Below are 114,366 nucleotides of genomic sequence, written 5' to 3'. Positions count from 1 at the left end.
TGCGGGTCTCGCCGCCGCCGGTGGTCGGTAGATGTATGTTCTGGATGCCGGTTTCCTGCTCGAGCAGCACCAGCGGCAGGTGCACCAGGCTGAGCGGATCCGCGTGGCCGAATACCAGGGTATTGGGCTCGGCCTCGGCCAGCTCGATCCAATCCTCGATGGACTGGATATCGTGGTCGGCCTTGGCGTAGACGGTGGGTTTCCAATCGGTGAGGTGCACGATGGGCACCCAGTCCTCGACCTCCCAGGGGGTGTCCTCGGTGAGTGTCTGGGTGATGGTGGCGGAGTAGTCCGCCATGAGAATGGTATGGCCGTTGGGGTTGGCATCGGCCACGAACTGCAGCCCTTCCATGCCTCCCGCCCCGGGCATGCTGACCACATCGATCCGACTGCCGCAGTGCTCGGCGGCGTTGGCCGCAATGATGCGAGCCGTGATGTCGGTGCTGCCGCCGGCGCCATAGGGCATCACGATACGGATGGGATCGTCGCCCAGACTGGGCTCCGCGGCCAGGGAATTTCCTGCTGAAAACGTGAGAATGGCCGCACTGACGGCGACCGCCATTTTTGTCATCTTGAAGGACATGTCGAAGCTCCATCGTTATTGTTGCTTATGGAAATACCACCGCTCATGAGTCAGAGCGACAGTCCTCCCTTTAACCCTATGCAACAAGCGACGATCGGACTTGTCCGTTTCAAGGATTGTATTGTCGATTCCGCGGAAAAACCCGCAAATAACCTTAACGCTCTAAAGATGTTTTTCCTAAAAGTCGCAAAAAACCGAAGAAGGATTCGGAAAAATTCGCATTGCGCGATCAGGCTGACATGTGCAGACAACGGTGCCACCACCATGCTGGCAGTGGCACCCGTATGAGCGAATCACACCACCAGCGGCGTGACGAAGAAAGCGATCAGGAAGGCGGTACCCAGGCGCATGACGATGCCCAGCACCGCAGCGCCCATGGCCTCACGCTCGGAAAGGTCGGAACTCTCCGCCCATACCACCGGCACCTGGCCGAACACGGCGGAGAGCGGCAGGCCAGAGGAAGCCAGCACGAACGACCCTACCACCAGCGAGGGATCGAGATCGGCAGCGATGCTCTGCAACTGGCCCATGGCCAGCGTCGGGCTCACCAGCACCGACAGCACGCCGGTTTCCGGATGGATGTTGAACAGCAGCATGACCTTGCCCAGGCCCGTCTCGATCGGCGCCCAGACGCCGATGTAGTCGAGCACACCGATCACCGCGAAGACCAGCGCCACGGCGGGAATCAGGATCAGCAGCAGCAGCTCCACGCCTTCCCGCGCGGCGCTGAACAGCGTGGGCATGAAGTCGCGCTCGGGCGTGAAGGTCGGCAGATGACCGATCTCGACCCGCTTGACGTCACGATAGAGCGTTTTCGACAGGATCAGCGGCACGATCACCAGCGGCAGGAACACCGCCAGCAGCACCACGGCAAAGACGTTGACCCCGGCAAAGGTCAGCGCCATCAGCCCCAGCATGAAGGTGGAGAACGACTGCTGCGACTGCACCATGGTGGCCACGGCCAGCTTCTGCTCGTCCTTGGTGGCCCCCGCCCTCTTGAGGATCGGGCCGGAGATCTTACCCGCCGCGTTGATGTCGCCGAAGATGTTGTAGACGCTCGGGATGATCACCGCCGGGTTGACGCCCAGCAGCTTCATGGCGGGCACGAAGATGCGCACCAGAGCATCGGTGAAGCCCAGTCGCTCCAGCAGTCGGCCGATGATCACACTGACGATGATGGCCGTGCCGACCACGCCGGTGAGGAAGACGTCTACCACCACCGGTCGCACGGAGTTGAGAATGGCGTTGAACAGCCCCGAGAGGCTGGTGGGCGAGAGCAGCAGCATCAACAGGCAGATGCACAGCAGCACGATGCCGACCACTTCGATGCGTTTCCACGCCCGCTTGTTGGCCGGTAGCCCGAGTTCCTTCTTGTCCGGGCTGGAGTCTTCAGGGGTAGTCACGGTGGTTTTCATGACAGTGCCTCTATTGTTATTGAATGACTGTTATTGAATGGGCGCTTGGGGAGAGCATAACGGCAAGTGGCGCCGTCATGTCTCGCTCAATGCATGCTTGCCCAGCAGGTGACTCGCCGACATCTCCCGGGCGTAGGCCTGCATCGCCTCGTTGCCCACCCGGCGCACCGGCGTCGAAGTGACCCGGTCGCGGAACAGCACCACTTCCACGCCTTCGAGCAGCTCGTCGAGGGCGTAGGCCAGGGGCAGGCCGTTCTCGAGGATCTCCATCACGTGGCAGTTGCCGACCAGGAAGTTGAGGCCCAGCTCCCGGGCCGTCTCGATCAGCGCGTGGCCGGCATAGACGCGGCTGATCGAGGCCAGCACGGTATCCACGCCGGGGTTCTCGGCCACCGCCTGACGCAGGTTCTCCGGCGAGAAGCCGGTGTGCGGAAAGATGTGCAGGATGTGCTCGACCGGACTGTCACGCTCGCCCAGATGGATGAAGCCGCGGGTCTCCACGCTGGTTTCGCGGATCTCGTCGATACCGCGCACCAGCCGCTCCTCCGCCAGCAGCGCGCGATCCTGATCCAGCGCCATGTAGCCGTCCAGGCGGTCGAGGATGTCGCCCAGGGTGGCTACGCCCGGCAGCGCACGCCCCACGAACATGATGTTGCCGTGAACGCCACCGTAGGAGATGCTGCCCTTCTCCACCTTGTGCCCGTGCAGGAAGGGGATGCCCGGGTGCAGGCCGTGAAACGCCTCGTGACACTCCAGCCCCGCCACGTCGTAGAGATCGAGATAGTTCTTCAGCGTCACCCCGCCGCAGCTGGCGGCATCGGCAATGGGGTGATGCGCCACCACGGCATCCACCCCGGTGGCCCCGGCCAGCTCGATCACCAGCTCCGTCATGGTCATGCACACGGCGACCTTCTTCACTTCCTTGTTGGGGTCGCCGTAGATCAGCCCCGGGATCTCCAGCACCTCCTTGCCGTAGATTCCCGACGATTTCATGATCACGAAGGGGTGCTTGCCGCTCTTCACCTCCTCCATGGACGACACCGTCCTGCCGCCCGTGATCACGCTCATCGCATTGACGATATCCGCTACCTTGGCCATCGTTGTTCTCCTCGCATCAGCCATAAAAAAAGACCGCCAGCACAGCGAGAGGCGTAATGCCTCAAACTGCGCTGACGGTCTCGAGCACTCGCCTTCTCAGGGCGAGTTCACATCACCAGTCAGTCTTGCCTGCGGAGTTGCGGACCATGCCCGACGCTGAGCGTCAGAGGTAGTCGCGCACATCCTTCTTCAGTACCACCACCGTGGCGGAAAGCTCGGCTTCGGCGTCGTAGTCCTTGAAGATGGACAGGACCTCGAAGCCATACTTCGCCACCAGAAGCTGCTTGAACTCGTGCTTGAATCCCTTGATGAGATAGTGGTCGGCCAGCTCGCTCACGTTGCTGTTGAGCACATTGAGGTAACCAAGCGCCGGTACCCGTTTGTGCAAGGCGATGACGAGAATCCTGTCGCCCGCGATGTCCACCTTCTGACGCACCACGCCGATGCCGAAGATGCGATGGTTGACCTCGTTGTAGTCCTTGATCAGTTCCTGCTTGAGCTGGCCCAGCGAACCGATACCCGAGGTATCGGCATGTGTGGAACCTATGCTCGAGAAGTCGCTGCTCAAGGCGCTCATGGGGTCGACCTCATCTCGATCCGGCTGGCTTCCAGAGGACATCTGGTATACCACTCTCATGCAAGGTCCAGCCTAGCCAAGCGGTAAAAATCTGTCAACAGGGAATAATCGATTATTCTACATCATCCTATTCCCTTGCGTTACGCCATGATCGATGTATTGGCGACAGCGCAATGCGGCCGGCCACAAGCATCAATGGCCCCGGCCAACGCGACCCTTCGGTATACCAACCTTACGATCACGATGCATCTGCCGCTCCCGCCGAGGCCCCTTTAGCACGACGAATATGGTTGATGACCCCGCCACAGGCCAGCAGCTCACGCTGACGCGGAGTCAGGCCATGGTGCAGACGAAACGCGCCCTTGCCCACCACCTCGGCGGTGAGTTCGGCCCCGGCGGCAAGCTGGGCATGCAGATCGTGAATCACCAGGCTGTCGCCCTGCTCGAGGCGGTCGTAATCCTGTGCATCGATGAAGCTCAGCGGCAGCGCGCCGAAGCAGATCAGGTTCTGCCAGTGAATACGCGCGAAGCTCTTGGCCAGTACCGCCTGCAGGCCGAGGTACCGGGGTACCAGGGCAGCGTTCTCGCGGCTCGAGCCCTGGCCGTAGTTGTGCCCCCCAACGATGGCGTGGCCGCCCAGCGTGCGCGTGTTCTCGGCGCGGCGCGCGTAGTCGGCATCCACCGCCTCGAAGGTGAACGGCGCCGAGGCGTAGACGCTGCTCCAGTAGGGCATGACCCGCTGCCCGGCCGGCATGATGTCGTCGGTGGAAATGTTGTCGCCGGTTACCAGCAGCACCGGCACCTCGAGGGTGTCGGGCAGCGCGGCGAGCTCCGGCAGGGCCGGGGTGTTGTCGGTCTTCTGCAGCGGCTTGAGGCGCGCCTCGGCCAACGGCAGCGGCGCCACGAACACATCGCGGTTGACCACCATCTGCGCGGGCTCGGCGATGCGCGGATAGGGCATGTCGAGGCTGCGCGGGTCGGCGATGGTGCCGGCCAGCGCCGAGGCGGTGGCGGTCTCCGGGCTGCACAAAAACACGCTGTCCTCACGGGTGCCGGAGCGCCCCGGAAAGTTGCGCGGCACGGTGCGCAGGCTGTTGCGCCCCACCGCCGGGGCCTGGCCCATGCCGATACAGCCGTTGCAGCCGGTCTGGTGCAATCGCGCCCCGCTGGCTACCAGATCGGCGAGATAGTCGTCGCGGATCAGCGTTGCCAGCACCTGGCGCGAGGATGGATTGATATCCAGCGAGACGCCATCGGCCACGGTGCGCCCGCGGACCATCTCGGCCACCACCGCAAAGTCGCGATAGCCGGGATTGCCCGAGGAGCCGATATAGGCCTGGTGCAGCGGCTCACCGACCACCTCGCGCACCGGCACCACCTTGTCGGGGCTGGAGGGTAGCGCGATCAACGGCTCGAGAGACGACAGGTCGAGCACCTCTTCACGGTCGTAGCTGCAACCGGACTCGGCCGCCAGCGGCTTCCAGTCCGCCTCGCGGCCGCGGGACGCGAGGAAGCGCCGGGTCTCCTCGTCGCAGGGAAAAACCGTGGCGGTGGCTCCCATCTCGGTGCCCATGTTGGCCAGTACGTGGCGATCCATGGCGGAGAGGTTCGCCAGGCCCGGACCGTAGTATTCGATGATGGTGTTCTTGCCGCCAGCTACGCCGTGACGCCGCAGCAGTTCGAGAACCGCATCCTTGGCCGAGACCCAGTCGGGCAGGCTGCCCTCCAAGCGAATGCCCCAGATCTCGGGCATGGTCAGGTAGAGCGGCTCCCCGGCCATGGCCATGGCGACTTCGATGCCACCGGCGCCGATGGCCAGCATGCCCAGCGAGCCGGCCGCGGTGGTGTGGCTGTCGCAGCCGACGATGGACTGGCCGGGAATGCCGAAGTGCTCCATGTGCACCGGATGGCTGATGCCGTTGCCCGGCCCGGAGTACCACACGCCGAAGCGCTCGCAGGCACTCTTGAGAAATAGGTAGGTTTCGGCGTTGAGGTTGTCGGCCTGGACCAGGCCATGGTCGATGTACTGCACGCTGGGCTGGGTCTTCACCCGGTCGAGCCCCATGGCTTCGAGCTCGAGCATCACCAGGGTGCCGAGCACGTCTTGCAGCAGAGCCTGATCGATGCGCAGAGCGATCTCGCTGCCCGGCGTCATCTCGCCGTCGACGAGATGGTCGCGGATCAGCTGCTGGGCCAGGTTGAGGGGCGTGGATGGTGCCGTCATTGTTGTTGGTCTCCTGTCACGGTGAGTCTGGGGCGTCAGCCTCGGCGGACCGGCATGGCGCCGGTATCAGCGGGCCGGCATTGCGCCGGTGTCAGCGGGCCGGCATCGAATAGCGCCGATCCGACTTGCCGGCCTTCACCACCTGCCCGGGGGTATCGTGACCCACCAGCCCCGGCAGCATGGCGGAGGCCGCCAGCAGCGCGTCCAGATCGACGCCGGTCGAGACGCCCATCTGCTCGAACATGTGCACCAGATCTTCGGTACAAACATTGCCGGTGGCACCGGGGGCGTAGGGGCAGCCCCCCAGCCCGCCCAGCGAGGCATCGAAGCGCACGATGCCCGCCTGCCAGGCGGCCAGGGCATTGGCCAGCCCCATGCCGCGGGTATTGTGGAAGTGCAGGGTGAAGGGAACGTCGGGGAAGCGCGCCTGCGCCGCCTCGCAGAGTCGCGCCACCTGGGCCGGGTTGGCCATGCCGGTGGTGTCGCACAGCGTCACCCCCTGCACGCCCAGCGCCAGCTGGCGCTCCACCAGTTCGAGCACACGCGCCTCGGCCACCTCGCCCTCGAACGGGCAGCCGAAGCTGGTCGAGAGCGAGGCGTTGACGAAGACATTGCTGCCGCGGGAATCGCCACGCAGCCCCTTGACGATGGCGGCGAACTGCTCGAGGGACTGCTCCGGCGTCATGCGCAGGTTGGCCTGGCCATGGGAATCGCTCGCCGACATCACCAGGTTGACCTCATCCACCCGGCACTCCAGCGCCCGCTCCAGCCCTTTGACGTTGGGCACCAGTACGGTGATGCCCACGTCGTCACGGCGCTGGATGCCGCTCACGACCTCGGCCGCATCGCGCAGGTTGGGGATCGCCTTGGGCGAGACGAAGGAGGTGGCCTCGATGCGCGCCAGCCCGGTGGCGGAGAGCGCGTCGATCAGACGAATCTTGTCCGCGGTGGGCACGAAGGTGGCCTCGATCTGGAAGCCGTCTCTTGGCGCCACCTCATTGATCTGCAGTTGGGTCATGATGGGTCCGGTTTCGGTCGGGGGTCAGATGATGCCCGCAGCGCGCAGTTTGGCGCGGGTCTCGCTGTCGATGCCCAGCTCGTCGAGCACCTCCTCGGTGTGCTGCCCCAGCGCCGGGCCGCCATTGCCCAGACGCCCGGGGGTGGCGCTGAGCCGCGGCAGCACGCCGGGCACCTTGAGCGGCTTGCCGTTGGGCCGGGTGATGGTCTGAAGCATCTCCCGCGCCAGATAGTGCGGGTCGCTGGCGATATCGGCGGCGGTATAGGGATAGCCACAAGGCACCCGGGCGTCGTCCAGGGCGGCCAGGATGGCGTCGCGGTCGCGCTGGCAGGTCCAGGCCTCGATGGCGGCATCGATCTCCTCGGCGCGCCGCGCCCGACCGTCGTTGTGGGCCAGCCCGGGGTCCTCGGCCAGGTCGCGGCGGCCGATCACGCCCATCAGGCGCTTGAAGATGCTGTCGCCGTTGCCGGCAATCAAGACGAAGTCGCCGTGGCGGGTACGGTAGGCGTTGGAGGGCGTGATGCCCGGCAAGGCGCTGCCGCTGGGCTCGCGTATCTCGCCGATAGCGTCGTATTCGGGCAGCAGGCTCTCCATCATGGCGAACACGGACTCGTACAGCGCTACGTCGATCTCCTGGCCGAGGCCGCTGCGGGCGCGCTCCTGCAGCGCCAGCAGGGTGCCGATCACCGCATAGAGCGCCGACAGCGAATCGCCGATGCTCACGCCGACCCGAACCGAGGGCTCACCGGGCTGGCCGGTGAGATAGCGCAGCCCGCCCATGGCCTCGCCGATCACCCCGAAGCCGGGCTTGTCGCGGTAGGGGCCGCTCTGGCCGAAGCCGGAGACGCGCACCATGATCAGCCCGGGGTTGTGCTCGGCCAGCGCCTCGTAGCCGAGCCCCCAGCCCTCGAGCGTGCCGGGGCGGAAATTTTCCACCACCACGTCGGCTTCGGTGGCCAACCGGCGCACCATGTCCTGGCCCTCCTGGCTGCGCAGGTCCAGCGTCATGGAGCGCTTGGTGCGGCTCTGAACATGCCACCACAGCGAGGTACCGTCCTCGATGATTCGCCACTTGCGAAGGGGGTCACCCGTGCCCGGCGGCTCGATCTTGATCACGTCGGCGCCGAACTCGCCCAGCAGTTTGGTGGCGAAGGGGCCGGCGATCAGCTGACCGAGTTCGAGAACCTTGAGACCGGCCAGTGGGAGCTGGCGAGACGCGGGGCTGGGCATGAAGTGCCTCCTGGCAGAACCCTGTGAATTCCAGTGAGGATGTGCCAGTGCAACCGCTCCTACAATTAGAGAATGGGTAACTCTGGTTTCGCTTAACACGAAACCGGGGGTAGGATGATCGATACTGCACCGGGAGCCTGACTCATGCGCCGCTTCGATTTCGTCACCCTTCGTCTGTTCGTCGCCATCGCCGATGAGGGGCAGTTGACGGCAGCCGCGCAGCGCGAGCACATGGCGCTCGCCGCCGTGAGCAAGCGGGTCAGCGATCTCGAAGCCATGGTCGGCAGCGAGCTGCTCTATCGCCGTTCCCGCGGCGTCGAGCTCACCCCCGCCGGCCAGGCCTTCCTGCACCACGCGCGCCGCATCCTCGAAGACGTCGCCCGCCTCGAGGCGGAGCTCAGCGAATACGGTGAAGGGGTGCGGGGCCATGTGCGCATCCATTCCAATACCTCGGCGATAATCGCCTTCCTACCCCAGGACCTGAGCGCCTTCTCGCGGGAATACCCGCAGATCAAGCTCGACCTGCAGGAGCGCAACAGCGCCGAAGCGATCAGCGCCGTGCAGGACGGCATCGCCGATGTGGGTATCTTTGCCGGACACGTGGCAGCCGACGGCCTCGAGGTTTGTCCCTACCGGCACGACCAACTGGTGCTGGTGACGCCCCAGGATCATCCGCTCTCTCAGCGTGAGCGACTGTTCCTGCACGAGGCCACCGAGTACGACTTCGTCGGGCTGCAGCAGGACACCTCGCTGCAGTCGCTGCTGCACGAACAGGCCAACCAGGCCGGTCGCACCCTGCGCATGCGTATCCAGGTACGCAGCTTCGATGCCATCTGCCGCATGATCCACCACGGCATGGGCATCGGCGTGCTGCCCCAGCGCACGCTCTATCAGGACCTGCGCGACCTGCGCCTGCGCCTGATTCCGCTGGCCGATGACTGGGCGCGCCGAGAAATCGTGATCGGGATGCGCCACTACGAGACGCTGCCGGTGGTGGCCCGACATCTCGTCGACCACCTGCTGCAGCCTCGCCAGGCACACGGCGCCTCTTTCTTCGACAAAAGTTGAGCAAAACTTAAACCAGTCTGATCAGACCCACGGCCAGTCCAGCTTGCCTGCCATGAATGGCACCAGCCTCCCTCTTCCTGGCTCCTACTTGAGTCTGAAAAAACAAGCGGATAACTCGAAATTACAAGGGCTGATCACCGAGCCGGGGGATTGCTCAAGCAGGTCGTCACGATGCAGATCAAACGTTTGGTTTCGCCTGCTACGAAGGCAGGTTAATGATTCGTCAATATACACACCGTCGCCCAAGCATTATGAATTCAATGTCGCCAGGACATATTCTGGCCCGCGACATGACGTCTGCGTCACGACCGCAGAACAACACGACTACAGAAGAGCACTCCTAACAAGAACAACAAGCCAAACACCGAGAGGACATAACAATGACTTCGTTTACCCGCAAGGCACGCCTGCTGATCCCTGCCTCACTCCTGGCCATCGGAAGCCTCGGCGCCACCAGCGCCCAGGCCAATACTTCCCTTAACATCGGTGCCGTCCCCACCGGTACCGGCTGGTTCTTCGGCATTTCCGAGGGTGCTCGCGTGATCAGCGCCAACAGCGATTACGAAATCACCGTGCGCGAGACCGGCGGCACCCGCGAGAACGCCATCCGCCTGACCCGCGGCGAGCTCGACCTGGCCTTCACCGAGGCCCTGGTGGGCTACGAGATGTACAACGGCACCGGCCGCTTCGAAGACACCCCCAATCCTGATGCCCGCCTGATCTACTGGATCGCCCCTTCCACCATGCACTGGGCGGTACGCGAGGACTCCGGCATCGAGGACTTCGAAGGGCTCAACGGCCAGCGCTTCAATCCCAGCAGCATCGGCGGCGGCGGTGAATACATCACCGAGCTGGTGTTCGACATCCTCGGGGTAGCCCCCGACTTCCAGCGCATGCGCATCGACGACGCCGCCGAAGGCGTGATCGACGGACGCCTGGTGGGCTTCAGCTACAACGGCGTGCCGCCGATTCCAGCCTTCACCGAAGTCCACTCGTCGCGCACGCTGCGACTGCTGTCACTGACCGACGAGCAGGTCGAACAGGTAACGGAAGAGCTGCCCTTCCTGGCCGGCACCGTGATTCCCGAAGGCACCTATCGCGACATGCAGGAAGCGACCTCGCTGGGCATCTATATGGGCGTGGCGGCCAATGCCGATCTCAGTGACGACACCGTCTACGAGATCACCAAGGCCTACTGGGAGAACCACGAGCAGGTGGCCAACTCCTTCAAGCCGGCCGAAGGCGTGACGCCGCAGACCGTGATCGACAACGCCACCTTCCCGCTGCATGCCGGCGCCCTGCGCTACTACCAGGAACTGGGCCTCGACATTCCCGAGGAGGTCATTCCCCCCGAAGCGCAGTGATCCACGCGCCTCCGCGGGCCTGGTGCCCGCGGGGGTTCTCGTCGTCCTTTTCCTGACGCACCGCCCTGGCTCGATGCCGCGGTGCGGGAGTCATCCGAATGATGGACACCCCAGCCAATTCCAAAGTCGTTGAGAAATACTCGGAGGACTCGGGCAAGCGTCAGCTCGCCGGCTTCTGGTTCATGGTGACGCGCCTCGCTGCCGCCTCCATGGCGCTGTTTCACCTCTACACGGCCGTTACCGGTCCGGTGAACACGCAGAACGCCGTGCACCTGCTATTCGCTCTGCCGTTGATCTTCCTGGCCTACAGCTGCCGGGGGCGCGATGCCAAGCGCGTGCCTTGGTACGACATCGTGCCGATCGCCCTGGGCGTGGCGGTCAGCGCCTACTACGTGATGCACTTCGACCGCATCATCTATCAGTTGGGCTATCTGATGCCCACCACCCTGGACCTCTTCTTCGGCGTGGCGGCCATCCTGCTGCTACTGGAGGCGTGCCGCCGCGCCATCGGCCTGGCCTTTCCCATTCTGGTGCTGATCGCCCTCGCCTACGCCGCCTTCGGCAACCATCTGCCCGGGGTGTGGGGGCACGGCGGCTATCGCTGGGATGACCTGGTGGCCACCTTCTACATGAGCCCGACCGGGGTCTACGGTAGTTTGATGCGCACCTCCTCCACGGTGATCGTCATCTTCATCATGTTCGGCGCCCTGCTGGTCACCACCGGCGGCGGCGACAGCTTCATGCGCCTCTCCAACGCCGCCACCGGGCGCATGTCGGGGGGGCCGGCCAAGGCCGCCACCCTGTGCAGCGCCATGTTCGGCAGCATCAGCGGCAGCACCGCCGCCAACGTCGCCACCACCGGGGTGTTCACCATCCCGCTGATGAAGAAGAACGGCTACAGCCCGCGCTTCGCCGCCGCCACCGAGGCCTCGGCCTCCACCGGCGGGCAGATCCTGCCGCCGATCATGGGCGCCGCCGCCTTCGTCATGGCCGACGTCATCTCGACCAGCTATCTCAACATCATCAGCGCCGCGCTGATCCCGGCATTGCTGTTCTATCTCGCCATATGGATGAGCGTGCACTTCGAGGCCAAGCGTCTGGGCCTCAACCCGATCCCCAAGTCCGAGCGGCCCACCCTGCGCCAGGGCCTCTACAACATCGAGACCCTGGTGATCCCGCTGATCGTGCTGATCACCCTGCTGGTGATGCGCTACACCCCGACCACCGCCGCCGTGGCGGCCTACTTCACCGCCATGGCGCTCTACCTGTTCTCCTGGCGCAGCCCGGGCACCTTCGTCGAGCGCATGAAATCGCTGCCCGCCGCCCTGGAGGCCGGCGCCATGACCGCTGCCATGATCGCGGTGATCATCGGCAGCGTGGCGATCATCGCCTCGGTCATCAGCCTCACCGGCCTTGGCCTCAAGGTCTCCTCGGTGATCCTCATCGTCAGCGGCGGCGACGTGCTGATCACCCTGCTGCTGGCCATGGTGGTGGCGATCATCCTCGGCATGGGCCTGCCCACCGTGGCCGCCTACATGCTGGCCGCCTCGGTGGTGGCAGCGGCCTTCGTCGAGGCCGGACTGCCGAGCCTCTCGGCGCACCTGTTCATTCTCTACTTCGCCATTCTCTCCGGGGTCACCCCGCCGGTGGCGCTGGCCGCCTACATCGGCGGCGCCATCGCCGGCTCGCACTGGTTCCGCACCGCCCTCACCGCGACCAAGATCTCGCTGGGCGGCTTCCTGATCCCCTTCATGTTCATCTACCACCCGCCGCTGCTGGGCGACGGCACCGGGCTGCAGATCGCCCTGGCCGTGGGCAGCGGCGTGCTCGGCATCACGGCGCTGGCGGCCTCCACCATCGGCTACTTCCTGCGCCCCTGCTCGTGGCTGGAGCGCGGCCTGCTGCTGGCGGCGGCACTGATGCTGATCAGCGGCCAACTGGTTACCGATGCGCTGGGCATCGCTCTGATCGGCGGCGTGTGGGCCTGGCAATATCGCCTCAACCGCAGCACATTAGGAACCTCTTCTACTCCCCTGGCCAGCAAGGAGCCTGCCCCATGAAGATCGTGATTCCCGACGACTACCAGGACTGCGTGCGCCACCTGGATGCATTCGCCAAGCTCGAGGGGCATGAGGTCACCATCTACGACGACAGCGTGACCGACCAGGACGCCCTGGTGGAACGCTTCCGGGACGCCGACGCCCTGGTGCTGATCCGCGAGCGCACACCGATCACCGAGTCGCTGCTGGCCCGGCTGCCCCGGCTCAAGGCCATCAGTCAGACCGGCGGCGGCGCGGCCCACGTCGACATGGCCGCCTGCAAGCGCCACGGCGTCACGGTGATGGCCGGCACCGGCTCGCCCTACGCTGCCGCCGAGCTCACCTGGGGCCTGGTGCTGGCCGCCATGCGCCACATTCCCGAGGAGTTCGAGAACCTCAAGGCCGGCCGCTGGCAGCGCACCCTGGGCACCGGGCTCAAGGGCCGTACCCTGGGCATCTTCGGCTACGGCAAGATCGGCAAGCTGATCGCCCGCTATGGCCAGGCCTTCGAAATGAACGTGCTGGTGTGGGGCCGCGAGGGCACCCGTGCCCGCGCCGCCGAAGCCGGTCTCGACGTGGCAGCGAGCCAGGCCGAGCTGTTCGAGCGCAGCGACGTGCTCAGCCTGCACCTGCGCCTGAACGACGACACCCGCGGCATCGTCAGCGCCGAGGATCTGGCCCGCATGAAGCCCACGGCGCTGCTCGTCAACACCAGCCGCGCGCCGCTGATCGAGGCAGGTGCACTGGAAGCCGCGCTGCGCGAAGGCCGCCCGGGCCGTGCCGCGGTGGACGTGTTCGACGAGGAGCCGGTGACCAGCCATCCGCTGCTCGCGCTGCCCAACTTCCTCGCCACGCCCCACCTGGGCTACGTGGAGAAGGACAGCTACGAGCTCTACTTCGGCGACGCCTTCGACAACCTGCTGGCATTCGACGCGGGCCGGCCGGTGAAGAACCTGGTCGAGTGAACGGGCAACGCAAGGAGAGACACCCCATGACCTCACGCCAAGACAAGCCCTCACGTCAGGCCAATACCTCACGTCAAGAGAGTCTCGATCAGGCAGGGCTCGCCACTCGCCGCGAAGTGCTGGGCAATGACTACGTGGATGCCGCCCTCTCCCAGGTGGATGACTTCAGCTGGCCGATGCAGGAGCTGGTCACGCGCAACTGCTGGAACGACATCTGGAACCGCCCGGGGCTCGCCCGCCCCACCCGCAGCCTGATCAACATCGGCATGCTGGTGGCGCTCAACCGGCCTCATGAGCTCAAGGTGCACCTGCGCGGGGCGCTCAACAACGGCTGCAGCGAGGAGGAGATCCGCGAGGTGCTGCTGCAGTGCGTGCCCTACTGCGGCTTTCCCGCCGCCATCGACGGTCTGCGCGTGGCCCGCGAGGTGATCGCCGCCTATCGCGAAGAGCAGGGCCGATAACTACCCCGAAAAGCGATGACCACCACGACAAGCGATAACCACAATCACAACACAACACAATGACAAGCAAGGAGGTACACGCCATGAAAATGTTCCGCTCACTCCAGCCTGCCCTCAAGCCGCTTGCCGCGGCGGCGCTCGCCGTCGGCCTGGCTGCGCCGGCAACGGCCCAGGAGGCCGTCAGCATCGGCGTGGCCCCGGCGGCTTCCGGTTGGTACTTCGGTTTCTCGGAGCTCTCGCGGCTGGTCAGCGCCGATTCGCCCCTCGAGATTTCGGTGCGCGAGACCGGCGGTTCGCGGGAGAACGCCATTCGCCTCGGTCGCGGCGAGATCGACCTGGGTCTGATCGATGCACCGGGTGCCTATGAGGCCTACACCGGCACTGGGCGCTACGAGAACGATGCCATCGACCAGATGCGCATGGTGCTGTGGGTGGCACCTTCGACCATGCACTGGGCGGTGCGCCAGGACAGCGGCATCGAAACCTTCGAGGATCTGGACGGGGCGCGCTTCAACCCCAGCAGCATCGGCGGCGGCGGCGAGTACATCACCGAGCTGGTGTTCGATGCCCTGGGCATCGCGCCGGACTTCCAGCGCATGAGCATGTCGGACGCCGCCGACGCCGTGGTCGACGGGCGCATCGTCGGCTTCAGCTACAACGGCATTCCGCCGATTCCGGCCTTCACCGAGGTGCACTCCTCGCGTCCGCTGCGAGTGCTCTCGCTGACCGACGAGCAGGTCGCCACCGCCACCGAGGCGCTGCCGTTCCTCTCCGCCACCGAGATTCCCGAGGGCACCTACCGCGACATGCCGGCGGCCACCACCCTGGGCACCTACATCGGCATCGCCGCCACCAGCGACCTCTCCGAGGATGCCGCCTACGAGTTCACCCGCGCCTATTGGGAAAACATCGAGCGACTGGGCCAGACCTTCGCCCCGGCCCAGGGCATGACGCCGGAAATCTCGGCGGAGAACACCGCCACGCCGCTGCATGCGGGCGCGCTGCGCTACTACCGCGAGATCGGCATCGAAGTGCCGGAGGAGCTGGTGCCGCCGGAAGCGGAGTAAGCGAATGCACCCACGTGCAAGCGCCGCCGGGGGACAGCCACCGGCGGCATTCGCTCGGTCCGCCCACTCGCCGGGGCATGCTGGTCTAGTCTTCGTGAACCCCTTGAGCAACCCATGAGGCAACACCCCATGCCCAAGCACATCACCTACTACCTGAGCCTGGTATCACCTTGGACTTACCTCGGTCATGCCCGGCTCGGCGAGATGGCCGCCCGCCACGGCGCCACCATCGACTACGTGCCGATCACGCTAAGCCAGGTATTCCCCAATACCGGTGGTCTACCGCTGGCCAAGCGCGCCCCTGAACGTCAGGCCTACCGTCTGGTGGAACTGAGGCGCTGGAAGCAAGTGCTTGGCGTACCGCTCAATGTGGAACCCAAGCACTTCCCCACCGACGACCGACCGGCAGCGCGTCTGGCACTGACCGCCAAGGCTCGGGGGCACGATATCGCCGAACTCTCGCTTGCCATACTGCGAGCCTGCTGGACCGAGGAGCGCGATATTGCCGACCTCGCCACCCTGCGTGAGATCGCCGATGCCTGCGGCCTGGATGGCCAGGCGCTATTGGATGAGTCGGAGAGTCAAGGGCAGCAGCGCCTCGACGCGGCCTGCGAGCAAGCCATCGCCGCCGGCTGCTTCGGCGTTCCATGGTATGACGTGGAAGGCGAGCCTTTCTGGGGGCAGGACCGCCTGGAGCTGGTGGAGAAGAAGCTCAGCGGCGGGCTTTGATCGCGGCGGCTAAGCCTGGCACTCAGGCATGACAACGTTCATCGCTTGGCACAGCAGAAACGTGCCAAACGCAGCCAGTCCGGGCAAGCCTGGGCGGTCACATGGCGCCATGCTCTAGGCGACGAGTTCAGCTCGTCGGTTCGATCATCCGCTTCGAACATGACAGGAGGTCGTCATGAGACTGTCCATTATTGCACTTTGCCTTGCCTTGGCGGCGGTGCCGGGCGCCGCGCTGGCGGAGCGTCCCTCTCCGGAGGACAACCTCTTCCAGACCGCACAAGCCGGCACCAGCGCGCGCCCTAACGTGGTGAGCAGTTTCGATGAAATCGATACTGACCATAACGGATATATCACGGTTGCCGAGGCCTCCCGAGCCGCCATGGCAGCCAGCTTCGGCTCCCTGGACCGCAACTTCGATGGATTGCTGTCCCGTGAGGAGTATGAAGATCACTATAAGGATCACTGAGCCAACCCTATCGACTCGAATGCTTCGGCATTCGTGTCGATAGGAGATCTTTCACTTTCCTCACGCGAGGAGATTGATGTCGGGTGGTCGCTGGCACAGGCCTATACTGTTAATCGGACTCTAACCCAGGCCAAGCCGCCGAGCGGCATCCACATCAGTCGCCGCCGGGACTTCCGAATCGCTCGGGAGCAAAACGATGATTCCGCTTACGAGCAGGCCCGATCCACCTACCGCCTTGGTAGATCTGCGGGATCAGTTGATAAGGCTTCTGGATGATGCCGAAGCCGCCCTGCCAAGAAATCAGCAAGCAGCACGTGCCAGCCTGGTGCTGGCCATGAACCTGCTCACCCAGCCCCCATCGGAAGCCGGGCCGAAGCCGCCCGTGCACGGTGGCCTGGTCAGTTGGCAGGTCAAGCGCGTGGTTGCCTTCGTCGAACAGCATCTGGGCTCGACGATCCGTGTCACCGACATGGCCTGCGAGGCCCGTCTCAGCCTCAGCCATTTCTCACACGCCTTCACGCACACCTTTGGCGAGTCGCCGCTGGCCTATGTGACGAGACATCGCCTGCTGAAGGCCTGCGAGATGATGCGCTCCAGTGCCGAGCCGCTTTCGAGCATCGCGCACGAATGCGGCTTCTACGACCAGTCGCACTTCACCCGCCACTTTCACCGACGGCTGGGCATGACCCCGCAGCGCTGGCGCCGACTGCACGCAGACGACTGAGGCGGGCATGGGCAAGATCCTGTCGCCGTGGAACCGGCATCTCACGTCGGCCGCTCCAGCCCGAACAGGTCGGTCGTACGGGCATAGTCGCTGCCCGCCATCCTCCCGATGGGCTTGAGTGCCTCGACGCTCACGTGACGGCCGTTCCAGATGGCATCGTCGATGTGAATCGACACCACCTCCGCCAGCACCAGACAGCCCGCCATGGGCTGGTCGCCGAAGCGCACGATCTCGCGCAGCCGACAGCCGAAGGCCACCGGCGCCGCCGCTACTCGCGGCACCGAGAGTCCCGGCATGGTCACCTTCTCCAGCCCCGCCAGGGCGAACTCATCCTCTCCTGCCGGCAAGCTGGCGCTGGTGGCGTTCATCTCGTTGACCAGTGCCTCACCACTGATGTGCACCACACACTCCGGCACCTGCTCCAGGTTGCGAATGGTGTCCTTGGGCTGACCCTCGCCGTTGAGCAGCGGCGAGAAGCCCAGCACCGGCGGCGCCACGCTCACCACGTTGAAGAAGGAGAACGGCGCCAGGTTGGTGTTACCGTCGCGATCATGCGTCGAGACCCAGGCGATGGGGCGCGGGCAGATGGTACCGCAGAGCAGACGATAGATGGCCCCGCTGCTCAGCGGTGACTCTTCCAACAGATAGTCACTCATGAAGGATCCCCTTCCGGCGATGGATGACCTGACCGAACGGCACCTGCCTCACTCACGCCCAAGCCTTGATTGAGCTGGCCGAACGGCACATGTACCGACGGCAGAATATCGCTGGTGGCCGAGAGATGGGATGCCTGGTCGTCGAAGAAGATATGCGGCTTGATGATGCCGAGAACGTGCTCCTTGGCGATGCCGCCGAGGAAATAGGCCTCGTTGACGGTCACGCCCCAGCTACGCATGGTATGGATGACCCGCTCATGGGCCGGCGCGTTGCGGGCGGTGACGATGGAGACCCTGACCTTGGGTCGATAGGCTCCCTGCGTTTCCTCTTCGCGCTGCTTCTCCAGCATCTGGATATGTGCCAGCTTGCGCAGGAAAACAGCCAGCAAGCCCGCCTCGGGCGGCACCTGGGCATTGGCCCGCTCATACGCGTGAAAGGCATCGATCCCCTGCTGCTGGTAGATGGTTTCGGACTCGTCGGTGACCAGCACGCCATCGAAGTCGAAGGCTATGCGCAGCTCCTCCTCGTCGGTCAGGTCGAGGTCGCCCGACGACAGCACCTGCCCCGCCGGATGCCCGGCCAGGATCGCCTGGTCGACGTCCTGGCGATTGGCGGACAGAAAGAGGCTGATGTTCAACGCCGGAATGAAGCGATGGGGGTAACGCCCTTGCAGGAAGATGGCCCGTGTGATGCCCAGCTCATGGTGCTCGATCGACTTCATGACCCGCAGCCCGGTTTCCGGATCGTTGCGCGAGAGCAGCACCACCTCGATGGGCGGGTTGTCCGGGCTCAGCTCGTTCAACGACAGCAGACGCTTGATAAACGGGAAGGCAACGCCAGTGCTTAACGGTTTGTTCTCGTTGTCACGCTGATAGATGCGATAGGACGCCTCGCCCTGCTCGCGAAAGACCCGATCGGATTCCTCGAGATCGAACAAGGCGCTGGATGCCAGCCCGATTACCAAGCGTTCGCTGAGATCGTAGGCCATGGCCGTCTCTGATGAAGAAGTGCAATGCACGATCTCCAGACCATGCCTCAGCGCTCCCTGCCAGACAAGCGCCTATCCGTAGAGGCGTCTCGGCTTGGAAGCGCATGACGGTAAAAGCGTAAACCTGTAAAACTGCAAAACTGTATTCAAGTTTGCAGCAAGGACCCGCCATGCCGTTCGCAGCTTCCCAGGAGAATACGCTCCCCCCCGGCTTCATGGTCGTTCACGGCAATCGCCTGGAGGATCTGCGCGGCGTGGCGGTGGAGTGGATGAAGCGCCACCCGCTGGCACCGCTGGAGAACGAGACGATCCTGGTGCAGAGCAACGGCATCGGCCAATGGATGAAGCTGGCGCTGGCCGCCGACGAGGCCGACGGCGGCAGCGGCATCGCCGCCGCGCTCGACGTCACCCTGCCGGCGCGCTTCCTGTGGCAGGCCTACCGCGCCGTGCTCAACCACGTGGAAGACGACCCCAACGCGGTGCCGGCCACCTCGCCCTTCGACAAGTCACGGCTGCTGTGGCGGCTGCTGCGCCTGCTGCCGGAACTGATGCCGCGCGACGAGTTCGCTCCGCTGCGCCGCTTCCTCGAAGGCGACAGCGACCTGCGCAAGCATCACCAGCTCGCCGAGCGCCTGGCCGACCTGCTCGACCAGTACCAGGTGTACCGCGCCGACTGGCTCGAGGCCTGGGCTCGCGGCGAGGACGTGCTGATCTCCGCCCGCGGCGAGGCCCGCCCTATCGACGACACCCAGCGCTGGCAGCCGGCCCTGTGGCGGGCCGTGGTGAAAAGCGTTGCCGAGGACGTAGGCGACGACGGCGTGGCCTCCAGCCGCGCCATGGTGCACCGGCGCTTCCTCGAGGCGGCGCGCTCGCTCGATTGCAACAACCGCCCCCCCGGCCTGCCGCGGCGGGTGATGGTGTTCGGCATCTCGTCGCTGCCCCAGCAGGCGCTGGAAGCCCTGGCCGCCATCGCCCGCTGCTGCCAGGTGGTGCTGTGCGTGCACAACCCCTGCCAGCACTACTGGGCCGACATCATCGAACACAAGGACCTGCTCCGCGCCCAGCGCTACCGCCAACGGCGCAAGGCCGGCATGCCCGAGCGACTCGATGTGCTCGGCGATGGAGACGGCGAGAGCGCCTTGCACCTGCACGCCCAGCCGCTGCTGGCCGCCTGGGGCAAGCAGGGCCGCGACTACCTGCGCCTGCTCGACGAGCACGACGACGCCCAGCAGTACGAGGCCTTGTTCCGGGCCGACTCGTTGCGCATCGACCTGTTCGAGCCCTTCGTGCGCAAAAGCGAAGGCCGGTTGCTGCAGCAGTTGCAGGACGACATTCGCGAGCTGCGCCCGCTGCACGAGACCCGCGAGACCTGGCCGGCGGTGGACCCGAGCCGCGACGACTCCCTCGTTTTCCACGCCGCACACAGCCCCCAGCGCGAAGTGGAAATTCTCCACGACCAGCTGCTCGCCGCCTTCAGCGCCGACCCGAACCTCAAGCCCCGCGACGTGATCGTGATGGTGCCGGACATCGACCACTACGCGCCCCACGTACAAGCCGTCTTTGGGCAGCTGGAGCGCGACGACCCGCGCTACATCCCCTTCACCCTCTCCGACCAGGGCAGCCGCCACCGCCTTCCGCTGCTGATCGCGCTGGAAAAGCTGCTGCGCCTGCCGGAGCTGCGCCTCTCGGTGAGCGACCTGCTCGACCTGCTCGACGTGCCCGCCCTGCGCGCCCGCTTCGGCATCGACGAGCAGGACGTGCCCGCCCTGCGCCGCTGGATCGAGGGCGCCGGCATCCGCTGGGGGCTGGACGCCGGCCAGCGCGGCAGCCTCGACCTGCCCGCGGGCATGGAGCAGAACACCTGGGCCTTCGGCCTGCGCCGGCTGCTGCTGGGCTACGCCGTGGGCGAAGCCGCCAGCGGCCCGTGGCAGGGCATCGAACCCTTCGACGACATCGGCGGGCTGGAAGCGGCGCTGGCCGGCCCATTGGCCGCGCTACTGGAAACCCTGGAACAGCAGTGGCGCCGCCTGCGCGAGCCCACCGACGTGGCCGGCTGGGTAGCGCGCCTGCGCACCCTGCTGGAAGCGAGCTTTCTGGCGGAAGCGCCGGAAGACAGCCTGATGCTGGCCCAGCTCGAACAGAAGCTACAGGAATGGCAGGAGAGCGCCGAAGAGGCTGGGCTGACCCGCGACCTGCCGCTCTCGGTAGTGCGCGAGCACTGGCTGGCCCAGATCGACGAGCCGAGCCTGTCGCAGCGCTTCCTGGCCGGCGCGGTCAATTTCGCCACCCTGATGCCGATGCGCGCCATTCCCTTCAAGCGGGTGTGCCTGCTGGGCATGAACGACGGCGACTATCCGCGCAGCCACCCGCCGATGGACTTCGACCTGATGAACGGCGACTACCGCCCCGGCGACCGCTCGCGCCGCGAGGACGACCGCTACCTGTTCCTGGAAGCGCTGCTCTCCGCCCGGGAGCAGCTCTACGTGAGCTGGGTGGGTCGCAGCATCGTCGACAACAGCGAAAAGCCACCCTCGGTGCTGGTCGGCCAGCTGCGCGATCATCTACAGGCCGGCTGGCGCACAAGCGATGGCAGCGACCTGCTCGCCGCCCTCACCACCGAGCACCCGCTGCAGCCGTTCAGCCGCACCTACTTCCCCAGCGCGGCACAACAGACCGAGCGCAGCGTCGCCGCCAGGCGGCTGTTCACCTTCGCCCACGAGTGGCGCGAGGTGCATGGTGAAGCGGCCCCGGCAACAGCGCCCCTCGAGCTGACGCCATACACGCAGGACACCCCGCTGACTATCACTCAGCTAGGGAGCTTTTTGAGAGACCCGGCCCGCGCCTTCTTCACCACGCGCCTCAAGGTCTTCCTGGAACGCGAGGACATCGTCAGCCTCGATCATGAGCCCTTCGACCTGGACGGTCTCGCCAACTGGCAGCTACAGGACCTGCTGATCCGCGAGCAGCGCCGTGCCGTGGACGAAGGCCGCGAGCGCCTGCCCGTGCTGCTCGACACCCTCGACCGTTTGCAGGGCCAAGGCGTACTGGCCATGGGCGCCTTTGGCGAACGCATGCGCGAACAGCTCAGCGAACCGATGGACGCACTGTTCGAAGCCTACGAGGAAGCGCTGGAAGCCTGGCCCCGCGCCATCGAGGAGCCCGAGCCGGTGCAGCTCGACGCGCCCGGCGCCCCGCCCATCGAAGACTGGCTCGACGAACTGCGCGAGAGCGCCACCGGCGAGCGCTGCCGGCTGGTGCTCGCCAGCAGCAGCCTGGTCAAAAAGGGCAAGTACCGCTGGTCGCACATCCTGCGCCACTGGGTCGCGCACCTAGCCGGGCATTTGAACGACAGGCCCATGACCAGCCTGCTGCTCTCCAAGGCCGGCCACGTCACCCTGCCACCCCTCGACCCGGAAGCGGCCCGCCAGCAGCTGCGCGAGATCGTTCGCACCTGGCAGGCCGGTATGCAGATGCCGCTGCCGCTGGCCTGCGACACCGCCTTCGTGTGGCTGAGCAAATTGGGAACGCCCGATACCGAGCGCGATAGCGACGCCTGGCGCGCCGCCACCAGCGCCTACAACGGCGACGACTTCAACGCCGGCGAGGCGGGCCGCAACGCCTACCTCGCCCACCGCTGGCCCAGCTTCACCGCGCTATATGAAGCCCGCCAGGACAGGCTCGGCTTCGCCGAACTCACCGAACGGCTGCTCGCCCCGGTGCATCTGGCGGTGAAAGGCGACAAGAAAGAGGGTGACAAGAAACAGAGCGGGAAGAAGGCAACGGGGAGCCAGGCATGAGCGAGGTCACTCAGTTAGATCCTTTGGCGTTTCCGCTCCACGGCAGCCGCCTGATCGAAGCCAGCGCGGGAACGGGCAAGACCTTCACCATCGCCCTGCTCTACGTGCGCCTGGTACTCGGCGCCCGCTCGGCCGACGATACCGCCGCCTTCGAGCGCCCGCTCACGCCGCCCGAGATCCTCGTCGTCACCTTCACCAACGCCGCCACCCAGGAGCTGCGCGAGCGGATTCGCGCAAGGCTGGTCGAGGCAGCGAGTGTTTTTCTGCAACCGATGGAAGGTGCCGAGGGCGACGCCCTACTTCTTCAATTACGCGATCAATACGATCCCTCCACCTGGCCCGCCTGCGCCCGACGCCTGCAGCTCGCCGCCGAATGGATGGACGAGGCCGCCGTCTCTACCATCCACAGCTGGTGCTATCGCATGCTGCGCGAGCACGCCTTCGACAGCGGCAGCCTGTTCTCGCTCAACCTGGAAAACGACCAGACCGAGCTGGAACTCGAGGTGGTGCGCGACTACTGGCGCAGTTTCTACTACCCGCTCAACCTCGACGAGCTGGCCACCGTGGTGCGCCACTGGAGCACGCCCGAGCAGTTGCATCAGGCGGTGCGCGGCCTGATGCCCGAAGCCGAGGCACTGAACAAGCACGCCCCGCCCCCAGCCGAGACCATCGCCAACGCCAGCCGCGAAACCGCCGAGCGCCTGGCCCAGCTCAAGGCGCCTTGGCCCAAGTGGGTGGACGAGTGCGAGGCGCTGTTCGAAGAGGCCGCCCAGCAGAAAGCCTTCAAGGGCCAGAGCTTCAACGCCAAGAGCCGCGCCAACTGGCTCGGCGCCCTGCGTGAATGGTGCCAAGGGGAGGCCACCTGGCCCGGCCTGACCGACGCCGCCTGGAAGCGCCTCACGCCCCAAGGCATGGCCGATATTTGGCTCAAGGGCGAGCCGCCGGATCATCCGGCGCTGGCTGCGCTGGAAGCCTTGCAGGACGAACTCAACGCCCTGCCCGATCCCTACGCCGACCTGCTCACCCACGCCGTGCACTGGTGCCGGGCGCGGCTCGACCGCGAGCAGGAGCGCCGCGCCGAGATGGGCCCCAACGAGCTGCTCACCCATCTCGATAGGGCGCTCACCGGCCCCAACCGCGAGGCGCTGGGCGCACAGATCCGCCGCCAGTTCCCGGTCGCCCTGGTCGACGAGTTCCAGGACACCGACCCGGTGCAGTACCGCATCTTTGACTGCGTGTACCGCATCCGCGAGAACCGGCCGGAGTGCGGAGTATTTCTGATCGGCGATCCCAAGCAGGCGATCTACGCCTTCCGCGGCGCCGACATTCATACCTATCTGCGCGCCCGCCGCGATACCCAAGGCCGCCATGTCACCCTGGGCACCAACTTCCGCTCCAGCAGCGAGATGGTCGAAGCCGTGAACCGCTGCTTCGAATTCGCCGAGGCGCATCCGCCCGGCGCCTTTCTGTTCAATTCGCCCGAGGGGAATCCCGTTCCCTTCCTGCCCGTGGGAGCGAAAGGACGCAAGGACTCACTTACCCGTCAGGGCCAGCCGCTGCCGGCCATGACCCTGTGGCAGCTCGAATGCGACGAACCGCTCTCCAAGACCGCCTACCAGCAGGAGATGGCCGAGCGCTGCGCCTCCACCATGGTGGAGCTGCTCAACGAGGGGCTAAACGACCGCACCGGGTTTCAAGAAGAGGGAACGCTCAAGCCGCTCAAGCCTTCCGACATGGCGGTGCTGGTCAACGGCTTGGGCGAGGCGCGCTCGATCCGTCAGGCGCTGGCCCGACGCGGGGTGAAGAGCGTCTACCTCTCCGACAAGGACAAGGTCTTCGCCTCACCGGTCGCCCCGCAGCTCGACGCCTGGCTGCGCGCCTGCGCGGCACCCGATGACGACCGGCTGCTGCGTACCGCCCTGGCCACCTCGGTGCTGGGACTCGATATCACCACGCTGGATAAGTTGAACGAGGATGAACTGGCCTGGGAAGGCCGCGTGCTGCAGTTCCGCGACTACCACCGGCTGTGGCAGCGCCAGGGCGTGCTGCCGCTAGTGCGCAAGATCATCCACGACTTCGACGTGGCGCAGCGGCTGCTCGCCTGGGGGCCTGCCAGCGACGGTGAGAGAGTACTTACCGACCTGCTGCACTTAGGGGAATTATTGCAACACGCCAGCCAGGAGCTCGACGGCGAACACGCGCTGATCCGCTTTCTCGCCGAGGCCATCGCCAACCCCGAAGGCCACGGCGACACCCACAAGCTGCGCCTGGAGAGTGACGCCGACCTGGTGCAGGTCATCACCATTCACAAGTCCAAGGGGCTGGAGTACCCGCTGGTGTTCCTGCCCTTCATCTGCAACCACCGCGCCACCAAGAAGGACGACTCGCCGCTGCGCTGGCACGACGCCGAGGGCCGCCTGCGCATCAGCCTGGAAGCCGACGACGAGACCCTGGCCACCGTCGATCGCGAACGCCTGGGAGAAGACCTACGCAAGCTCTACGTGGCGCTGACCCGCGCCCGCCACGCCACCTGGCTCGGCATGGCCCCGCTCAAGGGCGGCGAAGGCAGCGCCATCGGTCAGCTGCTGGCCAACGGCGACCTGCTCGGCCCCACTGGATTCAGCGAAGCGCTCACCAGGCTCAAGGGCAACTGCGCCGCCATCGAGATCGCCCTGGCGCCGCCGGCCCACGCCGAGATCGTCCGCCAAACCGAGCGCGACGATGCCCTGGGCGAAGCACGTACCCCCGCACGCCCCGCTCGGGAGCACTGGTGGATCGCCAGCTACTCGGCGCTGCGCCTCTCCGGCGAGATCGTCACAGTAGAATCAGCCAGCGCCCCAGTAAGGACTGACTCACCTGTTAAGCCCCATGACAGCGAAGCGCAGCGTAGCGGCATCCTGCCGGAACCCGCCACCGCCATGGAAGCCACCGCACTGGAAGTATTGGAGGAGCCCCGCGACAAGTCACCACTCGTCGATGAACGCAATCGAGCGACGGCCAGACAAGGCACTCTTGAGCGAGAGAGCGGAGTTTACGTGTCTGTAAATGAGCATCTCGAACGAGAGAGTAACGACGTATGGCCGAGCGCAGATCGTTCCTTACATCGATTTCCCAGGGGGCCCGGGCCCGGTACTTTCTTACACGGCATTCTCGAATGGGCCGGGGAGCACGGCTTCGCCCGCGTGGCCCGCGACCCCGCCCTGCGCGAGGACACCCTCGCCCGGCGTTGTCAGGTGCGCGGCTGGCAGCCGTGGCTTAACACCCTGAACGCCTGGTTCGGCACCCTGCTCGCCGCCCCGCTGCCGCTGCCCAATGGCGCGGGCAGCCTCAGGCTCGAAGCGCTGACGAGCTATCAGGTGGAGATGGAGTTCTGGTTCGCCTCGCGCCAGGTCGACACCCGTCGGCTGGACGCCCTCGTAAGTGCTTACACACTTCCTAGCCCCGATCTAAGCGCAGATCGCAGCACAGGTGCCGGCTTGCCTCGCCCCGCGCTGGACGCCGACACCCTCAACGGCATGCTCAAGGGCTTTATCGATCTGGTGTTCGAGCATGAGGGGCGCTACTACGTGGTCGACTGGAAATCGAACCATCTGGGGCCGGACGACAGCGCCTACAGCCAGGAGGCCATGCGTCAGGCGGTGGCCGCCAAACGCTACGACCTGCAGTACGCGCTCTACCTGCTGGCCCTGCACCGGCTGCTCAAGGCGCGCCTGCCGGGCTACGATTACGACCGGCATATCGGCGGCTCGCTCACCGTCTTTCTCAGGGGCGCCAATGCGGAGAGCCGCGGCGTACATGCCGAGCGCCCCCCGCGGGAGCTGATCGAAGCGCTGGATGCACTGTTCCAAGGCGACGCCCGAGCGGCAGGCACCCGCACCACCACGGAGGCGCCGGCATGAGCAAGCGCAGCAAGCACCACGACGACGCTACCCCGGACCTGTTCGCCGATCTCGGTGAGGAATCAGCAGGCAGCCACCAAGCAGCCGACGAGGGCGCCGAACCTGAACCGCCCCAAGCCGAGCCGGAACCGCACCAAGCCACGCAGGGCAACGCCCAAGCCGCGCTTCACGACACCCAGGCGCTGTTCGCCTTGCTCGACCGCTGGGTGGAGCGCGGCTGGCTGCGCGCGCTGGATCGGGCGCTGGCGAGCTTCTTCCAGCGCGAGGTGAACGACGCCCCGCCCCTGCTGCTGCTCGCCACGGCGCTGGCCAGCCATCAGCTTGGCCGCGGCCACGTGTGCCTCGATCTCGCCCAGACTCTCGCCGCTCCCGACCTGGCGCTCTCGCTGCCGCCGGAAGGCGACGACCTCAGCGACCCGCCGCCGCTGCCCAGCGATCTGCTGGCCGAGCTGGATCTCGCCACCTGGCGCGACGCCCTGCACCACCCTGCCCTGGCGGCGGACGGCAACGCACCCCCGGGCAACACCCCACTGGTGCGCAGCGAACGCGACGGCAACGTGCGGCTCTATCTGCGCCGCTACTGGCAGTACGAGCAGGACATTCGCGACCTGATCGGCAGCCGACTTACTGCCACCACCGACGCAGAAGCCGATACCGTCACCCTGGCCCGGGCGCTGGCGGCGCTCTTCACCCCAGGGCATGAACTCGACTGGCAGCAGGCCGCCTGTGCGCTGGCCAGCCGCTCGCGCTTCGCCGTGATCACCGGCGGCCCCGGCACCGGCAAGACCACCACCGTGGTCAAGCTGCTCGCCTTGCTGCAGGCTCTGGCCCTGGGTGAAACCGCACCCGCCGGCACCGCCCCACGCCCGCTACGCATTCGCCTGGCCGCTCCCACCGGCAAGGCCGCCGCACGGCTCAACGAATCCATCGCCAAGCAGGTGCAGGGGCTTTCGCTGGTGGAACTGGCCGCCGCCGTGGGCCAACAGGGTGTGGATATCTCAACCCTGCGCGACAGCATTCCCACCGAAGTCACCACGCTGCATAGATTGCTGGGCTCTCGGCCGGATACCCGCCACTTCCGTCACCACGCCGGCAACCCGCTGGCGTTGGACGCCCTGGTGATCGACGAAGCCTCGATGGTGGATATCGAGATGATGGCCGCCGTGCTCACCGCCCTGCCGCCCAGGGCGCGGCTAATCCTGCTCGGCGACAAGGACCAGCTCGCCTCGGTGGAGGCCGGCGCCGTGCTCGGCGACCTGTGCCAACGCGCCGAAGGCGGCCACTACACCCCGGCCACCTGCGACTGGCTGCAACGGGTGACCGGCACGCCAATTCCCGAACGCTACCACGACGAAGGCGGCCAGCCGCTGGACCAGGCCATCGCCATGCTGCGGGTGAGCCACCGCTTCGATGCCAAGAGCGGCATCGGCCAGCTCGCCGAAGCGGTCAACCGCCCGCTCGCACCCGAGCAGAACGAGAAAGAGGCACAGAAGGAAAAGAAACGCGCGGTACGCGAGATCTTCGGCACTGATGGCACTGATGAAGAGTCACGCTACGCCGACATCGCCCGTCTCGCCCTGGCGGACGCCGACGACCCGGCGCTGGATCGCCTGGTGGTAAACGGCAACCCGGCCGGTTTCATCAACAGCGGCGAAGGCCGCCACGACCGCCGCGGCGAGCCCATCGCCCCGCCCCGCGGCTACGCTCACTACCTGGACGTGATGCAGCAACAGCGCCCCGCCCAGCCCTTCTTCGGCGAAGGCGACGAACGCCAGCCCTACGACGACTGGGCCCGCCAGGTACTCGCCGCCCACGGCCACTTCCAGTTGTTGTGCGCACTCAGGAAAGGCCCCTGGGGCATCGAAGGGCTGAACCCGCGCATCGGCCGCGCCCTGCGCCGCGCCGGCTGGCTCAAGGCCAGCGACCTGGAGCTGGAACAGGGCTGGTTCGAAGGCCGCCCGGTGCTCGTCACCCGCAACGACTACGGCCTGGGGCTGATGAACGGCGATATCGGCATCACCCTCGCCGTGCCCGAAGCCCGCAGCGCCAGTGAAACGGCCGGCCGCACCCTGCTGCGCGTCGCCTTCCCTGCCAGCGACGGTAGCGGCGATATCAAGTGGGTACTGCCCAGCCGCCTGCAAGCGGTGGAAACCGTATTCGCCATGACCGTACACAAATCCCAGGGCTCGGAATTCACCCACACCGCCCTGCTGCTCCCCGACGCTCCCAACCCCATCCTCACCCGGGAGCTGGCCTACACCGGCATCACCCGGGCGCGCGACTGGCTGACTCTGGTGGAGACGGGACGTGGCATGCTCGATGAGGCAGTGACGAGGGAGGTGGTCAGGGTGAGTGGGTTGGGGAGGTTGCGGTAGTGCAACCTCTCTAACCGAGATGCAAGCTGTAAATACAGCTTGGTCTAAATAAGTGATTCCTGACACTTCGCTCAGCTAATTACACTGGTGGTAGTCCAAGCTCCTTCAGGTATTGGTTATGCTTTCTGGCTGCCTCGGTAATGCGTTCTTCAATACCAACCAGCTGCCTATGGACAACCGACAAATCAATATCCGGTTCAGCCTCGGCGGTACTGACATAACGAGAGATATTAAGGTTGTAATCGTTCTTCTCAATCTCCCCCATTCCCACCCGGCGGGCGTAGCGTTCTTCCTCCCGGCGGTGTTGGTAGGTCTCGACAATTTTGTCGATATGCTCGGGCAATAGCTGGTTCTGACGTTTACCCTTTTCGAAATGCTCGGCGGCGTTAATGAAGAGCACATCATCGGGCTTTTTGCACTTTTTCAGTACCAAGACGCATACCGGGATGCCGGTGGAGAAGAAGAGGTTGCTCGGCAGGCCAATGACCGTGTCGATATGGCCGTCCTTGAGCAGCTTAGTACGGATACGGCTCTCCACGCCGCCCCGGAACAGCACGCCGTGGGGTAGAATGATGGCCATGGTGCCTTCGTCGCCCAAGAAGTGAAATCCGTGCAGCAGAAAGGCGAAATCCGCAGCTGACTTGGGCGCCAGGCCATAGTTCTTGAAACGAAAGTCCTCGCCCAGCGCTTCGTTGGGCTGCCAGCGATAACTAAAGGGTGGGTTGGCCACCACGGCATCGCACTGGAGTTTTTTGGCCGGGTTCATCTCGTTGAGCAGCTCCCAATCATTGGTCAGGGAGTCGCCGTGGTGAATCTCGAACTCACTATCCTTGACCCCGTGCAGCAGCATGTTCATGCGCGCTAGGTTGTAGGTAGTGATGTTCTTTTCCTGGCCGTAGATCTTGCCGATGCCGTGCGGCCCTATCTGATTGCGCACATTTAGCAGCAGGGAGCCGGAGCCGCAGGCGAAGTCCAGCACATTGTTGAGCTTTTTCTTCTTGCCGGTGGCGGGCTCCTGACTGTCCAGCGTGACGATGCGCGACAGGATGGTGGAGACGGTCTGCGGGGTATAGAACTCCCCGGCCTTCTTGCCGGAGCCGGCAGCAAACTGGCCAATCAGGTACTCGTAGGCATCGCCCAGAATGTCGCTGTCGGTGGAGAACTGTGCGATTCCCTCAGCGATCTTGGTGATGATGGCGCAAAGCTTATCGTTGCGCGCCTTGTGTGTCCGGCCTAGCTTTTCCGAGTTGAGGTTGATCTCGGAAAACAGCCCTTGGAAGGTGCTGGCGAAAGACTCGTTCTCGATGTAATCGAATCCCCGCTCCAAGATTTGCAGCAACTCGGCGTCCTGGGTACGGGCGCGTTCGTAAATGCTGCTCCACAGGTAATCCGGGTGAATCACATAGTGCATCTTGCGCCGCATCTGCTTCTCAAAAGCAGGCACATCCCCGGCGTTATCCGAGTACCAGACCGCGAGTGGCGGGCGGCGGTCGTCCGCGTCTAGCTTGGGATAGTCCGGCCCCAGCTCCTTTTTTGCCGCCGCTTCGAAGTTATCGGAGAGGTAGCGCAAAAATAGGAACGACAGCATATAGTCGCGGAAGTCGTCGGCGTTCATCGCCCCGCGCAGGTCGTCGGCGATGGCCCAGAGGGTCTTGCCCAGCTGGCTGAGTTGCTCTTTGGTCATGCGTTGGCGCTCTCTTGCGTCGGTTCCGGGAATAGTTCCGGGTTAAAACGGTAGTTGTTCATAAAGTCCCGAAGGATCTTACGGAAATACTCTTTGTTCTCCGGCAACATTTCCTGTGGCTCATACAGGGAGTAGTTACCATGACTGAGGACATTCACAAGCCGGGCGTGGAGGATGCCGTCAGGGTCGTCGCTATCCTGCTTGATGCAAGCGGAGAAATTGCGGAACCCGTGGAAGGTGGCCGTCTTTTCCAGAATGTTGCGCAGAATATTGAAGTGGTAGGTATAAATCTCACCCGACTCTGCCACCTTGTGTAGCTGTTCCAGCAGGGCTACATGATGAAAAAATGGCGTTTCGTTGGTATATTTAATTGAATAGGTGCCATTATCACTCTTATAGCTCAGAAATAGAGGCAGAAGCGGGTTAGACTTTCCTCGCTCGTTCAGCTCATTCCAGAGGACGTTAAAGAACAACGCGTGGTGTGTCGAAATCACCGCCTTAATCTGCCCATTGGCATTCTTCAGCAGTTGTGCCAAGTGGCTAGCCACAGCGATGGCGTTGTTGTCGTCCAGCGATGAGATTGGGTCGTCGATATACAGGTACTTCACCCAGGCATAGGGCGAGCCTTCTTCCTGATCCACTGCCAACTCGGCGACGGCAAGGAAAAAACACCAGACAAAGAGATTCTCCTCGCCACGCGAGACCTTGATGGGGATGGGTGCGCCGTCGGCGTCTTTGTTCCGGAAAAAGGTAATTTCCCAGGTTTCATAGTCGATCAGGAAGTCGAAGTCCGCATAGCGGGCCAGCAGCGGGCCAATGCGGTTTTCCATCTCCAGCTCTTGCAAGCCGTCGAAGAAGTGGGAATCTCGATTCAGACGCAACACCCGCTTGGCATCATTCTCCAGATCGTTATCCCAGTAGAAGAGATCCTCGGTGAAGGCATTGAAGTAGAGGGTGTCGCGTGTTTCTTCATCGTCATCGCCTTGCTTGCCCAGCTCCTTGAAGGTCATGGACAGGCGCGTCTTGCCGGTGCCGTTGAAGGCAAACAGCAGGATGTACTTCTTCTGCTCCAGCCGTTCACGCAAGTTCATCGCAAGTTCGGAGAGGTTTTCGAATGAGCGATTGGCTGTCATTACTCTACCCCATCCATGATTTGCCATACCCTCCGGTAGGCGTTCCCATCAGGGCCAAGTGCTGCAGCCCAGTCTTGCTGTGATAATGCGGCGAGTCGCTGCCGGATTGCTGGCAGGGATTCTCCTGCTCTGAGGTTCAAAGTCCGGGCAAGTGGAGTCGCCGCTCGACGAGGGACTCCGAGCAAGCGCAAGGTGATAGCCTCGTCAGTGGATACTCCATAGAAAACCTGTGAAGGAAGGTTGGCCAGCCGGTTGCGCTCTTCCTCCGGCAGGTTGGATGCAGTAATCGCCATCAAGGCATTCAATCCCCAGGAAGAGGTTTGCGCTAGCTTGCCAAAAAGGTTCTGTCCACACTTGGTTAAGGCTGTAACCTCATTTCTTTCGCCTTTACGGAAATGGCGGTCAGAAATGGTGGTGATTTCTTCGCCATTCACCCAGTCTTTCAGGATAAGAGCAAGCTTGTCTCCCTCTAGCGACCTCTCCCCCAAGACTTCCTGCAGATTCCCTCTCAGCTCTGGAACCCTTAGAAGAACTCCCATCATATCCTGAAGCGTACGGTCACCCTGGCTGAATAGGCGCTCTCGATCCCAGGAATCTGGCCCGATATTGCCGCGATGAGACATCACTGTGCGAATACTTTGCAGTGAAAAGCCAGTGCTATCTACCAGCTTCAGGGGCTGCCCAGGGTCAGCAATATAAGAGACATAGCTTCGAATACCACCCAGCAACTGACTGGCAATTCGACTGTTCGATGCTCGCAGCTTTTCAAAGCCCAGCGTCCCTCGCAAAACCTGCTCAACCTGGTCGGCAAAGTTAGCCGGTGCACCTAACTGTCGATAGGTGTGCACGAGGTATTGAAGAAAGCTTGACCACTCCGGGTGGCGGTAAACGATCATACCCAGATCGGAAAGCTCATCAGCAGTCGCCTGCGCAAGCTTAATCAGCGCAGAATTCAGATCTCCTGTGGCACGGCCAATAAACTCGCGACGTTGCGCGACTTCGCTTTCATTTTTTGCTACGAGTGCCACTACACCTAACTGCCCTTGCGAGACACGGCCAGCTCGGCCAGCAATATTCCAGAAGTCCTCTGGCGGCATCGGTTGGCCATATGGATAACTTGTCGCAGCCATGACAACGCCACTCACGGGGAAGTTAACGCCCTGAGCAATGGTTGTCGTCGCCACGAGCACGTCAAGCCGTTCTTTCTCAAACAGCCATTCCATCAGCATGCGTATTTCTTCAGGCAAACCACCATGGTGCACTCCTACACCATGAGAAAGCAGGTCCACCAGAGGAAACTGCGCGCCCAACTCAGCAGCAACATAGTTCTGAACAAACCGAACATCATCGGACAAGTTCGGCAACCGATCAGATTTGATCTTTTCGGCCAGTGACCAAACAAAATCCGGTCGACTGTGCATGGCAATTACGGGACCACGCCCCTTAAGTTTGCGTGCCGCGATGGCAGCCAAAGTACCTACGTCCTGTGACTTCGAGAGCGTCGTTGCAAGCGCATCATCTTTACCCAGCGAGAAGGTGTCATCTAGGTCAATGGTGTGACGTGAGGTGTGCACCGTCTGGAAGTCCAGTCGGTAATTGCGACTACGGCCGTTAATGGCACCATCGTCTACCGGACTAATGATACCAATGGCCCGATCATTGGGCTGCCAGTCCACCCCGAGGCTGATATCTTCCGCATTCTGGCCGCCCAGCCAACGGGCAACTTCTCGGGCATTCTGAATGAAGGGTGTCAACAGCAGAAACTGTGCTTCTCGGCATTCGCGGTTGATTGTGGCCAATAACAGCTCCAGCCGCAGGCCCCGCTCACCCTCCTGAATAGTATGTGCTTCATCGACTACTACCAGCGATAAGGGGCGGCCAATTTTCTCCTCCCATCCCTGACGCAGCATTAGGTCGAATTTCTCTGGGGTGGCCACCAGAATACGGAATTGTGTCTCATTTTGAGACTCTTTCAGCATGTCTGCTTCAACACCGTCGATCTCCATGGCCGGGCTGACCCGTTCAACCTGAAGCCCCAAAGGCTCGAAATCTCGGCGCAACTGACGCGTCACCTGATTAACCAAGGCTCTTGTAGGTGCTAGATAGGTCACCCAACCTTTACGGTCCTCAAATTGATTGAGTGCCTGAAGCATGCGAAACTGGGCAATCAGTGTCTTGCCACTGGAAGTGGGCAGGCTGACCACCACCGCCCGGCGGCTGGAACCTAATAGGCCTTGCTCAGCCAAAGTACGACGCTGCGGCGGCAGCACATCGAACAAAGCTCGGTCTCCCCGGCCACGTTTGACCAGTTCGCGCACAAACTCGGTGACACGGGAATTTACGGCGCGCGTCACCGTCCAAAGAGCGTTGTCCGCCATTTGCTGAGCGGCACGCGCCAGCAGCCGCGTCAGGGGCCCCAGCTCTATCAACTGCGCGGTATCGCAGGCATCAATGGCTCGGTCGAAGTGAGAGTCAAGCACTGGCTGGATTTGGTGGCTGCCGTCCACCACACCATCGGTGATGTAATGGGCCAACACATCCGCCGCTTTTGCCAGATGGTAGATCGCAATCAGTTCCAGCGCGGATCGTTTCGCGTCCAAGGGCTCAAAAGTGTGGAGATATTCCCGTTCAAATGTTTGCTGGGTGCTTCGCAGTGCGGCAACTCGCTCCAGAACGGCATCGCGGTCAGACCAGCCCTTTTTGCGCACTAACCGCAGCCAGACATCCGTAAGGGTGGCACGACAGCGCTCCCCCCAATCGGGGGTCTCCAGCGGTAAATCGGGCCATTGTTGTGACTCATCCAAACTGCGCAACCATCTTGCGGCATCCGCACCGCGATCACCCAGTACAGCCAGTACCGAAGCGCGCAACAAATGAGTGCCTGCATCCATGGGGTTGATGGGCATCGGTAGCATTCGAAGCAGGCGGAAGGCATCTCCGGCAGCTTGACGCGACAGTGCACGCTGTTCTGGATCGTCGGCCAACCGATCCACCTCCAAGTCAAGCACAGCAATCTCTAGCGCAGCAGCCGATTCCCGCAAAACTTCCCCGTCGAAGTCCGGCAGATCCCGCCCCATTTCCCGGTAGAACTGCAGGCGGTCAGCCTCTCGCAACGCCACGCGACGTTTCTCAGCCATGGTATCCAGCAGCCAGTGGCTCATGCTGCGCCTCCTTGGCCGATGGCTTGTGGAAGTTGCGTGATGGGCCAGGGCAAATAAAGCGCAATAAGACAGCAATGGGTTGGAGTAGTCAGGCTGCTCGCCAACTTGCCACCACGCACCTTCAAGTCGGCTTCCCGAGGTTCTTGGTCGCGAACTAGAATACCGAACAGCGCCAAGTCACGCCGCCCAGAATTGAGATAGCGAGTACAGGCTGCGTTAAAGACCACTTCATATTCGGTGCCCTTGACGCGAGGCAAGAGCCAACAGAGCAGCTGATGGATGGTTCCAAGATTCGTGGCCAAATTGTCGATCTGATGGCCAAGGCCTCCACTTCGACCGCTCATCACTTGTGGCGGCCATTGGGCTTCGGACGAACATTTGACTTCACCCAGGGCCAGTCGATGGGAGCCACCAACACGCTGGAAGCCGACGATATCCGCTCCCGGCAGCGAGGCGAAGGGGTTGCGCTTGTCGCGCTCATTGTTCCACGGCAGTTCCACCTCGTGATGGGCCTCCAGCACGGCTTCGGCAAGTGCCTCGCCCGCTGCCCAGTCACGACTTTCCGGCACTTCGGCGGCAAGTACAGCTTCCAGCGTCTCTAGCCCCATGCCGGTGAGGCTAAGCCCCTGGAGCTGCTCATGTAGCGCTTCACTGCCCTCTGTATCGTGCAGGCGAGCAGCCACCGGCCCCCGCATAAAAGCCGTCAGCTCGGTGCCCTCATTGGTGCATTCGCCCCGCCAAACCACGCAACCCTGGGTTGAGCCATAGGCGGTTTTGGATGGAAATGGCAAGGGCGTCTCTTGGCTCATACGCCAACCACCTCCGAGCTAGGGAAGAGCTGCTGCATCAGGCCTTTTTTATGCGCCTTAAGAGCGTCGAGTTTTTCCGTGTGTGCAGCGATCATCGCATCGAGGGACGATAGGCAGTCGGCGATGCGTTGCTGCTCTGTCTGCTTAGGAATACAAGTTTTAATGTCTTCTATCTGCTGAGCTGATAAGTTTGGCGGCTCTGTGCCTGAAATACTTTTCTCAATATCGCTAATCAATCTACAAGATTGTAGCAAAAAATATACAAATGAACTCTCTTGGGTTGTTACCAACTTACCGACCCGTTGATTTAGCAATGCACCATCAAAAACCCGATCAACTTTTGCCATTTTAAGCTGCCCGTTTAATATTGGGCGTGTCAAAGCAATGACATATTCGCCCTTCGCTACGGAAAACTTTCTGAATCGTTCCTTGTATTCGACTGGAAGATAAGACGGGCTGTGATGATTCATTTGTTGAATGCTCACATCCGCAATTTTAAGCCACCTTACCCCAGCATCAACACTATCATTACCTGAAAAGGCAAACCCTTGGAAAATCGAGAATACCTCTTTCAGCGAGCGTTCCTCCCACTCCCCTTTATCCCGAAACTCGGGGAAGCGCAGGCGGGGGACGGTTTCGCCTTCGCGGGGGAAGAGCTGCTGCATCAGCCCTTTTTTATGGGTTTTGAGGGCGTCGATCTTGTCCGCCTGCGCGGCGATCAGCGCATCAAGGGACGAGAGGCAATCGGCGATTTTTTGTTGCTCGGCGACAGATCTTTTACCAGCCGGAAGTGGGATAGGAAGCGCCATCAGATCATTGTCATTAATGCTAAGCGACCCGTGCGCACGGGCACCAACCTGAATAAACTTCCGCAACCACCGGCCATGCAGATTACCCAGAAAAAGGTAATTCAAGAATCTCGGATCAGGTGACTCACCCTTAACCCTGAAGCATGTAAATATACTGTTCGGGACAGCAGCTAGCTCGCTGCCGGAGTAGAGCGTGAGAAAGCCCTCTGGATATTCTTTGGTGGCACTTTTATTGTAAGCAAAATCGTTGGGCTTCAGAATCAAGTAATTCTTGTATGAGTCTCCAGCTATGATACGCCCGAACTTTTCCTCTTGACTCACTAGCCCGACGCCCGACGTAATGCTCATAGGGATACAAGTCTTGTCCCCCACTTTCTCGATGCTAATTGTGGTTAACGAACCCAATTTCGCTGTCGTCCACTCCTCCGCACCCTGAAATTCGGGGAAGCGCAACCGGGGCACCAATGCCTGCTTGTCGTTCTTCATCGTCTTACTCATACGCCGCCAACCCCGATATCTCGCGTCCGCTGGCCTGCTTCTTCAAAAACGGCACCAGTTCTTCCATCAATGCCAGCTCGGCCTTGCTGCGCGCCTTCCAGCCCAGTTCCAGCGGCTCAAACAGGTCGCTGAGCTGTTCGCCGTCGAAGATCATGCGGTCGAGGATACCGTCCACGAAAGTTTGCAGGGCTTCGCGGTCCAGCCCGTGGCGGTCGGCCAGGGCGGTGATTTCCTTGTGGGCCTTTTGCGCCTTGAAGGCTTGGTAGCCGTTTTTGATGTCCTCCGTGCTGCGACCTTGCCCGGCTTCCAGGGTATTGATGTAGGCGGTGATGTCCTCGCGCTCACCCATCAGGTTACTGCTGGCGCTGAGCATATTCACCAACTGTTCGCGGCTCATGGTTTGTTTGCCTGGCTTTTCCTGACTGAAGCGAGCGGCTAGGCCCATGATGTAGTCGTAGTCGATCAGTGCCGAGGAGAAGAGCACGAATTCGAAATCCAATTGCTCAATGATGTCCTGCTCTGACGAGGCCTGCTCGCCGGTTTTGCCCTGCTGCTCCTTGAGGCGCTGGGCGGTCTCCAGGTAGGCGCCGCGCAAGGAACGCAGATCGTCCTCGGGCAGCACACTGTTGATGCGTGCTTTCTGTTCCTCGTTCAGGTCGGTGTACTGATCAAGCTGGGTCTTGAGGCGCTGTACTTCCTTGAAGCGATTGATGAACTCGATGCGCGCAGTATCGCCCTTGAGGTTGTAGACGCCCTTGGGTTCGGCCACCACATCTTTTTCGGTGAGGAAATGTCCGATGGCGGCGACGGCCTGCTCGTATTTTTCGATCACCGTAGGGGCCGGGTCCACCAGCCAGATTTCGCGGGAGCGGTTGATGTCCTCACCGGAGAAGAGCGCGATGGCATCGTCCACGGCTTGCTCCTGACCACGAAAGTCGAGAATGTTGCCATAGGGCTTGGTGTCGTTGAGTACCCGGTTGGTGCGCGAGAAGGCCTGAATCAGGCCGTGGTGCTTGAGGTTCTTGTCCACGTACAGGGTGTTGAGGTACTTGGCGTCGAAGCCAGTGAGCAGCATGTCCACCACGATGGTGATGTCGATCTTGTGTTTATGCGGCAGGTCGCTGTTGGGGTATTGCTGGTCCTTGATGCGCTGCTGCACGTCCTGGTAGTAGCGGTCGAACTCGCTGACACTATGGCCGGTGCCGTACTGAGCGTTGTAATCGGCAATGATCTCTTGCAGGGCAGCTTTTTTCTGCTCCGGCTCCTGCTGGTTGTCGGCCTTCTCCTGGGGCAGGTCTTCCTGGAGCTGCTTCACATCCTTATCGCCGTTGGCCGGAGGCGAGAAGACACAAGCAATGTTGAGCGGTGTGTAATCCGAGTCTTCTGCCTGGCGCTCGGCTTGAACGTCCTTGAACAGCCGGTAATAGGCGATGGCCTCGTTGATGGAGGCGGTGGCCAGCAGGGCGTTGAATCGGCGATGGTTGGTGGCGGCTTCATGCTTGGTGAGGATGGCGTTTACCACCGCCCGCTGGGCCAGCGCCTGATCGGGCTTGGCCTTTGATTTGCACTTTGCCAGCTCGCCAATATCTCTTGCCTTTGCGGCCTCCGGCTTGCTTTCGTGCTTGAAGTAATCGATATGAAAGCGCAACACATTGCGGTCATCAATGGCATGGGTGATGGTGTAGGCGTGCAGCCGCTTTTCAAAAATGTCCTGGGTAGTGCGATAGCTGCCTACGGTGCCGTCGATCTGCTTGTAGCTGGCGTTGTCGTCAAAGATGGGCGTTCCAGTAAAGCCGAAAAGTTGCGCTTTGGGGAAAAAGGCCTTGATGGCCTGATGGTTATCACCAAACTGAGAGCGGTGGCACTCGTCGAAGATGATGACGACGCGCTTGTCACGCAGCGGGGCCAGGCGTTCCTTGTAGGTCTGCCTACCCTTGTCCTTGTGCTGCTGGGCTTTCTTGCTGGTTTCATCCAGCGCCAGGCCGAGCTTCTGGATGGTGGTGACAATCACCTTGTCAGCGTAGTCTTCGGAGAGCAGGCGGCGCACCAGGGTTTCAGTATTGGTGTTTTCCTCCACGCAGCCTTCCTGAAAGCGGTTGAATTCCTCACGGGTCTGGCGATCCAGATCCTTGCGGTCCACCACGAACAGGCATTTTTCGATATCCGGGTTGTCCTTGAGCAGGGTGGACGCCTTGAAGGAGGTGAGCGTCTTGCCGCTGCCGGTGGTGTGCCAGATGTAGCCGTTGCCCCGGTTCTGGTGAATGCAATCGACAATGGCCTTGACCGCATAGATTTGGTATGGCCGCATGATCATCAGCTTCTGCTCGCTGGCCACCAGTACCATGTAGCGGCTGATCATCCGGCCCAGGGTACATTTGGCCAGGAAGGCGTCGGAGAAGTCGTCCAGGTGGATAATCTTGCGGTTGTCTTCATCAGCCCACTGGTAGATGGGCAAAAAGCGCTCATCGGCATTGAAGGCGAAATGCTGACTCTGGTTGTTGGCGAAGTACCAAGTGTGGTCGCGATTGCTGACGATAAACAGCTGCATGAAGCACAGCAGCGTGTTGGTGTAGCCGTTGCCGGGCTCATTGCGGTACTCGACGATCTGCTCCATCGCCCGGCGCGGGTTGATGCCCAGTGTCTTAAGCTCGATTTGCACTAGCGGCAAGCCGTTGATGAGCAAAATCACATCGTAGCGGTGGTGGCTGTTGTCGGTGTTGATGCGTAGCTGGCTGATGACTTCGAAGTCGTTTTTGCACCAGTCCTTGAGGTTGACCAGCATGTAGTGCAGCGGGGTGCCGTCTTCGCGCTGGAAATAGCCGTACTCGCGAAGGGTTTTGGCGGCCTGGAAGACATCGGCGTTGATGATTTCATCGCGCAGGCGGGCAAACTCGGCATCGGTGAGACGGACGCGGTTCAGCGCCTCGAACTTGTCGCGGAAGTTCCGCTCCAGCGCGGCCTTGTCGCGAATGTCAGAACGATAGGTATATTTAAGCTCTTCGAGCTTTTTGATGAGACGTTGTTCAATATCGCTTTCTTTTGCGGTCATCCTAGCAATTCTTCCAGTCAATCAATGACTTCCCTGATGTCCCGCAAGATGTGACAAGGTGTTGCCAACTGTCACCTGCGAGCGACGTTGATGTGGTTGCAGGGTAATGCAGGGCGGGGCGCGTCGCAATCCATTGCCCTATGCTCCCCCCTTGCGCATGAGCCGTTTCGTTGTGCTCGTCAGAGCAGCCCAGCACCGAAGGTAATTTGCCCATGCACAGCATCAACGCTGTGGTTGGAACCATGAAGCCCTCTATCGAAGCTGCCTAGATCGCCGCTTCGAAGGAGGTGACATTGAGCAATATAGCCATTTGGTCGATAATTGTAAAAAACCGCCATTTGGCGAAGGAGGTCATCATGGCCCTACCTCAACTACCCGCCGAAAAGCGCCAGCACATGAGCGCCGCGGCGATGCGTACCTACCCCAACATCGCCAATGACTGGGGGCTGAAAGAGCAGGAAGCCGCCTTGCTGCTTGGCGTGCCGGAGTCGACCTATCGGCGCTGGCGCAAACAGCCCACGGCGGCCCGGCTCGACGTCAATCAGCTTGAGCGCATGTCGCTGATCCTGGGGATTTACAAGGCTCTGCAGATCTTGCTGCCGCGGGCCGATGCCGCGGATTCCTGGTTGCGCCGGCCCAATCACAACCCCCTGTTTGCAGGCCAGTCGCCTCTTGATCGGCTGCGCAGCGGCCTGGTGCAGGATCTTTATGTGGTCCGCCAGCACCTCGATACGGCCCGAGGCGGGGGCCATGCGTGACGTTTCCGCTCTCCCCCGTCAGCTGGCGCCCCTGCTACCGAATCATTCCCTCGCGTTTCCCGCCTATCGACTTGTTCGAGCGCGTCGCGGCACCTGACGACTGGGACCTGCTTCAGGAACTCGAGGGAGAAACCTCGGCACGCCTGCGCGAGCAGGCCGGGGCGATCCACCTGGTACGCGATGAAGACCGCCGATACGGCCCCGGCTGGACGCCGGTGATGGCGGCGTTCTGTCATTTCAGCGAACACGGTTCCCGCTTCACCGATGGCACCTTTGGCGCCTATTACTGTGCCTTGACCGAGGCCACGGCCATCGCGGAAACCCGCTATCGTGCCGAGCGCTTCATGCAGGAATCCAATGAGCCGCCCATGCAGCTCCAGCAGCGGGTCTACCTGGCAGACCTACAGGGCGAACTCTTCGACTTGCGCGGCAACCCACCCGGGGCCGTCCCTCTGCTGGATCCGGATGACTGGAGTGCGGGCCAGGCGTTTGGCCGCAAGGCCTGGGAGTCCCATGCCGATGGAATCGTCTACCCAAGCGTGCGTGATCCGGACGGTGAGTGTGCCGCGGTGTTACGCCCACCGGTATTGTCGGCTACATGGCAGGGCCGACACCTCGGCTATGAGTGGGACGGCGAGCGAATTCGCCATGTCCTCGAGCTGCGATTGGTGGAGTGAGGCTGGGGCCTCGCTACGGCACCACAAACCGCACCTCTCCAACCCTCACCCGAAAGAAAGGAAAGTACGCCTCGATGCCGAAGTGATTGCCCGCCTCGACCTGGGTGGGCAGGGTGAAGCCTTCGAAGTTCTGGAAATCGTCCAGGTAGCCGCCGAAGGGCTGGAGCCGCCACTCCTTCTCGGGGTTGGCGTTGCTCCAGCGCTGGAACTGTACCCAGCGCGGTTGGCAATTCTCGTCCACGGCGATTTCGATGGCTTGTTCCAGCGTGCCGCGGGTGATGATCGCACGCGCCAGATTGGGCTCGCCGGTCTCTTCCCAGTGCACTCCGTGCTGGGGCAGCAGCGCTGCCGGGGCCCAGAAGGCGGCTTCCGCTACGGCTCGGCCGAACGAGGCACGCAGGTGGTTGTCGTCGCCCCCTGCCCTGGCGACGGGCAACGTGCCGTTGAGCCAGAAGCGCGTCCAGGAGCGGCCGTTCGCCATTCCGTCCGAGCCACCCATTTGCATCAGGCCGGCGCCGGCTCGTTCGAGTCGCCAGATGAAGCCGTGCGGCGGGGCGAGTATCTGGCGGGCCCGCATGGGGCGATAGCCGGGTGCTTCCTTGCTACCGAGACCGATTTCCCCCGTCATATGGATTTCACTAACGACGTGAAGCGGCGAACCCGGGGCGATGGTGTAGAGGAAGTAGCGCCGGGCGGCGTCGGGAAGGCCTTCCACCATGGCGGGGTCGAACGTTTCGACGGTGGCGGGCGCCTGGGATTGCAGCCATGCCCAGGCCTGCTCCATCGCACGGTTGTCGGCCAGGCGCCAGGCTTGCATGGCGAGCACGCCGGTGAGTAGCAGCGCCAGCAGCAGGGTTACGGCCGTTGCCAGGTATGCCATTCGCCTGCTCCTTCGCTCCGCTGGCGTTCCCGTTTCAGCCTTCAGAGGCAGTCACCTTCACGTGGAAGCGTTTAGCCGGACACTTTTCGATGATACTCCCGCTTGGCTGCGAGTAACCGCTGGTCAGCGCGTGCGGCGAGGCTTTCCAGGCTGTCATCGCGGCGCAGGGTGGCAATCCCCACGCTGATCGAGATGGCAGCCAGCTCAAGTGTGTACTGCTGCAGGCGCTCGGCGGTGGCGCAGGCGTCTTCGCTGTTGCTCTCGGGTAGCAGGATCAAGAATTCATCGCCGCCGAAGCGGCCCAGCAGATCGTTTGTTCGCAAGGCGCCCTGCAGGCTCGCGGCAACGCGTTTGAGCGTGGCATCCCCAGCGCCATGGCCTTGGGTGTCGTTGACCTGCTTGAAGGCGTCGAGATCAATCATCAACACGCTGAGCGGAGTGCCATAGCGCCATGCACGTTCAATTTCGCGCTGACCCAGGGTCTCGATATGTCGTCGGTTGTAGCAGCCGGTCAGGAAGTCGCGGGTGGCCATCTCCTCGAGCTGGCCGTTGAGCAGCCTGAGCTCGCGATTGGCGTGCTGCAATTCAGCGGTACGTTGCTCCACGCGCGCTTCCAGCACCTGGTTGTGCCGCTCCAGCGCATTCCGGGCCTGGTGCAGCTCGGTCACGTCCTGAGAGATGCCGAAGAGATGAGTGACGCGCTGCGGGTCGTCGTCAGCATTGTGCAGCGGCACGATCAGCGTCAGCCAGTAGCCGTACTGTTCGTTGCCATGCTCATCGAAGAAGGCGGCATGCTCTTGATAACGCATCGGCTTGTTCCGCGCCACGCATTCACGGTAGCGCGCATAGATCGACTCAGCCGTAGCAGCGGGCAGAAATGCTGGCAGCGGCTGGCCCAGGCACTCACGGCCGATGGTGTCGATCTGCGCCGGGTTGGCTGCCTCGACCGTGAAGTGGCCATCTTCCTCTACACGTACCAGGAACATGTTCTCGGGGAAGTGATTCCACAGCTCACGAATCAGCGGATGCCCCATGAGGGCATCGTGAAAGGATTGCTGCGTCTGCTGAGGTGGTTCGACTGTCATGCAATCACCCACGACGAGGTTTACATTACCTTTACAGTAACCGCTAAACATGGCAAGTGTCGCCAGCCTGTCCGGTGGGTGCTCCGTGACTGCCAATATCGTCCTAAGCACCAGCCGCGTAATATTTCTTAAAGTAATTCTGGCAGCTGCCGACCTAAGGTAGCTGGGGTAGCGTCGAGCAACCGCTTCATGCTCGGCGTCGGATTCATAGGCACAAGCGAGTTCCCCACGGCGGGCTTTTCCTGCTTGTGCTCCGGCAGCGACTTTGCCTAGCCTAACCACCTCCTACGGTATTCGCTGCTCTTGAATGGCAGCCTCTTGAAGCCAGGGAGCGAGGTACATGGAGACATACGCGTGACGGACGAACTTGCCTTGCTGGAAGTTCAGCAAGATATACATGAATTGATCGCCCAGCAGGCGCCGTTGGAGACGACACTGGATGCGATTGCCCACTGGATCGGTATCCAGCTTCCCGGTGCCGTAGTGGCCTTCATGCGCTTCGATCCGGCACGTAGCTCGCTCAGTCTGATGCCCAGCCAGCGCTTCTCTCGAGCCTATTGGGAACGGCTCCAGCATGTTCCTGTAGACACCTCGTCTGCCTCGTTCGGTGCGGCTGCCTACCTGCGGCGCCAGGTCATCACTGAAGACATCCAGGCGGATCCACGCTGGGTGGCCTTCCGTGATGCCGCCCTTGCCGAAGGATTTCGCTCCTGCTGGTCGAGCCCAGTGATTACCACTCAGGGCGAGTTGCTGGGGACGTTCGGCACCTATTACCCAGAGGCCAGGGCTCCCAGCGAACTCAGCAAACGACGGCTCATCCAGGCTGCCGCCCTGATCGCCCTGGCGGTTATCAGGGACCGTGACAGCCGCCATCACCGTACCCTGGCCGAGTGGCACCGTTCTTTGTTCGTGAATCATCCAGACGGGGTCTATGAGTTCGATCTCGAGGGCCGCTTCCAGCGCGGCAACGCCGCCCTGGAACGGATCACGGGTTACCCGGCGGGGGCCCTGATCGGCCGCCACTTCAACGAGTTCGTCGCACCCGACTATCGCGAGCTGACCCAAACGGCCTTCGATGCCGCCAAGGCAGGTGCCTCGCGTCACTATGAGACCATGGGTGTCCATGCCGACGGCCATACCTACTATGTGGAAGTCACCAACTTTCCAGTAACTGTCGAAGGCGACATCATTGGCGTCTACGGCATCTGTCATGACATTACGGCGCGCAAGCGTCAGGAAGCCGAGCTGAGACTGTTGCAGCGAGGCATCCAGTCCAGTCCCAACGGGATCCTCATGGCCGATGCCACCCGGCACGACCTGCCGCTCGTCTATGCCAATGAGGCGTTCTACCGTATTACGGGCTATACCCCGGACGATGTGCTGGGCAGAAATTGTCGTTTCCTGCAAGGTAATGAAACCGACCCCGCGGCCATCGGCAAGATCCGCCAGAGCGTGGTGGATCGTACCGAGGTGCAGGTTACGCTGCTGAATTACCGCAAGGACGGCACACCTTTCTGGAATCGACTGGCCATCAATCCCGTCTTTGACGAGGCTGGCCGCTGCACCCACTTCATCGGCATCCTGGAGGACATCACCGAGCAGAAGAACCAAGAGGCCCAGATTGCTCATCAGGCCACACACGACCTGCTCACTGACTTGCCCAACCGACCCGCGCTTGAGAATCGCCTCGAGCATGTTTTCCGAGTGAGTCGGGAGAACCAGAAACTGCTAGCGGTGATGCACCTCGATCTCGATGGATTCAAGGCAATCAACGATGGGCTGGGTTATACCGTCGGCAATCAACTGCTGATGGCCGTCGCCGACCGCCTACGGCAGCTGCTTCGCCACACTGACACCCTAGCCCGCCTCACCGGAGATGAGTTCGTCTTTCTGATGCCTGGCTTCAGGGCCCGAGAAGAAGTGATAGATGCCGCTGAGCGCATTCTCAATGCTTTGGAACACCCGTTCGAGATCGACGGCCGCGCGTTACACATCAGTACCAGCATTGGCATCGCTTGCAGCGACGAAGACGTTCACCAGGCTCAAGAATTGTTACAGCATGCCGACCTGGCCGTAGAGGCGGCTAAAAAGCAGGGACGCAACACCTGGCAGTGGTACCAGGGAGAAGGGGTTGGGCACACCAGCGAGCACGTAATGCTGCGCCATGACCTCCATACCGCGCTGCGTGAAAACCAGTTCGAGCTCTACTACCAGCCGGTGGTCGATGCCGTCAGTGGCCAGATTCGCAGCGTCGAGGCCCTGGTCAGGTGGCACCATCCCACACATGGCATGGTATCTCCTGGAATCTTCATTCCTATCGCCGAACAAACCGGCCAGATCATTCCCCTGGGCCGCTGGGTTCTGAGACAGGCATGCCAGAGCCTGGCCGAGCAGCTCGCAAAGGGGGAGCGTATATTTCCGGTGGCGATCAACATCTCGTCGCTGCAGTTCCACCGCGATGGTTTCCTCAATGAAATACAAGACATCCTGGACGAAACGGGCCTGCCGCCCGAACTCCTCGAGCTGGAGATGACCGAAAGCATCTTGATGGTGGGCGCTGAACTGGCTATCGAGATGATCCGCAGGCTGCGTGGAATGCGGATCACGGTCGCTATTGACGATTTTGGTACCGGCTTCTCAAGCCTTAGCTACCTGCGCGACCTGCCCATCCATAAGATCAAACTGGACCGCGCCTTTATCCAGAACATCCTCACCAGCCGTAGTAATGCCGCCATCGTCCAGGGCATCATCACCATGGCCCATCATATGGATCTGGTGGTGGTCGCCGAAGGCGTTGAGGAGCGTGAACAGCAGCAGGACCTGATCCGTCGCAACTGCAACCTGTTACAGGGCTTCCTGTTCGCCCGCCCCATGCCCCTGGCGGACCTCATGGCCTTACCGGATCGACTCCCGCTGATGAATGACGACACCATCATTGATTGACACCTTGAATTAGGCATACCATAGTTTACTTAGCGAGCCTTATTTTTCTCAGCCGAAATTTTTCCGTTTAATAACAATAATTAAATCCCTCCGACGCCATACGCAGGATACGCCATGGCTATTGCTCCCCGTCCCGGCAACCCCGCAGCACAAGTCATTCGCTCGTTACTTCAACACAAGCACGAGTTTTCGCTGTACTCCAAGGCCATGCCCTATGCCTTGGCCGTTGAGGTCACCGAGCTCGACCTGGATAGTGGCCATCTGGTGCTGGAAGCCGAATACAGTGATGGAAATCTGGAGCACTACTTCACCAAAGGAAGCTTGAGCTTCGACCTGGAAGCTCTGAAGGGCCCACAAACCAGCGAGCGCGAGACCTACAGCCTCACCAACGTAGCCGCCAAGCTGCTTAAGACGGACAGTACATCGTATCGTCTGGAGTGCCAGCTACCCGAATCGGTGTTTGTGCATGAGAATCGGGGAGCGGTACGCATTCCCTTCATCCTCGGTATGCAGACCCGCGTCAGCCTCGAAGTCTACTTGCATGAACTCAACATACCAGGCCGACTACGCAACCTGTCGGTGGGCGGCTGCATGGTCGACATTGATCTGGCAGATAGCATCGCACTTGGTGTGGACCAGGACATTCCGGGGGTCACATTGGAATTCCCCAACGGTGAGAGCTTCTTCGCTGAAGGCTCGATCCGGCATATCCGCCCCTTCGGTAACCATGGATATGCCGCGGTCGGCGTTCAGTTCATACACATGTCAACGGCCCAGACAGAAGCCCTGTTCCGGTACGTGAATGAGTCGGAGCGAGAGGCCGCCTACCGCACCGGGTCCAACGAAAAGATGACCCAACACTCGCCGCTGTTCATACCAGGCGCCAAGGAGAAGAAGATACTTCAACGAGAAGCCCAGGAGCAGGAGAAGCACACTCGCCAGTCGCCCATGGAGCGCGGCGTGATGAACGTGGCCCATCAGCTCCAGGTGGGGTTGATGTACATGAAGACGCGTAACCTGTTCCCCAGTGAAATTTTCTATGATTGCGTCGACACGCTGCGCTACCTGGTGGAACAGGACCGCAAGGCCTTACTGTATGCCCTGGCGTTCCTGCGCGACGAACCCGACTGGGTCAGGCATGCAGTCCAGGTCGCTGGCCAGTTGGCGGATTTCATGATGCTGCGCGACCCACATGATCCCCAGGTGCGTGAGGCAATACTGGGCGCCTTGATGCACACCATGGGCAAGCCACTGCTGGTCAGTGCACAGCTACCGTCACTCAAGGTGAACATGAACCCGGCACAGAAGGCGATACTCAGGGGTCATGTGACTGTGTTACGCGACAAGCAGCACGAACTTGGGTGGGAGCCAAGCCCAACCTGCCGCGATGTGATCGAGAATGCCAACGAACGTCCGGACGGCTCCGGCTATCCGATGGGCAAGCGCGGCGAGCAGCTCTCTGAGCTGATTCGTTTGGTCGCGGTGATCAAAGCGATCAACAAGCTGATGCATGCGCGTAACGGCGTACCACCACGTTCACCACTCGATGCCTACCGAAAGATCCATGAAGCAGATACTGCCTACGACAAGACGGTGCTTGTGGAATACATTCAAGTGTATGGGCTGTATCCGATCGGTAGCCTGGCCAAGTTCTCGGGTGGCTTTCTCGCCTGGGTAATGGATATCGACGGCAAAGGTATGCCAATCCAAGTCCACGTCGTCAAGAACCTGCGCTTTCCTGAGACCAACATCAGTAGTGTGCTTACAAAAAGCGACTTTTCTCAGATCGGTAAGCTCGAGGACATTGTCAATCCCGCTGATTACGGATTGAAGGTCGTGAAGGTGTAGAACCACTGTTCTCCACGGTCACCCTGCCAATGTGATTGGTGCCAGTCTGGTGGATCAGCAGGGCTTCGCCGTCGAGGGTGGTGCGCATGTGGCGCAAGATGCCGGCATGTACCGGGCCTGAGGGGATCGGCCAGCTCTGGAAGGATTCCGCCTCGGGATCGAAGCGCACCAGCATGTCCGGCCGCACGCCGCTTTCGTTGTACCAGACCGCTCCGTCGAACACGGCGATGGCATAGGGGTGGGAGTCCGGACCGCTGGGCGAGTCCCACTCCTGGATATCGCCGCTGTCGGGGTCGTAACGCCCCAGCCGGCCCAGCCCGGAATTGACCCACCAGATGATGCCGTCTTCGTCGATATCGAGCCGGCGCACCGTGGTGCCAGCCTCGGGCAAGGCGATCTCGCTCACTTCCATCGATTCGGGGTCGACGCGCAGCAAGCAGTTCGCCCCGTTGCAGGAGGCCCACACGGTGCCATCCGCAGCGATCTTCAGCCCATAGGGTCGCGAGCCTTCACGCGGGCTGGTGGCCAGCTGCACCTCGCCGGTTTCCGGGTCCAACCGGCCAATCATGTTGCTCTGCTGCAGGGTGAACCAGAGGATACCGTTCTCGGCGAACTCGGCGGTGTGCGGATCGCGCGCGGCCTCGTCGGGCATGGGGTATTCGGTGATCTCGCCGGTTTGCGGGTCGAATCGCCCCATGGTGGCGTTGCGGTTGCCGGTGTACCAGGCTGCTCCGTCGGGGCCGATGTTGACCGAGTGGGGCCTTGCGCCCGGGGGCAGCTCGAACTCCTCCATCTCGCCCGTTTCGGGATCGATCCGGCCGAGGATGTCCAGCCACTGCCCTACCCACCAGATACTGCCGTCCGGCGCTTCGACCGGATCGCGAGAGCGCTGCCCCAGCGTGGGCACCTTCCACTCTTCGAACTGGACGCTCAGCGGGCCATCGGCCGGCGTTGCGGCCCGATTATCGCTGGGTGGGAAGTGCTCGGCGAGATAGCCGAGGATCTCGTCCTGCCGCGCGGGGGCGTCCGACAGTTCGATCATGGTGGAGATGAGAAAGTCCCACTCCTCGTGAGTGTACCCTGAGCTGCGCTCGATCAGGTTGACGCCGTGGCAGGCAGCGCAGACGGCTTCGAACGTCTCCCGGCCCTCCCCTTCCGGCAGCGCGAGGGCGGCGTAGGGGTGGTACAGCACTGCTGCCAGGAAAACGGTACCAAGCGTTCTGCGAGCCATGTCGTTGTTCTCGATGTTGGCGAAGTCCTCTGAGCGTAGCCAATAACCCGGGGCAACCCAACAGACGACGCCAGGCTATCGGTGAGAGTCAGCGCTTCAACGCAGCTTGCGGGAACCTGGGCAGCTCGTCGGCAAGCTCGAACCACTCGGCCTTGGACGAAACCCAGGCGTGGTAGAGTTTGCTGGGCGATACCGGGGTATCCAGGGTGCCGAGGCGCAGCCGCTTGGCCTCGGGCAGGTCGTCGCGGGCGCTGTAGAGCGGGCTACCGCACTCGCTGCAGAACACCCGCACCTTGCCGGGCGTGGCGCGATACTCCTTGAGATACTCCGCGCCTCGGGTGATGCGAAACTCGGCGGAACGGATGGGCGCCACGGCAACGAAGGCCGAGCCCTGGGCCTTCTGGCACTGCTTGCAGTGGCACATGGAGACTTCATCGATCTCGCCGCGGTACTCGTAATCGACCTTGCCGCATAGGCAGCTTCCCTTGTGCATCGGCCTCTTCTCCCGGTGGCTTTCGCTTACCATACCCGTTTCGCTATCCCGCGCCACTTTCACAAGGTCGGCACAAGGTCGGCACAAGCTCAGATCAGCACAGGGTCAGCGCAGAGTCGGCCGATGGTCGCAGGTTCATCCCTACGCTTGCCCCCTATCGGCGTCGGTGTCATCGTAGTTCGGTGACCATCAGCCGCCTGAACCACAAGGAGCGTTATCGTGTTCATCGCCATGAACCGTTTTCGGGTCAACCCCGAGCGAGTAAAGGAGTTCGAGCAGATCTGGCTGGAGCGGGAGACCCACCTGCAGGGCCTGCCCGGCTTCGTCGAGTTCCATATGCTGCGCGGCCCCGAGAAGGAGGACCACGTGCTCTACGCTTCACACACCATCTGGCGCTCGCGGGAGGACTTCGAGGCCTGGACGCACTCCGAGGCGTTCCGCAAGGCCCACGCCAACGCCGGCCAGAGCAAGCGCGAGGGGCTCTACCTGGGTCCGCCGAACTTCGAAGGGTTCGAGGTCATTCAGACGGTCGGCAACGATAGCGATGCCTGAGGCCATGAAACGAATGAGGATCGACGTATGAGCGCGACCCGGCACACGCCGCCAACGCTGACGACGCTTGGCGGCCGCCAGGTGCTCTTCGCGATGGCCGCTGAGGCCGAATACGGCCCGCATCTCAAGCAGCGTTTCGCGCCGTTCATGACCGGCGTCGGCCCGGTGGAGGCGGCGGTTGAGCTTACCGCGGCCCTGGCCGCTCTAGCTCAGCAGGGGCGCCTGCCGGACCTGGTGGTGTCGCTGGGCTCGGCGGGCAGCCGGGTGCTGGAGCAAACCGAGATCTATCAGGCGACCTCCGTCGCCTACCGCGACATGGACGCCTCGCCGCTGGGCTTCGAGAGGGGCACCACGCCCTTCCTCGACCTGCCGGCGATCGTTTCCCTGCCGCTGCGCATTCCCGGCATTCGTGAAGCCACGCTCTCCACCGGGGCCAATATCGTCTCGGGCGAAGCCTATGCCGCCATCGCTGCGGATATGGTGGACATGGAGAGCTACGCCTGCCTGCGCGCCTGCACCCGCTTCAACGTGCCGCTGATCGTGTTGCGCGGCATCTCGGACGGCAAGGCGGAGCTGCACCACGTGGATGACTGGACTGAGTACCTGCACGTCATCGACGAGAAGCTGGCCGCCGCCGTGGACCGGCTTGGCGAGGCGCTCGCCGAGGGGCTGCTGGATCGCTGACCTTATGGAGCTTCAGACCAGGAAAGGTTCGAGCCAGCGCTTGAGCTGTGAGCCCTGCATCAGCCCGGCCTGGCGGACGATTTCACGTCCCTGCTTGAACACGATCAACGTGGGAATGCTGCGAATGCCGAAGCGCCCGGCCAAGCCCGGCTCCGCCTCGGTGTCGAGCTTGGCGAAGCGGATGCGCGGCTCCAGTTCGGCAGCGCTCTGGGCGAAGACCGGCGCCATCATCTTGCACGGGCCGCACCAGCCGGCCCAGAAGTCCACTACCACCGGCAGCTCGCTGCGCTCAATCAGCGCCGCGTAGTTGGCGCTGGTGAGCTCCAGCGGCGCCCTGGTGAACATTGGCTGCTTGCACTTGCCGCAGCGCGAGGCGGCCAGGCGCGCCGTGGCCACGCGGTTGATGGCCAGGCAGTGGGGACAGGCCAGATGCAGGGAATCGGACATGGCTGGGCTCCGGGATAAGTGGGATTGACGAGGAGATGGAGGCATCCGGGCTGGAAGTAAAGCCAAGCACATTCCTGCCGGCATGCCCTGGAGAGCCGAATGGCGGACTTATTTCGCTCACCCGGCGAGCCGAATAGACGAGCGATTCGGCTCACAGGTCAAGAAGAGATCTGATTGCAGGTCATGGGACAAGGACCGCTTCCACCGGCCTGCGCAGCGAGCGGGGCATTGCCTTGCCCCGGCCGAACCGAACTACCAGGTCGGGGCGCCCGACGACGATACCCAAGGCCTCGGCGAACGCCGGACGCACGCTCGTCTCCTCGACCGGCTGGTTGATGAAGGCGTTGCAGATGCCGAGTGCCGTCGCCTGCAAGGCGAAACGCTGATAGCAGCGCCCGGCTTCCACCCAGTGCGCCTTGTCGTCGACTTCCGAGATGAACACGGCAATACCGGCGGAGCTGCGGATTTGCCGGGTGAGTTTGGTATTCTCGGTGCCTTGGCGTAGCAGCGCGCGAAACAGCCACCGGCCCAGCCACCGAGGCGTGGCCGGACTTCCCATGGCCCGCGCAAAGAGCCCATCCCCGGCCTCGAGGGCCTCGCGTTCGCCAAAGCGGATCCAGGCCTCGAGCTCCTGCCGGAAGGGGCGGCTACGAATCTGCAAGCTGTTGGCCAGAAGCACGAACCCCAGCACCTGCTCTATCGCCGGTCGCTCGGTCAGCAGGCTGATGGAGACCCCATCTCCGGTTCCGGCCCCCTGGAGCAGGTAGAGCTCCTGGTCGGTAACCGGCACGCCATCGTAGTCGGAGCGGGTGCACTGGCGTGCCGGGATGGCCTCGAACAGCGGGGAGCGCTCCGCCTGGCAGGGTGCCAGCGTCACGCGGACTTCCCCCTCCTCTTCGGCATGAAACGTGACCTCGCCCTGCATGCCGAGCGCCCGCGCCGCCAGGCTCAGGTTCTCGGCAGCGCATCCCAGCGAAACGTAGAGATGGTGGTCGTCCGGATCGACGACCGGGGTGCGCCGGGTGAGATCCGGCAGGATCGTGATGGCTTCGTCCGCGACTCTAAAGCGCCAGCACTGGGTGTTGTGCCCAGAAGGTGCCAGGGTGGCATAGCGAATGAGTTCGTTCAGCCGAGCGGCATGATCGGTCACTTGCCCATCGCCATGGCGCCACAGACTCGCCACTACCTGTTCGTAGTTCATCGCCGCCCCCCTGCTCCACCCACTCTGACGAAGCCCCCTGGTTGCCTCAGTTTAGCGGGTGCGGGTCCAGGTAGCGCTTGGTCAGTGTCCAGAAGCCAGAAGCCAGAAGCCAGAAGCCAGAAGCCAGAAGCCAGAAGCCAGAAGCGAGGATATATGGAGTGAATGAGCCTCGCTCCGCGTGGCTTCGCCACAGTCGGTCGGGTGCGCGCGGATAGCGTACATTTTTTCCATTGAGCCCACCGCCTTGCCTCAGGCAGGATGGAGAGAGGAAAGCAGGTTGGTAGAAACAAGCAACGGCATACCGCTGGAGGAGCCACATGCAACCGCTTAGCTACTACTACTACAACGTGCTGGAAGGTCTCGAAAAGCCGTGCGACGTGCCGGCGTCCCAACTGCAGGAGGGCTACGATATCCTGTATCGACACGGCGGGCGCATCGAAATGGACCTGATGCGCAAGGCCGAGGATAGCAATGCCCAGGGTAAGCCCTACCACTGGTATGAGGCCCTGGACGAAGAGCAGCAGGCGAAACTGCACAAGGCCCTGGATGACGAAAATCCCGCCAAGATTCTCAAGATCATCCAGCGCAACGGCTATGCCGGCGTACTCTATCACCATGCCTGGCATCACTTCCGGGAGTCGGGGGCTGCCTAGGGACCGACATCAAGAGATTTACCAGCAGGTCGGACAAGTATCACCGACTGCTTGATAAGCAAGTCTTGACGTGAAGGGCCGCTTTTCCAAGGAAAGCGGCCCTTCTTCTTAGCGTTTGACACTCCCCGCTCCTGTGGTTTTAGATATGGCCAACATTTAGATAGATCGGTCTATACAAACCTGGTCTATGTTGATTGAAATACAGGAGCGCCATCGAATGCCCGCCTCCAAGCGTGACCATCTGCTCGCCACGGCCGAGCGTCTGTTCTATGAGCAGGGCTTTCATGCCACCGGCATCGACCGCATCGTGGCGGCAGCCGGGGTGGTACGCATGACGCTCTACAACCACTTCGCCTCCAAGGAGGCGCTGGTCACGGCGGTGCTGCAGACGCGCCATGAGCGCTTCGTCGCCAGCCTGGATGCGGCCACCGCCACCGCCCCTCCCGGCCAAGCGACACGAGCTCTGGTCGAGGCCCATGGCCGCTGGCTTGAGCACAGCAGCCAGCAGGGCTGCATCATGGTCAAGGCGATGGGTGAGTTTGCCGAGCACAGCGCCGAGGTTCATGCGCTGGCGATCTCCGCCAAGCGTGACCTGCTGGCACGCATCGAAGCCGCTGTGGCACGCGATGGTCTGGATCATCACGCCGAGCTGGCACGACGCCTCTTCATGGTGCTGGAGGGCAGCAATACGGCGGTGGTGCTTTTGGGCATGCAGCCGGCTCTGGCTGACACTCTGGCGGTGGCCGATGCCCTGCTCACCGCAGCCCGGAGCGAGAGATCATGAGGCCTCTCTCCGCTCTCGGCATGGCGGCCCTCGGCAGCGGGATCATCGCCATCACCTACGGGCTGGCCCGTTTCGTATTCGGGCTGTTTCTACCTGCGATGCGCGACGAGTTGACGATCTCTTCGACCATGGCGGGTGTGATAGGCGCTCTGCCATTCCTGAGCTTCGTCTTCGCCATCCTCGCTGCGCCTTGGGTGACACAGCGCCTCGGGGTCCGCCGTGCCGGCGTTGCGGCGGCCGCCTTGGCCGGGGTCGGGCTGATGACGATTGCCCTGGCACCCTCCTCGCTGCTGCTGGCCGTCGGCGTGCTGATCTGCGGTATCAGTACCGGCCTTTCCTCACCGGCGATGGCGGAAGCGGTGTCTCGGGTCGTGCCACCCAGGCTGCGTGGGCGGGTCAACGCCACCATCAACGCGGGCACCAGCGTGGGCATCGCGCTAGCCATGCCCGCGGTGCTGATCTGGGCGGAGGCCTGGCGCAGCGCTTATATCGGCTTCGCCGCCTTGGCGGCCCTGGGCGCACTGGCTGCCTACCTGTTCCTGCCCCGTGACGATCGCTCCGCCCTGCCATCATTGCCATCCCTCGCGTCCCTGCCGGTGAGCCGTGAACAGTGGCACGCCATGGCCCGGCTGAGCGGCCTGGCCGCCGGCATGGGATGCGCGAGCGCGGCTTACTGGGTATTTGCTCCTGATGCGGTAATCGCCGCGGGTGGCTTGGGATCGAGCCAGACCGCCTGGATGTGGCTGGCAGTCGGCCTCGGCGGGCTGACAGGGGGCAGCGCTGGCGATCTCATCACGCGCTTCGGTTCGGTGTTCAGCCATGCCGCTGGCCTGGTGGTGCTCTCCGCCAGTCTGGTTCTGCTGGCCCTGGCCCCCGGCCATTTCCCTCTCGCCCTGGCGTCTGCAGCCCTGTTCGGCGCCGGGTACATGACTCTAACCGGGTTTTATCTGGTCAGGGGGATCGAGATCATGGAGGATGCGCCCGCCTTCGGCCCGGTGCTGCCGCTGCTTGCTACCTCGGTCGGTCAGGTCACCGGCTCACCACTGGCCGGCTGGCTGGTCGGAGCCGAAGGCCATGGCACCACCTTCCTGCTCTTCGCCGCCCTGGGGCTAGCCGTCGCCGGGCTGGGTGCGTGGCTGTTGTGGGAGCGAGTAGGCGTCGATTCGCACGCTCAGGGATAATGGCTCGTCGGATGGCTAGTCGAAGAAGCGTCTCGCCCTGCACCGGTAGCAGTTACATACAAGGCAGCGCCCTCTGGTGAGCCTAGCATGAGCATGACCCCCGCCAAGAACAACGAGGGCATGACCATGCGTAGCCTGCAGCAATTCCTTGACGACTACGGCGAGAGCCATCGCCATCCGGTGAACCAGTGGGTACACATCGTCTGTGTGCCGGCCATTCTGTTTTCCACTCTGGGACTGCTGTGGCTGGTGCCGCTTGGCCGCTGGCTGGGCCTGGAAGGCGGTGCGGCCGAGTGGGTCAATGGCGCCACCCTGGTGGGCGTGCTGGCCAGCCTGGTTTACCTGCGCCTCTCCTTGGGTGTCTTCTTGATGATGCTCGCCTGGTTTGCCCTTTCCGTGCTGGGCATCCTCGCCATCCTCAACGCGGGGTGGTCGCTGCTCTGGATTTCGTTGATCGTCTGGGTGGCGGCATGGGCGCTACAGGTATGGGGGCATAAGGTGGAAGGCAAGAAACCATCGTTCATTGAAGATGTGGTCTTTCTGCTGATCGGCCCGATCTTCGTCACCTTCGAAGTGGCGCACAAGCTGGGGCTGCGCGTGCCGCGCCCGGCCGGGCATTGAGCCTGCCGTACCGGCGCCCGCTTCTTGAATGGCGTATCCTCGGCGTTATGGATCGATAGCCATGGATCGCCTGTGACGGATATCTCGCCCCTGCGCGGCACCCTCTACCTGTGGAACGACCGCTGGATGCTGCTCGGCCGTCTGCCGGCCAACCGGGCACACCGCCACGTCAGTGCGTCGTTGCTGCTGGGGCTGGATGGCACGTTCGAGCTGGACGTGGAAGAGACGCGCCGCCAAACCCGGGCGGCGGTGGTGGCACCGGACGTAGCCCAGGCCCTGAACCCTGGGCAGACCACCATGCTGGTGGCCCAGCTCGATCCAGACAGCGATGCCTGGCGCCGCTTGGCAGGCAGCCTGGCAGGACGAGCCAGCATGGAGCTGGCGTTGGCCGAGGAACAGGCCCGAGCGCTGGCCCAGAGCGACGATTGCCATACCCTCTCGGCCAAGCTGGCGCGCTTCCTGGCCGCTACCGACGGGCCGCCGCTGCCGCTGGATCCGCGCATCGCGGCCATCTGCCACTACCTGCGTGAGGCCCTGCCGGAAAGGCTGGATGCTGCGGCGTTGGCCGAGCGCGCCGGAATCTCCACCTCGCGACTCACGCACCTGTTCCGCGAGCAAACGGGGGTGACGCTGCGGCGCTTCCTGCTGTACCTGAAGATCACCCGCGCCATGGCCCGCTGGCAGCCGGGAATGACCCTCTCCACCCTGGCCGCGGAAGCGGGCTTCTACGATCAGCCGCATCTGGTGCGCACGGCCCGCGACATGTTCGATGCCCTGCCCTCGGCCTATATCGGTACGGGGGAGTTCCACATCTGTCGCTGCAGCGAAGCTGGTTGAGCGTCTTACCCAGATGCCCCATGTCTGAATTTCACCATGCCCGTCTCTATATATGCTTCCACCAGCTGTGGCGTATTACTACGCTGCAGATCGTTCAGCAGGAAGACGGCGAGCGGCGCCTCCACGTGCTGGCGTATCGCACGACGCAGCGAGCGTGCACCAAACTTCCTGTCGAAGCCGATGCGGCCGATATACTGCTTGACGGTATGGTCCAGATAGAGAGTAACCCCGTGCTTCGCCAGGCGGCGGTTTGCCCGTTTAATCTCCATGTCGATCAGCGAATCCAGGATGTCGTTGTCCAGCCAGTTGAATACGGTGATGGTGTCGATTCGGTTGACGAACTCAGGTGTAAAGCGGCGCAGCAATGCGTGCTCTGCAAGCTTCGTGAGTACCTTCCTGTCGCGTTGCGGCGATGGTGGTAGCAGTCGTCTAGGCCACCGGATCTTGGCCCGCTCATGCGCCTGGATACGCTTGGCACCCAGGTTGCTGGTCATGAACACAAGCGAGTTGCGGAAGCTGTAGGTGCGTTCTCCCGAAGCGACCGTTAGGCGCCCATTGTCGAATACATTGAGCAGGGTCTGGACCACTTCGTCAGAGGCTTTTTCAAGCTCATCGAAGAGCACGATGCCGGGCTTGCCAATGGTGCCCTCGATTAGGCTCTGGTCGAACAGGGTGGTACCCTCCTTGCTGCCGACATAGCCCGGGGGAGCGCCCGTCAGGGCGGCGGCATAGTGCTCCTGCGCCAGGGTATTCATGTCGATGCGACAGAAGGCGTCGGCGTCACCGTGCAGGGCCCGAGCCAGGGCACGTACCATCTCGGTCTTGCCCACCCCCGTAGGGCCGAGGAACAAGGCGGTATGCAGCGGGCGTCGAGGATCGGCAATATCCGCACGCACGATCTGCAGGGCACGCTCGAGTGCCGCCAAGGCCTCATCCTGCCCGAGTATCTCGCTGCGGACGGCAGCCATGATGCCGTCTACGTCGAAGCGATAGCGGCTTTCGATTGCCGCGGCATCCAGCGATTGCACCGGTACCGCAGCCCCCTGGTTTTCCGCCGCGAGACGCTCCAGCTCCATCCGCTTGCGGCTGCTTTCATCCAGCATTTCATTCAGAAAAGGCATATCGCTCCCCCTGCATGGGTCCGGTCCGGCCGTATCGGCCAGACCGGGTCAGTACAACGGCAGGTCAGCCGCCGTGTTCCTCTTCCTTGGCATCGTACGGCAGCGTTCCGACCGGAGCGCACGCGACACCTACCTTGGAGCGGGTGAAGCTCTCGACCTGCTCGCGGGTCTTCTCCGCGTCGTTCACCCAGTTGCGATAGAACTCGAACGGGCAGTCCGCCACGCCCTTGTCTCCATCGCCTGCGGCATGCAGTGCGGTATAGCCGCGGTGTAGGATCTTGAACAGGTGGTTCTGCGACTGGTCGTTGGCGCGCGCATCGCGGATGGTGCTCACCGACAGCTGGGCATACTGGATGCCGTTCTCCTCGGTGCCACACTCGCCCAGGGTGCGTCCGTCGAAGCCGATGATCGAAGAGTGGCCGAAGTAGCTGTAGACGCCATCGAAGCCGGCGGCGTTGGCTACCGCGACGTAGCAGTTGTTGGCCCAGGCCATGCATTTGGCCATGTTGATCTGCTGCTCCTTAGCGGGATACATATAGCCCTGGCAGCGAACGATCAGCTCAGCACCTCGCATGGCACAGTCGCGCCAGATCTCCGGATAATTGCCGTCATCGCAAATGATCAGGCTGATCTTCATGCCCTTGGGCCCCTCACTGACGAAGGTCTGGTTGCCGGGGTACCAGCCTTCGATCGGACACCAGGGGATGATCTTCCGATAGGTCTGCACAATTTCACCCTGGTTGTTCATGAGGATCAGGGTGTTGTAGGGATTGCGCTTGGGATGATCCTCGTGGCGCTCGCCGGTGAGGGAAAAGACCCCCCAGGTATTGGCCTTGCGGCAGGCACGAGCGAGAATCTCGGTTTCCTCTCCCGGAATGGTGACTGCGGTCTCCATCATCTCGTCGGGGTCGTACATGATCCCCTGCAGGCTGTACTCCGGGAAGATCACAAGGTCCAGCCCGGGCAGACCCTGTTTCATGCCGACGATCATGTCGGCAATCTTCTGGGCGTTTTCCAGGACCTCCTGACGAGTATGTAAGCGCGGCATCTTGTAGTTGACGACGGCCACGCCTACCGTATCGTTGCTGCTCGAAATATCACCATGTCTCATGATTCGACTCCTGTTGTTGTTACGTCTCAAGATCGCCGCTTCTGGGCGACAAACACTGCTGACGCGAGGCCAGCCCTAGAACGCGAGGAACTCATGGGCGACGTCGTCGGTGAGGTCCTCGGCACTGCCCGCCACCGCTACCCGGCCTTTGTCGAGCACGATGAACTTGTCGGAAACCCGGCGTGCGAACGGGATGTTCTGCTCCACTAGCAAGATGGTTATTCCCATTTTCTTGTTGAGATGGACGATCACCTCCTCGATCTGCTGAACGATATTGGGCTGGATGCCTTCAGTGGGCTCGTCCAGCAACAGCACCTCAGGGCCAAGCGCCAGGGCGCGTGCAATGGCCAGTTGTTGCTGCTGTCCACCGGACAGGTCGCCACCGCGGCGGTTCATGAATTCCTTGAGAATGGGAAAGAGCTCCAGAACCCCTTCCGGCATCTCACGCCGGCCGTCTTCACGGCCGAAGGCGCCCATGAGAATGTTCTCCTTGACGGTGAAGCGAGGGATGATGGCCCGGCCCTGGGGGATGTAGCCGATTCGACGGCGGGCGCGTTCCGGGGTCGGCAGGTCTCCGATGCTTTCTTCCTTGAGCCGCAGTGTGCCCTTGATGCCATCTGTCAGCCCCATGATGCTTTTCAGCAACGTGGTTTTGCCGACGCCGTTGCGGCCCAGGATGCTGAAGAGCTCGCCTTTTCCCGCTTTGAAGTTGACGCCCTGGAGAACCGGGCTCTTGCCGTAGAAAGAATAAAGGTCGCGTGCTTCAAGCATGGTTGGCCACCTCGTTGCCCAGATAAGCCGCCCGCACCTTGGGGTCGTTCTCTATCTCCTCGATCGAGCCTTGCGCCAGCAGGGCTCCCAGCTCCATCACCGTTACCGTCTCGGCAATCTGTCGCACGAAGGTCATGTCGTGCTCGACCACGATCATGGTGTGATGCCCCTTCAGCGAATTGAAAATCTCGCCGGTTCGCCGGGTCTCCTGGATCGTCATGCCTGCCGTCGGCTCGTCCATCAGGATCAGCTTGGCGTCCTGAATGAGCAGCATGGCGATTTCGAGCCACTGGGTCTGACCGTGGGAGAGGTTGCCCGCCTTGGTGTGGACGTGATCTTTCAGCTCCACCAGCTCCAGGACCTCTTTCAACCTGCCTCGAATGTGGGTGCGAAAGACGAAGCCCGACGCCAGGATCCCGGGGTTCTGTGAGCGCGCGATTTCCATGTTTTCCAGTACCGTCAGCTCCTTGAACACCGAGGGTGTCTGGAACTTGCGTCCGATTCCCAGACGCGCCCGCCTATGCTCGCTCAAGCCGGTAATGTCACGCCCTTCGAACAGGATCTGGCCCGAGGTAGCGGCGGTCTTGCCGCAGATGAGATCCAGCGTGGTCGACTTGCCCGCGCCGTTGGGGCCGAGCAGGCAGCGCAGCTCGCCTTGCGCCACGCTCAGGTCGAGATTGTTGACCGCCTTCAAGCCACCGAACTGGACCGACAGGTTCTTGAGTTCCAAATGCCCCATGTCAGCGTCCTCCATTGTCGATACGTCGCGCGCCCATGCCGGTGGCCAGCCACCTGGCGCGTGCGCCGCCCCGCTCCGAACGAATTGTCTTGCCGGCATGACGAACGGCGCTCTGCACCAAGCCGAACAGGCCCCTGGGAGCAACCAGAACCACGACGATGAAGAGCGCACCGAGGAAGAAGGTCCAGCCGTCGACGAACATGTCGGACAGCCTGCCCTCCAGCAGGTTGACGATGATCCCGCCCAAGGCGGCGGCCACTAGCGACTCTCGACCGCCCACCGCGCACCAGATCACGATGGCCAGGCTGAAGGCGACGCCCATGTAGGTAGGAGAGGCGAACTCGAGGACCAGGACGTAGAGCATGCCCGCCCAGCCTGCAATCGCCGCGGAGGTGCAAAACGCCAGGGTTTCGTAGCGAGCGACGTCGTAGCCGAAGAAGCGCACCCGGCTTGCGTCCTCACGAATGGCCTTGAGCACCAGGCCCACCTTGCTGCGTACCAGGGCGAGCCCGATCGCCAGGGACGTCATGAGGCAAACGGCTACCAGGTAGTAGAACTGGGTGCTGTAGTTGTCCACGCGCCAGCCGAGCAGTTGCAGCGGGGCCAGTCCCGTCAGTCCGTTCTGGCCTCCGGTATAGCGCTGCTCCTCGATAAACACCAGTTGGACGGCCACCAGGAACGCCAGCGTGATAATGGCGACAAATACCCCGGTGATGCGCCCGCGGAACATGAACACTGCTAGCAGAGCCGCCAGGGCGACAGGTACCGCGATGCCGGCGATCAAGGTGACCGGCAGCGAGTGGAACGGCTGCCAGAACCAGGGCAACGCCTCGACGTTGGTCCAGCCCATGAAGTCCGGCAGGCCGCCGGGCATGTGGGCGCTGGCCTGCAGCTTCAGGTGCATCGCCATGATGTAGGCGCCCAGGGCAAACGGTACGGCCTGACCGAGATTGAGGATGCCCGCATAACCCCAGGACAGCGCCAGCGCCATCGCCACCATGCCCAGTGCAAGGTAACGAGCGTAAGTGTTCAGGGCGAAGCCATCGAAGCTCACGGCCCAGGGGATGACGACGAGCAGCAGTATCGCGAACAGGGCGTAGCCGATGCAGTCGGTCTTGAAGGTTCTGTTCATGGGGGACTCCTCAGCGGCGTACCTTGTCCGGGAACAGGCCCATGGGCTTGAACCGAATCAGGAAGATGATGGCGAGCAGGACCGCGATACGCCCGATGGTGTCGTTCATCAACATCGAGAACATGGCCGTTGCCTCACCCACCATGCCGGCGGCGGCAACGGTGCCCAGCAGGCTGCCGACTCCACCGACGATCACCACCAGAAAAGCGTCGACGACGAGGTAGGTACCCATGCTGGGCGTGACACTAACCAGCGGCGTGATCAGCGCGCCGGCCATGCCGGCAAGCCCCGCGCCATAGGCGAACGCCAGGGCGTAGACTCGGTCCGCGCGGATGCCATAGCACTCCGAGATCTCCTTGTTCTGGATCACCGCCCTCAGCTTGGTACCGAACTCGCTGCGCTTGAGCAGAAACCAGGTGGCGGCAACTACCGCCAAGGAGAAGAAAATCAGGAAAATTCTATAGTTGGACATGACCACGCCACCCAGGACGAGGTTGCCGTCTAGAATGGTAGGACCTGCGACATAGCGCGACTCCGAGCCGATGACGCTGCGGACCAACTGCTGCAGGAGAATCGCCACGCCCCAGGTCGCCAGGATCGTGTCCAGAGGGCGGTGATACAGCCAGCGAACGACGCCTCGCTCTACCAGTAGGCCCACCAGAGCGACCATCAGGAATACGATAGGCAACGCCACAAGGATGCCCAGCCCAAGGGAGGTCTGCAGCAGCCAGGCACTATAGGCACCGAGCATGACGAATTCGCCATGGGCCAGGTTGATTACCCCCATGGCGCCATAGATGATGGCCAGGCCGAGTGCCACCATGAGCAGGATCGATGCCATGCTGAGCCCGGCGAAGGCCTGATTTAGGAAAGCATCCATTGAGACACCTCAGATTTGGCTGGTGCACCCGACATCCATTGCATGCGCGGGCGCACCGTTGTTTTCACGACGTGACAAGGCCTTCGCCGGTACACCGCTGCCCTTCGTAGGCCCAGTAGGGCTCCGGAGCGATACGCTGTTGCGACTCCAGAACGACTTTCGCCTGGCCGCTGCGATCCCACTGGGCGACTTTTGGCCATAGGTGGGTATGCAGATTCTCGTCGATAAGGATCTCGCCTTGAGGTGCCATAAAGGTTTGCCCCACCGCGGCTGCCCGAATGTTCGTCGCCGTGATATCGCTGGGAGCCAACTGCTCTACCGCTGCCTTGAACTGGTAAATCTGGAAGTAAGCGGCTTCGCTGACAAAATGAGTGACCTGATCAGATCCGTATTTGCGCTGATAGGCTTCTACGAAGCGAGCGTTCTCGGGAGAGTCGTGTGCCATGAAGTAAGGAGCGGAGCTGAAGTGCCCTGCAGCGGCCTCACCACCCATTGCCTTAACCTCAACTTCAGAACGTGTCAGGCTGGCCACAGGTAGTTGCTCCGGGTCGAAGCCTGCGGCATGGAACTGTCGCTGGAAGGCCACGTCGGAATCGCCCACCAAGGTACAGAAAATGACGTCCGGGTTGGCCTGGCGAATTCGGTTGATCACCGAGCTGAAATCTGAGTGACCCATAGGGACGTACTCTTCGTGTACCGCCTCGCCGCCGATCTGATTCAAGATCATCTTGCAGACGTTGTTCTCTTCCCTGGGATAGACATAGTTATTGCCAATCAGGTAGAAGCGACCACCGAAATTTTCAGCCAGCCAGGGTACGAACTCCTGTTGCTGCTGGTTTGGTACCGCCCCGCCGTACATGACATTGCGCGAACACTCGCGACCCTCGTACAGGGTGGGATACCAGTAAAGATTGTCCCTGCCCTCCACCACCGGCAGGACCGCCTGGCGACTCGCCGAGGTGTAGGACCCGAATACGCTGATGCAGTTGTCGCGCAAGACCAGGCGGCGAGCACGATCCGCATAGGTCGCCGGATCCGAGGCCGGGTCTTCGATGTAGGGACGCAGGCGCATACCATGTATACCGCCGTTGTCGTTGATCTCCTCGATCGCCATCAGGGCCGCGTCGTGCAAGGTACGCTCCACGACCGCCACGGCACCGGTGAGCGAAAAAAGTATACCGACCGGGATTTCCCCATTCGCTGCCCAGGCGGCTTTTCGCTGAGTCCAGATACCGGGGAAGCCGACCACGCCGGCCGCACCCGCCACCGCCACGCCTTTCAAGAAATCACGTCTTTTCATTTGTAGAGTCTCCTTCTGTGCCCGCTGCACCAGCCAGGCGCTTTTTATTCTTGGAAAACAAAAAAGCCCCTCAGCTGCGACTGATGATCGCGAACCAAGGGGCTTCTCTGCCTGTTGTAGACCCTGTGACATTGTCGGCACCGGGTCTTGCTTAACTTTAAGAACAACTCCAACACTCTTGCAAGTATTATTTGCGGATCTCTAACCGACAAATTAAAACACTGAACGAAACATATTACCCCGCTCTGTAAAGCAGGTATGATTTATATCCAACAGGCAACACAAACCCAGCTTCTTAAACTAACTTAGCCTGCAAAACGCCTATCAAACGGCACCATTGCCGCATGCTCCAGGCGAAAAGATTCGCGCCGAGCAAAACGTCAGCAAGCGCAATACAGAAGCGCGGACACCTGAAGTTAGACGTACAATTCAATGGGTTTTCGTAACATAAGCTCTCCTCGCCAGGAAATATCTACGAGTCTACTTCGTCATAGCCAGTAGCTTTATTGGCGTTATCGTTATTTTCGTAGATGATCTTTTTTGTGCTTATATTTCCGAGTATGCCATCGGCGTTGATGATCGCCTGGGCAATTTCGGCGGTGGTGGTTCGCTTGGCCATTGCCTGCGACCGTATGATCTTGTATGCCTCCTCTTCCGTTATCTGGTGCAGTCGCATGAGGATGAACTTTGCCTGGCTCACCTTCTGGATGTTCTGCACCTTGTCCTTCAACTGCGCTATCTGCTTGTCGACCGCGCGAAACTCCTGCCAGATCCGTCGAGCCATGACGATGCTGCTCAATACCCCGTACGGCCGCAGGGGCTTGGTCACTACGGCATCGACCTTGAGTTCAAGCAGGTTTTGCAACACCGATGGATTCTCGTAGCCGGCCACCCCGATCAGCGTAGGGCGATCCTGGGTTTCACCACCGAACAGGGTATCGAGCCCCTTCGGCATGGTTTCCTTGACCTCCACGAACACCACGTCCACGCCCGCCGGCAAGCTGCCTGGCAGCGGCCAGCTTGCCTCAGCCCTGCAGCCGATACGCCTGATCTGCTGCAGCAGCTCTTCAGCGTGGGTGTCCTGAGGATGCAGTACCAGCACCCTCAGGGCACGCACGTCACGGATGATGTTGCTCGTTGCCATCCAGTCTCCCTGTCAGTTGCCCAAGCCCTGCTTCATTGGCGTGAGCCTGAAGTTCCAGTCGTTGAGCGCTGGTACCACCAGATAAGGGTCAGGCTTGATCGGGCGCCTGACCTCCAGCTCAACGACGAATTCTCCTTGCTCATCCAGCTTCGCGATGCGCGAATGCAGGTAGGTATGGTTGTTGTCAGGATCGATCTTCACTCGTCCCTGCGGGGCATCGAACTCTGCGCCGCGCAGGGCTTCACGCAGGTGGTCGGTATCCATGCAGCCGGTCAGGCGCAGCGCATTGGCAAACAGATGCACCTGGAAGTAGGCCGCTTCGCAGCAGCTGGTCACTGTATCGACGGTGCCGAACCGCTTGTGGTAGCGCTCGAGGAATCGACTGTTGGCCGCCGACTTGATATTCCGGAAATAGGGCGCGGCGGTGATGTGTCCGGCTGCTGCCTCTGCCCCCATTTCCGCCACCTCAGCCTCGTTGGTAGTAAGGCTTGCGATGGGAGCCCGTTTGTGGACATTGGTCGCCTTCAGGTAAGCCCGATAGAAGTTTACGGTGCCGGTGCCGACCACAGTGGAGAAGATGGCGTCGGGTGCCAGGGCCTCGATCTCCCCCAGCACGCTGGCAAACTCCTCCGCTCCGGCTTCCAGCGAGACATAGCGTTCGCCCACAACCTCGCCCCCCCCCTGACGCAGGATATTGCGCATGACGCGATTGGATTCGCGGGGGTAGATGTAATCCGAGCCAACGAAATAGAACCGGCCCCCGTAGTTCTCCAGCAGGTAGCTGGCCAGGGGGACGCTGTTCTGATTGGGTACGGCGCCGCTGTAGATGACGTTGGCGGAATACTCGAACCCTTCATATAGGGTGGGGTAAAAGAATAGAGCATTGCGCCTCTCGATAATCGGCAGCACTTCTTTGCGCGTGGAAGACATATAACAGCCGAAAATGACGTTGACGCCATCTTCAGCAAGAAGACGCTCTGCCAGCTCTCCATAGCGACTCACTACCGAAGCGGGGTCGTAGCAGATCGGCTCGATCGGACGCCCGTGTATTCCCCCGGCTTCGTTGATCTCCTCTATCGCCAGCAGGGCTCCGTTGAACTGGGAGTTCTCGATGACGGATGTCACGCCAGTTCGAGAGAATAAGATACCCACGGCCCATGCATCGGCGGAACGCAATCGTCCCATGAAAAAAGCGCCTCCAAAAAAAAAGCCCCCCGCCTCCGGCTCAGCAAGTGAGCCGCCAGTCAGGGAGCCTCTATGGTCCTGTGATCGAGGACTCAGCATTGAGTCCTGGGGCTTGGACTGACGTCCTCACCCATAGTAAGTGGTTTAGCCTGTATTCATCGGCCAGTCAACACTTCGCAACATTCGGTAGCAACGAAGCCTCTCACACAGCAGACCCTGTTACTTCATCTCGAAACCACGCTCGGTGAGGAACTCGCGCATGTGAGCGCGCAGTTTACTGTCGAACAGCGGGGTAAGGTTCTTCGACCAATTGCTCTCCTTGTTGCCGCCGCGGCGCTGGCCGTAGTAGCTCTGCATGGCGTCGTCGAAGGCGGCGACCAGCTCGCTGTCGTCGCTGTAGTAGTCCTCCTTGAGGATCGCCTCCACCGGCAGGCGCGGTTTGACGTCCGGGTCGGCGTCCGGGTAGCCGAGGCACATGCCGAAAACCGGGTAGACGTGCTCGGGCAAGTGCAGCAGGTCGCTGATGGCCTGGGGGTTATTGCGAATGCCGCCGATATAGCAGATGCCCAGCCCCTCGGATTCGGCGGCAATGGCCACGTTCTGGGCCATCAGCGCGGTGTCCACGCTGGCCACCAGAAGCTGTTCGGTCATGCCGCGCACGACGTTGGCGCCGGTGCGTTCGGAGGCCTCGGTGGGTCGCTTCATGTCGGCGCAGAACACCAGGAAGTCGGAAGCGGAAGCCACGTAGGCTTGGCCGCCGGCCAGCTCGGCGATCTTCTCGCGGTTGGCCGGGTTCTTCACGTGAATGACGGTATAGGCCTGGACGTGGCTGGAGGTCGCGGCGGCCTGACCGGCGCGAATCAGCTCGATCAGCAGCTCGTGGGGAATCTTTTGGTCGGTGAATTTGCGAATCGATCGATGGGATTTCAGCAGTTCGATGGTGGAATTCATGTCGCCTCGCGGGTGCCTGTCATTCGTTAACCTGCTTATTGTCTTTCATTCCGGCGCGCTTTGCATTTTTACAGGTGTGTTTTCAGCAGCCGTGGGGGCGTAGATGACAAACCCACTTCGTGGAGCGGGCGGTTGCGAGCCAGAGGAAACGGGGGTAGGTTAGAAAAAAACAACAATCAGATGGTCCCCAATGCCGGATTCTCGCTCAACCGTGCAACTTGTCTCGTCCAGCCCCATCCATCAGGGCTGGACCAATGCCGTGTTGCGCACCGGCAGCTACGCCCTCACCCGCACCGCTCTCAGCGAGTGGTACAACGAATAGCCTGATCGATTTCACCGTCACAAACACCTTACCTGGCCTGCCTCTTGCGGGCGGGTCGCGACGTATCGACCAGGAACTCGACATGCTGCATACACTTGCCCATACCCCTCGTACGCTTCGACGCTACCTGTTGGCGCTAACACTCGGTACCACCCTGCTTGGCGGCCAGGCGGCAATGGCCGATGGCCCACTGGTGATGGCCGGTGGCTTCCTGCAGGAGAGCCACCAGGATGTATTCCGCGCGGTGATCGATCCGATCGACAAGCCGTCCTCCGAGATCCGGCTGGGGGTGGTGCCTGCCGCCACCGGCAATATCTCCGGCAACTACGCCAAGATCGTCGATGCCTTCACCGCCATCGGCCTTACCGAGGCAAACATACGCCTCCTGCCCCTGGCAGTAGCGGATGACCGCCGCACCGAGGACGTTGACGAATCCCAGTGGGCCGAGAACGGCCGCGACTCGGAGCTGGCGAATTCGATTGCAGAACTGGATGCCATCTGGTTCCTGGGTGGGGACCAGACTCGTATCACCGCCGTGCTGCTGGAAGAGGATGGCAGCGATACCCCCGTACTAACCGCCATGCGCGAAATGAACGCTCGGGGCGGCGTGCTGGCGGGAACCAGCGCCGGCGCTGCCATCATGTCGCCCGCCATGCTGGCGGGGGGCGATAGCCGGGGAGCGTTGTTTCATGGCTTCCGCGACGACTACGAGAGCATGAACGACCAGGAGCACGGCCCTGCCATCGTGCGCCAGGGTCTAGGCTTCTTCGAAGCGGGCCTGATCGACCAGCACTTCGACCGCAAGGCTCGTCTGGGCCGGCTGCTGGCCGTGATGCTGGAGCACGAAGGCGGCATGCCGCTGGGGATAGGTATCGACGAGGGCACCGCTCTGGTCGTGGAGAGCGGCGAGTGGCGGGTTGCCGGCGGTGGCGGCGTCACGCTGGTCGATCTCAGCGCAGCGACACGTCCAGGCGAAGGCTTTCCCATCAGTGTGGCCAACGTGCGGCTGAGCTATCTTCTGCCCGGCGATCTCTACCTGCCGGAAAGCGGAGAATATCGGGTACGGGATGGCGCGAGCGAGACGGTGGGAAGCGAGTACTTCGAAGTACCGGTGAGCCTTCAGAGCGGTCTGTTCAGTGCCAACCGCAACCTGCAAGAGCTGATCGGCTTCGACCTGCTGGACAACTCGGCGACCGAGCGAGTGGAGTCCCTGCTGATCGGCGACGAGGGGCAGGCGCTGCGTCTTGTCTTCACCCAGGATGACCAGACCAAGGGCTACTGGAGTCAGGACATGACTCTCGACCTCTACAGCTTCGAAAACGTTCGCCTGGACCTCGAGCGGCTGCGGGTGGAATTGCATACTCCATGAGCCACTGCGCTCTGCACCGGGCCTTGCCGGCCCGGTGCACTTCCTGTCAGGCCAGCATGAGCAATACGGTCAGGTTGTCGTGTCAGTCATCGCTGTAGCAGAATCGAAAGCCGAACCGCACCCTCTGGTGGCCCGAATGGACTTGCTGACCCTGCTGCTCTTCGTGCCGGCCTGCTTCGCTCTGAACATGGCACCGGGCCCCAATAACCTGCTCTCCATGAGCAACGCCAAACGCTATGGCGTGCGCATGGCTTGCCTGGCCGGTATCGGGCGCCTGGCGGCTTTCGTGGTGATGATCGCCCTCGCCGCCTCGGGCCTGGCTACCGTGCTCTACACCTCCGAGAAGCTGTTCCTGCTCATCAAGGTACTCGGCGCCGGCTACCTGTTCTGGCTGGCCTTCCAGCTATGGGGCGCCGAGAGTGGCGACGAGGGCATGGTCACCGCCCCGATGGGGCTCTGGGGCCTGAGCCGTCAGGAGTTCCTGCTCGCCGCCGGCAACCCCAAGGCGATCCTGATCTTCACGGCGTTCCTTCCGCAGTTCGTTACGCCAAGCGGTAACGTCGCCTTCCAGTTCCTGATTCTGGGCGCCCTGTTTCTGGCACTCGAGTGGGTGGCCATCATCGGCTATGCCTGCTTCGGCGCCTTTCTACGCCACTGGTTCTCGCGCCCCGCCATGCGCCGGCTGTTCAACCGCACCTGCGCCAGCCTGTTGGCAAGCGCCGGCATCGGCCTGCTGGTGGCAAGGAGAGAGTAGGCCCGCCCTCTTCTCGATAGACACCGAACGCTACCGATAAGCCCCCTGCTGTATTGGGCATTGCCTTCAAAGCGGCAGATGCAGGATGGCGCCCCGCAGGCCACGCTCGTCGGCCCACAGCTTGCCCAGGGTGATGGGCAGGCGGAAGCGGCGTTTGCCGGCCGCGCCGGGATTGAACAGCAGCCGGCCATCCTGCCACTCGTTGCGCGGCTTGTGGGAGTGGCCGTGAAGAACCGCATCGCAGGGCGTGGCCGGGTCGAACTCCTGCAGGATATGTATGAGATGCAGGTGCCAGCCGTTGACGCTGAGATCCAGCGTCGTCGGCAGCGCCTCGGCCCAGGCGGCGGTGTCGATGTTGCCGCGCACCGCGAAGGTCGGCGCCAGCTCGGCCAGGCGTTCGAGAAGAGCGGCATCCTCGTCGCCCCCGCCCACGTCGCCGAGATGCACGATCAGCTCGCAGCCCTCGAGCAGGGTGAGCGCCTCGGGGCGCAGCAGGCCGTGGGTATCGCTGATGACGCCTACCGGCTTGTCGCTGGTATAGACCTGCATCGTACTCTCCTCTATTAGCCGCAAGGATGACCAGCCGCGCCCTCCGCCAGTATTACTCTTGAGGATACTCGTCTCAACGGCCAGGCCAAATGCGAATCGCACACGAAAGCAATATCAAATTACTGAAATACAAGGAAAATTGACCAACCATACGTTTCATCCTAGGATGGATGCACTCGCACGACTCGCGCCAAGGGAAGGACACGCATGAAAGGCAACCAAGAGATTATCGACGCCCTGAACGGCCTGCTGGCAGCGGAGCTCGCCGCCATGGATCAGTACTTTCTCCACTCGGAGATGTACGCCGACTGGGGCCTCACCAAGCTCTACGAACGCATCGCCCATGAGTTCGACGACGAGAAGGGCCATGCCAAGCAGCTGATCGAGCGCATCCTGTTCCTGGAAGGCAAGCCCGACATCCACACCCGCACCCCGGTGCGTATCGGCAGCGACGTCGAAGAGATGATCGCCAACGATCTGCAGCTCGAATACGAAGTAGGCGACGCCCTCAAGGAGGCCATGGCCCTGTGCGAGCGGGAGCGCGACTTCCAGACCCGCGACGTGCTCCTTGGCCTGCTGGCCGACACCGAAGAGGATCACGCCCACTGGCTGGAGCAGCAGCTGCGGCTGATCAAGATGCTGGGCAAGCCGAACTACCTGCTCTCGCAGATGTAAAACGAGCTAAGGCGCCCACGGGCGCCGTTGCCGCTTCCCAACCCGTTGCCGTCGCGGCTTTGCTCCACCAGGGTCGGACAGGCTTTTGGTCTGGACTTAACGGAAGCCCCATGGACGAGATCGGCCTCAGATGGCTGCTGGGGCAAGGCGTCAGCCTCATCGCCTTGGCGCTCTGCCTCCTGGCGTTTGCCAACAAGCGCGACGACCGGCTGTTCGTCCTGCTGCTGTTTGCCAACGTCGCCTTCGCCGCTCAGTTCGCCCTGTTCGAGAGCTGGGTGGCAGCGGGCATCTCGGCGTTGATTGTGCTGCGTATCGCCCTGGTACGCCGCTTTCGAGGGAACCGTGCCGTCATGCTCGGCATGTTGCTCGCCACTCTGGCGGTGGCCCTGCTGACCTGGAGCGGCCCAAGAGACATTCCGGCCCTGACCGCCGGCCTGCTGGGCACCTACGGCATGTTCATGCTGAGCGGTATTCCCATGCGCATTACCCTAGCCGCCGCAGCGCTGTGCTGGGTAGCCAGTAATCTGCTGGCAGGTTCCATCGGTGGCACCATCGCCGAAAGCCTGATCTTCCTCACCAACGTGTTCACCATGCTGCGAATGAGGCGTGAGGCCCGGTTGTCGAAACCGCCCTGCCCCATCCGATAGTGAGAAGCACCCTTCTCTCTACCCGATGGAGCTTTGCCATGTCGCGCATGATTTTCGTGAACCTGCCCGTCGCCGATCTCGAAAAATCGATGGCGTTCTACCAGGCGCTAGGCTTTACCAACAACCCGCACTTCACCGATGAAACGGCGGCATGCATGGTGCTGAGCGAGACGATCCACGTAATGTTGCTCACCCACGCCAAGTGGCGCACCTTCACCGACCGCCCGATTCCACCGACCGACGCCAGCGAGGTCATGCTGGCTCTCTCCTGCGAGAGCCGCGCGGCGGTGGATGTAATGAACGAGACGGCCGGCGCCAATGGCGGCACGGCCGATATCAATCCGCGCCAGGATCACGGCTTCATGTACAGCTGCGCCTTGGCGGACCCCGACGGGCACGTCTGGGAGTCGTTCTGGATGGACCCGGCGGCCATACCTTCAGACACGCCATGAGCCCGGGTTGAGCACGAACACCCCTGCGATCTCCACCGGTTGCTCCGGGCGTCCCATCAGGGAGTCATCACCAAAGCGAGCCACCTCTTCCTGGGGTTGACCGCCGCTGGGCTGCAGTGCGGTAGCGCTTGTGGCTTCCCTGATGAAGCTAGCCCGGCTCCACGGCAATACAATGCCAGTCCGGTAAGCGTATGTTGCGTTCGGCAAACCACCCGCTTGCCCCGCGGCGCCTTTGCTGGTGGGATATCCCGCAGCGCAACGACAGGAGATGGACGTGCAGCCAGAAGATCTGGAAAAGCTGGTCACCCGCAAGATGCCATTCGGCAAGTACGAAGGCTGGTTGATCGCCGACCTGCCGGGCCCCTACCTCAACTGGTTCGCTCGCGAGGGCTTTCCTCCCGGCGAGATCGGGGAATTGCTGCACCTGATGCACGAGATCGATCACAACGGGCTGGGCGCCCTGCTCGACCCGCTGCGCCGCTCGTGAGCAGGTTTCGTCATGCTCAGGGTGGGCGTTCGGCAAGGGCTCGCCGGCACTCCTCACGATAGGCCTCGACATGTCGGGCCGGCTCCGCAGGAAAGCACCCCAAGGCCACGGCCAGTTCGAAGAAGCCCTGTGCCGGCAGGCCATCGCGCCGGCTGACCACCAGCGCGGCGATGAAGGGCCGGCCGTGCTCGGCGTCTTCGCGCATCGACGCTTCGAGCGCCTGGGCCACACGCTGGATGGTCCTCGGCGGAATGAGCCCCAGGGCTTCGGCGAGCTGCTGGTAGGTCATCGGCAGCGTGGCCGCCGGTGCCGCTTCGAGCAGGCGGCGGACCTGGGTGGCGAGTAACTGAGCGTCGGTGGAGGAAGCCATCGGTCAGCGCTTGATGTCGCGATAGAAATTTTCGTGGGTGCCCAGTGCCATCAGGGTCAGCACGATCGAGTCGCCATCGTAATGGTAGCCAAGCAGCGCCAGTTGCTTGGCCATCTTGAATTTGTAAAGGCGCAGAAAACTCAGATCGCCTCGTTTCAGTTCACCGATCAGCGGGTTGTCGACCAGAGTACGCACGGCCTTGTCGAGATCGCGTTTCTGATTGGCATGAAGCTTCTTGACAGCCTTGGTGAAGGTGGGCGTCTGCAGCACCTGCATGGCCTTAGTCGAACTCGTAGGGTTCGAGCTTGCCGGCTTCGCGCTCGGCCTTGGCAATGATGGCCTGGCGCACGAATTCGTAAGGCAGATCGGGATTGTCTTCCATCATCTCGCCGATCTTGGCCCAGTGCTCGATCTGCTTGGGCGTGGAGCGATTCATCGCTTTGGCCATGATACTGGCTTTTTCGACCAGCTCATGATCCAGACGAACGCTTGAAGTACTCATCGTCGAGCTCTCCCTTAATATCCTCAACCAAGCGAGGCAAATAGCATCATTTGTGGCATTTTACCACAAATGATCTCTTCATGAGAGAGCCCTTCATGAGAGAGCCACACGTTCACCGCACCGGCGAGCTGGTCGTCAGTAGTACGGCTGCAACCAATACGATCATGGCCATCAGGCTGGCTTCCACGGCGATACTGCATCTCAGTTGGAGCGACGCGTCGGGCTTGTCGCGCGCCACGGCAGGTACCAGCCACCAGCGGTTGGCCGCTCCCAGCAGCAGCAGCCCCGCCACCAGCGTCAGTTTGACCGAGAGCAGCTGACCGTAAGCTGTGTCCAACAGCGCCCCCGGGCGGCCACCCATCAGCCACATGGCCAGGCTGCCACCAGCGAGTAGCAACAGCGGCACCAGCAGCAGGCCGAAGCGTCCGAAGCGCAGCAATTGCTCTGCCGATGCGCCCGACGAAGCGCTGCCGGCCATGCGGTAGAGGGGTGACAGCGCCGCCGCCCAGAAGGAGGCAAGCCCCAGGTGCAGCATCAGCAGCACGCTCTGCCAAGGCGAGCCACGAGTGTGGCCGACGCGGGAAAAGGCCAGCAGGATCAGCACGACGCCAAGCGCGCCGACAGCGTAGCGGACGCCGCGAGGCGCCCCCTGCCAAAGCGCAACCGGCAGCAGTAACAACCCTACCAGAGCCAGGCGCAGCCGTTCGCCCTGAGCACTCTCGCCGACGATACCCAGCAGCACCGGGTTGAAAGCCGATTCCCAGCTACCGCCCCCCAGGTAGGCGGCCTGAAGCAGCCACAGCAACAGCAGCATGACGATGCCGGAGCACGCGGCAATGCCGGTGCAGCGGTCTAGAACGACGACTTCGCGGGACGGCAGGCCGGGAAAGGCAGCGCGAAACAGCAGGCCTCCTACCGCCAGCAGTGCAGAGGCGTAGAAGCCCGCCAACGCCAGCACTCGGCCGGCCGTCCAAGGGTCCAGGCCGAACGATGCCACCACTTACTCCTGAATCGCGAAGCGATAGCCGCCCGACATGGTATGGCCATCCTCGGCAATGCCGCGCCATACGACCTCGTACTCACCGGGCGCCAGGGTATCGGCGGGCACGGCACCATGGGTCTCCGCCAGGGGACCGAGCGGGTCTTCACTGAGCTCCACCGTCCCTTCCGGCCCCGTGACCTCGAACTGGGTGATGCGGATGGGCGAGTCGAAGCGCAGCTCCAGCTGCTCCGGGGCCTGCTCCAGGATCGCCCCGGCCTCGGGCTCGGTCGCGGCGATATGGGCATGCGCCCACAGCAGCGGACTCGCCAGCATCAGGACACACCCGGCGGCGAGTGCCAATCGCTTGGCGTTACGCCGGGGCTGGCCGGGCGACTGGGCAAGGGTCGCGACACGCTTCATGCATTTCTCCTTTGCCATCATGGAATGCCTTCGAATCATGTAGCACCTGGTCTGGCGGCTTCAAGAGTGCCGACGCCCCGTCAGGACGGATGCTTCTGTTGGTGGCCTCGATCCTGGCGCTTGTCGCCTTCATTTCCCTCGGGCTTGGCCGAACCCTGGTGCGTCAGTCGCTGAGCTTCATCGAGCCGCGGGTGGTTGTCGACGAATTCGCGATGGGGATCCGGCAGGGCATCCAGCGCGTGCAGCGTGCGGCTCAGCACGTGGATGGCGGCCAGCACGTCCTGGGTATTACCGGTCTCGGAGATGGTATGCATGTTGCGGATAGGAAAGCCGATTGAGGTGGCGGCACAGTCGATGGCGGCCAGCACACCGGCCATGCCGTCGGTGCCGGTATCGGCGCCGACGATGTCACGCTGCATGGGGATGCCGTGCTCCCGGGCAGTGGTCTCGATGATGCGATTGAGCTGTTCACTGGCAATCGCGCCCACCGACATGGTGAACCCCTTGCCCATCTCCAACGGCTGCATGCGTCGATCGCCGATGCCGGGGGCAGCCACGTAGTCGTGATTGACGTCGACCCCGATGACCACGTCGGGCTCGAGCGCCCCTGCCAGCACGCGACTGCCGAAGCGGCCGATCTCTTCATAGCTGGCGATGGCGAACAGCACACGTACCTTTTCCGTACCGCCGGCCTCGGCGATCAACCGCGCCACCTCGGCGGTGACGAAGCAGCCCAGGCCATTGTCCAGGTAGGCGCCGTAGAAGGTGTCGGGGCTGAAGCCGTGACGAATGGGACGGTCGAAGATGATCGAGTCGCCAGGGCGCACGCCGAGATTGAGCACCTGCTGCTTCTTGTTCTCGCCGTGGATCTGCAGGTCGAGATAGATCTGTTCCTTCTTGATGCCCTTGCGCCCTTCGCGCTGGGCCGGGTCGGAGAAGTGGATAGCGCCCAACGCCTCGACCGTTCCCCCCTGGATGATGCGGTAGCGACCCGGTGCCTCGGGGTCCTCGCTGAACAGTTTGACCTCGTGGCCGATCAACACGTTGGGCAGGAAGGAGTCGGTGTTGATCCAGACCTTGCCGTCATCGCCGATGCTGCGCACCTGCATGCGGATCTTGTCGGCGTGGCCGATGATCATCACCTTGAACAGCTCGTCGCGACCCGGATGGGTGTCCCACACCACCCCGGCATGGCCCTTGAACTGATGAAGGTGCCAGCTCTTTGGGGCGAAGCTTTCGAAGTGAGGCTCGAGCACGCCGTAGGTCATGGCGGCTTCCAGCCCCACGGGGCTTGGCGCATCCAGGATGCGCCGCATCAGGTCGAACTGCGCTTCCGGCATGGGAGCGGCCCAGGGCTTTTCGGTTTCGCTCATCTCGTCTCATTCCCGATAGATGGATCTCTTCAGGGTAGTCTGCCAAAAGCAGCGCAAATAAAAAGGCAAGGCGCGAGGCCTTGCCTTCTTCGAGTCGTAACGCCAGGCGTACCAGCTGGAGCGCTGGCCGTGCCGGCTCACTGCCCCCAGGCGTCGCCCAAGGTCATGTCGCCGTCCACTTCGCTGTAGCGATCCTCATCGTACTCCTGTGCGGACTCCTCGAGTTCGTCCTCGTCGTAGGGCTGACGGGTGACGAGCTGATCGTCCTGCAGCTCCATTTCCGCCAGCGGCAGGGTAATGTCGGTACCGCCCATGCCCCACAGGCCGCCCACGGTGATGACCACATGCAGATCGCCGGTGTCGTCATCGCGAACCACGCTCTGAACGTCGCCGATCTCCTCGTCCTGCTGGTTCACCACGGTCATGCCTTCGATCTCGCTGACCTGCATGTCGCGCAGGGCATCGTCCAACTGGTCGTCGGCCCCCATGGGGTCGAGATCATCGCCTTGAGCCGTATCGAGGTCGTCGCCGGTGTCCATCTCGTCCGGCTCGGCCATCTCATCCATGTCGTCCTGCTCGTCCATCAGAGCGTCATCGTTCTGGTTGTCCATGGTGGCCTGCTCTTCACCCACCGCGGCATCGCCGTTCAAACCGTTGTCGTCATCGGCGTTGTCCTGGGCCAGAGCGCCGCCTGCCAAGCCTGCTGAAATAGCGCCGATTGCAATTGCCAGTAATGTCCTTTTCATCTCACTCCCTCCTAGAGTCGACAAAGATAACCACCTCTTGAACATAGTCGCTACGCCAGCCAACCCCCATAAATCTTCAGCAAAATTTGGTAACTGCGAGTTGCCGCTTCGTTTCGCTCCGCCCATTTACTGGACATGCCACGCAGCACAAGGCAAGACCTTGATGGGTCTTGCCTTTTTCCTGATAGCCACGTCAGCTGCAGGGCTAGCGCTGCTCCATGGCGTCCGCCAGGGTCATGTCGTCATCCACCTCGCTGTAGCGATCTTCGTCATAGTCGGTGGCAATGTCATCGAGTTCGTCCTGGCCGATGATGTCCTGCAGCACCAGTTGCTCGCCTTCCAGCCGCATGTCTGCCAGCGGCAGGGCGACGTCGGAGCCGCCGAAGATCCAGAAGCCACCCACCGAGAGCACGGCGTGTAGATCGCCGGCATCGTCGTGACGCAGCACGTTTTCGACCTGACCCAGGGTCTCGCCCTCCATGTTGACCACGGTCATGCCTTCCACCTCACCTGCTTGCAGCGACGCGATGGATGGATCCAGGTCGACGTCACCCGGCCCCATCTCTTCGAAGCCCGCTTCCGGATCCTGCTGAGCGGCCTGCCCGGCCTGTGCCGCTTGCCCGTCTTCGGTCGCCTGTTCGTCCTGTGCCGTGTCCGGCTCGGCGGTAGTGGCCTGGTCACCGGGATCGGCCTGGGTCTCGTCGTCAGTCACGTCCAGCTCAAGGTCACCGTCCTGGTCCGTGACGGTCTCGTCGCCGTTGGCTTCCTCGTCATCCGCTGCCTCGTCGTCGGCGGGCGCGTCGTCGTACAGCTCCTCGTAGTCCTCGGCATCGTCGCCTTCCTCAGGCAGATCGTCGTCATCCACCGTGACATCCGTCTCGGCGTCATTATCGTCCTGTGCATTCCGGGGCTCGGCGGCCTGCTCCTCGCCCACGTTGCCGTTGTCATCGAGATCGATGTCGTTTTCCTGCGCCAAGGTACCGCCGGCCAGTCCGGCGGAAATAGCGCCGATGGCGATTGCCAGTAATGTCCTTTTCATCTCACGTCCTCCTTGGTAGGCCCCGCAGATTCAAGATAAGTAGCGAGATCCATTTGGCTCCAGAAACGCAGCGCAACGAAACGTTGGGATTCGGCAACTTGCGTACGCTTCGAGCAATTTTCACGGTGAGCAGCCCCGTTACTCCATGATTTCGAACCGATAACCGCCTGCCGAGACCGTGCCGCCGGCGGCAGTGCCACGCCAGACGATACGATATTCACCCGGCACCATGCGGCCCGCCGGCACGACACGGTGACGCTCAGCCAAGGTATCCTTGGTGGAGTCACCCAGCTCGACCATGCCTTCGGGTCCGGAAACCGCAAACAGCGTCAGGCGCAGTGGTTCGCCGAGCCGTAACGTCAACTCCTCGGGTGCCCGCTCGAGACTTGCGCCATCTTCGGGAAACGACGCCTCCATCTCGGCCTGAGCCCAGAGCGGCGGCGCTCCGCCGAGCAGGATGGCAAGAGCGATGAATCGGCAGGGCTTCCCGAAGCGCCGGGAGCTTCCGACGCGATAGGCCAGGCCTCTCATGACTGCGGGTACACATAGCCGCTCCAGCCCTGCCCGGTGCCGAGATGCGTGGCCACGCCGACCACGTCGGGTCGATGCGTCGAGACGCGGCTGCGCCCCTGCTGGGTGCCCAGGTGCGTGGCCACCATGCGCTGTGGCGCTTCCTGACGAGTTGGGATCTTCGCACCAGCCGCTGACGACTCGGCCCGGCGCTGCCCACGTGATCCGGAGCGCAGCTGAGAAACGACCAACCAGCCGAGGCCGACACCGGTAACCAGCACCGGCAGGGGATTTTCGCGGATCGAATGCCCGAGGTTACGCAGAAAGCCCGCTCCGGCCCCATCCCTGCGAGGCAGGTGGCGCTTGACGCTCTGCTTGATACGAGGCGGAGATAGGCGACTCTCAAGCTCGTGCAGAGTGTCGTCGAGATGCGCACGGGAACGACGAATCTCCTCTTCCAGTTCGTCAGCCCGATGTCGATGATAACGGCTCATGGCATGCCTCCTTGGCGTCACCGTTTCGCAGAATTCCCTTGTCCTTCAAGCTGGCTCCGATGCGAGCAGGCGTCAAGTCGTGCTTGACGCCTGCCCATCCTTGCCGTTCTCGTTGCGTCGCAGTCCCAGGTAGAGCCCGGCACACATCAGCAGCAGGATCACCACGAAAGGCAGCCCCGAGATGGTCGCCACCGCCTGCAGCGCCTCCAGTCCGCCTGCGGTGAGCAGCACGGCCGCCACCACGCCTTCCAGGATGGCCCAGAACACCCGTGTGGCCCGGGGTGGATGGGGATCGCCGCCGGAGGTGATGATGTCGATGATCAGCGAGCCGGAATCCGACGAGGTGATGAAGAAGATCGCCACCGTGGCAATCATCAGCGTCATGCTGGTGGAGACGACCCACTCGGGCAGCTGGAAGTGGTCGAGGAACAGGAAGAACGCCAGCTCGGGCTGGTCCTCGACGATGTCGACCAGCCCAGCCGCCTCGAACAGCTCGCGATAGATCGCCGAGCCGCCCATCACCGTTAGCCAAAGCACCGAGGTGAGTGTGGGTACCAGCAGCACGCCCAGCAGGTACTGACGCAGGGTCCTGCCACGCGAAACGCGGGCGATAAACAGACCGACGAAGGGTGACCAGGAGATCCACCAGGCGAAGTAGAACAGGGTCCAGTCGTTCTGCCAGCTCTCGGCATCGGGCGGACTGAAGGCCTCGGTAAAGGTCCCCCGACTGGGAATCTCGTTGATGTAATTGCCAAGGCTCTGCAACATCGAGTTGAAGATGAACTGGGTGGGGCCGAACAGCAACACATAGAGCACCAGGGCGGCGCCGAAGATCATCGCTAGCTTCGACAGCTGTTGAATGCCCTTGGCCAGGCCGGAGAGCACCGATATCAGCGCCACCGTGGTGATGCCGGCGATCAGTGCGATCTGTACGCCGATGTTGTCGGGTATGCCATAGGCGTGCTCCAGCCCGGTGTTGATCTGGCGCACGCCCAGGCCCAGCGACACGGCAACGCCGATCAGCGTGCCGGTGGCGGCCATGGCATCGATACCGTTGCCGACGGGGCCCTCCACCCGCTTGCTGCCCAGCAGTGGCATGAACGCCGAGCGAATGGTCAACGGCAGGCCGCGATTGAAGCAGAAGTAGCACAGCGACAGGCCCACCAGGCCGTACATCGACCAGCCATGCAGCCCCCAGTGGAAATAGCTGTGCACCAGCGCGTCGCTCGCCGCCTGCTCGGTTTCGGCCTCGCCGAAGGGTGGGTCGGCAAAGAAGGAGACCGGCTCGGCCACGCCGTAGAACAGCAGGCCCACGCCGGTACCGGCAGCGAACAGCATCGAGAACCAGCCCCATGTGGAGAACTCGGGGCGTTCGTCCTCACCGCCGAGCCTGACGCTGCCGTAGCGGCTGAAGATCAGATAGAGCGCCAGGATCAGAAAGGCGTTCATCGCCAGCAAGTAGAACCAGCCGAGATTGTCGGAGATGGCGTCCTGTACCGCCCCTGCGCCGGCTTCGAGACGTTCTGGCATGGCGACCCCGAAGGCCACCAGAGTCAGGATGAGCGTGGCAGAGGTGAGAAAGACGGCGCGATGCACGGGCACGCCGAGCAGGTTGTGATGCTTGGAACTTCCGTAGCGGTCGGAATCGGAGCGAGTCGGCATATCCCTTGCCTCCTGCGAAGCGCGCTTGCACGCGCCAATACATGGCTTCCATGCGCTGCTTGTCATGAACCTAGTGCGAACGGCATGAACTTAGTGCGAACGGCATGAACCTTATGCAAACGATAGCAGCCGTGAGCGGCAGGTGGGGGCGAAATGCAAATCGACTTACGGCAACCCCCGGCCCGAGAGGATATGCTGAAGGTATCGATTCCTGGCTAGACGAGCATCGTCATGTCCGCCCTGAACTCACGACGCCGCCCGCGAGGCGGCCGATGGCTGTCCCGCCTTGCCTGGTTCAGCCTGTTGGTGCTGCTGCTGGGCGCGCTGCTGCTGGCCGGCGCCGGACCGGCCTATCGCCTGGAGCTGCTGCCCCTGGGCAGCGCCTTCGACATGCTGCGCCGTGGCGTCTATCTATCCGCCGGCGCCGCGACTCTGGGGCTGCTGGCGCTGATCGCCGCGACTTTCTGCCGACGCCTGCAGCCGGCCCTGATCGGCGGACTGGTGGTGGTCGCGACCGCCGCCATGCTCACCGTACCCTGGCTGCACTGGCAGCGTGCCCAGACGGCCCCGCCGATACATGACATCAGCACCGATACCGAGAACCCACCCGCCTTCGAAACCTTGGCGGCAGCCCGCGAGGCCTCTCCCAATGCGGTGGAGTACCCCGGCGAGACCGTAGCCCGCCAGCAGCGCGAGGCCTACCCCGACATTCAGCCAATGATCCTCGACGTGCCACTGAACCTGGCCCGCGACGTCGCCGAGGCAGCCGCGCTGGACATGGGCTGGCAGTTGGCGCACAACTCCCTGACCCGCATCGAGGCCACCGACACCACCACCTGGTTCGGCTTCAAGGACGACATCGTCATTCGCCTCGATCAGACCGACGATGGCGTTCGCCTCGACGTTCGCTCGGCCTCACGCATGGGGCGCAGCGACGTCGGCGCCAACGCGGCACGCATTCGCGCCTACTTCGAAGCGGTCGAGCGTCGCCTCGATTGAGCCTGGAAGCCGCCCCGCAACGAGCGCGGGGCGGCCCCTGGGCAAGCGTGATCAGTTCGCCGGTGGCAGCGCCTCGATGGTACGCAACGCCTCGTCGACGATACCCTGACGCTTGGGCAGGTCGGCCATGCGGTTGGGGGTTTCCATGTTGAGCGCAAAGAACACCGGGCCGTTGGGGCGCTCCACCCAGCCCACCCACCAGCCGAGCTGGCCGCTCCAGCCAGTCTTGCCGCGTACTATCCAGTCGCTGCCGGCAGCGGTGATCATCAGATCCTTGACCAGGCGCTGGTCGGCCTCGTCGAACGGCAGCTCATTGCGGTAGAGACGCTCGAGGAATGCGATCTGCTCCTCGGCGGAGATTTCCAACAGATCTTCCTCCAACCAGAAGTGCTCCAACTGGTCGCCGATCTCGGCGTTGCCGTAGCCGATCGCTTCCAGATAGCGGCGTTCGCTCTCCTCGCCCAGCTCGCGGGCGAACTGCTGGTAGAGCCACACTACCGAGCTGCGCATGCCAGAGCGCAGGTCATGGTCGGCGTTCCACTGGGGAATGCTGCGCTCGATGCCGTCCCAGGCAAAGACCTGGAACTCATCCTCCACCACGCCGGCATCCAGAGCGAACAGGGTGTGGGGAATCTTGAAGGTGGAAGCCGACACGAAGCGCTCCCGGGCTCGCTCGCCGTCGTGTACCAGCGTTGTTGTGCCACCGTCGCGCTTGTCGACCACCAACAGGGTGCCGCTGGCTTCGTTGGCACGGAAGATCTCGCTCCAGTCACTGCGCTGCTGCCACGCATCGGCCATGGCGCCGGCCGGCACCAGCGCAAGGGCTAGCGCGCCTGCCATGAATGTTTTGAGGGCTTTTTTCTTGATGATCATGGTTCCGTCCGCTTGTCGTAGGGTTCTCTTGGGGAAGTCGACGCGTCGCAACGCAGAGTAGCGGCCGGCTGGCGAGAGGTTCAAACCATGATATCTTGCACGAGCCATAAACTGAGCTTGGGCATATGACGAGACCTTATCTGCCACTCAACGCCTTGCGCGCCTTCGAGGCGGCGGCACGCCATCTGAGCTTTACCCACGCCGCCGACGAACTGAACGTGACCCAAGCGGCCGTGAGTCATCAGGTCAAGCTGCTGGAAGAACGCCTGGGAGTGGCACTCTTCAAGCGCTTGCCGCGGGGATTGATGATCACCGCCGAGGGCGAGGCGCTGCTGCCGGTCATGCGGGAGTCCTTCGACCGCATGGCGGACATGCTGGAGCGGCTCGAAGGCGGCAGGGTACGCGACGTTCTCCATGTCGGTGCAGTGGGTACCTTTGCGGTGGGCTGGCTGCTGCCACGCCTGGCGCGCTTTCAGGCCCGGCATCCGCTGATCGAAGTCAGAATTTCGACCCATAACAATCGGGTGGACATGACCAGCGAAGGACTGGACTACGCCATTCGCTTCGGCGATGGAGCCTGGCACGGGCTCGAGGCGCAGCGGCTCTTCGATGCGCCGCACTCCCCCCTGTGCACGCCGCGCCTGGCGGAAGCGCTCAAGGCGCCATCGGACCTCTTCCGCCAGACCCTGCTGCGCTCCTATCGCGAGAGCGAGTGGAGCCACTGGTTCGCCGCCGCTGGCATCGCCCGCCCCCCCGCGCGACCCAGTGGCATCACCTTCGACTCTTCGCTGGCCATGATGGAAGCCGCTGTGCAGGGGGCAGGGGTAGCCCTCGCGCCACCGCGCATGTTTGCGCGCCAGCTGGATAGCAGCCAGGTCGTGCAGCCCTTCGACATTCACGCCGCGCTGGGCAGCTATTGGCTGACGCGGCTCAAGTCACGCAAGCCCAGCGCGGCCATGGCGACTTTCGCCAACTGGCTGTTCGAAGAGGTAAGCTTGGCTTACGGCAGCAAGGCCTAGCCTACGTTGCAGCTCTCCCACCAACCATCGTCAGGAGGCCGACATGCTGCGACTCTCCAATAGCGTGGAACTGGCCGACCACGAGATCGAGATCAGCCAGATACGTGCCCAGGGCGCGGGCGGCCAGAACGTCAACAAGGTGGCCTCCGCGGTGCACCTGCGCTTCGACATTCGCGCTTCGAGCCTGCCGCCCTTCTACCAGGAGCGACTGCTGGCACTCTCCGACAGCCGCATCACCAAGGAGGGCGTGGTGGTGATCAAGGCGCAGAGCTTTCGCACCTTCGAGCAGAACCGCGAAGACGCCCTGGAGCGGCTCAAGGCGCTGATTCAGGAAGCGGTGAAGACGCGCAAGGCACGCAAACCGACAAAGCCGAGCCGCGCCTCGAAGCAGAAGCGCATGGACAAGAAGACGAAGAAGGGGCAAGCCAAGGCGCTGCGCGGCAAGATCAAGTTGTAGGCGGGGAATGGCTGCTAACCTTTAGCCTAAACGCCGTGCAAGGAGCCTCCATGCCGTCGAGAAGAGTCTCGCGCCCGCTGAGCCCCGGGCTGGAACGCCTGCACTTGGTCTGGGATCTGCTGATCATCGTGCTGGTGGTGGTCAATCTGGCGCTGTTGCTGTTCGATGCGTTGTTCCTGCTCGGTCCGCTCAACGCGGCCTTCGCCGCCGTCGCCCCAGGGCTGCACGGCATCTACGACCGGCATATCCACGAGAATTTCGTCGAGATCGACCTGCTCTTCGTCGCCCTCTTCGTGCTCGACGTGCTGCTGGGCTGGGCGGTGGCCATCGCCGAGCGACGCTACCACCGTTGGTTCTTCTACCCGTTCGTGCACTGGTACGACGTGCTGGGCTGCATCCCGGTGGGGGGGTTCCGCCTGCTGCGTATTCTGCGCGTGATCTCGCTGCTGGGCCGTCTACAGCGGCTGGGGCTGATCGACGTGCGCCGCTGGCGGCTCTACGCCGTTTACACCAAGTACTACGACATCTTCTTCGAAGAGCTCTCCGATCGCGTGGCGATTCGCCTGCTGGGCAACATGCAGGAGCAGATCCGCTCCAACGATTCGTTCTCCACGCGGGTCGTCGACCAAGTGGTAATGCCGCGCAAGCAGCAGCTGATTCACGAACTCACACGCCGGCTGGAGGAGATGACCGGCAATGCCTATGCGCGCAACCGCGACGATACGATGCGCTACGTCAGCTCGCTAGTGAGCCGTACGGTGGCGGAGAGTCAGGAAATGAAGCGCCTGCGACGCCTGCCGATGGGCGATACGCTCGCCCGCAGCATGGAGGCGAGCATGAGCGACCTGGCCTGTCGTCTGGTGCATGAGGCCATGGTGGGGCTGCGCTCGCCGGAGTTCACCGCCCTGGTGGAACGCCTGGCCGACAGCGGCTTCGACACCTGGCTGCAGGTCGACGAGCACACCGATCGGGTGACCGAACAGGTGCTCGTCGACATGCTCGAACTGGTCAAGGAGCAGATCGCCGTGAAACAGTGGCGACGTCGCTACGACTGATGCCGGCTTGCCAGGATATGGTGCAGCCCGCCACAGTCGACCATCGGATCTTCGCAGTTGACCACGATCTCCGAGCGCGCCAGCACATAGCTCTTGCCGGTGATGGTGTTCTCCACCACCTGGTGCTTGCCGCCGGCCTCACGCGCTTCGATGAACTGACCGATGAAACCGGTTTCGCGCAGCGAGACGGTTTCCAGGCGGTCGCCGGGCTTGATGGTGCCCTCGTAGTGCATCAGCGCCAGCCGCGCCGAGGTGCCGGTACCGGTGGTGCTACGACAGATCACGCCGGGGTGCACGTAGGTCGTCGAGCGTGAGCGGTAGAAGTCGTCGGCGATCTGCTCCACCGGCCCCATGAAGTGCAGAAACGGCAATGGACCGACGTCGCCCAGGGTGTAGTGGGAGAAGCCGCTGCGCGCCTGGATCGCCTCGACGATGCGGTGCGCGCACTCGGCCAGGGCGCGCTCCTCCTCGCGCTTGAGCGAGAAGCCGAGCTCGGCCGCATCCACCAGGGCGTAGAAGCCGCCGCTGTAGGCGATGCTGTAGGTCACGTCGCCCACCTCGGGCACGTGGATGGTGGCCCGATGGGTGTCGATGTAGCTCGGCAGACCGCCACAGGTGATCGCCTCCACTACGCCGTTCTCGACCCGCGCTTCGATCTTCACCAGCCCGGCGGGGGATTCCAGCGTGAAGTGCTGGATACCTTCGCGCTTGGGGATCAGCCCGGTTTCGAGCAGCGCCGTGGCGGTACAGATGGTGTTGGAACCGGAATAGATGGGGTAGCCCATCACCTCCATGATGATGTAGCCCATCTGCGCCCTGGCATCGCAGGCGGGCACGATCAGATCCACCGACATCTCGGGAATGCCGTAGGGCTCGCCCAGTAGCAGCTTGCGCAGGCCGTCGGCGTCGTTCTCCAGGTACTCCATCTGCTGGCGCACGGTGTCGCCGGGCAGCGGGTCGATACCGCCGATCACGATCCGGCTGACGTCGCCGCCGGCATGGGTGTCGAGCAGTTGCAGGGTCAGTTCGTGGCTCATGCGTTGTCCTTGAAAACGGTGCCCTTGAAAAGATTGCCCTCGAGCGCAAAGGGAGCACCGTGCTCGGCCCATTGGGAATCGGGCACGACGACGATCTTGCCCAGGTAGTTGCTGCCGCGGTTGACGAAGTAGCGCTCGGCCTCGTGCAGCTCGGAGAGCTTGAACGCAGCGTGCAGCACCGGCTTGAGCTGGCCGGAACGAATCCACTCGATGAGCTGCTCGGCCTCCTCGCGGGTGCCGTGGGAAACGCCGAAGATCTGCACCTGGTAGAGATAGATGCGGGTCCACATGATCTCGCTGAGGTTACCGCCGCTGGCCCCGGCGATGGAGAGCCGCGGGTAGGTGGTGCGCGCCTTCATGTCGCCGATCATGGTGTCGATGAACAGATCGGTCATCTCGCCGCCGACCAGGTCCATCACCGCATCGATGGGCGCCCCACCGGTGGCCTTGAGCACGCGCTCGACGAAGGTGGAGAGATCGCCGCGGTCGATCACCGCCTCGGCGCCCAGCGCCAGCAGCGCCTCGGCCTTGTCGGGCTGACTCACCGCATAGGGAATCGCACCGACGATGCGGCACATCTGGATCAGCGCCGCGCCCACGCCGCCGCTGGCCCCGCTGACCAACACCCGCTCCCCCGCCGCGACCCTGGCCGAGGTCATCATGTGGTAGCCGGTCTGATAAGAGCACATGCCCATCGCCGCCAGCTCGGCGTCGGCGAGCTCCGGGTTGGGCACGTGATGGAACTGGTCCGACGGCACGGCGATGTACTCGGCGTAGCCGCCATCGGCACCGTGGCCGTAGTAGTCCGGCGTCAGGTTGATGTCGCGCCGCGCGTCGGCATAGAGATTGAAGTCGAGCAGACCGCGCTCACCGATGCGCGAAGCAGCGACACCCTCGCCCACCGCCACCACGCGGCCAGCCACGTCGGCGCCCTGGATGCGCGGGAAGGTCAGGGTCGGCTCGCCGCCCATGGCGAAGGAGGTCACCTCGCCCTTGTCCTTGGTCGGATAGAGCCCTTCACGGGCCTTGCGGTCGGTGTTGTTCTTGGCCGTGGCAGTGACCTGTACCAGCACCTCCCCCGGCCCGGGACGCGGCGTGGCAACGTCGCTTCGATACACCAGCTTGTCGATGTCGCCGTGGCCGGTCAGGACCATGGCGTGCATGGTGGCTGGAATGGTCGAGAGGTTCTCCATGGGCACAGGGGGCCTCCTATCAGGGTGATGAGAGCGTTCGGTCTCGACACCTGGTGGCCCCCTTTTCCTCGCATTTTCCCGATTCAGGGCAATGACATGCCGAACAGCCAGCGCACAAAGCGCCGACCGCATGTCATTGACTTGGGAAAACGAATGAGGTGGGGGCAGCCTGTTCGGCGTGTCGATATGGGCAGATTGAATCATGCCCTGCCCCGCACTGCATACCGCTGAACCCGTGGAATTTTTTCTGTTTTGAGCGGTACCGAGTGGGTGTTCTTTCTTCACCTGGATAACGAACCCAAGCGACTCCACCTATGCTAAGGCGAGCGGAACAATAGCTCGCTATCCTAGTTCTTATTCTTATGTTCAAGGAATGTACCAAGGTGAAGGAGACACCGATGAACTACTGGCTGATCGTCAACAAGGCGGCGGGCGATGGCAGCCACGGCGAGTCGTACTGGCGGGGCTATCTTCAGACGGCGGGTATCGAGGAGCTGCGCGTCCGCGGGCTCAACGAGACCGAGTGGGAGCAGGAGGTGGCACCCGACGATCGTGTGCTGGTGGCCGGGGGCGATGGCTCGGTGAACCGGGTCGCATCGGTCTGCATCGAGCGAGGTGCCACTTTGGGCGTGCTGCCCTCCGGCACGGCCAACGACTTCGCCCGCAACCTGGGATTGCCTGACGACCCGCTGGAGCTGTGCAGGCTGATGGCCTCACAGCAAAGCCTGGAGGTCGATGTCGCCTGGCTCAACGGCACGGCCTTCCTCAATGTCGCGCACATCGGCCTTGGCACGCTGCCTTCCCGCCAAGCCTCCCGGGAGCAGAAGCGCCACCTGGGCAGATTCAGCTATCTGCTGACGCTGGCGCAGCGGCTCGGCATGCAGCGCGGTATCCATGGCCGTATCGAGTGCGACGACCGCTCGGTCGAGGGCCCATGGCTCACCATCGCCATTGCCTCGGGTGCCTATTTCGGCGGCGGGCATGAGATCCCTGAGGCCAGCATCGACGACGGCATGCTCAACGTGGTGGCGGTACGGCATCACTCATGGCTACGCGTGCTGATGGCTTTCGTTGCCACCAAGCTGCTGAGGCAGACACCCCGTTCCAACGAAACCGTGGTGCATTTCCAATCGCCCCAGTGCCATATTCAGCTGCGTCATGGCCACACGGTCACGGCCGACGGTGAAAGCCTGGGGCGCATGGCCAACATTTCGGCCTTTACGCGACGGGGTGTACTCAAGGTGATGGGCAACCGCCTGGTCTCGGGCCGGCCGGAAGCTACTCCCGCCGTTCATTACACACCCAACGATGCCTCGCCCATGGCACGCCCGAGCCCCAAGTCGTTCTGACGCAGGCGGAAGAGCAGGCACCATGAGATAAAGCCCCCTTGTATGGATAGTCATTCAGAGACATGCCCCGGCTGGATCCTGCTGCGCGGTCTGGTACGCGAGGCACGCCACTGGGAAGGCTTTCCTGAGCGGCTGGCCCAGGTGCTGCAACAACCGGCCAGGGCAGTGGATCTTCCCGGCAACGGGGTGCTCTGGCGCGAGGCCAGCCCGACTCACATCGACGGCATGGTCGATGCACTGCGCCGTGAGTTGAACGCTGCCGGCAACCGTGGCCCGCACCGGGTACTGGCGATCTCGCTGGGCGGCATGGTGGCGCTGCGCTGGGCACAGCGTTTTCCCGATGAGGTGGCGTGTCTGGTGCTGATCAACTCGAGCCTGCGTGGCACGGCCCCCTTCTACCAGCGCTTGCGTCCACGGCAATATCCACGCCTGCTGATGGCCCTGCTGCTGCCGCTCAGTCATGAACGACGCGAGCTCGCGATTCTGCGTATGACCACCCGGTTGCAAAGCGACCTGCACGGCGTGGCGCAGCGATACGCCCGCTGGCAACGCGAAGCGCCGGTGAGCAAGGCCAACCTGGTGCGCCAGTTGCTGGCCGCCGCCAGAGGGTTCCCCGTGCCTCAGGAACTGCCCGGCTTGCCGGCCTTGGTGCTGACCTCGAAAACCGACCGAATGGTGTCGTGGCACTGCTCGCGACGTATTGCCGAGCGCTGGGGCTGGCCACTGCTGTGCCACCCCAACGGCGGTCACGATCTGCCGGTCGACGATCCGGAGTGGATCATCGCAGCCATACGCCAATGGCTCTCCTCGTCAGGCCTGACGAGGAGCGCGCAGCAACCAGGCAGCGAGCGCCACCAGGGGCAGGCCGATGAGCGCACCGGGAAGAGCCCCCAGCCCAAGACTGATGCTCAAGCCAAGGAATAGCGCTACGCCCCCGGAAACGATGCGTCTCATCTGGGTGGCAGGGGCGACATGCTGCTTGCGGTAGCGCTCGAAGAGCACCACCACGATCATCACCGGCACCACCATCAGTGCACACAGCCCGATCCACTCCAGGCGACCGATCCAGAACCCAGGCTCGCCAGGCATGCCGGCGTCGATGGGCCAACCCAGGCGCTGTCCCAGCCAGGCGGCCGGCAGCTCGGCCAGCTTGTGCCACAGATAAAGCTGCAGCCCGAACGCGCCGATCATCGCCATCCAGCGCCCCAGGTGCTGACGCTTGAGAAAGCGCCGCACCGGCGTCTCGAAGAACACCACCAGCCCCACCTGAAACCACATGACGCCAAGCAGCGCCAGGGTCGGCGGCAGCAGGTTGGTATCGCCGCCCGCATCGCCGTTGACCATCGAAGGCGGATAGCCAAGGGCGACGGCGGCCAGCAGCCAGGCCAGCCCGAACAGCATCAGCGCGGCGCCGATACGCCAACCGCTGAATCGGCCATTCCACCAGGCGATGCCGAGCTGCTGGGGCAATAGCCAGAAGAACAGCGTGTTGATCCAGGCGAAGTAGTCATGCTCCGCAGTCACCAGGCGCCCCAGAATCAGCCACTCCTCGAAGACAGCGGGGCGCGCACGCAGCAGATCCACCAAGGCGATGGCTGCAATCAGCACCGCCGCCGACCACAAGCCGAAGCGACGGTCGGCCCAGACGGAGAGCGGCAGCACCAGTTGAACGCTCAGCAGGATCAGCAGGAACCACAGATGCACGGTCAGCGAATGGTTGAGCGGACCCAGCACGCCATCCCGAGTGAAGAAGGAGATGCCCACGAAGACGGACAGCACCACCAGATAGGTCACGGTGGGGCGGGCCAACCCCAGCGCTCGGGCAGACCACCAGCGGGCATGAGACTCGCCGGCGCGATAGCGCTCCCATACCCCTTCCGAACTCACCGCTGCTGCAACGAGGATGAACAGCGGCACCACCTGCACGACCCAGGTGAAGTAGCCCGCAGGCGGCCAGGCATCGAGGATGTGGCCGGTCTCCACCAGCATGCCATGCTCGATTCGCGGCAGTGTGGCAACCCAGTGCCCGAGCACCACGATCAGCAGCGCAACGGCACGCAATGCATCGGGATATGGATCGCGTGCGTCACTCATGCCCCCTCCTTCCCTGAACGGTTGGCGAAACGCGCGCTTTCGGGCGAAAGCCTAGCGCAGGGCCTTGCATCAGACCAAACCGATCGATTCGTATTCGAAGTTGACTATGATCGTTGCTACGGTGTGGAAGCATGGCATCGGCATTAAGGACAGGTTCGACAATGCATGGACTCCGCGCCCTCCGTACGCCCCTATGCACCACGGTGCGCCGTTTATCCCTGTTGACGGTGATGAGCGGCTTGCTGGCAAGTTTGCCAGCCGCCGTCCAGGCTCAGTCGGGGCAGGTCGGCCTGCCGCGCTTTCCCTCCGTCAGTCCCGACGGCTCCGAGATCCTCTTCAGCTGGCGCGGCGACCTGTGGCGCGCCTCCACGGACGGCGGCACGGCGGTACGCCTGACGCGTCACAACTACGACGATCTGCACTCCAGTTGGAGCCCTGACGGTGAGTGGGTCGTGTTCGCATCGATGCGCGACGGCTACCTCAACCTGTGGCGCATGAATCGCGACGGCAGCCTGCTCTCGCAGCTCACCTACGGCGACCAGCATCTGCGTAACCCGACCGTCGGCCTCGACGAGAGCGGCGAGCCGGTGATCACCTTTTCGGGCATGCTCGAGGCCGACGTGTACCGCGACCAGCGCCCCTATCGACTCTCGCCGGAGGGTGGGGAATATACCCGACTGCACGACGCCTTCGGCTCCGAGCCGCAGCTCTCCCCGGATGGCCGACACGTGGTGTTCACCCGTGGCGGGGCCTACCACGACTGGAACCGACGCCACTACCGCGGCCCCGATGCCATGAACGTCTGGCTGCACGAACTCGGCAGCGATGACTTCGAACCGCTGACCGAGCGCGACGGCGACGACGGCATGGCACGCTGGGTCGATGAAAGTACGCTGCTGTTCATGTCCGACCGCGAGGACCAGACCGTCAATCTCTACCGCATGGAGCTGGATGCCGAGCGCACCATCGAGAGACTCACGCAATTCGATGAACGCGATCTGGAATACTTCGACGTCTCCCGCGACGGCAGTACCGCGGTGCTGCAGGTATGGGACACTCTGCTGAAGCTGGACCTGGAACAGCCGGATGCCGAGCCCGAACCCATTGCCCTGCGCGCCCCGGACGACGGGCGCGATACCCATAGCCTGCGGCGCATCGACCGTGACGTCAGCGAGGCGGCCCTGAGCCCGGACGGTCAGACCATGGCCTACATCGCCTATGGTCGCGTCTACGTGCGCCATGTGGACGAACAGAGCCCGACGCTGCTGGTCACCCCCGGCACCCATGCCCGCAATCACAGCCTCGCCTGGTCTCCCGACGGCCTGAGGCTCTACTTCGTCAATGACGCCGACGGCAGCGAGTCGATCTATCGAGCGCGGGTGACGCTGACTCGGGACGAAGTGCGGCGCACCCACGAACGACAGCAAGCGAGAGGTCGCCCATCGGCTCGCCACTGGGATGGGTCCCCTAACGTCTCGCTCGCTTCGGAAGGTCCCGGTGCAGACCCCGACCAGCCCGATGAGCCGGAGCGTGAGAACGACTACGACCCCGACCTGACCCTTCGCGGCGAGGAACCCGAGGACCCCTTCGCCCCGCAGGACCCCGGCTTCATTCTGGACCCGGTGCCGAGTACGCAGCCGGGCGGCCCCACCGACGTGCCGCCACCGCCCCAGGAACCTGCCGTGGAAGTGGAGAGCATCCCCGAGGAGGATCTGGAGGAAGAACTGCCCGACGACCTGCCGGCGGATCGCGACCCGACCCGCTGGCACGACGCCATTCAGTTCGACGTGAGTCCGGTGGTGACCGAGGAGACCAACGACCGCGACGTCTCGCCCTCACCCGACGGCCGATCCCTGGCCTTCCGCCGCGGGCGCGGCGACTTGGTGATTCTCGACCTGGAGAGCGGCGAGGAGCGCACCCTGATCGAGGGTTGGGACAGCTTCATGCAGTGGCGCTGGTCGCCCGACAGCCGCTATATCGCCTATTCGCAGAACGATCTCGACTACAGCGCCAACATCTTCGTGGTGCCGGCGGATGGCTCGGCGGAACCGGTAAACATCACCCGCCATCCGCGCAACGACCTGAACCCGCGCTGGTCGGCGGACAGCCGCAAGCTGACCTTCATCTCCAACCGCTCCGGCGAGAATTATGATCTCTACCGGGTCTATCTGGACCGCGAGATCGAGACCTACACCCCGCGTGAACTCACCAGCTACTACCGCAGTGCCCGGGAGGCAGCGCAGGCGTTATCGCCACTACCGGTGACGGACGATGGCGCCAACAACAGCGACACCGAGGCGGTGGCCCAGAACGTCCCGGAGCTCGAGCTGGACGACGCCTGGCGGCGCATCGAACGGGTGACGGCCTCACCGGCGCACCAGACCGCCAACGAGATGACCCCGGGCGGTGACCGCTACGTGTTCAATGCCGGCGGCGAAGGGCTGGTGGCCATGAACTGGGACGGCAGTCAGCGCACCCGCATCGGACCGCAGGCCAACGTTCAGCAGCTCAACATCACCGGCGAGCAGGTGGTCTACATCGTCAACGGCCGGGTTGGCGTGGCCAACCTTTCCGGCAGCGGCTCACCCCGCTACCTGGACATCTCTGACCGGCTGCGCATCGACCTGCGCCAGCAATCGCTGCAGAAGTTCCATGAGGCGGCGCGGGTCATCGGCGAGAACTTCTACCGCACCGACCTGAAAGGGCTGGAGTGGCCCCAGGTGGTGGAAGACTATGCCGCGCTGATTCGCCGGGCGCGCACCCCCAGCGAGTTCAGCGACATCACCAATCGCCTGATGGGAGAGCTGGCAGCGTCTCACATGGGCGTATCCAACCCGGGACCGGTGTCGGCGCTGCGTGAGCCCTCGGGCCGGCTGGGTATCGAGTACGATAGAATCGTCTCGCAGCAGGACGGTCGCATCGGCTTTCGCGTCACCGAGGTGATTCCCGAAGGACCCGCCAGTCGCGGCCCCATGCCCTTGGCGCCGGGCGACGTGATCACCGAGCTCGGCCTGCGACCCATCGAGGAGAATGAAACGCTGCTGCAGCACCTGCGCGGCCAGGTGGACCAGGAGGTCATCGTCACCTTCGACCGCCCGGGTGAAGATGGCTACACCGAATATCGCACCATGCTGCAGACGGTGGGCCTGACGGAGCTGGCCCGGCTCAAGTACGACGCTTTCCGCGAAGCGAGTCGTAGCCGTGTCGAGGAGCTCTCTGACGGGCGGCTCGGCTACCTGCACATTCAGGCCATGAATCAGACCTCACTGGAGGGCTTCCAGGGCGACCTCTATGCGGCGGCAGAAGGCAAGGACGGCCTGATCATCGACGTGCGCAACAACGGCGGCGGCAACACCACCGACCGCATCCTCACCTCGATCATGGCCGGCGAGCACGCCTATACGATACCGGCCGGTGCCGACCGCGACGCGACCGGCCACTATCCCCAGGATCGGCTGGACGCCCCGCGCTATACGCTGCCGATCAATATGCTGGCCAACGAGAAGAGCTACTCCAATGCCGAGATCCTGGCCCACGCCTTCACCACGCTGGGGCGCGGCAGGCTGGTGGGTCAACAGACCTACGGGGGGGTGATCTCCACCAACAGCCACACGTTGATCGACGGCGCCACCGTGCGGCGTCCCTTCCGCGGCTGGTACCTTCCAGATGGCACCGACATGGAGCACAACGGCGCCATGCCGGACCTGCTGGTGGAGCAGACACCCCAGGACGAAGTGGCCGAACGCGACCGACAGCTCGAACAGGCCGTGGCAGACCTGCTCGAACGCATCGACGGAGAGGAGTAACGACCGCCCCGGCGCCGAGGGGCGCCGGGGCGGTCCGCTATGAGTCGCCGAAGGAATACTCCCTCTCTACTTTGGCAATACGCACCTTGTAGGCGGCGTACCACTCGCTGCGCCCGAGCCGCTGGGCTTCGCGATGTTCGACCTGCTGCTTCCAGCGCTGGATCGATTCCAGATCCTGCCAGTAGGAAACGGTCACACCGAGCTCGTCCCGCGCCGACTCGATGCCCAGAAAGCCCGGCTGCTGGGCGGCCAGTTCGACCATACGCTCGGCCATGAGGCCGTAACCGTTGTCTTCCTCGGTACGGATGGAGGTGAAGATCACGGCATAGTAGGGTGGCGGCGGAGTGTTGGCTGGCAAGCTGCTCATGCAAATCTTCTCCCTGGGTTTTACAACCCGACTATACTCGACCGCTCGTGAGTCAACGAGGCGGCTTGCACTGCCTCGCCCAGGGAAGGACATTCAGCGGAGTTCTCATGCACATCTTGCCGACCTCTCCCCAGGTTCGGGTCACGCTGTCTTATTTCGTCACCTTCATCGCCATTGGCATGTGTACCGGCCTGCTGGGCCCGGCGCTGCCGCACCTGGCCGAGATGACAGGGTCGAGCATGGGGCAGATCGGCATCCTGTTCACCGCCCGCGCCCTTGGCACCATGCTGGGCTCGGTGCTCTCCGGCGCGCTGATCGACCGCTTCGACGGCCACCGTGTGCTGGTGGCCATGCTGCTGCTGATGGCGGCAGGCCTGTTCGCCGTTCCGTTCTCCCCGGCCTTGATGCTGCTCACGGCCGTGATGTTCCTGCTGGGCATGGCCGAGGTCTCGGTCAATGCCGGTGGCAACACCCTGCTGCTGTGGAATCACGGCCCCGCCTCGCCCCCTTGGGTCAGCGCCCTGCACTTCTGCTTCGGCCTGGGCAACATGCTCGCCCCCCTGGTCGTGGTGGCGGTGCTCTACCTGCAGCTCTCCTTCGCCTGGGCCTTCTGGTTAGTCGCGCTCTATGCGGTAGTTCTCAGCGTGCCGCTGCTGCGTCATTCGAGCCCGCGCCCACCGGATGACACGGCAAGCGACCGCCCCGACCCACCGCCCCATGACGGCGTGCGACTGGCAATCTTTCTGGCGATGTTCGGTCTTTACGTGGGCCTCGAGATCACCTTTGCCGGCTGGATCACCGCCTATGGCATGCTCAACGGCCTGGCACCGGGCGATGCGGCGCTGATGGTGACGCTGTTCTGGCTGACCCTGTCGGCGGGTCGACTGCTGGCAATCCCGCTGTTGCGGCGCCTGTCGCCGTGGAAGGTGCTGCGCGGCTGCCTGGCGCTGGGCCTGTTCAGTGCGCTGGCGCTGCACTTCCTGTGGCTGCCGCTACCGCTGGTGGCGCTGCTGTTCGGCCTGGCCTGTTCGGCCATATTTCCCATCCTGTTCGGGCTGAGCCATCAGCTGATGACCCTCAATGGGCGTACCACCGGCTGGATCTTCCTGGCCAGCGGTACCGGCGGCATGACCCTGCCCTCGCTGACCGGCCCGCTGCTGGAGCGGGCCGGTACCGGCGCCTTCCCCTTGCTGCTGGCCGCCCTGGTCGGCCTGCTGAGCCTGGGCCTCGTCGCACTGCGTGCGCGTGTCAGGCGCAGCGGCCACTGACACCGCCTCAGTGGCGCTTGACCCGCCAGATCCGCCACGCCAGCAACCCGATGATCAACCCGCCCAGCGGAGTGAGCACGGCCGCCGCCAGGTACGGCTGCACCTCGACACCGAGCCCCTTGAGGCTCTCGAGACCCAGCTTGAACAGGCTGAAGATGTAATAGCTGATGACGATGATCGAGAGCCCCTCCACCGCCTTCTGGATCTTGAGCTGGATACTGGCCCGTTCGTTCAGGCTGTTGAGAATGCTGGTGTTCTGCTCTTCGATCTCGACCTGGGCACGGGTGCGCAGCAGGTCGTTCAGGCGGGCAGCGCTCTCGGCCAGACGCTGCTGGCGCTGATGGATGGCCGCGCAGTAATGCACCGTGGGTCGAAACCGGCGCAGGATGAAGGTGCCGAGGCGCGGGCAGTCGCCGACCCTCGCCTCTCGCAGTTCCTCGATGCGGGAAAAGACGATACGCGCATAGGCTTCGGTGGCGCTGAAGCGCTGGCGCGAACGGCTGCCGCTGCGCTCCAGCCGGGCCGAGAGCTGCGACAGCGCCGTCAGCAGCGGGCGCGGGTTGGCCTCCGCCTGCTCGGCATTACGGTCGGAAAGCTCGCCCAGCTCCACCTCGTAGGCCTGCAGCTCCAGCGCCAGCTCCTTGGCCAGGGGCAGCGAGAGCGAGGCCATCATGCGATAGGTCTCGATTTCCAGCAGGCGGCGCACCATGCGCCCCAGACGAAAGGCGTTGAGGCCCGCATTGAGCAACAGCAGGCGATTGACGCCATTGTCATCCAGGCGAAAGTCGCCCCACACCGTGGCATCGCCGCCGCCCACCTGCGAACCGGCGGGGTCGGCGAAACCGTAGGCCTCGGCGCTGCCCCGCCAGGTATCGCTGCCTTCCGCCAATACCAGGGTGGCATTGATCAGGGTCGCGCTGCAGGCATCCACGACCTGCGCCAGCCAGGCCGGCGGCGCCGGCCAGGGCTCGCTATCCGGCACCTTCGGCACCATCAGGGTGAGGGTGGAGAACTCGGTGTGCCGCTCCCACTTCAGCACCGCCTCATCCAGGGTGACGATCTGCTGAACCCGCTCGGTATCGAAGGCAAGACCGGTGGTCTCGCTCAGGCTCGCCAGCAGGCCGGCGTGCTCCTCGGCGTCGGCGAGGAAGGCGTAATGGTGGACATGAGCCGGTTCCGCGAAGTAGATCGACGGGCGGGCGTGCAGCTCATTGTGAAGATGTTGGCGCTGTGGGTGCATTGAGGGAGAGCCTGAAAGGGAGCGAGCCTTGAGACTAAAGTCTGCAGGGCGCTTCGCCAACCCCGCTTTCGGCCCTCACCCACCCTCACTTGGGAGGGCGGCTCAAGGAGCTTCGGCGACCTTCTCCTCCGCCACGCGGCTTTCGGCCAGCGTCTCGAGCGGCACCGGCCCCTGCAGGAAGCGCCCCACCCAGGTCAGGGCATTGGGCAGGCTGGCACGCCAAACGCGCCAGGTATGTCCGCCGTTGAGCACTTCCATGGTCACCAGCTCGGGCTGGTACGGGAGCAATGCCTGACGCACGACTCGGGCGTGATGCTCGGCGTTGTAGGGGTCGCGATGCCCGGCACTCAGGTAGAGCGGCACGACCTCCTCCCGCTCCAGGTAGTCGGTCAGGTAGGCGGTGTAGTTGCTGCGCTGCCAGAGTGCTTCGTCGAACCGTCCCGCCGCATCGAGAAAGGCCGGGTGCCGCCACGCCGTGGAACGCCGGGGCGGCAACGGGTGATAGCTCGCCGGGCTCAGCGCCGCGGCCGCGGCGAACAGCTCGGGACGTTCGAGGATGAAGTTGAGGGTGCCGTAACCACCGGCGGAGAGCCCGCCGATGGCGCGCCACTCACGCTGCGGTACGACGCGCCAGGCCTGTTCGATGTAGGGCATGAGTTCGTCGAGAAAGGCCGTGCGGGCCGCTTCGTTGTGGCCGTCGATCCACCAGCTCTCGCTGCCGGGCATGACGATGACCATGGGCGGCATACGCCCTTCGCGAATCAGGCGGTCGGCGGTCTGCCTGAGCCCGCCGCTCTCGACCCAGTCCCGCTCGCTGCCGAAGGAGCCATGCAACAGATACAGGACGGGGTAGGCCTGCTCGCTCTCGTGATAGCCTTCCGGCAGGTAGAGGGCGTAGGGATAGTCGCGCCCCAGAACCTCCGAAGCGAAACGATGGTAGGTGACCTCGCCGGCCTGCAGCTTGCCCATCCAGAGCAGAGCCAGGCTCAGCAGAGCGGCAAGGGTATGTCTGATCGTCATGGCACTCCTGCTCCTTGTGCCGCAGCGCGAACATTCGCTAGCGTGATAATGGAATCTTTCCGTCTCGACATGGTCCGACATTGAGTCGACGGCCGATGTTCCTCGCACGGGTTTTCTAGACCAAGGAAGGCAAGAGATACATGAAGCGGATCGAAGAAATCTACTGGCTGCGCTTCTATGGCTGCCTGGCGGTCTTCGGCTTCCATTTTCTCGATCGGCTCAATCAGCATATCGATAACGTCTATGTCGATCTGGCCCGCATCCCGACCGTGCTCGGCACGCCCATCTTCATCTTCATCTCGATCTTTCTGTTCTCGATGCGCTACGGCAATCAGCCTCCGTCCGGCTTTCTGCTCAAGCGCCTGCAGTACGTCATGGTGCCCTACTTCGTCTACGGCTTGATCTATTCGATGACGAAGTACATCAACCTGCATCGCCAGGGTGAGCCGGTCGGCCTGGTCGAAAACCTGACCGAGTACCTCGTCTTCGCCGGCTGGCACGGCTATTTCCTGATCATCGCCATGCAGTTCTACGCCTTCTACTGGCTCTACTGCCGCTATGACCTCGCACGCTGGCTGCCGTCCGGTCCGTGGTTACTGATCGGCAGCGCCATCGGCATCGCCTACTGGGGGCTGACCCGCTGGCTCGGCATCGAACCGCCGGGCTACCTGCTGTGGATCGCACCGCTCGGTTGGATCTACCTGTTCTTCCTGGCCATGCTGGTGGTGAAGTACTACCCGCAGCTCGCTCCCGAGCGACTGAAGGAAGTGCCCTGGCTCAAGTGGCTGTCCCGGCCGGAGCTGCTGCTGGCCTACATTGCCGTCATCGTCCTGCTCACGCTGCCGGGCTGGCTGGAGTACTCCTCCAAGGAAACCTGGGTGGTACCGCTCTTCATTCTGTTCACGCTGTTCGCCGTGACCCGTCTGCGCAATCTGCACGCCACGCCCATGGTGAAGGCCGTCAACCGCTACTCTTTCGGCATCTACCTGGCGCATCCGATGTTCTTCGCCATCGTCGATTTCGCCGGTGAGTTCGTGGCGCTGTCCTTACCCGCCTATGCCCTGCTGCTGATCGTGGTCGGCATGACCGGCTCGATCGCTTTGAGCCGGATCGCCAACGAGTTGCCTTGGGGCGGCATGCTGTTCGGCAAGACCCTGCACGTGCCGAGCGAGCAGCAGACGCCCGCCCCTCAAGTGCGCTAGGCTAAGCCAAGGCGAGGGTCAATGGGCCGTTCAGCCATACCACTCATTGGACTTCAGGGGGAATTCGCATGCATGAGCCTCTTTCGCTCGTGATCGTACCGGTGGACGGCTCGCCTGCGGCAGATGCCGCCACGCAACATGCCGCCCTGCTCACCGAGCTGCTGAAGGCGCGGCTGCAGCTGGTGCATGTCATGCCCCTCAATCCGGCCGAGCTCAGCGACGTGCCGGCCAACCGCCTCGCCGAAGCGGATCGCGACCGCTCACAGCGACTGGAAGCAGCACAGGCGGCCTTCGCGCATGCCAGAAGGCTTGTTCCCGAGGCCCTCCAACCTTCGTTGAAGGAAGTAACCTTGGAAGAAGAGAGCTTCGTGCGTCACCCCGCCCGTACCATCATCGAGCATGCTCGCAGCCAGCCGGGCTGTCTGCTGGTGATCGGGGCGCGCCACCTCAGCGATTTCGCCAAGTTCATGGAGGGCAGCGTGAGCAACGAGGTGGTGCACAAGGTGGGCTGTCCGATCACCATCGTTCACCCCGAAGCCACCGCAAGCGGCGAACTCATGGACAGCGTGCTGCTGCCGATCGATGGCTCCCGGCACAGCAACCGCGCCGCCGCCTTGGCCGGAGAGCTGGCGCGACGTGCCGGCGCCACGGTGGAGCTGTTGTACTGCCGTCCGGCAGATACGCCACAGCCCAGCTCAGAGGAGCGAGACGAGTCCGAGCAGATCTTCGAGCAGGCACGCCAGCACCTCGGGGAAGTCCCGGCCGGTATCGCCACGCGCATGCTGGTGGGTGAGGACTATGCGGTAGCGATCACCGACTTCGCTCACGGTCTTCCCGGCAATCCCGTCATCGTCATGGGCCGCCGCGGGCTAGGTGCTCTGCACGAAAAACTGGTCGGCAGCGTGAGCCATCGCGTGATCGATCTGGCCCACTGCCCGGTAACCGTCATGGTGTAGCACTGCATGGTGCGGCGCTCAGTGCCCTCGATACTTCAGGCTTCCTGCGCGCTCTCGTAAGCTGCCTTGAGCCGGTAGAACTCGGCGACGATTGCCTCCATGGCCGCCGGGTCGTACTCGCTGAGTCCGCTTACGACCAGCTTCTTCGAACCGCTGCCCACCACCTCTCCGCGATCGACGATGCGGAACTCGAGCTTCACGTCGCCCCGCTTACCGTTGACCTCCAGGCGGGAATCGACCAGTTCGAGAGTCGGGCCGGTCAGATCGGTGCGCTCGAGCGAGAAGCCCATGCTGTCGTAGATCACCAGCGGGCGCTTGGGATTGAACATCACGCCCTGGTCTTCGAGCAGAGGCTTGAGCACGTGGGGAAAGTTCTTCCCGGAAAAGGCCACGTAGCAGCGCGTGAAGGCTTCGATGGCGACGGCATCATGATTCTCAGCGCCGGAGCGCCCGACCGCCAGATACTGCTTGCCCTCGTCATCCTTGACCTCGACCTGGCCCGAGTCGCTCTCCTCGAGGCTCAGCGGCGTGCCGTCTCCCACCATACTGCGAAAATGGAAATCCATCCGCTGCGAGAGTCCGAAACGGCTCAGCACCAGAGCAAAGAGTAAGTCCCCAGGAACGCAGAAGCGCCGGGCATCGGCATCGTGTATCGGGTTGAAGTCGCCGGCAATGCGCTTGGCGAAGTCACTTGCCTGCTGGGCCGAGATACGCACGCGTGAGCCCGTCTGGGTATGGTAAGGATCGAGAAACATGAGAGTTCTGGCCTGTCCTTGGTTGGAATGCCTCAAAGATAGCGATGATGATGCCATATTTTTTCCTCGCCGAGGTCCCTTCGAGCCGAGCTGGGCACACCGGGAACACCTGCCGGCCAGCCGGGCGCTGCTGCGCCTCGCCCGGCCACACATAACCCGTTGAATCTATGTTACTGTGCCGAGAGGGTGTTGGTGGCATCATGAGTGCCATGGCCCGGGGTAGTCTCGTCACGGCGGTGAAATGCCTATATTGTGCAACGACACCCAGAGGCTAAAGTACGATACATAATCAACAGGGAGCATGACTTGCCGGGGCGGGGGTGAAACTCGGCAAGGGGGATCGGGGGATATCATTATCGATACGCTCATGAAGTCCTGGCTTTCCGCCGCTGACAATGGGCCAGGCATGAGAGTCGTCTTGTCCGACGGCATCGTGTCGCAGCCGTTCGCACTCGCCACTCCGCATCGACCCAATCTTCGGGAAGGTGGCGCGTGGCCGGGGTGATCCGTTTGATGCTTCTGCCACTGTTGGTGGCACTTCTGCCTCTGTCGGCCCACGCCGCGGAGCGTCAGGTCGTGCTCATTGCCCATCCTCAGGTGGCCAACACCTCCCTGACCCGCGATACCACTCGAGCCATCTTTGCCATGCGGCAGCGCAGCTGGCCGGATGGGCAAGCCGTTCGCGTCTTCGTTCTGCCCAACAACCATCCCGTTCATGCCCGCTTCGCCAAGGAGCGGCTCACGGTATATCCACACCAGCTTCAGCTGGCCTGGGACCGCATGGTCTTCTCGGGTACAGGGCAGGCACCCAGTCAGGTCGGCAGTCAGATCGAGATGCTGGAACGCGTCGCCACCACGCCTGGCGCCCTTGGGTATCTGGAAAGGGAGTATCTGGATGATCGAGTCCAAGTCGTTACCATGGAGTAGTCGTCGCTCGCGCTCGCTGCTGCTGATGCTGGCCTTGGGTTGGGCGCCGGCCGCGATGGCGGAGGGCGTCATGGATACCCTGCAGTTGCACGGGTTCCTGAGCCAGGCGTACGTGGTCTCCGACCATAATGACTTCTTCGGCCCCAGCAGCAGTGGCGGCAGCCTCAAGTACACCGAGATCGGCGCCAATGCTTCGATCCGGCCGCACAAAGACGTTCTGCTCGCCGCACAGGTGCTCAGCCGCCGAGCCGGCGGCGATGGCAGCGATGCCAGGCCGGCGCTCGACTACGGCGTCATCGACTACCAGCCCTTTTCCAACCAGCAAAGGACCCTGGGCATCCAGATCGGGCGCTTCAAGAATCCGCTCGGGTTCTACAATCAGACCCGAGATGTCGCTTTTACCCGACCCAGCATCCTGCTCCCGCAGTCGATCTATTTCGATCGTACCCGCTCGCTCGGCCTCGCTGCGGACGGTATGACCGTCTATCACGAGGAGCGTCTGCCTACCGGCATCATTCGTACCCAGGTCGGGGTGGGTGACATCCAGGCCGGGGACGACCTCAGGCGCACCATGCGCCTCGAAGATACTCCCGGCTCACTCGAGCCTCGCCGCTCGGCAATAGGCCAGGTACGCTACGAGCATGACGGCGGGCGCATCGTTGCAGCCCTCAGTGCCGCCAACGCCCGTGCACGCTTCGTCTCCGACGCCCCGGGGATGAGCGATGGCACTTTCGACTTCCAGCCCTGGATCCTGTCGTTGCAGTACAACGCAGAACTTTGGAGCCTGACCGGCGAGTATGCACTGCGACACTCGACGCTGGACGGCTTCGCCAACCCCTTCCTCAATTTCGATGTCACCGGGGAAAGCTGGTACTTGCAGTATACGCGCCGTTTTCATGAGAACTGGCAGTGGCTGGTTCGCTACGACAGCTTGGTCAGCAACAGAGACGACCGCTCCGGAAGCACGTTCGAAGCCATGGGGGGAGGGCCGGCCCACACTCAATATGCCAAGGACATTACACTGGGGCTGCAATGGCGTGTGACACCCCGCGTTCTGCTCGCTGCCGAGTATCACCATATCGATGGTACCGCCTGGCTGCCGCTGCAGGACGAGCCCGACCCCAGCGAGACGCGACGGCGCTGGAATATGCTGCTTTTCCAGCTCTCGCTGCGCTTCTGAAACCATCGTTTCCCATCGAACCGGTCAGGGATTGTCCGCATGAGCCGCTCCGACTTCCAAGCACGCCGGCCCCGTCTCAGCCTGACCTGGCGGGTGCTGGCGCTGAGCAGCTTGCTGCTGCTGGTGCTGGCTGGGCTGTTCACGTGGCTCGGGCATGCCAACCTGACCCGCCAGTTCGAGGAAAGCCGCAGGGAGAGCAACGAACGGGAGGTGCGTGAGATACAGCTGGCTCTGCAGCGCTCAGAGGTGAGCCTGCAACAGATTGCCGCACTGACAGCTGCGTCTCCCGACCTGGGGCCGGCTCTGGACGGGAACGACCGGACAGCGCTGATAAACTCCCTGACGTCCCAGTGGCCAACGCTGCAACTCGAAGCCGGTGTCGACGAAATCCTGGTGTTCGACGCCCAGGGCCGCCAACTGGCCGACTGGGGAGCCGGACAGGCCGACAAGGAGCGTCCCGTTCAGGACTGGGTACGCCAGGTGATGGAAACCGAATTTCCGCTTTCGGCCCTGCGCTGTGCCAACGACTGTCGCCAGTACGCAGCGGTGCCCATTCTGGTCGGGGGTGAAAGCGTCGGCATGGTGATACTGTCTCGCTCCCTGGCCGACGTGACTCGTCAGGCCCAGCAGGTATCCGGCAGTGACGTCGCCCTGTTGATCACCGGGGGGCGCGAGGTGGAGATCATGCCCGATCGCCACTTGACGAACTGGAATGGCCATCTGGTCGCCATGACTCACCCGGAGCACTACCTGCCGCTGCTTGGCCAGGCCTCGCAGACAGCCATGCTCAGCGACATTCTCGAAACACCGCTGCGCCTGCAATACCGGGGCCGCGATTATGAGCTATCCGCCGTACGCATGGAGGCCGACGAGGCTCGTCGCAGTAGCGGCTTCTTTCTGCTGGCCGCCGATATCACCTATCAGATACGCGCCATTCAGGAGAACACGCGTAACCTGCTACTGGTAGGCATCGGTGGCTGGCTGGCGGCCGAGCTGCTGCTGCTGGCGATCCTGCTGCAGCCCATGGCCAGGCTGCGCCGATTGGCGGGGGTGCTGCCCGCTCTGGCTCACGGCGGCTTTGCCGAAGCCCGCAGGGCCATTCCGCCACCGAGCCAGCGCCTGGAAGATGAGATCGATGTCCTGGAAGGCACGACACTGGCCCTCTCCGACCAGTTGGAGGCGCTGGAACATGAGGTCACCGCACGTGGTCAGCAATTGGCCGAACGGGTCGAGGAGCTGGCCCGGGAGCGCGATTTCGTCGGCAGCCTGCTGGATACGGCGCGGGTCTTCATCGTGACTCAGGACGACCAGGATCGCATCACTCTCGTCAATGACTATGCGCTCTCCACGCTATCGATGCAGGAAGAGCGACTCCTGGGCCGCCGCTTCGACGACGTATTCACCCCTCGCCCAAGCGGCAGCCCGGAAGACCTGTCATCCCAGGAAGAGCGCAGCCTGGTGACGGCGGATGGACGTCAGCGCACCATTGCCTGGTATCACGCGCCGCTGGCAACCCGCGGCGACGACCGTGCGGCACGCATCTCGGTCGGGCTCGACATCACCGAACGCAAGCTGGCCGAGGCACGGCTCACGTGGCTGGCCGAGCGCGACCCGTTGACCGAGCTCTACAATCGGCGCTACTTCCAAGAGGCGCTCGGCACGGTCATGCAGCGAGGCCGCAGCGGCGCGGTACTACTGCTCGATATCGACCACTTCAAGGACGTCAACGAGCTAAGCGGCCATCACACAGGGGACCGGCTGTTACGCATGGTGGCCGATACCCTGTTCCAGGAGTTCGGCCATTACGGCATCATCGCACGGCTGGGCGGCGACGAGTTCGCACTGCTGCTGGAGGGCGCCGATACCCGCAAGGCCATCAGCATCGCCAAGCAGATAACACCGCTGCTGGACGGCACCGGCCTGGACGCAGGTGGCCAGCGTCACCGGGCAACGGCCAGCCTCGGTATCGCGCTGTTCCCGATCCATGGCGACAACCCCGCTGATTTGATGGCCAACGCCGACCTGGCCATGTACAAGGCCAAGGAGAGCAGCGCCCAGCGTTGGCACCTGCTCTCGACACTTGAGCGGGCCAAGGATGAGTTGCAGGAACGCGTCTACTGGGTAGAGCGTATTCGTCAGGCCATCGACGAGGAAGGCTTCGAACTCATGGCACAGCCGATCATGCGCCTGAGTGACGGCGACGTCCGCCATTACGAAGTGCTGCTGCGCATGTTGGGCCCCAAGGGTTCTCTCATCTCACCGGCCTATTTCATTCCCGTGGCCGAGCGCAGCGGTCAGATCGTACAGATCGACCGCTGGGTGCTCCGCCACAGCCTGCGCGCGCTGAGCCGCGTGCAAGCCCAGGGCATCAGTCTTTCCGTCAACCTGTCGGGCCAGTCTTTGCACGACGAAGGACTCAAGCAGTTTCTCGTCGAGGAACTTGCCGTCAGCGGCGCAGATCCGCATTACTTGATTCTTGAGATTACCGAGACCGCCGCCGTGACCGATTTTTCCAGTGCACGGGGCGTTCTGCAGGCACTGCGCGACCTTGGCTGTCGCACGGCTCTGGACGACTTCGGTGTCGGCTTCAGCAGTTTCCACTATCTGGGCGAGCTACCCGTCGATTTCATCAAGATCGACGGCGCCTTCATTCGCACCCTGCTGACCAACACGGAGAGTCAGGTCATCGTCAAGGCCATAGCCGATATCGCCACTGGCTTTGGCAAGAAAGCCATTGCCGAATTCGTCGACCAGGAAGCATTGATACCGCTGCTGTCTTCCTATGGCATCGAGTATGGACAAGGCTATCACCTGGGCAAGCCGGCGCTGCTCAATGACACCTTTCGAACCATTCTCGAGCGCTGAACTGTCTTAACCAACGATTTGAAGCTGAACTCTACTAACCAACGATTTGAAGAAGAGGCAATGTCATCAGGTCATAATTAAAGCAAGGAGCGCAACATGCGACGCAGCAAGCGCCAACAGCAGGGGGCGGGCAACCGCAGCGAGGCTTTCAGGCAGCTCGACAAGGATTTCGCTTTCAAGCTCGCCTGTGACGACAAGGACCGACACCGCGTCTATCGGCTGAGATACCGGGTCTATTGCCAGGAGATCGGCTATAGCCCACCCAACGATGACGACAGGGCTCTGGAACAGGATGCCTATGATGCCAATGCCCTGCATTGTCTGCTTGAACACAGAGCGTCAGGTATTGCGGCAGGCTGCTTTCGACTGGTACTGCCCGCTTCTGACGATACGCAAGCGAAGATAAAACTGCCTCTTCAGGAGTACGGCGGCAGAAGCCTGACCCACTCCTTGCTTCACCCCGATCGCCTCCCCATCAAGGAAATCTGCGAGATATCACGCTTCGCCACGGCCCGAGAGTTCCGTAATCGGCCGATCAAGCACGAGACGCTGGGCGAAAACAGCATCGCTTACGAGTTCTCGCCCGAGGAGCGACGCGTCTTTCCGCTGTTGACCATTGCGCTGTTCCTCGCGACGCATAGCCTGGTCGACCTGGTCGGTAGACGTCATATCTTCGCCATGATGGCTTCGCGTCTGCCCCGGCTGCTGGCCATGTCGGGTTTTCGCTTCACGCGGGTCGGTGATGCCATCGAGCTGCATGGCCGTCGCCACGCCTTCTATATCGACAACCATGTGGCGCAGCGGGACATGAACCGCGAGCTGGCGGAGCCCTACCGGCAGATACATCGACAGCTCGCTCCTCAGTTGGCTCTTGCCCTGGCTGGCAGAGATCTCATGAGCTTGGTGGAGCCTTCGTGACAGGTTGGGGCCGGGATACAGGTACCCCGGCCAGCCGAGCACCATGATCGCCAGCACGTTGCGGTGCTCACCGCGTTCCAGGTCGGTATCGCCGTCCGGCGACGGGATGATGCCCGCTCGAGGATCGACGGCTTGCATCAGGTGGCGGCGTAGCCGTGCCACCGCCGGGTCATTCTCCAGCCCCGCCAGCAGAAAGCTGAGCGCGACTTCGGCCATGATGTCCTCCGTGGCTTCGTCCAGAATGCGCTCGATCTCGGCACGGAAGGCGGCAAGGATCCAGGCATGCTGCTCAACCGACACCCTGCGCTGATAGTATCGGCTGTCGGCGATCACCATGTGCGTCATGCCATAGAGCCGATTACGGTAATCGTTCTTGCCCAGGGCCGGCACGGCATCGGCGGGATAGACGGAATGAAACGCCGCCTCCATGTCGTCCCGCAGGTCGACGATGCCGAGCTGCTGAAGGAAATGAGCCTGATTCGCCACCTGGGCGGCATAGATCTTCATCACATCTGGGTCGGTCAGAAAGCGCTGCCATTCCAGGCTGGCCAGGTAGTCGAGCGCACGTTCATGCTCGGGCAATGTGTCCAGCAGTCCGTAGTAGTCTGCCTGAATCAGGCGGAAGAGCAGCTGCCGGCCGAAGGCGATCTCGCCCCATTCGGCCAGCATGGCCCCACGGGCACGCTGTCTGGCGGTACGCTGCGGGTAGTTCGCCATCACCTCCCGAGTACGAGCCGCCGCGAAGCCGGGCGTCTCGAGGCCGGCAATGTCGCGTCCGAGCTGCTTCAACAGCAGGCGCCCATGCCTCTCGAGGGGCTCGAGGTAGCGCGAATCGCCACTGATGCGGTAGAGCCGCTGGGCATAATGACGCTGCTTGTCGAGGGGCATGGTCGGCAGAGCATCGTCGTAGACCCCCCGGAGCGCCTGAGCGGCCGACTGCTCCTCGCGTGTCGGTCCATCGCGCGCCGGTCCATCATGCAAGGGCTCGATGGCGCAGGCTGTGAGCGCGACCAGCAGAAGCACCACGAGCCAGCCCATGGGCTTGGAGAAAGCTGCGTGAAGGGCTCGCCTCGACTTCGCTTCAGTCACTGTCTTTGTCTCGCTGTCTGCGCTGCTGACTGGGTGAGATCATGCGCACCCTGACCTTGGTGCGGGGCTTGGGCTGCTCCGACGGACCGCCTTGGGCCCCCTCTTGCTCAGGGTCCGATGCAACCGGTGCCTGAACCTCTTGCGGCGGACGGATCACAACCCAGGCGAAAACCGGCAGCGTGAGCTGCCAGTGGATGGCCGCCAGGCGCAACCCCAGGGTCACCGCCAGCGCCAGGCCGATGGCAACTCCGGCCGGCACGCCCAGCGCCCCCAGCCCCACGTAGGTGATACCACCGGCAATCGAGGCCGTGGCGTACACCTCCTGGCGCAGTACCATCGGTACGCGCCGGGCCAGCACGTCACGCACCATGCCGCCGGCCACCCCCGTCAACAGTCCCATCAACACCGCCACTACGCCAGGCGCCTCGAGCTGTAACGCCTTGTGGGCGCCGATCACCGTGAACAGCGCCAGGCCGAAGGCATCGGCAATCGGCAGGAAGCTCCGGGAGAGGCGATGGATGTAATGAAAGCCGACGATGGAAAGGCCGACGGTAGCGAGAATCACCCACAGATAGGTAGGGTCGGCGACCCAGAACACCGGCCGTACGCCCAGTACCAGGTCGCGCAGCGTGCCGCCACCAATGCCGGTGACCGCCGCCAGCACCAGCATGCCGAAGGGGTCCATGCGTGAGCGGCAGGCCAGTATTACGCCCGAGAGAGCGAAGACCACCACCCCTGCCATATCCAGCCAATACACCAGAGCCGCCAAGTCGTTCTCCTGCAATACGGACAGCAAATGCTGGGCAGACTACTGCGCTTTCACTGATAGGTCACGACGAGAAAACTCACCAGCTCCACTTCACCGCAGTTCTCGATGACGTGCTCGAGGTCGGCATGGTAATGCGCCGAGTCGCCAGGGCTCAGCTCACAGCGATTCTCCCCCGCCACGACTCGCGCCTGCCCCTGAGTGACGGTCAGCAGCTCTCGCGTGCCCTCGAAGTGAGCCGCGCTCTGCAGGCGCGCACCGGGCGCCAGTCGCACCTCGTAGAACTCCACGTTCTTCTCCATGTGCAGCGGCGAAAGGGTGCGGATACGGCAGTCCTGATCGTCACGGAACAGCTGGCTGGCGTCGTCGCCGCGCACTACTTCGATGCGCGACGCCGTCCAGGGCTGGTCGACCAGATCACCGATGTTCATGCCGAAGGCCTGGGCGATACGCAGCGTTACCGCCAGGGTCGGATTGGCCTTGCCGCGCTCGATCTGACTGAGCATCGAGCGACTGACGCCAGAAGCCGCTGCCAACTGCTCCAGGGTGAGCCCGCGCCTCTTGCGCAGCTCGATGACCCGGCTCGGGAGGCTACCCGCTTCCGTTTGCCCTTCGTCTGCCGTCGTGGTGTCACTCACTTCACTTTTCCCCTATACCCAAGAGATGCCCGCCAACAACTGAATTCCACTATGCGAGAAAAAAATCTTGCAAGAGGGAATTATTCTGCAATACTGGAATTCATTCCCTCATACTAAACCTCATGCGGGGAATTGCCAGTACCTATCGCTCCTCAACCGCCTGAACCCTCCAACCACAAGTCAGGAAGGTAGACATGAAAGCACTGATCAAGAAAGAGGCGTCACCCGGCCTCTGGCTGGAAGAGGTGCCGGACCCACAGGTCGGCATCAACGACGTGCTGATCAAGGTGAAGCGCACCGCCATTTGCGGCACCGACGTACATATCTACAACTGGGACAGCTGGGCCCAGAAGACCATCCCGGTGCCCATGGTGGTGGGCCATGAGTTCGTCGGAGAGATCGTCGAGGTGGGCTCCAACGTCAATGATTTCCACCCGGGGCAGATCGTCTCCGGAGAGGGTCATGTAGTGTGCGGGCGCTGCCGCAACTGTCTGGCCGGGCGCCGCCACCTGTGTGCCCACACCAGCGGTGTGGGGGTCAACCGGCCGGGGGCCTTCGCCGAGTACGTGGCCCTGCCCATGTCCAACGTGTGGGAACACAAGCCTGGCATCGACCTCGACGTGGCCGCCATTTTCGACCCGCTGGGCAACGCCGTACATACCGCACTGCAGTTCGACCTGCTCGGCGAGGACGTGCTGATCACCGGGGCCGGACCGATCGGCGCCATGGCCGCGGCGGTGTGTCGCCACGCCGGGGCTCGTCACGTGGTGGTCACCGATCTCAACCCGGGGCGGCTCGAGCTGGCCAAGCGCCTGGGCGCCACCCGCACCGTGGACGTGCGCCGCGAGACGCTGCCCGAGGTTCAGCGCGAGCTGGGATTGACCGAAGGCTTCGACGTGGGCCTGGAGATGTCCGGCAGCCCCGCCGCCTTCCGCGACATGCTGGCCAACATGTGCCACGGCGGCAAGATCTCCATGCTCGGCATCCCCACCGAGGAGATCGCCATCGACTGGAACACGGTGATCTTCAACATGCTGACGCTCAAGGGCATCTACGGCCGCGAGATGTACGAGACCTGGTACAAGATGTCGGTGATGATCGACTCCGGCCTCGACATCTCACCGGTTATCACCCATCGCCTGCCCTACACCGAGTTCCAGCAAGGTTTCGATGCCATGCTGAACGGTGAAGCGAGCAAGGTCGTTCTCAACTGGGAGTCATGACATGTACGGAGCCTTCAAGCAGCACCTGCAGGGCGAGCTCGACGCCATTCGCCAGGCCGGGCTGTACAAGCACGAGCGCCAGCTGACCACGCCCCAAGGTGCCCATGTCGGCATCAATGCCGGCCAGGAAGTGCTCAACCTGTGCGCCAACAATTACCTGGGGCTGGCTCAGCACCCCGAGGTCAACGCGGCTGCCAAGGCGGGCCTGGAAGAGTGGGGCTACGGCCTGGCCTCGGTGCGCTTCATCTGCGGCACCCAGAGCCTGCACAAGCAGCTGGAACAGCGCCTGACCGATTTCCTCGGCACCGAGGACACCATCCTCTACCCCTCCTGCTTCGACGCCAACGGCGGGCTGTTCGAGACCCTGCTCGGCGCCGAGGACGCGGTGATCTCCGATGAACTCAACCACGCCAGCATCATCGACGGCGTGCGGCTCTGCAAGGCCCGGCGCTACCGCTACCGCAACAACGACATGGCCGACCTCGAAGAGCAGCTCAAGGCCGCCGACCGCGACGGGGCACGCTTCAAGCTGATCACCACCGACGGCGTGTTCTCGATGGACGGCTACATCGCCCGCCTCGACGAGATCTGCGACCTGGCCGAACGCTACGGTGCCCTGGTGCACTTCGACGACTGCCACGCCACCGGCTTTCTCGGCGAGGGTGGCCGCGGCACCCATGAGTATCGCGGCTGCATGGACCGCATCGACATCACCACCGGCACCCTGGGCAAGGCACTGGGCGGCGCCAGTGGCGGCTACACCAGCGGCAAGCGCGAGGTGATCGAGCTGCTGCGCCAGCGCTCGCGACCCTACCTGTTCTCCAACACCGTGGCGCCACCGGTGGTCGCCGGCGCGCTGAAGGCCATCGAGCTGGCCGCGGAGTCCGGCGAACTGCGCCGCCGACTCAGCGAGAACACCGCCTTCTTCCGCGCGGGACTCGAGCGGCTGGGCTTCGAGCTGCTGCCCGGCGAGCATCCCATCGTGCCCGTCATGCTGCATGATGCGGGGCTCGCCGCCCGCTTCGCCGAGGAGATGCTCAAGGAGGGCGTCTACGTGATCGCCTTCTCCTACCCGGTGGTGCCCCAGGGCCGCGCCCGTATCCGTACCCAGATGTCCGCCGCGCTGACCCGCGACGACCTGGAGTTCGCCCTGGCTGCCTTCGGCCGGGTCAAGGAGCGCCTGGGGCTGTAGCGAACAGGCGTTGCTATCGGCTGACCGGGTCTGAGCCCGGTCAGCCTTGCGTACGACCTTGGTCGCATAGAGCCCAAAGGCGACGAGCCAACCGTCATACTGAAAAACTGAAACGGTTCAGCGACGGTTTTCGATGACCATTCTTCTGGAAAAGCTCCGCCCGCCTGCACTGCCTGACATCGTCGTGGCCCGGGAAAGGCTGAACGATTGCTTCGCGCTCAGCGAGCGTGTGCGCCTGTTGATGGTCCAGGCACCTCCCGGCTACGGCAAGAGCACGCTGCTAGCCGAGTGTCTGACCCGACTTGAGCAGCCCTCGGCCTGGCTGTGCCTGGATGCCCGCGACGACGAGCCGGAGCGGTTCGCCGTCTATTTCCGCGAAGCCCTGATCCGCCTATGCGGTGAACTCGATGTCGCACTCGAACTGCCCGTGGCCGGTAATCTGGCCGAAGCCGTCGAAACCTGGCTGGCCCTGCTGCCGGCTCAAGCCCCACCGGGCCGGCTGGTGCTGGATAACGCTCAGCACCTGTGCCACCCTGCGATCCTCGAAAGCCTGCGCCATTGGCTGTGCCACCAGCCACCCTGGCTGACGCTGACCCTCGCTTCACGCACGCGCCCTTCTCTGGGCCTGCCGGAACTCAGGCTGCGCGGCGAACTGGAGGAGATCGGTCTGAGCGAGCTGGCCTTCGATGCGGAAGAGGCGCAGACCCTGTGCGCCGAACAGCTCAGCCTGCCCCCTACCCGGGTCAGCCTGGAGCGCGCCCTGCGCCGCACCGAAGGATGGCCGCTGGCGCTCGCCTGGCTGATCGAGCGCACCACGACCCTGGCCTCCTTCGATACGCTGCTGGAGCGGCTCGACGGCAGCCATCCGGACTTCGTCGCCTGGTTTGACGAGCTGCTGGCACGCTGTATCGACGAACAGGACCATCAGTTGCTGCTGCAGCTCGGCGTGCTGGAGCGCTTCTCACCCAATCTGGTCGCCAGGCTGCTGGAGGGCGAGCGGCTCTCTCAGCGGCTGGAGGCGCTGGAGCGAGCCGGCCTATTCCTTGAACGCGTCGAACCTCATTCGCAGTGGTTTCGCTTCCATCGGCTGTTTGCCGGCTACCTGCACCATCGTCGCCACGAGCTCAGCCTGACTTCACAGCACGAGCTGCATCAGCGCGCCAGCAACGCCTGGCTGCGCCTGGGCAACCCCGCCCTGGCCCTGGCCCAGGCCATCGAGGCCGAAGCCCCCGAGCCGCTGGCCGAGCTGCTCGAACGCGAGGGTCCCGACCTGCTGGCCAACGGCCACTTCTCGCTGTTGGCACGCGGTCTTGCCGCACTCGGTGATACCCGGCTGGTCGACTCCCCCCGGCTCACCCTGCTGCACGGCTGGGCCTCGCATGCCCAGTACCATTTCGATCGCACCCGCCAGGCCATCAGTTGGATCGAGGCGCAGCTCGAGCTGCCCGAATGGGCCGAGCTGGCCGCCGAGTTCGCCACTCTGCGGGCGCAACTGGCGATCAACGAAGGCGACGCCGAACGGGCAGCACCGCTGGCCGAGCAGGCCCTGACCCTGCCGCCGCGCTATCTGGCCACGACGCCGCTGACTGCCGCAGCGATACTGGCCGAGGCTCGCTTCGTGCTGGGCCACCTGGAGGAGTCGCTGCAGCGCATTCACAGCGTGGAGCGTGAAGCCAATCGTGTCGGCGATGCCCAAATGCTGCTGTGGGCCCTGTGCCATCAGTCCGAAACGCTGGTAGCTCAGGGTCGCCTGCAGGCCGCCTTCGACGTCCAGGAGCGTGCCATCGCTCACGTCGAGCACGCCGGCCTCGACCGCCTGCCGGTATGCGAATTCCTTTACCGCATCCGCAGTCAGGTGCTGTGGGAGTGGCAGCGTCTGGAAGAAGCGGAGCAGGCAGCGCTGAAGGGTATCGAGGTGCTCGACACCCAGGGCGAGCGCTGGACCCTGCAATGTCACATCGGTCTGGCCAAGGTAGCGCTGTCGCGGGGCGACCAGGCCCAGTGCGCCGATCATATCCGCCGCCTGCGCAAGATTCTGGTGCAGGGCAACTATCACATCGACTGGCAGGCCAACGCCCATGCCACCCTGCTGGCCTGGTGGCAGGCCAACGGCGATCTCGACGCCGTGGCACGCTGGCTGCAGGAGGCGCCGCCCGGCGACCCGGCACAGGCCAGCAACCACTTCGCCCAGTGCAACCTTCGCAATCACGCACGCGCCATGATCCTGCTCGACCGCTTCGACGAGGCCGAGGCGCTGCTGGTCGCGCTGGAACGCCAGACCGCCCAGTTGGGACTCACCACCGACGCCAATCGCAACCGTATCTGCCTGGCCGGGCTGGAGTGGCACCGCGGCCGGCCAGATGCGGCCCTGGCGCATCTGGCCCAGGCGCTTACGCTCGCCACCCGCACGGCGCTGGCAGGCAGCTTCC

General features: G+C 63.0%; 99 protein-coding genes and 1 pseudogene (2 of these 100 running past the window's edge). 46 read left to right on the top strand and 54 right to left on the bottom strand.

Features of this window, described 5'->3' with window-relative positions; translation table 11 throughout:
* The 7 genes from HOP53_RS10390 to HOP53_RS10360 form a co-directional block, all read right to left on the bottom strand.
* Window positions 1–583, bottom strand: partial view of a Bug family tripartite tricarboxylate transporter substrate binding protein gene (locus tag HOP53_RS10390; RefSeq protein WP_234269968.1) — the 5' portion only. Its footprint begins 392 nt before the window's first position; only the first 583 of its 975 coding nucleotides appear in the window; it begins with the start codon at window positions 581–583; its stop codon lies beyond the left edge, outside the window.
* A gap of 293 nt (window positions 584–876) precedes the next feature.
* Window positions 877–1,998, bottom strand: a complete 1,122-nt coding sequence (locus tag HOP53_RS10385; protein ID WP_234269967.1) for a hypothetical protein — start codon at window positions 1,996–1,998, stop codon at window positions 877–879.
* A 75-nt stretch (window positions 1,999–2,073) separates the two neighbouring features.
* Window positions 2,074–3,096, bottom strand: coding sequence for a Nif3-like dinuclear metal center hexameric protein (locus HOP53_RS10380; RefSeq protein WP_234269966.1), 1,023 nt, complete (start codon window positions 3,094–3,096; stop codon window positions 2,074–2,076).
* A 163-nt stretch (window positions 3,097–3,259) separates the two neighbouring features.
* Window positions 3,260–3,733: a Na-translocating system protein MpsC family protein gene (locus tag HOP53_RS10375; RefSeq protein ID WP_234269965.1), complete on the bottom strand. Its 474-nt coding sequence runs from the start codon at window positions 3,731–3,733 to the stop codon at window positions 3,260–3,262.
* Between the two features lie 178 nt (window positions 3,734–3,911).
* The gene (locus tag HOP53_RS10370) at window positions 3,912–5,897 is read right to left on the bottom strand and encodes an aconitate hydratase (RefSeq protein ID WP_234269964.1); all 1,986 of its coding nucleotides are present in this window, start codon (window positions 5,895–5,897) and stop codon (window positions 3,912–3,914) included.
* Window positions 5,898–5,988: 91 nt separating this feature from the next.
* Complete coding sequence (locus tag HOP53_RS10365; RefSeq protein WP_234269963.1) at window positions 5,989–6,915, bottom strand: hydroxymethylglutaryl-CoA lyase; 927 nt, start codon at window positions 6,913–6,915, stop codon at window positions 5,989–5,991.
* A 24-nt stretch (window positions 6,916–6,939) separates the two neighbouring features.
* Entirely contained in the window at window positions 6,940–8,145 is a 1,206-nt protein-coding gene (locus HOP53_RS10360) for a CaiB/BaiF CoA transferase family protein (RefSeq protein WP_234269962.1), read from the bottom strand.
* A 144-nt stretch (window positions 8,146–8,289) separates the two neighbouring features.
* Here HOP53_RS10360 and HOP53_RS10355 point away from each other — a divergent pair, with 144 nt between their 5' ends.
* From HOP53_RS10355 to HOP53_RS10315, 9 genes are all read left to right on the top strand, one after another.
* Window positions 8,290–9,213 carry a LysR substrate-binding domain-containing protein gene (locus tag HOP53_RS10355; RefSeq protein WP_234269961.1) on the top strand — a complete coding sequence of 308 codons (924 nt, stop codon included), beginning with the start codon at window positions 8,290–8,292 and terminating at the stop codon, window positions 9,211–9,213.
* A gap of 380 nt (window positions 9,214–9,593) precedes the next feature.
* Window positions 9,594–10,577 carry a TAXI family TRAP transporter solute-binding subunit gene (locus HOP53_RS10350; protein ID WP_234269960.1) on the top strand — a complete coding sequence of 328 codons (984 nt, stop codon included), beginning with the start codon at window positions 9,594–9,596 and terminating at the stop codon, window positions 10,575–10,577.
* Window positions 10,578–10,675: 98 nt separating this feature from the next.
* Window positions 10,676–12,637, top strand: coding sequence for a TRAP transporter permease (locus HOP53_RS10345; RefSeq protein ID WP_234269959.1), 1,962 nt, complete (start codon window positions 10,676–10,678; stop codon window positions 12,635–12,637).
* Window positions 12,634–13,581, top strand: coding sequence for a D-2-hydroxyacid dehydrogenase family protein (locus HOP53_RS10340; protein WP_234269958.1), 948 nt, complete (start codon window positions 12,634–12,636; stop codon window positions 13,579–13,581). The genes HOP53_RS10345 and HOP53_RS10340 overlap by 4 nt, the downstream gene beginning before the upstream one ends.
* 26 nt (window positions 13,582–13,607) lie before the next feature.
* Window positions 13,608–14,042: a carboxymuconolactone decarboxylase family protein gene (locus HOP53_RS10335; protein WP_234269957.1), complete on the top strand. Its 435-nt coding sequence runs from the start codon at window positions 13,608–13,610 to the stop codon at window positions 14,040–14,042.
* 83 nt (window positions 14,043–14,125) lie between these two features.
* A complete protein-coding gene (locus tag HOP53_RS10330; protein ID WP_234269956.1) occupies window positions 14,126–15,109 on the top strand; it encodes a TAXI family TRAP transporter solute-binding subunit in 984 nt (327 codons plus the stop codon).
* Between the two features lie 129 nt (window positions 15,110–15,238).
* Window positions 15,239–15,838, top strand: coding sequence for a 2-hydroxychromene-2-carboxylate isomerase (locus HOP53_RS10325; RefSeq protein ID WP_234269955.1), 600 nt, complete (start codon window positions 15,239–15,241; stop codon window positions 15,836–15,838).
* Window positions 15,839–16,013: 175 nt separating this feature from the next.
* A complete protein-coding gene (locus HOP53_RS10320) occupies window positions 16,014–16,304 on the top strand; it encodes an EF-hand domain-containing protein (RefSeq protein WP_234269954.1) in 291 nt (96 codons plus the stop codon).
* A gap of 196 nt (window positions 16,305–16,500) precedes the next feature.
* Window positions 16,501–17,028 (top strand): helix-turn-helix domain-containing protein, encoded by a 528-nt coding sequence (locus HOP53_RS10315; RefSeq protein ID WP_234269953.1) that lies wholly within the window; start codon window positions 16,501–16,503, stop codon window positions 17,026–17,028.
* A gap of 41 nt (window positions 17,029–17,069) precedes the next feature.
* Here HOP53_RS10315 and HOP53_RS10310 read toward each other — a convergent pair whose 3' ends face one another.
* Together HOP53_RS10310 and HOP53_RS10305 are read right to left on the bottom strand one after the other, a co-directional pair.
* Window positions 17,070–17,684 (bottom strand): flavin reductase family protein, encoded by a 615-nt coding sequence (locus HOP53_RS10310; protein WP_234269952.1) that lies wholly within the window; start codon window positions 17,682–17,684, stop codon window positions 17,070–17,072.
* Window positions 17,681–18,673, bottom strand: a complete 993-nt coding sequence (locus HOP53_RS10305) for a 5'-nucleotidase (RefSeq protein ID WP_234269951.1) — start codon at window positions 18,671–18,673, stop codon at window positions 17,681–17,683. Before HOP53_RS10305 ends, HOP53_RS10310 begins: the two co-directional genes overlap by 4 nt.
* Before the next feature lie 170 nt (window positions 18,674–18,843).
* Here HOP53_RS10305 and recC point away from each other — a divergent pair, with 170 nt between their 5' ends.
* From recC to recD, 3 genes are read left to right on the top strand one after another with little or no spacing between them, the layout of a single operon-like run.
* The gene (gene recC, locus HOP53_RS10300; protein WP_234269950.1) at window positions 18,844–22,470 is read left to right on the top strand and encodes an exodeoxyribonuclease V subunit gamma; all 3,627 of its coding nucleotides are present in this window, start codon (window positions 18,844–18,846) and stop codon (window positions 22,468–22,470) included.
* Window positions 22,467–26,369 carry an exodeoxyribonuclease V subunit beta gene (recB, locus tag HOP53_RS10295; protein ID WP_234269949.1) on the top strand — a complete coding sequence of 1,301 codons (3,903 nt, stop codon included), beginning with the start codon at window positions 22,467–22,469 and terminating at the stop codon, window positions 26,367–26,369. The genes recC and recB overlap by 4 nt, the downstream gene beginning before the upstream one ends.
* Window positions 26,366–28,744 carry an exodeoxyribonuclease V subunit alpha gene (gene recD, locus HOP53_RS10290; RefSeq protein ID WP_234269948.1) on the top strand — a complete coding sequence of 793 codons (2,379 nt, stop codon included), beginning with the start codon at window positions 26,366–26,368 and terminating at the stop codon, window positions 28,742–28,744. The genes recB and recD overlap by 4 nt, the downstream gene beginning before the upstream one ends.
* Before the next feature lie 79 nt (window positions 28,745–28,823).
* On the opposite strand, the gene HOP53_RS10285 is transcribed toward recD, so the two are convergent.
* Genes HOP53_RS10285 through HOP53_RS10260 form a run of 6 tightly spaced genes read right to left on the bottom strand, consistent with a single transcriptional unit; the run spans window position 28,824 to window position 39,887 of the window.
* Entirely contained in the window at window positions 28,824–30,428 is a 1,605-nt protein-coding gene (locus tag HOP53_RS10285) for a type I restriction-modification system subunit M (RefSeq protein ID WP_234269947.1), read from the bottom strand.
* Window positions 30,425–31,561, bottom strand: coding sequence for an AAA family ATPase (locus HOP53_RS10280; protein WP_234269946.1), 1,137 nt, complete (start codon window positions 31,559–31,561; stop codon window positions 30,425–30,427). Before HOP53_RS10280 ends, HOP53_RS10285 begins: the two co-directional genes overlap by 4 nt.
* Entirely contained in the window at window positions 31,561–34,722 is a 3,162-nt protein-coding gene (locus tag HOP53_RS10275) for a DEAD/DEAH box helicase (RefSeq protein ID WP_234269945.1), read from the bottom strand. Before HOP53_RS10275 ends, HOP53_RS10280 begins: the two co-directional genes overlap by 1 nt.
* A complete protein-coding gene (locus tag HOP53_RS10270; protein ID WP_234269944.1) occupies window positions 34,719–35,531 on the bottom strand; it encodes a hypothetical protein in 813 nt (270 codons plus the stop codon). Before HOP53_RS10270 ends, HOP53_RS10275 begins: the two co-directional genes overlap by 4 nt.
* Window positions 35,528–36,826: a restriction endonuclease subunit S gene (locus HOP53_RS10265; RefSeq protein WP_234269943.1), complete on the bottom strand. Its 1,299-nt coding sequence runs from the start codon at window positions 36,824–36,826 to the stop codon at window positions 35,528–35,530. The genes HOP53_RS10270 and HOP53_RS10265 overlap by 4 nt, the downstream gene beginning before the upstream one ends.
* A gap of 4 nt (window positions 36,827–36,830) precedes the next feature.
* A complete protein-coding gene (locus HOP53_RS10260; protein WP_234269942.1) occupies window positions 36,831–39,887 on the bottom strand; it encodes a type I restriction endonuclease subunit R in 3,057 nt (1,018 codons plus the stop codon).
* A gap of 356 nt (window positions 39,888–40,243) precedes the next feature.
* Here HOP53_RS10260 and HOP53_RS10255 point away from each other — a divergent pair, with 356 nt between their 5' ends.
* Together HOP53_RS10255 and HOP53_RS10250 are read left to right on the top strand one after the other, a co-directional pair.
* Window positions 40,244–40,645 (top strand): MbcA/ParS/Xre antitoxin family protein, encoded by a 402-nt coding sequence (locus tag HOP53_RS10255; protein ID WP_234269941.1) that lies wholly within the window; start codon window positions 40,244–40,246, stop codon window positions 40,643–40,645.
* Complete coding sequence (locus HOP53_RS10250) at window positions 40,642–41,322, top strand: RES family NAD+ phosphorylase (protein WP_234269940.1); 681 nt, start codon at window positions 40,642–40,644, stop codon at window positions 41,320–41,322. Before HOP53_RS10255 ends, HOP53_RS10250 begins: the two co-directional genes overlap by 4 nt.
* A 13-nt stretch (window positions 41,323–41,335) precedes the next feature.
* Here the strand turns inward: HOP53_RS10250 and HOP53_RS10245 are convergent, their stop codons facing one another.
* Both HOP53_RS10245 and HOP53_RS10240 read right to left on the bottom strand, forming a co-directional pair.
* Entirely contained in the window at window positions 41,336–42,202 is an 867-nt protein-coding gene (locus HOP53_RS10245; RefSeq protein ID WP_234269939.1) for a DUF6544 family protein, read from the bottom strand.
* Between the two features lie 71 nt (window positions 42,203–42,273).
* Entirely contained in the window at window positions 42,274–43,287 is a 1,014-nt protein-coding gene (locus HOP53_RS10240) for a sensor domain-containing diguanylate cyclase (RefSeq protein WP_234269938.1), read from the bottom strand.
* A 354-nt stretch (window positions 43,288–43,641) separates the two neighbouring features.
* On the opposite strand from HOP53_RS10240, the gene HOP53_RS10235 reads away from it, so the two are divergent.
* Together HOP53_RS10235 and HOP53_RS10230 are read left to right on the top strand one after the other, a co-directional pair.
* Window positions 43,642–46,230: a bifunctional diguanylate cyclase/phosphodiesterase gene (locus tag HOP53_RS10235; protein ID WP_234269937.1), complete on the top strand. Its 2,589-nt coding sequence runs from the start codon at window positions 43,642–43,644 to the stop codon at window positions 46,228–46,230.
* 114 nt (window positions 46,231–46,344) lie between these two features.
* Window positions 46,345–48,078, top strand: coding sequence for a PilZ domain-containing protein (locus tag HOP53_RS10230; protein WP_234269936.1), 1,734 nt, complete (start codon window positions 46,345–46,347; stop codon window positions 48,076–48,078).
* On the opposite strand, the gene HOP53_RS10225 is transcribed toward HOP53_RS10230, so the two are convergent.
* Both HOP53_RS10225 and HOP53_RS10220 read right to left on the bottom strand, forming a co-directional pair.
* Window positions 48,038–49,309 (bottom strand): virginiamycin B lyase family protein, encoded by a 1,272-nt coding sequence (locus HOP53_RS10225; protein WP_234269935.1) that lies wholly within the window; start codon window positions 49,307–49,309, stop codon window positions 48,038–48,040. The genes HOP53_RS10230 and HOP53_RS10225 overlap by 41 nt on opposite strands.
* Window positions 49,310–49,397: 88 nt before the next feature.
* Entirely contained in the window at window positions 49,398–49,802 is a 405-nt protein-coding gene (locus HOP53_RS10220; RefSeq protein ID WP_234269934.1) for a GFA family protein, read from the bottom strand.
* A 219-nt stretch (window positions 49,803–50,021) separates the two neighbouring features.
* On the opposite strand from HOP53_RS10220, the gene hmuQ reads away from it, so the two are divergent.
* Both hmuQ and HOP53_RS10210 read left to right on the top strand, forming a co-directional pair.
* Window positions 50,022–50,354, top strand: coding sequence for a heme-degrading protein HmuQ (gene hmuQ / locus HOP53_RS10215; RefSeq protein ID WP_234269933.1), 333 nt, complete (start codon window positions 50,022–50,024; stop codon window positions 50,352–50,354).
* Between the two features lie 27 nt (window positions 50,355–50,381).
* On the top strand, window positions 50,382–51,038 hold the full coding sequence (locus tag HOP53_RS10210; protein ID WP_234269932.1) for a 5'-methylthioadenosine/S-adenosylhomocysteine nucleosidase: 657 nt from the start codon (window positions 50,382–50,384) through the stop codon (window positions 51,036–51,038).
* 12 nt (window positions 51,039–51,050) lie between these two features.
* On the opposite strand, the gene trxC is transcribed toward HOP53_RS10210, so the two are convergent.
* The gene (trxC, locus tag HOP53_RS10205; RefSeq protein ID WP_234269931.1) at window positions 51,051–51,485 is read right to left on the bottom strand and encodes a thioredoxin TrxC; all 435 of its coding nucleotides are present in this window, start codon (window positions 51,483–51,485) and stop codon (window positions 51,051–51,053) included.
* Between the two features lie 181 nt (window positions 51,486–51,666).
* Window positions 51,667–52,686 (bottom strand): Acg family FMN-binding oxidoreductase, encoded by a 1,020-nt coding sequence (locus HOP53_RS10200; RefSeq protein WP_234269930.1) that lies wholly within the window; start codon window positions 52,684–52,686, stop codon window positions 51,667–51,669.
* Between the two features lie 317 nt (window positions 52,687–53,003).
* Here HOP53_RS10200 and HOP53_RS10195 point away from each other — a divergent pair, with 317 nt between their 5' ends.
* From HOP53_RS10195 to HOP53_RS10175, 5 genes are all read left to right on the top strand, one after another.
* Complete coding sequence (locus tag HOP53_RS10195; RefSeq protein ID WP_234269929.1) at window positions 53,004–53,339, top strand: hypothetical protein; 336 nt, start codon at window positions 53,004–53,006, stop codon at window positions 53,337–53,339.
* Window positions 53,340–53,556: 217 nt separating this feature from the next.
* Window positions 53,557–54,123, top strand: a complete 567-nt coding sequence (locus tag HOP53_RS10190) for a TetR/AcrR family transcriptional regulator (RefSeq protein WP_234269928.1) — start codon at window positions 53,557–53,559, stop codon at window positions 54,121–54,123.
* The gene (locus tag HOP53_RS10185) at window positions 54,120–55,304 is read left to right on the top strand and encodes an MFS transporter (RefSeq protein WP_234269927.1); all 1,185 of its coding nucleotides are present in this window, start codon (window positions 54,120–54,122) and stop codon (window positions 55,302–55,304) included. Before HOP53_RS10190 ends, HOP53_RS10185 begins: the two co-directional genes overlap by 4 nt.
* Before the next feature lie 87 nt (window positions 55,305–55,391).
* Window positions 55,392–55,925, top strand: coding sequence for an Mpo1 family 2-hydroxy fatty acid dioxygenase (locus tag HOP53_RS10180; RefSeq protein WP_234269926.1), 534 nt, complete (start codon window positions 55,392–55,394; stop codon window positions 55,923–55,925).
* A 72-nt stretch (window positions 55,926–55,997) separates the two neighbouring features.
* Window positions 55,998–56,762 (top strand): helix-turn-helix domain-containing protein, encoded by a 765-nt coding sequence (locus HOP53_RS10175; protein ID WP_234269925.1) that lies wholly within the window; start codon window positions 55,998–56,000, stop codon window positions 56,760–56,762.
* A 5-nt stretch (window positions 56,763–56,767) separates the two neighbouring features.
* Here HOP53_RS10175 and HOP53_RS10170 read toward each other — a convergent pair whose 3' ends face one another.
* From HOP53_RS10170 to nfsA, 10 genes are all read right to left on the bottom strand, one after another.
* Window positions 56,768–57,883, bottom strand: coding sequence for an AAA family ATPase (locus HOP53_RS10170; RefSeq protein WP_234269924.1), 1,116 nt, complete (start codon window positions 57,881–57,883; stop codon window positions 56,768–56,770).
* Between the two features lie 64 nt (window positions 57,884–57,947).
* A complete protein-coding gene (locus HOP53_RS10165) occupies window positions 57,948–58,994 on the bottom strand; it encodes an aliphatic amidase (RefSeq protein ID WP_234269923.1) in 1,047 nt (348 codons plus the stop codon).
* Between the two features lie 75 nt (window positions 58,995–59,069).
* Entirely contained in the window at window positions 59,070–59,765 is a 696-nt protein-coding gene (urtE, locus tag HOP53_RS10160; RefSeq protein ID WP_234269922.1) for an urea ABC transporter ATP-binding subunit UrtE, read from the bottom strand.
* Complete coding sequence (urtD, locus tag HOP53_RS10155) at window positions 59,758–60,504, bottom strand: urea ABC transporter ATP-binding protein UrtD (protein ID WP_234269921.1); 747 nt, start codon at window positions 60,502–60,504, stop codon at window positions 59,758–59,760. The genes urtE and urtD overlap by 8 nt, the downstream gene beginning before the upstream one ends.
* A gap of 1 nt (window position 60,505) precedes the next feature.
* Entirely contained in the window at window positions 60,506–61,636 is a 1,131-nt protein-coding gene (gene urtC, locus HOP53_RS10150; RefSeq protein ID WP_234269920.1) for an urea ABC transporter permease subunit UrtC, read from the bottom strand.
* A 10-nt stretch (window positions 61,637–61,646) separates the two neighbouring features.
* Window positions 61,647–62,516 carry an urea ABC transporter permease subunit UrtB gene (urtB, locus tag HOP53_RS10145; RefSeq protein ID WP_234269919.1) on the bottom strand — a complete coding sequence of 290 codons (870 nt, stop codon included), beginning with the start codon at window positions 62,514–62,516 and terminating at the stop codon, window positions 61,647–61,649.
* A gap of 64 nt (window positions 62,517–62,580) precedes the next feature.
* Window positions 62,581–63,816 carry a transporter substrate-binding domain-containing protein gene (locus tag HOP53_RS10140; protein WP_234269918.1) on the bottom strand — a complete coding sequence of 412 codons (1,236 nt, stop codon included), beginning with the start codon at window positions 63,814–63,816 and terminating at the stop codon, window positions 62,581–62,583.
* A 472-nt stretch (window positions 63,817–64,288) separates the two neighbouring features.
* Window positions 64,289–64,960, bottom strand: coding sequence for an ANTAR domain-containing response regulator (locus tag HOP53_RS10135; protein WP_234269917.1), 672 nt, complete (start codon window positions 64,958–64,960; stop codon window positions 64,289–64,291).
* 12 nt (window positions 64,961–64,972) lie between these two features.
* Window positions 64,973–66,145 carry a transporter substrate-binding domain-containing protein gene (locus tag HOP53_RS10130; RefSeq protein ID WP_234269916.1) on the bottom strand — a complete coding sequence of 391 codons (1,173 nt, stop codon included), beginning with the start codon at window positions 66,143–66,145 and terminating at the stop codon, window positions 64,973–64,975.
* Between the two features lie 219 nt (window positions 66,146–66,364).
* Entirely contained in the window at window positions 66,365–67,096 is a 732-nt protein-coding gene (gene nfsA / locus HOP53_RS10125) for an oxygen-insensitive NADPH nitroreductase (protein ID WP_234269915.1), read from the bottom strand.
* Window positions 67,097–67,500: 404 nt separating this feature from the next.
* Between nfsA and HOP53_RS10120 the strand changes: the two genes are divergently transcribed.
* A complete protein-coding gene (locus tag HOP53_RS10120; protein ID WP_234269914.1) occupies window positions 67,501–68,787 on the top strand; it encodes a cyanophycinase in 1,287 nt (428 codons plus the stop codon).
* A 136-nt stretch (window positions 68,788–68,923) separates the two neighbouring features.
* A complete protein-coding gene (locus tag HOP53_RS10115) occupies window positions 68,924–69,541 on the top strand; it encodes a LysE family translocator (protein WP_234269913.1) in 618 nt (205 codons plus the stop codon).
* A gap of 66 nt (window positions 69,542–69,607) precedes the next feature.
* Here the strand turns inward: HOP53_RS10115 and HOP53_RS10110 are convergent, their stop codons facing one another.
* Entirely contained in the window at window positions 69,608–70,090 is a 483-nt protein-coding gene (locus HOP53_RS10110; protein ID WP_234269912.1) for a metallophosphoesterase family protein, read from the bottom strand.
* Window positions 70,091–70,297: 207 nt separating this feature from the next.
* On the opposite strand from HOP53_RS10110, the gene bfr reads away from it, so the two are divergent.
* The 4 genes from bfr to HOP53_RS10090 all read left to right on the top strand — a co-directional run bounded on the left by bfr (window position 70,298) and on the right by HOP53_RS10090 (window position 72,351).
* Window positions 70,298–70,765 (top strand): bacterioferritin, encoded by a 468-nt coding sequence (gene bfr, locus HOP53_RS10105; protein WP_234269911.1) that lies wholly within the window; start codon window positions 70,298–70,300, stop codon window positions 70,763–70,765.
* Between the two features lie 110 nt (window positions 70,766–70,875).
* Complete coding sequence (locus HOP53_RS10100) at window positions 70,876–71,412, top strand: YgjV family protein (RefSeq protein ID WP_234269910.1); 537 nt, start codon at window positions 70,876–70,878, stop codon at window positions 71,410–71,412.
* Between the two features lie 38 nt (window positions 71,413–71,450).
* The gene (locus tag HOP53_RS10095; protein WP_234269909.1) at window positions 71,451–71,864 is read left to right on the top strand and encodes a VOC family protein; all 414 of its coding nucleotides are present in this window, start codon (window positions 71,451–71,453) and stop codon (window positions 71,862–71,864) included.
* A 274-nt stretch (window positions 71,865–72,138) separates the two neighbouring features.
* The gene (locus tag HOP53_RS10090; RefSeq protein ID WP_234269908.1) at window positions 72,139–72,351 is read left to right on the top strand and encodes a DUF3820 family protein; all 213 of its coding nucleotides are present in this window, start codon (window positions 72,139–72,141) and stop codon (window positions 72,349–72,351) included.
* A 16-nt stretch (window positions 72,352–72,367) separates the two neighbouring features.
* On the opposite strand, the gene HOP53_RS10085 is transcribed toward HOP53_RS10090, so the two are convergent.
* The 11 genes from HOP53_RS10085 to HOP53_RS10035 all read right to left on the bottom strand — a co-directional run bounded on the left by HOP53_RS10085 (window position 72,368) and on the right by HOP53_RS10035 (window position 80,449).
* Window positions 72,368–72,721, bottom strand: coding sequence for a hypothetical protein (locus HOP53_RS10085; RefSeq protein ID WP_234269907.1), 354 nt, complete (start codon window positions 72,719–72,721; stop codon window positions 72,368–72,370).
* 3 nt (window positions 72,722–72,724) lie between these two features.
* Window positions 72,725–72,997, bottom strand: coding sequence for a type II toxin-antitoxin system RelE/ParE family toxin (locus tag HOP53_RS10080; protein ID WP_234269906.1), 273 nt, complete (start codon window positions 72,995–72,997; stop codon window positions 72,725–72,727).
* Window positions 72,998–73,001: 4 nt separating this feature from the next.
* On the bottom strand, window positions 73,002–73,223 hold the full coding sequence (locus HOP53_RS10075; protein ID WP_010626725.1) for a TA system antitoxin ParD family protein: 222 nt from the start codon (window positions 73,221–73,223) through the stop codon (window positions 73,002–73,004).
* Between the two features lie 112 nt (window positions 73,224–73,335).
* Window positions 73,336–74,220 carry a CopD family protein gene (locus tag HOP53_RS21655; protein ID WP_234269905.1) on the bottom strand — a complete coding sequence of 295 codons (885 nt, stop codon included), beginning with the start codon at window positions 74,218–74,220 and terminating at the stop codon, window positions 73,336–73,338.
* A gap of 3 nt (window positions 74,221–74,223) precedes the next feature.
* Window positions 74,224–74,625: a copper resistance CopC family protein gene (locus HOP53_RS10065; protein WP_234269904.1), complete on the bottom strand. Its 402-nt coding sequence runs from the start codon at window positions 74,623–74,625 to the stop codon at window positions 74,224–74,226.
* Between the two features lie 80 nt (window positions 74,626–74,705).
* Window positions 74,706–75,998 carry a M20/M25/M40 family metallo-hydrolase gene (locus tag HOP53_RS10060; RefSeq protein ID WP_234269903.1) on the bottom strand — a complete coding sequence of 431 codons (1,293 nt, stop codon included), beginning with the start codon at window positions 75,996–75,998 and terminating at the stop codon, window positions 74,706–74,708.
* 137 nt (window positions 75,999–76,135) lie between these two features.
* The gene (locus HOP53_RS10055; protein ID WP_234269902.1) at window positions 76,136–76,744 is read right to left on the bottom strand and encodes a PRC-barrel domain-containing protein; all 609 of its coding nucleotides are present in this window, start codon (window positions 76,742–76,744) and stop codon (window positions 76,136–76,138) included.
* Between the two features lie 205 nt (window positions 76,745–76,949).
* Window positions 76,950–77,783 carry a PRC-barrel domain-containing protein gene (locus HOP53_RS10050; protein ID WP_234269901.1) on the bottom strand — a complete coding sequence of 278 codons (834 nt, stop codon included), beginning with the start codon at window positions 77,781–77,783 and terminating at the stop codon, window positions 76,950–76,952.
* Window positions 77,784–77,921: 138 nt separating this feature from the next.
* Window positions 77,922–78,314: a copper resistance CopC family protein gene (locus HOP53_RS10045; protein WP_234269900.1), complete on the bottom strand. Its 393-nt coding sequence runs from the start codon at window positions 78,312–78,314 to the stop codon at window positions 77,922–77,924.
* Window positions 78,311–78,787, bottom strand: coding sequence for a DUF3618 domain-containing protein (locus HOP53_RS10040; RefSeq protein WP_234269899.1), 477 nt, complete (start codon window positions 78,785–78,787; stop codon window positions 78,311–78,313). The genes HOP53_RS10045 and HOP53_RS10040 overlap by 4 nt, the downstream gene beginning before the upstream one ends.
* A 72-nt stretch (window positions 78,788–78,859) precedes the next feature.
* A complete protein-coding gene (locus HOP53_RS10035) occupies window positions 78,860–80,449 on the bottom strand; it encodes a BCCT family transporter (protein ID WP_234269898.1) in 1,590 nt (529 codons plus the stop codon).
* 231 nt (window positions 80,450–80,680) lie between these two features.
* On the opposite strand from HOP53_RS10035, the gene HOP53_RS10030 reads away from it, so the two are divergent.
* On the top strand, window positions 80,681–81,448 hold the full coding sequence (locus HOP53_RS10030; RefSeq protein WP_234269897.1) for a DUF1499 domain-containing protein: 768 nt from the start codon (window positions 80,681–80,683) through the stop codon (window positions 81,446–81,448).
* 51 nt (window positions 81,449–81,499) lie between these two features.
* On the opposite strand, the gene blaOXA is transcribed toward HOP53_RS10030, so the two are convergent.
* The gene (gene blaOXA / locus HOP53_RS10025; RefSeq protein ID WP_422677608.1) at window positions 81,500–82,288 is read right to left on the bottom strand and encodes a class D beta-lactamase; all 789 of its coding nucleotides are present in this window, start codon (window positions 82,286–82,288) and stop codon (window positions 81,500–81,502) included.
* Between the two features lie 158 nt (window positions 82,289–82,446).
* Here blaOXA and HOP53_RS10020 point away from each other — a divergent pair, with 158 nt between their 5' ends.
* Genes HOP53_RS10020 through HOP53_RS10010 form a run of 3 tightly spaced genes read left to right on the top strand, consistent with a single transcriptional unit; the run spans window position 82,447 to window position 84,852 of the window.
* Window positions 82,447–83,340: a LysR family transcriptional regulator gene (locus tag HOP53_RS10020; protein WP_234269895.1), complete on the top strand. Its 894-nt coding sequence runs from the start codon at window positions 82,447–82,449 to the stop codon at window positions 83,338–83,340.
* 43 nt (window positions 83,341–83,383) lie between these two features.
* Window positions 83,384–83,797 (top strand): alternative ribosome rescue aminoacyl-tRNA hydrolase ArfB, encoded by a 414-nt coding sequence (arfB, locus tag HOP53_RS10015; protein ID WP_234269894.1) that lies wholly within the window; start codon window positions 83,384–83,386, stop codon window positions 83,795–83,797.
* Between the two features lie 50 nt (window positions 83,798–83,847).
* Window positions 83,848–84,852: an ion transporter gene (locus HOP53_RS10010; RefSeq protein ID WP_234269893.1), complete on the top strand. Its 1,005-nt coding sequence runs from the start codon at window positions 83,848–83,850 to the stop codon at window positions 84,850–84,852.
* On the opposite strand, the gene HOP53_RS10005 is transcribed toward HOP53_RS10010, so the two are convergent.
* Both HOP53_RS10005 and HOP53_RS10000 read right to left on the bottom strand, forming a co-directional pair.
* Complete coding sequence (locus HOP53_RS10005; protein ID WP_234269892.1) at window positions 84,843–85,889, bottom strand: proline racemase family protein; 1,047 nt, start codon at window positions 85,887–85,889, stop codon at window positions 84,843–84,845. The genes HOP53_RS10010 and HOP53_RS10005 overlap by 10 nt on opposite strands.
* Window positions 85,886–87,082 carry an alcohol dehydrogenase catalytic domain-containing protein gene (locus tag HOP53_RS10000; RefSeq protein WP_234270424.1) on the bottom strand — a complete coding sequence of 399 codons (1,197 nt, stop codon included), beginning with the start codon at window positions 87,080–87,082 and terminating at the stop codon, window positions 85,886–85,888. The genes HOP53_RS10005 and HOP53_RS10000 overlap by 4 nt, the downstream gene beginning before the upstream one ends.
* A 398-nt stretch (window positions 87,083–87,480) precedes the next feature.
* On the opposite strand from HOP53_RS10000, the gene HOP53_RS09995 reads away from it, so the two are divergent.
* Window positions 87,481–88,431, top strand: a complete 951-nt coding sequence (locus tag HOP53_RS09995; protein ID WP_234269891.1) for a diacylglycerol/lipid kinase family protein — start codon at window positions 87,481–87,483, stop codon at window positions 88,429–88,431.
* Window positions 88,432–88,473: 42 nt separating this feature from the next.
* Entirely contained in the window at window positions 88,474–89,355 is an 882-nt protein-coding gene (locus HOP53_RS09990) for an alpha/beta fold hydrolase (RefSeq protein ID WP_234269890.1), read from the top strand.
* Here HOP53_RS09990 and HOP53_RS09985 read toward each other — a convergent pair.
* Window positions 89,242–90,525: an acyltransferase family protein gene (locus tag HOP53_RS09985; RefSeq protein ID WP_234269889.1), complete on the bottom strand. Its 1,284-nt coding sequence runs from the start codon at window positions 90,523–90,525 to the stop codon at window positions 89,242–89,244. The two genes, HOP53_RS09990 and HOP53_RS09985, sit on opposite strands and share 114 nt — an antisense overlap.
* Window positions 90,526–90,686: 161 nt before the next feature.
* Between HOP53_RS09985 and HOP53_RS09980 the strand changes: the two genes are divergently transcribed.
* On the top strand, window positions 90,687–94,331 hold the full coding sequence (locus HOP53_RS09980; protein ID WP_234269888.1) for a S41 family peptidase: 3,645 nt from the start codon (window positions 90,687–90,689) through the stop codon (window positions 94,329–94,331).
* A 37-nt stretch (window positions 94,332–94,368) separates the two neighbouring features.
* Here HOP53_RS09980 and HOP53_RS09975 read toward each other — a convergent pair whose 3' ends face one another.
* Window positions 94,369–94,698, bottom strand: a complete 330-nt coding sequence (locus HOP53_RS09975; RefSeq protein ID WP_234269887.1) for an antibiotic biosynthesis monooxygenase family protein — start codon at window positions 94,696–94,698, stop codon at window positions 94,369–94,371.
* A gap of 107 nt (window positions 94,699–94,805) precedes the next feature.
* Between HOP53_RS09975 and HOP53_RS09970 the strand changes: the two genes are divergently transcribed.
* Window positions 94,806–95,966, top strand: a complete 1,161-nt coding sequence (locus tag HOP53_RS09970) for an MFS transporter (protein WP_234269886.1) — start codon at window positions 94,806–94,808, stop codon at window positions 95,964–95,966.
* A gap of 7 nt (window positions 95,967–95,973) precedes the next feature.
* On the opposite strand, the gene HOP53_RS09965 is transcribed toward HOP53_RS09970, so the two are convergent.
* Together HOP53_RS09965 and HOP53_RS09960 are read right to left on the bottom strand one after the other, a co-directional pair.
* Entirely contained in the window at window positions 95,974–97,206 is a 1,233-nt protein-coding gene (locus HOP53_RS09965; RefSeq protein WP_234244154.1) for a DUF3422 domain-containing protein, read from the bottom strand.
* Between the two features lie 102 nt (window positions 97,207–97,308).
* A complete protein-coding gene (locus HOP53_RS09960) occupies window positions 97,309–98,226 on the bottom strand; it encodes an alpha/beta hydrolase (protein ID WP_191223531.1) in 918 nt (305 codons plus the stop codon).
* Between the two features lie 140 nt (window positions 98,227–98,366).
* On the opposite strand from HOP53_RS09960, the gene HOP53_RS09955 reads away from it, so the two are divergent.
* The gene (locus HOP53_RS09955; protein ID WP_234269885.1) at window positions 98,367–99,428 is read left to right on the top strand and encodes an acyltransferase family protein; all 1,062 of its coding nucleotides are present in this window, start codon (window positions 98,367–98,369) and stop codon (window positions 99,426–99,428) included.
* 68 nt (window positions 99,429–99,496) lie between these two features.
* Window positions 99,497–100,384 carry a universal stress protein gene (locus tag HOP53_RS09950; protein ID WP_234269884.1) on the top strand — a complete coding sequence of 296 codons (888 nt, stop codon included), beginning with the start codon at window positions 99,497–99,499 and terminating at the stop codon, window positions 100,382–100,384.
* A 35-nt stretch (window positions 100,385–100,419) separates the two neighbouring features.
* Here the strand turns inward: HOP53_RS09950 and HOP53_RS09945 are convergent, their stop codons facing one another.
* Window positions 100,420–101,139, bottom strand: coding sequence for a DUF3581 domain-containing protein (locus tag HOP53_RS09945; protein WP_234269883.1), 720 nt, complete (start codon window positions 101,137–101,139; stop codon window positions 100,420–100,422).
* A gap of 513 nt (window positions 101,140–101,652) precedes the next feature.
* Between HOP53_RS09945 and HOP53_RS09940 the strand changes: the two genes are divergently transcribed.
* The 4 genes from HOP53_RS09940 to HOP53_RS21715 all read left to right on the top strand — a co-directional run bounded on the left by HOP53_RS09940 (window position 101,653) and on the right by HOP53_RS21715 (window position 107,029).
* Entirely contained in the window at window positions 101,653–102,066 is a 414-nt protein-coding gene (locus HOP53_RS09940; RefSeq protein ID WP_234269882.1) for a hypothetical protein, read from the top strand.
* Window positions 102,035–103,246 carry a hypothetical protein gene (locus HOP53_RS09935; protein WP_234269881.1) on the top strand — a complete coding sequence of 404 codons (1,212 nt, stop codon included), beginning with the start codon at window positions 102,035–102,037 and terminating at the stop codon, window positions 103,244–103,246. The genes HOP53_RS09940 and HOP53_RS09935 overlap by 32 nt, the downstream gene beginning before the upstream one ends.
* 39 nt (window positions 103,247–103,285) lie before the next feature.
* Complete coding sequence (locus HOP53_RS09930; protein WP_234269880.1) at window positions 103,286–106,111, top strand: bifunctional diguanylate cyclase/phosphodiesterase; 2,826 nt, start codon at window positions 103,286–103,288, stop codon at window positions 106,109–106,111.
* A 96-nt stretch (window positions 106,112–106,207) separates the two neighbouring features.
* Window positions 106,208–107,029 carry a PEP-CTERM/exosortase system-associated acyltransferase gene (locus HOP53_RS21715; protein ID WP_422677607.1) on the top strand — a complete coding sequence of 274 codons (822 nt, stop codon included), beginning with the start codon at window positions 106,208–106,210 and terminating at the stop codon, window positions 107,027–107,029.
* 3 nt (window positions 107,030–107,032) lie between these two features.
* Here the strand turns inward: HOP53_RS21715 and HOP53_RS09920 are convergent.
* The 3 genes and pseudogenes from HOP53_RS09920 to HOP53_RS09910 all read right to left on the bottom strand — a co-directional run.
* A pseudogene (locus HOP53_RS09920) lies at window positions 107,033–108,067 on the bottom strand (DUF3541 domain-containing protein); the annotation flags it as partial.
* 43 nt (window positions 108,068–108,110) lie between these two features.
* On the bottom strand, window positions 108,111–108,887 hold the full coding sequence (locus tag HOP53_RS09915) for a trimeric intracellular cation channel family protein (protein ID WP_234269877.1): 777 nt from the start codon (window positions 108,885–108,887) through the stop codon (window positions 108,111–108,113).
* A gap of 50 nt (window positions 108,888–108,937) precedes the next feature.
* Entirely contained in the window at window positions 108,938–109,522 is a 585-nt protein-coding gene (locus HOP53_RS09910; RefSeq protein WP_234269876.1) for a helix-turn-helix domain-containing protein, read from the bottom strand.
* Between the two features lie 194 nt (window positions 109,523–109,716).
* Between HOP53_RS09910 and tdh the strand changes: the two genes are divergently transcribed.
* The 3 genes from tdh to malT form a co-directional block, all read left to right on the top strand.
* The gene (gene tdh, locus HOP53_RS09905; RefSeq protein ID WP_234269875.1) at window positions 109,717–110,745 is read left to right on the top strand and encodes an L-threonine 3-dehydrogenase; all 1,029 of its coding nucleotides are present in this window, start codon (window positions 109,717–109,719) and stop codon (window positions 110,743–110,745) included.
* 1 nt (window position 110,746) lies between these two features.
* Window positions 110,747–111,937, top strand: coding sequence for a glycine C-acetyltransferase (gene kbl / locus HOP53_RS09900; protein WP_234269874.1), 1,191 nt, complete (start codon window positions 110,747–110,749; stop codon window positions 111,935–111,937).
* Window positions 111,938–112,070: 133 nt separating this feature from the next.
* Window positions 112,071–114,366: the 5' portion of an HTH-type transcriptional regulator MalT gene (gene malT / locus HOP53_RS09895; protein ID WP_234269873.1), read on the top strand. The gene runs 410 nt beyond the window's last position; only the first 2,296 of its 2,706 coding nucleotides appear in the window; it begins with the start codon at window positions 112,071–112,073; the stop codon falls past the right edge of the window.

The organism is Billgrantia ethanolica (assembly GCF_021404305.1).
In the GTDB taxonomy this organism is placed as follows: Bacteria; Pseudomonadota; Gammaproteobacteria; order Pseudomonadales; family Halomonadaceae; genus Halomonas; species Halomonas ethanolica.
Note: the sequence above shows the minus strand (reverse complement) of the source record. Positions and strands in the feature narration are given on the sequence as shown.

What these genes read in the sequence shown, in the direction of transcription:
- HOP53_RS10385 (WP_234269967.1), bottom strand. Translation starts at nt 1,998, where the DNA reads ATGAAAACCACCGTGACTACCCCTGAAGACTCCAGCCCGGACAAGAAG.
- HOP53_RS10380 (WP_234269966.1), bottom strand. Translation starts at nt 3,096, where the DNA reads ATGGCCAAGGTAGCGGATATCGTCAATGCGATGAGCGTGATCACGGGC.
- HOP53_RS10375 (WP_234269965.1), bottom strand. Translation starts at nt 3,733, where the DNA reads ATGAGAGTGGTATACCAGATGTCCTCTGGAAGCCAGCCGGATCGAGAT.
- HOP53_RS10370 (WP_234269964.1), bottom strand. Translation starts at nt 5,897, where the DNA reads ATGACGGCACCATCCACGCCCCTCAACCTGGCCCAGCAGCTGATCCGC.
- HOP53_RS10365 (WP_234269963.1), bottom strand. Translation starts at nt 6,915, where the DNA reads ATGACCCAACTGCAGATCAATGAGGTGGCGCCAAGAGACGGCTTCCAG.
- HOP53_RS10360 (WP_234269962.1), bottom strand. Translation starts at nt 8,145, where the DNA reads ATGCCCAGCCCCGCGTCTCGCCAGCTCCCACTGGCCGGTCTCAAGGTT.
- HOP53_RS10355 (WP_234269961.1), top strand. Translation starts at nt 8,290, where the DNA reads ATGCGCCGCTTCGATTTCGTCACCCTTCGTCTGTTCGTCGCCATCGCC.
- HOP53_RS10350 (WP_234269960.1), top strand. Translation starts at nt 9,594, where the DNA reads ATGACTTCGTTTACCCGCAAGGCACGCCTGCTGATCCCTGCCTCACTC.
- HOP53_RS10345 (WP_234269959.1), top strand. Translation starts at nt 10,676, where the DNA reads ATGATGGACACCCCAGCCAATTCCAAAGTCGTTGAGAAATACTCGGAG.
- HOP53_RS10340 (WP_234269958.1), top strand. Translation starts at nt 12,634, where the DNA reads ATGAAGATCGTGATTCCCGACGACTACCAGGACTGCGTGCGCCACCTG.
- HOP53_RS10335 (WP_234269957.1), top strand. Translation starts at nt 13,608, where the DNA reads ATGACCTCACGCCAAGACAAGCCCTCACGTCAGGCCAATACCTCACGT.
- HOP53_RS10330 (WP_234269956.1), top strand. Translation starts at nt 14,126, where the DNA reads ATGAAAATGTTCCGCTCACTCCAGCCTGCCCTCAAGCCGCTTGCCGCG.
- HOP53_RS10325 (WP_234269955.1), top strand. Translation starts at nt 15,239, where the DNA reads ATGCCCAAGCACATCACCTACTACCTGAGCCTGGTATCACCTTGGACT.
- HOP53_RS10320 (WP_234269954.1), top strand. Translation starts at nt 16,014, where the DNA reads ATGAGACTGTCCATTATTGCACTTTGCCTTGCCTTGGCGGCGGTGCCG.
- HOP53_RS10315 (WP_234269953.1), top strand. Translation starts at nt 16,501, where the DNA reads ATGATTCCGCTTACGAGCAGGCCCGATCCACCTACCGCCTTGGTAGAT.
- HOP53_RS10310 (WP_234269952.1), bottom strand. Translation starts at nt 17,684, where the DNA reads ATGAGTGACTATCTGTTGGAAGAGTCACCGCTGAGCAGCGGGGCCATC.
- HOP53_RS10305 (WP_234269951.1), bottom strand. Translation starts at nt 18,673, where the DNA reads ATGGCCTACGATCTCAGCGAACGCTTGGTAATCGGGCTGGCATCCAGC.
- recC (WP_234269950.1), top strand. Translation starts at nt 18,844, where the DNA reads ATGCCGTTCGCAGCTTCCCAGGAGAATACGCTCCCCCCCGGCTTCATG.
- recB (WP_234269949.1), top strand. Translation starts at nt 22,467, where the DNA reads ATGAGCGAGGTCACTCAGTTAGATCCTTTGGCGTTTCCGCTCCACGGC.
- recD (WP_234269948.1), top strand. Translation starts at nt 26,366, where the DNA reads ATGAGCAAGCGCAGCAAGCACCACGACGACGCTACCCCGGACCTGTTC.
- HOP53_RS10285 (WP_234269947.1), bottom strand. Translation starts at nt 30,428, where the DNA reads ATGACCAAAGAGCAACTCAGCCAGCTGGGCAAGACCCTCTGGGCCATC.
- HOP53_RS10280 (WP_234269946.1), bottom strand. Translation starts at nt 31,561, where the DNA reads ATGACAGCCAATCGCTCATTCGAAAACCTCTCCGAACTTGCGATGAAC.
- HOP53_RS10275 (WP_234269945.1), bottom strand. Translation starts at nt 34,722, where the DNA reads ATGAGCCACTGGCTGCTGGATACCATGGCTGAGAAACGTCGCGTGGCG.
- HOP53_RS10270 (WP_234269944.1), bottom strand. Translation starts at nt 35,531, where the DNA reads ATGAGCCAAGAGACGCCCTTGCCATTTCCATCCAAAACCGCCTATGGC.
- HOP53_RS10265 (WP_234269943.1), bottom strand. Translation starts at nt 36,826, where the DNA reads ATGAAGAACGACAAGCAGGCATTGGTGCCCCGGTTGCGCTTCCCCGAA.
- HOP53_RS10260 (WP_234269942.1), bottom strand. Translation starts at nt 39,887, where the DNA reads ATGACCGCAAAAGAAAGCGATATTGAACAACGTCTCATCAAAAAGCTC.
- HOP53_RS10255 (WP_234269941.1), top strand. Translation starts at nt 40,244, where the DNA reads ATGGCCCTACCTCAACTACCCGCCGAAAAGCGCCAGCACATGAGCGCC.
- HOP53_RS10245 (WP_234269939.1), bottom strand. Translation starts at nt 42,202, where the DNA reads ATGGCATACCTGGCAACGGCCGTAACCCTGCTGCTGGCGCTGCTACTC.
- HOP53_RS10240 (WP_234269938.1), bottom strand. Translation starts at nt 43,287, where the DNA reads ATGACAGTCGAACCACCTCAGCAGACGCAGCAATCCTTTCACGATGCC.
- HOP53_RS10230 (WP_234269936.1), top strand. Translation starts at nt 46,345, where the DNA reads ATGGCTATTGCTCCCCGTCCCGGCAACCCCGCAGCACAAGTCATTCGC.
- HOP53_RS10225 (WP_234269935.1), bottom strand. Translation starts at nt 49,309, where the DNA reads ATGGCTCGCAGAACGCTTGGTACCGTTTTCCTGGCAGCAGTGCTGTAC.
- HOP53_RS10220 (WP_234269934.1), bottom strand. Translation starts at nt 49,802, where the DNA reads ATGCACAAGGGAAGCTGCCTATGCGGCAAGGTCGATTACGAGTACCGC.
- HOP53_RS10210 (WP_234269932.1), top strand. Translation starts at nt 50,382, where the DNA reads ATGAGCGCGACCCGGCACACGCCGCCAACGCTGACGACGCTTGGCGGC.
- trxC (WP_234269931.1), bottom strand. Translation starts at nt 51,485, where the DNA reads ATGTCCGATTCCCTGCATCTGGCCTGTCCCCACTGCCTGGCCATCAAC.
- HOP53_RS10200 (WP_234269930.1), bottom strand. Translation starts at nt 52,686, where the DNA reads ATGAACTACGAACAGGTAGTGGCGAGTCTGTGGCGCCATGGCGATGGG.
- HOP53_RS10195 (WP_234269929.1), top strand. Translation starts at nt 53,004, where the DNA reads ATGCAACCGCTTAGCTACTACTACTACAACGTGCTGGAAGGTCTCGAA.
- HOP53_RS10190 (WP_234269928.1), top strand. Translation starts at nt 53,557, where the DNA reads ATGCCCGCCTCCAAGCGTGACCATCTGCTCGCCACGGCCGAGCGTCTG.
- HOP53_RS10185 (WP_234269927.1), top strand. Translation starts at nt 54,120, where the DNA reads ATGAGGCCTCTCTCCGCTCTCGGCATGGCGGCCCTCGGCAGCGGGATC.
- HOP53_RS10180 (WP_234269926.1), top strand. Translation starts at nt 55,392, where the DNA reads ATGAGCATGACCCCCGCCAAGAACAACGAGGGCATGACCATGCGTAGC.
- HOP53_RS10170 (WP_234269924.1), bottom strand. Translation starts at nt 57,883, where the DNA reads ATGCCTTTTCTGAATGAAATGCTGGATGAAAGCAGCCGCAAGCGGATG.
- HOP53_RS10165 (WP_234269923.1), bottom strand. Translation starts at nt 58,994, where the DNA reads ATGAGACATGGTGATATTTCGAGCAGCAACGATACGGTAGGCGTGGCC.
- urtE (WP_234269922.1), bottom strand. Translation starts at nt 59,765, where the DNA reads ATGCTTGAAGCACGCGACCTTTATTCTTTCTACGGCAAGAGCCCGGTT.
- urtD (WP_234269921.1), bottom strand. Translation starts at nt 60,504, where the DNA reads ATGGGGCATTTGGAACTCAAGAACCTGTCGGTCCAGTTCGGTGGCTTG.
- urtC (WP_234269920.1), bottom strand. Translation starts at nt 61,636, where the DNA reads ATGAACAGAACCTTCAAGACCGACTGCATCGGCTACGCCCTGTTCGCG.
- urtB (WP_234269919.1), bottom strand. Translation starts at nt 62,516, where the DNA reads ATGGATGCTTTCCTAAATCAGGCCTTCGCCGGGCTCAGCATGGCATCG.
- HOP53_RS10140 (WP_234269918.1), bottom strand. Translation starts at nt 63,816, where the DNA reads ATGAAAAGACGTGATTTCTTGAAAGGCGTGGCGGTGGCGGGTGCGGCC.
- HOP53_RS10135 (WP_234269917.1), bottom strand. Translation starts at nt 64,960, where the DNA reads ATGGCAACGAGCAACATCATCCGTGACGTGCGTGCCCTGAGGGTGCTG.
- HOP53_RS10130 (WP_234269916.1), bottom strand. Translation starts at nt 66,145, where the DNA reads ATGGGACGATTGCGTTCCGCCGATGCATGGGCCGTGGGTATCTTATTC.
- nfsA (WP_234269915.1), bottom strand. Translation starts at nt 67,096, where the DNA reads ATGAATTCCACCATCGAACTGCTGAAATCCCATCGATCGATTCGCAAA.
- HOP53_RS10120 (WP_234269914.1), top strand. Translation starts at nt 67,501, where the DNA reads ATGCTGCATACACTTGCCCATACCCCTCGTACGCTTCGACGCTACCTG.
- HOP53_RS10115 (WP_234269913.1), top strand. Translation starts at nt 68,924, where the DNA reads ATGGACTTGCTGACCCTGCTGCTCTTCGTGCCGGCCTGCTTCGCTCTG.
- HOP53_RS10110 (WP_234269912.1), bottom strand. Translation starts at nt 70,090, where the DNA reads ATGCAGGTCTATACCAGCGACAAGCCGGTAGGCGTCATCAGCGATACC.
- bfr (WP_234269911.1), top strand. Translation starts at nt 70,298, where the DNA reads ATGAAAGGCAACCAAGAGATTATCGACGCCCTGAACGGCCTGCTGGCA.
- HOP53_RS10100 (WP_234269910.1), top strand. Translation starts at nt 70,876, where the DNA reads ATGGACGAGATCGGCCTCAGATGGCTGCTGGGGCAAGGCGTCAGCCTC.
- HOP53_RS10095 (WP_234269909.1), top strand. Translation starts at nt 71,451, where the DNA reads ATGTCGCGCATGATTTTCGTGAACCTGCCCGTCGCCGATCTCGAAAAA.
- HOP53_RS10085 (WP_234269907.1), bottom strand. Translation starts at nt 72,721, where the DNA reads ATGGCTTCCTCCACCGACGCTCAGTTACTCGCCACCCAGGTCCGCCGC.
- HOP53_RS10080 (WP_234269906.1), bottom strand. Translation starts at nt 72,997, where the DNA reads ATGCAGGTGCTGCAGACGCCCACCTTCACCAAGGCTGTCAAGAAGCTT.
- HOP53_RS10075 (WP_010626725.1), bottom strand. Translation starts at nt 73,223, where the DNA reads ATGAGTACTTCAAGCGTTCGTCTGGATCATGAGCTGGTCGAAAAAGCC.
- HOP53_RS10065 (WP_234269904.1), bottom strand. Translation starts at nt 74,625, where the DNA reads ATGAAGCGTGTCGCGACCCTTGCCCAGTCGCCCGGCCAGCCCCGGCGT.
- HOP53_RS10060 (WP_234269903.1), bottom strand. Translation starts at nt 75,998, where the DNA reads ATGAGCGAAACCGAAAAGCCCTGGGCCGCTCCCATGCCGGAAGCGCAG.
- HOP53_RS10055 (WP_234269902.1), bottom strand. Translation starts at nt 76,744, where the DNA reads ATGAAAAGGACATTACTGGCAATTGCAATCGGCGCTATTTCAGCAGGC.
- HOP53_RS10050 (WP_234269901.1), bottom strand. Translation starts at nt 77,783, where the DNA reads ATGAAAAGGACATTACTGGCAATCGCCATCGGCGCTATTTCCGCCGGA.
- HOP53_RS10045 (WP_234269900.1), bottom strand. Translation starts at nt 78,314, where the DNA reads ATGAGAGGCCTGGCCTATCGCGTCGGAAGCTCCCGGCGCTTCGGGAAG.
- HOP53_RS10040 (WP_234269899.1), bottom strand. Translation starts at nt 78,787, where the DNA reads ATGAGCCGTTATCATCGACATCGGGCTGACGAACTGGAAGAGGAGATT.
- HOP53_RS10035 (WP_234269898.1), bottom strand. Translation starts at nt 80,449, where the DNA reads ATGCCGACTCGCTCCGATTCCGACCGCTACGGAAGTTCCAAGCATCAC.
- HOP53_RS10030 (WP_234269897.1), top strand. Translation starts at nt 80,681, where the DNA reads ATGTCCGCCCTGAACTCACGACGCCGCCCGCGAGGCGGCCGATGGCTG.
- blaOXA (WP_422677608.1), bottom strand. Translation starts at nt 82,288, where the DNA reads ATGGCAGGCGCGCTAGCCCTTGCGCTGGTGCCGGCCGGCGCCATGGCC.
- HOP53_RS10020 (WP_234269895.1), top strand. Translation starts at nt 82,447, where the DNA reads ATGACGAGACCTTATCTGCCACTCAACGCCTTGCGCGCCTTCGAGGCG.
- arfB (WP_234269894.1), top strand. Translation starts at nt 83,384, where the DNA reads ATGCTGCGACTCTCCAATAGCGTGGAACTGGCCGACCACGAGATCGAG.
- HOP53_RS10010 (WP_234269893.1), top strand. Translation starts at nt 83,848, where the DNA reads ATGCCGTCGAGAAGAGTCTCGCGCCCGCTGAGCCCCGGGCTGGAACGC.
- HOP53_RS10005 (WP_234269892.1), bottom strand. Translation starts at nt 85,889, where the DNA reads ATGAGCCACGAACTGACCCTGCAACTGCTCGACACCCATGCCGGCGGC.
- HOP53_RS10000 (WP_234270424.1), bottom strand. Translation starts at nt 87,082, where the DNA reads ATGGAGAACCTCTCGACCATTCCAGCCACCATGCACGCCATGGTCCTG.
- HOP53_RS09995 (WP_234269891.1), top strand. Translation starts at nt 87,481, where the DNA reads ATGAACTACTGGCTGATCGTCAACAAGGCGGCGGGCGATGGCAGCCAC.
- HOP53_RS09990 (WP_234269890.1), top strand. Translation starts at nt 88,474, where the DNA reads ATGGATAGTCATTCAGAGACATGCCCCGGCTGGATCCTGCTGCGCGGT.
- HOP53_RS09985 (WP_234269889.1), bottom strand. Translation starts at nt 90,525, where the DNA reads ATGAGTGACGCACGCGATCCATATCCCGATGCATTGCGTGCCGTTGCG.
- HOP53_RS09980 (WP_234269888.1), top strand. Translation starts at nt 90,687, where the DNA reads ATGCATGGACTCCGCGCCCTCCGTACGCCCCTATGCACCACGGTGCGC.
- HOP53_RS09975 (WP_234269887.1), bottom strand. Translation starts at nt 94,698, where the DNA reads ATGAGCAGCTTGCCAGCCAACACTCCGCCGCCACCCTACTATGCCGTG.
- HOP53_RS09970 (WP_234269886.1), top strand. Translation starts at nt 94,806, where the DNA reads ATGCACATCTTGCCGACCTCTCCCCAGGTTCGGGTCACGCTGTCTTAT.
- HOP53_RS09965 (WP_234244154.1), bottom strand. Translation starts at nt 97,206, where the DNA reads ATGCACCCACAGCGCCAACATCTTCACAATGAGCTGCACGCCCGCCCG.
- HOP53_RS09960 (WP_191223531.1), bottom strand. Translation starts at nt 98,226, where the DNA reads ATGACGATCAGACATACCCTTGCCGCTCTGCTGAGCCTGGCTCTGCTC.
- HOP53_RS09955 (WP_234269885.1), top strand. Translation starts at nt 98,367, where the DNA reads ATGAAGCGGATCGAAGAAATCTACTGGCTGCGCTTCTATGGCTGCCTG.
- HOP53_RS09950 (WP_234269884.1), top strand. Translation starts at nt 99,497, where the DNA reads ATGCATGAGCCTCTTTCGCTCGTGATCGTACCGGTGGACGGCTCGCCT.
- HOP53_RS09945 (WP_234269883.1), bottom strand. Translation starts at nt 101,139, where the DNA reads ATGTTTCTCGATCCTTACCATACCCAGACGGGCTCACGCGTGCGTATC.
- HOP53_RS09940 (WP_234269882.1), top strand. Translation starts at nt 101,653, where the DNA reads ATGCTTCTGCCACTGTTGGTGGCACTTCTGCCTCTGTCGGCCCACGCC.
- HOP53_RS09935 (WP_234269881.1), top strand. Translation starts at nt 102,035, where the DNA reads ATGATCGAGTCCAAGTCGTTACCATGGAGTAGTCGTCGCTCGCGCTCG.
- HOP53_RS09930 (WP_234269880.1), top strand. Translation starts at nt 103,286, where the DNA reads ATGAGCCGCTCCGACTTCCAAGCACGCCGGCCCCGTCTCAGCCTGACC.
- HOP53_RS21715 (WP_422677607.1), top strand. Translation starts at nt 106,208, where the DNA reads ATGCGACGCAGCAAGCGCCAACAGCAGGGGGCGGGCAACCGCAGCGAG.
- tdh (WP_234269875.1), top strand. Translation starts at nt 109,717, where the DNA reads ATGAAAGCACTGATCAAGAAAGAGGCGTCACCCGGCCTCTGGCTGGAA.
- kbl (WP_234269874.1), top strand. Translation starts at nt 110,747, where the DNA reads ATGTACGGAGCCTTCAAGCAGCACCTGCAGGGCGAGCTCGACGCCATT.